General features: G+C 70.0%; 97 protein-coding genes (2 of these 97 cut by a window edge). 42 read left to right on the top strand and 55 right to left on the bottom strand.

Annotated elements, in window-relative coordinates:
- Positions 1-846, top strand: the 3' portion of a protein-coding gene (locus tag NUG20_RS07625; protein WP_263397765.1) for an alkene reductase. 243 nt of this gene lie to the left of the window's left edge; 846 of the gene's 1,089 nt are visible here — the last part of the coding sequence; the start codon falls outside the window, past its left edge; the stop codon is at positions 844-846.
- A gap of 52 nt (positions 847-898) precedes the next feature.
- On the opposite strand, the gene NUG20_RS07620 is transcribed toward NUG20_RS07625, so the two are convergent.
- A complete protein-coding gene (locus NUG20_RS07620; RefSeq protein WP_263397764.1) occupies positions 899-3,397 on the bottom strand; it encodes an alpha/beta hydrolase family protein in 2,499 nt (832 codons plus the stop codon).
- Between the two features lie 96 nt (positions 3,398-3,493).
- Positions 3,494-4,399: a LysR family transcriptional regulator gene (locus NUG20_RS07615; protein WP_263397763.1), complete on the bottom strand. Its 906-nt coding sequence runs from the start codon at positions 4,397-4,399 to the stop codon at positions 3,494-3,496.
- An 85-nt stretch (positions 4,400-4,484) separates the two neighbouring features.
- On the opposite strand from NUG20_RS07615, the gene NUG20_RS07610 reads away from it, so the two are divergent.
- The gene (locus NUG20_RS07610; protein WP_263397762.1) at positions 4,485-5,693 is read left to right on the top strand and encodes a serine hydrolase domain-containing protein; all 1,209 of its coding nucleotides are present in this window, start codon (positions 4,485-4,487) and stop codon (positions 5,691-5,693) included.
- Positions 5,690-6,901, top strand: coding sequence for an MFS transporter (locus tag NUG20_RS07605; RefSeq protein ID WP_263397761.1), 1,212 nt, complete (start codon positions 5,690-5,692; stop codon positions 6,899-6,901). Before NUG20_RS07610 ends, NUG20_RS07605 begins: the two co-directional genes overlap by 4 nt.
- Before the next feature lie 172 nt (positions 6,902-7,073).
- Here NUG20_RS07605 and NUG20_RS07600 read toward each other — a convergent pair whose 3' ends face one another.
- Positions 7,074-7,415, bottom strand: coding sequence for a zinc ribbon domain-containing protein YjdM (locus NUG20_RS07600; RefSeq protein WP_263397760.1), 342 nt, complete (start codon positions 7,413-7,415; stop codon positions 7,074-7,076).
- A 104-nt stretch (positions 7,416-7,519) separates the two neighbouring features.
- Here NUG20_RS07600 and NUG20_RS07595 point away from each other — a divergent pair, with 104 nt between their 5' ends.
- From NUG20_RS07595 to NUG20_RS07555, 9 genes are all read left to right on the top strand, one after another.
- Positions 7,520-8,473: a cation diffusion facilitator family transporter gene (locus NUG20_RS07595; RefSeq protein WP_263397759.1), complete on the top strand. Its 954-nt coding sequence runs from the start codon at positions 7,520-7,522 to the stop codon at positions 8,471-8,473.
- 125 nt (positions 8,474-8,598) lie between these two features.
- Positions 8,599-9,069 (top strand): FKBP-type peptidyl-prolyl cis-trans isomerase, encoded by a 471-nt coding sequence (locus tag NUG20_RS07590; RefSeq protein ID WP_263397758.1) that lies wholly within the window; start codon positions 8,599-8,601, stop codon positions 9,067-9,069.
- Positions 9,070-9,219: 150 nt separating this feature from the next.
- Positions 9,220-10,578, top strand: coding sequence for an Hsp70 family protein (locus tag NUG20_RS07585; protein WP_263397757.1), 1,359 nt, complete (start codon positions 9,220-9,222; stop codon positions 10,576-10,578).
- A gap of 316 nt (positions 10,579-10,894) precedes the next feature.
- On the top strand, positions 10,895-11,575 hold the full coding sequence (locus tag NUG20_RS07580) for a class I SAM-dependent methyltransferase (RefSeq protein WP_263397756.1): 681 nt from the start codon (positions 10,895-10,897) through the stop codon (positions 11,573-11,575).
- On the top strand, positions 11,572-11,907 hold the full coding sequence (locus NUG20_RS07575; RefSeq protein WP_263397755.1) for a YkgJ family cysteine cluster protein: 336 nt from the start codon (positions 11,572-11,574) through the stop codon (positions 11,905-11,907). The genes NUG20_RS07580 and NUG20_RS07575 overlap by 4 nt, the downstream gene beginning before the upstream one ends.
- A gap of 16 nt (positions 11,908-11,923) precedes the next feature.
- Positions 11,924-12,121 carry a hypothetical protein gene (locus tag NUG20_RS07570; RefSeq protein WP_179563732.1) on the top strand — a complete coding sequence of 66 codons (198 nt, stop codon included), beginning with the start codon at positions 11,924-11,926 and terminating at the stop codon, positions 12,119-12,121.
- Between the two features lie 99 nt (positions 12,122-12,220).
- Positions 12,221-13,018, top strand: a complete 798-nt coding sequence (locus NUG20_RS07565; protein WP_263397754.1) for an EAL domain-containing protein — start codon at positions 12,221-12,223, stop codon at positions 13,016-13,018.
- A gap of 136 nt (positions 13,019-13,154) precedes the next feature.
- Positions 13,155-13,733 carry a mechanosensitive ion channel family protein gene (locus NUG20_RS07560; protein ID WP_263397753.1) on the top strand — a complete coding sequence of 193 codons (579 nt, stop codon included), beginning with the start codon at positions 13,155-13,157 and terminating at the stop codon, positions 13,731-13,733.
- Positions 13,734-13,831: 98 nt separating this feature from the next.
- Positions 13,832-14,104 carry a DUF2789 domain-containing protein gene (locus NUG20_RS07555; protein WP_263397752.1) on the top strand — a complete coding sequence of 91 codons (273 nt, stop codon included), beginning with the start codon at positions 13,832-13,834 and terminating at the stop codon, positions 14,102-14,104.
- 148 nt (positions 14,105-14,252) lie between these two features.
- Here the strand turns inward: NUG20_RS07555 and NUG20_RS07550 are convergent, their stop codons facing one another.
- Both NUG20_RS07550 and NUG20_RS07545 read right to left on the bottom strand, forming a co-directional pair.
- Entirely contained in the window at positions 14,253-14,519 is a 267-nt protein-coding gene (locus tag NUG20_RS07550) for a DksA/TraR family C4-type zinc finger protein (RefSeq protein ID WP_263397751.1), read from the bottom strand.
- A 241-nt stretch (positions 14,520-14,760) separates the two neighbouring features.
- Complete coding sequence (locus tag NUG20_RS07545) at positions 14,761-15,666, bottom strand: LysR family transcriptional regulator (RefSeq protein WP_263397750.1); 906 nt, start codon at positions 15,664-15,666, stop codon at positions 14,761-14,763.
- Positions 15,667-15,918: 252 nt separating this feature from the next.
- On the opposite strand from NUG20_RS07545, the gene NUG20_RS07540 reads away from it, so the two are divergent.
- A complete protein-coding gene (locus tag NUG20_RS07540; protein WP_263397749.1) occupies positions 15,919-16,698 on the top strand; it encodes an SDR family NAD(P)-dependent oxidoreductase in 780 nt (259 codons plus the stop codon).
- Between the two features lie 225 nt (positions 16,699-16,923).
- Here NUG20_RS07540 and NUG20_RS07535 read toward each other — a convergent pair whose 3' ends face one another.
- A complete protein-coding gene (locus tag NUG20_RS07535) occupies positions 16,924-17,460 on the bottom strand; it encodes a DUF2058 domain-containing protein (RefSeq protein WP_263397748.1) in 537 nt (178 codons plus the stop codon).
- A 124-nt stretch (positions 17,461-17,584) separates the two neighbouring features.
- On the opposite strand from NUG20_RS07535, the gene NUG20_RS07530 reads away from it, so the two are divergent.
- From NUG20_RS07530 to NUG20_RS07520, 3 genes are all read left to right on the top strand, one after another.
- Positions 17,585-18,091, top strand: coding sequence for a YgjP-like metallopeptidase domain-containing protein (locus NUG20_RS07530; RefSeq protein ID WP_263397747.1), 507 nt, complete (start codon positions 17,585-17,587; stop codon positions 18,089-18,091).
- 70 nt (positions 18,092-18,161) lie between these two features.
- Positions 18,162-18,872 carry an rRNA pseudouridine synthase gene (locus NUG20_RS07525; RefSeq protein ID WP_263397746.1) on the top strand — a complete coding sequence of 237 codons (711 nt, stop codon included), beginning with the start codon at positions 18,162-18,164 and terminating at the stop codon, positions 18,870-18,872.
- 159 nt (positions 18,873-19,031) lie between these two features.
- Complete coding sequence (locus NUG20_RS07520) at positions 19,032-20,150, top strand: S41 family peptidase (RefSeq protein ID WP_263397745.1); 1,119 nt, start codon at positions 19,032-19,034, stop codon at positions 20,148-20,150.
- Between the two features lie 68 nt (positions 20,151-20,218).
- Here the strand turns inward: NUG20_RS07520 and NUG20_RS07515 are convergent, their stop codons facing one another.
- Positions 20,219-21,022 (bottom strand): SGNH/GDSL hydrolase family protein, encoded by an 804-nt coding sequence (locus NUG20_RS07515; protein WP_263397744.1) that lies wholly within the window; start codon positions 21,020-21,022, stop codon positions 20,219-20,221.
- A 170-nt stretch (positions 21,023-21,192) separates the two neighbouring features.
- A complete protein-coding gene (locus tag NUG20_RS07510) occupies positions 21,193-22,329 on the bottom strand; it encodes a sensor histidine kinase (RefSeq protein WP_263397743.1) in 1,137 nt (378 codons plus the stop codon).
- An 814-nt stretch (positions 22,330-23,143) separates the two neighbouring features.
- Between NUG20_RS07510 and NUG20_RS07505 the strand changes: the two genes are divergently transcribed.
- From NUG20_RS07505 to NUG20_RS07495, 3 genes are all read left to right on the top strand, one after another.
- On the top strand, positions 23,144-24,907 hold the full coding sequence (locus NUG20_RS07505) for a BamB-related PQQ repeat family beta-propellar protein (protein ID WP_263397742.1): 1,764 nt from the start codon (positions 23,144-23,146) through the stop codon (positions 24,905-24,907).
- 341 nt (positions 24,908-25,248) lie between these two features.
- Complete coding sequence (locus tag NUG20_RS07500) at positions 25,249-26,649, top strand: trypsin-like serine peptidase (RefSeq protein ID WP_263397741.1); 1,401 nt, start codon at positions 25,249-25,251, stop codon at positions 26,647-26,649.
- A gap of 133 nt (positions 26,650-26,782) precedes the next feature.
- A complete protein-coding gene (locus NUG20_RS07495) occupies positions 26,783-26,935 on the top strand; it encodes a hypothetical protein (protein WP_263397740.1) in 153 nt (50 codons plus the stop codon).
- Positions 26,936-27,298: 363 nt separating this feature from the next.
- Here NUG20_RS07495 and NUG20_RS07490 read toward each other — a convergent pair whose 3' ends face one another.
- The 3 genes from NUG20_RS07490 to NUG20_RS07480 form a co-directional block, all read right to left on the bottom strand.
- Positions 27,299-27,472, bottom strand: a complete 174-nt coding sequence (locus NUG20_RS07490) for a DUF1328 family protein (RefSeq protein WP_263398414.1) — start codon at positions 27,470-27,472, stop codon at positions 27,299-27,301.
- 157 nt (positions 27,473-27,629) lie between these two features.
- Entirely contained in the window at positions 27,630-28,205 is a 576-nt protein-coding gene (locus tag NUG20_RS07485; protein WP_263398413.1) for a glycoside hydrolase family 108 protein, read from the bottom strand.
- 122 nt (positions 28,206-28,327) lie between these two features.
- Positions 28,328-29,290, bottom strand: a complete 963-nt coding sequence (locus NUG20_RS07480) for a lipase family protein (RefSeq protein WP_263397739.1) — start codon at positions 29,288-29,290, stop codon at positions 28,328-28,330.
- A 326-nt stretch (positions 29,291-29,616) separates the two neighbouring features.
- Here NUG20_RS07480 and NUG20_RS07475 point away from each other — a divergent pair, with 326 nt between their 5' ends.
- Positions 29,617-30,105, top strand: a complete 489-nt coding sequence (locus NUG20_RS07475) for a pyridoxamine 5'-phosphate oxidase family protein (RefSeq protein ID WP_263397738.1) — start codon at positions 29,617-29,619, stop codon at positions 30,103-30,105.
- Positions 30,106-30,198: 93 nt separating this feature from the next.
- Here the strand turns inward: NUG20_RS07475 and NUG20_RS07470 are convergent, their stop codons facing one another.
- From NUG20_RS07470 to NUG20_RS07455, 4 genes are all read right to left on the bottom strand, one after another.
- Positions 30,199-31,362, bottom strand: a complete 1,164-nt coding sequence (locus NUG20_RS07470) for a M50 family metallopeptidase (protein ID WP_263397737.1) — start codon at positions 31,360-31,362, stop codon at positions 30,199-30,201.
- A 148-nt stretch (positions 31,363-31,510) separates the two neighbouring features.
- Positions 31,511-32,479 (bottom strand): HDOD domain-containing protein, encoded by a 969-nt coding sequence (locus NUG20_RS07465; RefSeq protein ID WP_263397736.1) that lies wholly within the window; start codon positions 32,477-32,479, stop codon positions 31,511-31,513.
- Positions 32,480-32,724: 245 nt separating this feature from the next.
- Positions 32,725-33,207: a nuclear transport factor 2 family protein gene (locus NUG20_RS07460; RefSeq protein WP_263397735.1), complete on the bottom strand. Its 483-nt coding sequence runs from the start codon at positions 33,205-33,207 to the stop codon at positions 32,725-32,727.
- A gap of 161 nt (positions 33,208-33,368) precedes the next feature.
- Positions 33,369-37,064, bottom strand: a complete 3,696-nt coding sequence (locus tag NUG20_RS07455) for a methylmalonyl-CoA mutase family protein (protein WP_263397734.1) — start codon at positions 37,062-37,064, stop codon at positions 33,369-33,371.
- Positions 37,065-37,293: 229 nt separating this feature from the next.
- On the opposite strand from NUG20_RS07455, the gene NUG20_RS07450 reads away from it, so the two are divergent.
- From NUG20_RS07450 to NUG20_RS07435, 4 genes are all read left to right on the top strand, one after another.
- Positions 37,294-37,611, top strand: coding sequence for a YXWGXW repeat-containing protein (locus NUG20_RS07450; RefSeq protein ID WP_263397733.1), 318 nt, complete (start codon positions 37,294-37,296; stop codon positions 37,609-37,611).
- A gap of 292 nt (positions 37,612-37,903) precedes the next feature.
- Positions 37,904-38,446 (top strand): hypothetical protein, encoded by a 543-nt coding sequence (locus NUG20_RS07445; RefSeq protein ID WP_263397732.1) that lies wholly within the window; start codon positions 37,904-37,906, stop codon positions 38,444-38,446.
- A gap of 190 nt (positions 38,447-38,636) precedes the next feature.
- The gene (locus NUG20_RS07440; RefSeq protein ID WP_263397731.1) at positions 38,637-40,217 is read left to right on the top strand and encodes a S53 family peptidase; all 1,581 of its coding nucleotides are present in this window, start codon (positions 38,637-38,639) and stop codon (positions 40,215-40,217) included.
- Positions 40,218-40,462: 245 nt separating this feature from the next.
- Positions 40,463-41,563, top strand: coding sequence for a Glu/Leu/Phe/Val dehydrogenase dimerization domain-containing protein (locus NUG20_RS07435; protein ID WP_263397730.1), 1,101 nt, complete (start codon positions 40,463-40,465; stop codon positions 41,561-41,563).
- Between the two features lie 242 nt (positions 41,564-41,805).
- Here the strand turns inward: NUG20_RS07435 and NUG20_RS07430 are convergent, their stop codons facing one another.
- Complete coding sequence (locus NUG20_RS07430) at positions 41,806-44,652, bottom strand: autotransporter serine protease (RefSeq protein ID WP_263398412.1); 2,847 nt, start codon at positions 44,650-44,652, stop codon at positions 41,806-41,808.
- A 188-nt stretch (positions 44,653-44,840) separates the two neighbouring features.
- On the opposite strand from NUG20_RS07430, the gene NUG20_RS07425 reads away from it, so the two are divergent.
- The 6 genes from NUG20_RS07425 to NUG20_RS07400 all read left to right on the top strand — a co-directional run bounded on the left by NUG20_RS07425 (position 44,841) and on the right by NUG20_RS07400 (position 50,672).
- The gene (locus tag NUG20_RS07425) at positions 44,841-46,016 is read left to right on the top strand and encodes a thiolase family protein (RefSeq protein ID WP_263397729.1); all 1,176 of its coding nucleotides are present in this window, start codon (positions 44,841-44,843) and stop codon (positions 46,014-46,016) included.
- Between the two features lie 123 nt (positions 46,017-46,139).
- The gene (locus tag NUG20_RS07420; RefSeq protein ID WP_263397728.1) at positions 46,140-46,481 is read left to right on the top strand and encodes a hypothetical protein; all 342 of its coding nucleotides are present in this window, start codon (positions 46,140-46,142) and stop codon (positions 46,479-46,481) included.
- A 441-nt stretch (positions 46,482-46,922) separates the two neighbouring features.
- Entirely contained in the window at positions 46,923-47,282 is a 360-nt protein-coding gene (locus NUG20_RS07415; RefSeq protein ID WP_263397727.1) for a hypothetical protein, read from the top strand.
- Between the two features lie 667 nt (positions 47,283-47,949).
- Positions 47,950-49,659, top strand: coding sequence for a diguanylate cyclase (locus NUG20_RS07410; RefSeq protein WP_263397726.1), 1,710 nt, complete (start codon positions 47,950-47,952; stop codon positions 49,657-49,659).
- A gap of 105 nt (positions 49,660-49,764) precedes the next feature.
- The gene (locus NUG20_RS07405; RefSeq protein WP_263397725.1) at positions 49,765-50,307 is read left to right on the top strand and encodes a bactofilin family protein; all 543 of its coding nucleotides are present in this window, start codon (positions 49,765-49,767) and stop codon (positions 50,305-50,307) included.
- Complete coding sequence (locus NUG20_RS07400; protein ID WP_003479271.1) at positions 50,304-50,672, top strand: hypothetical protein; 369 nt, start codon at positions 50,304-50,306, stop codon at positions 50,670-50,672. The genes NUG20_RS07405 and NUG20_RS07400 overlap by 4 nt, the downstream gene beginning before the upstream one ends.
- A gap of 252 nt (positions 50,673-50,924) precedes the next feature.
- On the opposite strand, the gene NUG20_RS07395 is transcribed toward NUG20_RS07400, so the two are convergent.
- Positions 50,925-52,565, bottom strand: coding sequence for an acyl-CoA dehydrogenase family protein (locus NUG20_RS07395; RefSeq protein ID WP_263397724.1), 1,641 nt, complete (start codon positions 52,563-52,565; stop codon positions 50,925-50,927).
- A gap of 111 nt (positions 52,566-52,676) precedes the next feature.
- Here NUG20_RS07395 and NUG20_RS07390 point away from each other — a divergent pair, with 111 nt between their 5' ends.
- The 4 genes from NUG20_RS07390 to pdeM are packed head-to-tail and all read left to right on the top strand — an operon-like array spanning position 52,677 to position 58,450.
- Positions 52,677-53,681 (top strand): ligase-associated DNA damage response exonuclease, encoded by a 1,005-nt coding sequence (locus tag NUG20_RS07390; protein ID WP_263397723.1) that lies wholly within the window; start codon positions 52,677-52,679, stop codon positions 53,679-53,681.
- Entirely contained in the window at positions 53,678-55,270 is a 1,593-nt protein-coding gene (locus NUG20_RS07385) for an ATP-dependent DNA ligase (RefSeq protein WP_263397722.1), read from the top strand. Before NUG20_RS07390 ends, NUG20_RS07385 begins: the two co-directional genes overlap by 4 nt.
- Positions 55,267-57,810 carry a ligase-associated DNA damage response DEXH box helicase gene (locus tag NUG20_RS07380; protein ID WP_263397721.1) on the top strand — a complete coding sequence of 848 codons (2,544 nt, stop codon included), beginning with the start codon at positions 55,267-55,269 and terminating at the stop codon, positions 57,808-57,810. Before NUG20_RS07385 ends, NUG20_RS07380 begins: the two co-directional genes overlap by 4 nt.
- Positions 57,800-58,450, top strand: coding sequence for a ligase-associated DNA damage response endonuclease PdeM (gene pdeM / locus NUG20_RS07375; protein WP_263397720.1), 651 nt, complete (start codon positions 57,800-57,802; stop codon positions 58,448-58,450). The genes NUG20_RS07380 and pdeM overlap by 11 nt, the downstream gene beginning before the upstream one ends.
- 175 nt (positions 58,451-58,625) lie before the next feature.
- Here pdeM and NUG20_RS07370 read toward each other — a convergent pair whose 3' ends face one another.
- From NUG20_RS07370 to rlmD, 8 genes are all read right to left on the bottom strand, one after another.
- The gene (locus NUG20_RS07370; RefSeq protein WP_263397719.1) at positions 58,626-59,903 is read right to left on the bottom strand and encodes an FAD-dependent oxidoreductase; all 1,278 of its coding nucleotides are present in this window, start codon (positions 59,901-59,903) and stop codon (positions 58,626-58,628) included.
- Between the two features lie 96 nt (positions 59,904-59,999).
- Positions 60,000-60,206, bottom strand: a complete 207-nt coding sequence (locus tag NUG20_RS07365; protein ID WP_053841138.1) for a cold-shock protein — start codon at positions 60,204-60,206, stop codon at positions 60,000-60,002.
- Positions 60,207-60,295: 89 nt separating this feature from the next.
- The gene (locus NUG20_RS07360; protein ID WP_263398411.1) at positions 60,296-61,048 is read right to left on the bottom strand and encodes an S-methyl-5'-thioinosine phosphorylase; all 753 of its coding nucleotides are present in this window, start codon (positions 61,046-61,048) and stop codon (positions 60,296-60,298) included.
- Between the two features lie 76 nt (positions 61,049-61,124).
- On the bottom strand, positions 61,125-61,679 hold the full coding sequence (locus NUG20_RS07355) for a hypoxanthine-guanine phosphoribosyltransferase (protein WP_263397718.1): 555 nt from the start codon (positions 61,677-61,679) through the stop codon (positions 61,125-61,127).
- Entirely contained in the window at positions 61,679-62,686 is a 1,008-nt protein-coding gene (gene nagZ / locus NUG20_RS07350) for a beta-N-acetylhexosaminidase (protein WP_263397717.1), read from the bottom strand. The genes NUG20_RS07355 and nagZ overlap by 1 nt, the downstream gene beginning before the upstream one ends.
- Positions 62,687-62,834: 148 nt before the next feature.
- A complete protein-coding gene (locus NUG20_RS07345) occupies positions 62,835-63,512 on the bottom strand; it encodes a DsbA family oxidoreductase (RefSeq protein WP_263397716.1) in 678 nt (225 codons plus the stop codon).
- Between the two features lie 95 nt (positions 63,513-63,607).
- Positions 63,608-64,108, bottom strand: a complete 501-nt coding sequence (locus tag NUG20_RS07340; RefSeq protein ID WP_263397715.1) for a CYTH domain-containing protein — start codon at positions 64,106-64,108, stop codon at positions 63,608-63,610.
- Positions 64,109-64,179: 71 nt separating this feature from the next.
- Positions 64,180-65,532: a 23S rRNA (uracil(1939)-C(5))-methyltransferase RlmD gene (gene rlmD, locus NUG20_RS07335; RefSeq protein ID WP_263397714.1), complete on the bottom strand. Its 1,353-nt coding sequence runs from the start codon at positions 65,530-65,532 to the stop codon at positions 64,180-64,182.
- Between the two features lie 245 nt (positions 65,533-65,777).
- On the opposite strand from rlmD, the gene NUG20_RS07330 reads away from it, so the two are divergent.
- A complete protein-coding gene (locus NUG20_RS07330; RefSeq protein ID WP_263397713.1) occupies positions 65,778-66,488 on the top strand; it encodes an Hpt domain-containing response regulator in 711 nt (236 codons plus the stop codon).
- A gap of 207 nt (positions 66,489-66,695) precedes the next feature.
- On the opposite strand, the gene recO is transcribed toward NUG20_RS07330, so the two are convergent.
- The 9 genes from recO to rpoE form a co-directional block, all read right to left on the bottom strand.
- Entirely contained in the window at positions 66,696-67,574 is an 879-nt protein-coding gene (gene recO, locus NUG20_RS07325) for a DNA repair protein RecO (protein ID WP_263397712.1), read from the bottom strand.
- Between the two features lie 312 nt (positions 67,575-67,886).
- Complete coding sequence (gene era, locus NUG20_RS07320; protein ID WP_263397711.1) at positions 67,887-68,789, bottom strand: GTPase Era; 903 nt, start codon at positions 68,787-68,789, stop codon at positions 67,887-67,889.
- Positions 68,786-69,466 carry a ribonuclease III gene (gene rnc, locus NUG20_RS07315; protein WP_263397710.1) on the bottom strand — a complete coding sequence of 227 codons (681 nt, stop codon included), beginning with the start codon at positions 69,464-69,466 and terminating at the stop codon, positions 68,786-68,788. The genes era and rnc overlap by 4 nt, the downstream gene beginning before the upstream one ends.
- Positions 69,456-69,833, bottom strand: coding sequence for a DUF4845 domain-containing protein (locus NUG20_RS07310; protein ID WP_263397709.1), 378 nt, complete (start codon positions 69,831-69,833; stop codon positions 69,456-69,458). Before NUG20_RS07310 ends, rnc begins: the two co-directional genes overlap by 11 nt.
- A 23-nt stretch (positions 69,834-69,856) precedes the next feature.
- Entirely contained in the window at positions 69,857-70,657 is an 801-nt protein-coding gene (gene lepB, locus NUG20_RS07305) for a signal peptidase I (RefSeq protein WP_263397708.1), read from the bottom strand.
- Between the two features lie 116 nt (positions 70,658-70,773).
- Positions 70,774-72,564, bottom strand: coding sequence for a translation elongation factor 4 (gene lepA / locus NUG20_RS07300; RefSeq protein WP_263398410.1), 1,791 nt, complete (start codon positions 72,562-72,564; stop codon positions 70,774-70,776).
- Positions 72,565-72,777: 213 nt separating this feature from the next.
- Complete coding sequence (locus NUG20_RS07295; protein WP_263397707.1) at positions 72,778-74,337, bottom strand: DegQ family serine endoprotease; 1,560 nt, start codon at positions 74,335-74,337, stop codon at positions 72,778-72,780.
- 100 nt (positions 74,338-74,437) lie between these two features.
- The gene (locus NUG20_RS07290) at positions 74,438-75,400 is read right to left on the bottom strand and encodes a sigma-E factor negative regulatory protein (RefSeq protein WP_263397706.1); all 963 of its coding nucleotides are present in this window, start codon (positions 75,398-75,400) and stop codon (positions 74,438-74,440) included.
- Positions 75,397-76,017, bottom strand: a complete 621-nt coding sequence (gene rpoE, locus NUG20_RS07285; RefSeq protein ID WP_053835168.1) for an RNA polymerase sigma factor RpoE — start codon at positions 76,015-76,017, stop codon at positions 75,397-75,399. The genes NUG20_RS07290 and rpoE overlap by 4 nt, the downstream gene beginning before the upstream one ends.
- Positions 76,018-76,255: 238 nt before the next feature.
- Here rpoE and NUG20_RS07280 point away from each other — a divergent pair, with 238 nt between their 5' ends.
- Entirely contained in the window at positions 76,256-78,337 is a 2,082-nt protein-coding gene (locus tag NUG20_RS07280) for a 3-hydroxyacyl-CoA dehydrogenase NAD-binding domain-containing protein (RefSeq protein ID WP_263397705.1), read from the top strand.
- A gap of 176 nt (positions 78,338-78,513) precedes the next feature.
- Here NUG20_RS07280 and NUG20_RS07275 read toward each other — a convergent pair whose 3' ends face one another.
- The 5 genes from NUG20_RS07275 to NUG20_RS07255 all read right to left on the bottom strand — a co-directional run bounded on the left by NUG20_RS07275 (position 78,514) and on the right by NUG20_RS07255 (position 83,571).
- Positions 78,514-79,530, bottom strand: a complete 1,017-nt coding sequence (locus tag NUG20_RS07275; protein ID WP_263397704.1) for a cation diffusion facilitator family transporter — start codon at positions 79,528-79,530, stop codon at positions 78,514-78,516.
- Between the two features lie 67 nt (positions 79,531-79,597).
- Positions 79,598-80,794 (bottom strand): zinc-dependent alcohol dehydrogenase, encoded by a 1,197-nt coding sequence (locus tag NUG20_RS07270; RefSeq protein WP_263397703.1) that lies wholly within the window; start codon positions 80,792-80,794, stop codon positions 79,598-79,600.
- Between the two features lie 10 nt (positions 80,795-80,804).
- A complete protein-coding gene (locus NUG20_RS07265; RefSeq protein WP_263397702.1) occupies positions 80,805-81,338 on the bottom strand; it encodes an SRPBCC family protein in 534 nt (177 codons plus the stop codon).
- Between the two features lie 68 nt (positions 81,339-81,406).
- Positions 81,407-82,060 carry a DUF4142 domain-containing protein gene (locus NUG20_RS07260; protein ID WP_263397701.1) on the bottom strand — a complete coding sequence of 218 codons (654 nt, stop codon included), beginning with the start codon at positions 82,058-82,060 and terminating at the stop codon, positions 81,407-81,409.
- A 215-nt stretch (positions 82,061-82,275) separates the two neighbouring features.
- A complete protein-coding gene (locus tag NUG20_RS07255) occupies positions 82,276-83,571 on the bottom strand; it encodes a cytochrome P450 (protein WP_263397700.1) in 1,296 nt (431 codons plus the stop codon).
- Between the two features lie 300 nt (positions 83,572-83,871).
- Between NUG20_RS07255 and NUG20_RS07250 the strand changes: the two genes are divergently transcribed.
- Entirely contained in the window at positions 83,872-84,753 is an 882-nt protein-coding gene (locus tag NUG20_RS07250) for an SDR family oxidoreductase (RefSeq protein ID WP_263397699.1), read from the top strand.
- Positions 84,754-84,777: 24 nt separating this feature from the next.
- Here the strand turns inward: NUG20_RS07250 and NUG20_RS07245 are convergent, their stop codons facing one another.
- Complete coding sequence (locus NUG20_RS07245) at positions 84,778-85,785, bottom strand: YeiH family protein (RefSeq protein ID WP_317852737.1); 1,008 nt, start codon at positions 85,783-85,785, stop codon at positions 84,778-84,780.
- Between the two features lie 102 nt (positions 85,786-85,887).
- On the opposite strand from NUG20_RS07245, the gene NUG20_RS07240 reads away from it, so the two are divergent.
- A complete protein-coding gene (locus tag NUG20_RS07240; protein ID WP_263397697.1) occupies positions 85,888-86,787 on the top strand; it encodes a LysR family transcriptional regulator in 900 nt (299 codons plus the stop codon).
- Between the two features lie 335 nt (positions 86,788-87,122).
- On the opposite strand, the gene NUG20_RS07235 is transcribed toward NUG20_RS07240, so the two are convergent.
- From NUG20_RS07235 to NUG20_RS07215, 5 genes are all read right to left on the bottom strand, one after another.
- Positions 87,123-88,718 (bottom strand): alkaline phosphatase D family protein, encoded by a 1,596-nt coding sequence (locus NUG20_RS07235; RefSeq protein WP_263397696.1) that lies wholly within the window; start codon positions 88,716-88,718, stop codon positions 87,123-87,125.
- 11 nt (positions 88,719-88,729) lie between these two features.
- Positions 88,730-91,663, bottom strand: a complete 2,934-nt coding sequence (locus NUG20_RS07230) for a TonB-dependent receptor (RefSeq protein ID WP_263397695.1) — start codon at positions 91,661-91,663, stop codon at positions 88,730-88,732.
- Positions 91,664-91,803: 140 nt separating this feature from the next.
- Positions 91,804-92,808, bottom strand: coding sequence for a FecR family protein (locus tag NUG20_RS07225; RefSeq protein ID WP_263397694.1), 1,005 nt, complete (start codon positions 92,806-92,808; stop codon positions 91,804-91,806).
- A 20-nt stretch (positions 92,809-92,828) separates the two neighbouring features.
- Positions 92,829-93,344 (bottom strand): RNA polymerase sigma factor, encoded by a 516-nt coding sequence (locus NUG20_RS07220; protein WP_263397693.1) that lies wholly within the window; start codon positions 93,342-93,344, stop codon positions 92,829-92,831.
- Positions 93,345-93,535: 191 nt separating this feature from the next.
- Entirely contained in the window at positions 93,536-95,464 is a 1,929-nt protein-coding gene (locus tag NUG20_RS07215; RefSeq protein WP_263398409.1) for an alpha-L-fucosidase, read from the bottom strand.
- Between the two features lie 446 nt (positions 95,465-95,910).
- Between NUG20_RS07215 and mutS the strand changes: the two genes are divergently transcribed.
- Positions 95,911-98,523 carry a DNA mismatch repair protein MutS gene (mutS, locus tag NUG20_RS07210; RefSeq protein ID WP_263397692.1) on the top strand — a complete coding sequence of 871 codons (2,613 nt, stop codon included), beginning with the start codon at positions 95,911-95,913 and terminating at the stop codon, positions 98,521-98,523.
- Between the two features lie 97 nt (positions 98,524-98,620).
- Here mutS and NUG20_RS07205 read toward each other — a convergent pair whose 3' ends face one another.
- Both NUG20_RS07205 and NUG20_RS07200 read right to left on the bottom strand, forming a co-directional pair.
- Positions 98,621-99,277: a glutathione S-transferase family protein gene (locus NUG20_RS07205; protein WP_263397691.1), complete on the bottom strand. Its 657-nt coding sequence runs from the start codon at positions 99,275-99,277 to the stop codon at positions 98,621-98,623.
- Positions 99,278-99,335: 58 nt separating this feature from the next.
- Positions 99,336-100,031 carry a helix-turn-helix transcriptional regulator gene (locus NUG20_RS07200; protein WP_263397690.1) on the bottom strand — a complete coding sequence of 232 codons (696 nt, stop codon included), beginning with the start codon at positions 100,029-100,031 and terminating at the stop codon, positions 99,336-99,338.
- A gap of 417 nt (positions 100,032-100,448) precedes the next feature.
- On the opposite strand from NUG20_RS07200, the gene NUG20_RS07195 reads away from it, so the two are divergent.
- Both NUG20_RS07195 and katG read left to right on the top strand, forming a co-directional pair.
- Positions 100,449-103,757: an AAA family ATPase gene (locus NUG20_RS07195; protein WP_263397689.1), complete on the top strand. Its 3,309-nt coding sequence runs from the start codon at positions 100,449-100,451 to the stop codon at positions 103,755-103,757.
- 314 nt (positions 103,758-104,071) lie between these two features.
- Positions 104,072-106,321, top strand: a complete 2,250-nt coding sequence (gene katG / locus NUG20_RS07190; RefSeq protein ID WP_263397688.1) for a catalase/peroxidase HPI — start codon at positions 104,072-104,074, stop codon at positions 106,319-106,321.
- A gap of 706 nt (positions 106,322-107,027) precedes the next feature.
- Here katG and NUG20_RS07185 read toward each other — a convergent pair.
- Positions 107,028-107,435, bottom strand: coding sequence for an Hsp15 family ribosome-associated heat shock protein (locus NUG20_RS07185; protein WP_263397687.1), 408 nt, complete (start codon positions 107,433-107,435; stop codon positions 107,028-107,030).
- Between the two features lie 467 nt (positions 107,436-107,902).
- On the opposite strand from NUG20_RS07185, the gene NUG20_RS07180 reads away from it, so the two are divergent.
- Positions 107,903-109,363 carry an MATE family efflux transporter gene (locus NUG20_RS07180; RefSeq protein ID WP_263397686.1) on the top strand — a complete coding sequence of 487 codons (1,461 nt, stop codon included), beginning with the start codon at positions 107,903-107,905 and terminating at the stop codon, positions 109,361-109,363.
- A gap of 448 nt (positions 109,364-109,811) precedes the next feature.
- On the opposite strand, the gene rplS is transcribed toward NUG20_RS07180, so the two are convergent.
- The 7 genes from rplS to NUG20_RS07145 form a co-directional block, all read right to left on the bottom strand.
- On the bottom strand, positions 109,812-110,228 hold the full coding sequence (gene rplS / locus NUG20_RS07175; RefSeq protein ID WP_003470862.1) for a 50S ribosomal protein L19: 417 nt from the start codon (positions 110,226-110,228) through the stop codon (positions 109,812-109,814).
- 130 nt (positions 110,229-110,358) lie between these two features.
- Positions 110,359-111,141 carry a tRNA (guanosine(37)-N1)-methyltransferase TrmD gene (gene trmD, locus NUG20_RS07170; protein ID WP_263397685.1) on the bottom strand — a complete coding sequence of 261 codons (783 nt, stop codon included), beginning with the start codon at positions 111,139-111,141 and terminating at the stop codon, positions 110,359-110,361.
- A gap of 96 nt (positions 111,142-111,237) precedes the next feature.
- Positions 111,238-111,750, bottom strand: coding sequence for a ribosome maturation factor RimM (rimM, locus tag NUG20_RS07165; RefSeq protein WP_185813458.1), 513 nt, complete (start codon positions 111,748-111,750; stop codon positions 111,238-111,240).
- Positions 111,751-111,796: 46 nt separating this feature from the next.
- Positions 111,797-112,057: a 30S ribosomal protein S16 gene (rpsP, locus tag NUG20_RS07160; protein WP_039005630.1), complete on the bottom strand. Its 261-nt coding sequence runs from the start codon at positions 112,055-112,057 to the stop codon at positions 111,797-111,799.
- 96 nt (positions 112,058-112,153) lie between these two features.
- Positions 112,154-112,957: an aminotransferase class IV family protein gene (locus NUG20_RS07155; RefSeq protein WP_263397684.1), complete on the bottom strand. Its 804-nt coding sequence runs from the start codon at positions 112,955-112,957 to the stop codon at positions 112,154-112,156.
- Complete coding sequence (locus tag NUG20_RS07150) at positions 112,954-114,039, bottom strand: NAD(P)H-dependent flavin oxidoreductase (RefSeq protein WP_263397683.1); 1,086 nt, start codon at positions 114,037-114,039, stop codon at positions 112,954-112,956. Before NUG20_RS07150 ends, NUG20_RS07155 begins: the two co-directional genes overlap by 4 nt.
- 1 nt (position 114,040) lies before the next feature.
- Positions 114,041-114,342, bottom strand: partial view of a DUF2314 domain-containing protein gene (locus NUG20_RS07145; RefSeq protein ID WP_263397682.1) — the 3' end only. 514 nt of this gene lie beyond the right edge of the window; only the last 302 of its 816 coding nucleotides appear in the window; the start codon falls outside the window, past its right edge; its stop codon occupies positions 114,041-114,043.

Below are 114,342 nucleotides of genomic sequence, written 5' to 3'. Positions count from 1 at the left end.
CAGGTCGCCGCGTGGCAGCCGATCACCGCCGAGGTGCACCGCCGCGGCGGCAGGATCGTGCTGCAGCTATGGCATGTCGGCCGTATCTCCCACGTCAGCCTGCTGCCGGACGGCGCTGCGCCGGTGGCGCCGAGCGCGCTGCGCGCCGAGGCCAAGACCTACACCGCCGAGGGCTTCAGCGACGTCTCCGCACCGCGCGCATTGCGCCTGGACGAGATTCCCGGCCTGATCGCGGACTACCGCCACGCCGCACGCAACGCCATCGCCGCCGGCTTCGACGGCGTCGAGGTGCACGCCGCGAACGGCTACCTGATCGACCAGTTCCTGCGCGACGGCAGCAACCATCGCGACGACGCCTACGGCGGCAGCATCGAGAACCGCACCCGCTTGCTGTTCGAGGTGGTGCAGGCGGTGGCGCAGGAGATCGGCGCCGAGCGCACCGGCGTGCGCCTGTCGCCGGTGACCCCGGTCAACGATGCGCGCGACAGCGACCCGCAGCCGCTGTTCGAACGCGCGGTCGAGCGCCTGGATGCGCTGGGCCTGGCCTTCGTGCACGTGATCGAGGGCACCACCGGCGGCCCGCGCGACGGCATCGCCTTCGACTACGCCGCGCTGCGCGGCAAGTTCCGCGGTCCGTGGCTGGTCAACAACGGCTACGACAAGACCCTGGCCGAGCAGACCGTCGCCTCCGGCCGCGCCGACGCGGTGGCGTTCGGACGCCCGTTCATCGCCAACCCGGACCTGGTGGAACGGCTGCGCCGCGACGCGCCGCTCAACGCGGTGGATGCGGACACGCTCTACGGCGGCGGCGCCAAGGGCTACATCGACTACCCGACGCTGGACTGAGCCGGGCGGGCGTGCGGCGGCGGCGCGAATCGCGTGCCGCCGCCGTCGCCGGTCAGGGCGTCGCCGCCTGCGGCGGTGCGCCCGCGGCCAGATGCGCCTGCAGGAAACCGGCCACACCGCTCCACAGCGCGGCACGGTGATCGACATCGGCAAAGCCGTGGCCCTCGCCGGCGAAGCTCAGCCCCACCGGCGGATTGCCGGCCATGTCCAGCATCCGCAGCATGCGCCGGGTGTGCTCGTAGTCCACGCGCCGGTCTTCCAGTCCGTGCGCCAGCATCACCGGCACCTTGATCGCGTCGTAGCGGTACAGCGGCGAGGTGCTGACCATCCGTTCCTGTTGCGTGTTCGGGTCGCCGAGCCAGCGTTCCAGTTCGGCGCGGCCTTTCGCATGGCTGCCCGCATCGCTGGCGGTATAGATCAGGATCCGGTCGGCGACCCCGGCGATCGACACCGCGCAGCGGAAGCGATCGGGCCAGCGCATCGCCATCACCAGCGCCGAATAGCCGCCGTAGCTGGCGCCGAGCACGCACATGCGCTGCGCATCCAGCGGATAGCGCGCCAGCGCCTGTTCGATCGCCGCGTCGATGTCGTCCTCGATCAGCGTGCCGAACCCGTCGCGCCCGGCTTCGCGGAACGCGCGGCCGTAACCGTCGGAGCCGCGGAAATTGACCCGCAGCACCGCGTAGCCGAGCGAGGCCAGGAACTGCGTGTCCGGATCGAAGCCCAGCGCGTCGGCCACGCCGATCGGGCCGCCATGCGGGAACACCACCAGCGGCTTGCGCCCGCCGCCGGGCGGCAGGGTCAGGAACGCGTCCAGCGCCAGCCCATCGCGACCCTTGAACTTGATCACCTCGCTGGGCGCGAACGCCGTGCGCTGCAACCACGGCATGTCCTCGCCGATCGACACCGCGGCGCGCTTGTCCAGATCCAGGTGAAACAGCTGCGGCGGGCGGTCGGCGGCATCGGCCCACAGGATCATCTGCCGTCCGTCCACATTGCGCGCGGCGATCTGCACGTTGCGCCCGGGCAGCGCGGCGCTCAACGCGCGGTTGAGGCGTTCGTCGGCGCTCTCGAAATAGTGGCTGACCAGGCGCCCGCTCTCGTAGTAGGTCACCCCGATCGGCGCGCGCCGCGGGCCCTGGATCAGGTCGACGACGTCGACCCCGGGCTGGCTGAACAGCGTGCGCACGATCTTGCGCGCGGCGACGTCGTAGGCCACCAGATCGCGCTGGCCGCGCCCCTCGTCGGTCACCGCGTAGATCTCGCCCGCATCGAAGGACAGACCCACCGGCTCGAAATCGCGCAGATCGCTGAGCGTCATCACGTCGCGGTAGGTCGCGCCCATGCCGTCGCGGTACATCAGCACGTAGTCGTCGTCGCGCCGCACCACCGCCAGGCGCAGCCGCCCGTTGCCGTCGGTCAGCCAGCCCACGTCGCGCTCCAGGCCGATGTTCAACCGCTCCTGGTAGCGCGGCCGCCAGCGGTCGATCGCCGCCTGGCTGGACACGTCCATCAGCTGCACCGCGGTGTCGCCGTTGCGCAGCGTGGTGGCATACAGCACCGTGTCCGGCGTCTGCGGCAAGGCGGCCACGATGTAGCCGCCGTTGGGCAGGTTCAGCGGCATCCACTTGCGCGTGCCGTCGGCGGCGGTGTCCACGCGCATGCCGCGCACCACGTCCGGGCCGTTCGGCACGCGCACGCTGAACAGCAGCGTGTCGTTGCCGGCCCACAGCAGCTGCTTGATCGGCTCGACGCTGGTGGCCAGCAGGCGCTGCTCGTTGCTGGGCAGATCCAGCAGTTCGATCCGCCATTCGTCCTTGCGCTCGTGCAGCTGCAGCGCCAGCAGGTCGCCGCGCGGATTCAGGCGCAGCGCATTGACCAGACTGTCGCGGAACAGCGTGGCCGGCGCGATCGGCAACGCGCTCGCCGCCGGCGGTGCGCGCAATGCCACCTTGGCGGCCGGCGTGGCGCCCGGATGCTGCGCCAGCGCCTTGCGGTAGAACTGCGGGAACGGATCGGGATAGTGCCCCGAATAGGCCAGTTCGTAGCCGGACCACAGCGCCGGGTGGGTCTGCTGCAGCCAGTCCATCGCCGCCAGCGACCGGTTGACCATGCCCATGTCGGCACGGAACAAGGACGTGGGACGGAACAGCAGGTCGCCCGGATAGGTGATGCGCCCGGCCTGGATGCGGAAACGGAACTCGTCGCTGTCGCGCAGGTTGTAGGCGAACTGCGGTACCAGCACCACCTTGCGCCAGGCGTAGTCGCCGACCGGGGCGATGTACAGCCGGTAGCTGATGCCCGGTTTGAGCCTGGACATGGTGCCGGCGCCGAACAGCTTGCCGTCCTTGTTCAACTCCACGCCTTGGAGGTCGATAGCGGTGTCCACCGCGACCAGCACCAGGCCCTCGTCCGCCGCCAGCTGCGGGGTCTGCCCGGGTTTGACTTCCTGCATTCGCGCCCACGCCGGCAGCGCCAGCAGGCACAGCAGCAACAGCCCTGCCAAGCGGCGCCCCACGCGACCGCCGGCCGCGACAACCTGCTTGTCCATGCGTCCCCCCTGCTCCCTGGTTGGGCGGCGCCCCCCGGCGCCCGTCCGCATCATAGCCGCGGCCAGGGCGGTCCGCAGGCCGGCCCGCGCCAGGACCTAAAGGGTCAGCCGCTCGCCGAGAAAATCGATGAACACACGCAGTTTCGGCAGCATGTGCCTGCCCGATGGCCACAGCAGGTGGAAGGTGCCGATGGAATTGACGTGTTCGTCGAGCACCGTGCGCAAGCTGCCGGCCTCCAGTTCCGCGCGCACCGAGTGCTCGGGCAGGAAGGCGACGCCGCAGCCGCGCAGCGCCAGGCTCAGCCGCGTTTCGATGTTGTTGCAGACCATCGATACCGGCAGTTGCAGGCCGGCCGCCGCCGCACCCAGCGGCCACGCTTCCAGGCGCCCGCTGCTGCGGAACCGGTAGTGCAGGCACTGGTGCGCGGCCAGGTCAGCCGGAAGCTGCGGCGTTCCGTGGCGCTGCAGGTAGTCCGGCGAGGCGACCAGGCAACGCCGGAAGCTGCCCAGCCGCCGCGAAGCCAGCCGCGAATCGTCCGGCTCGGCGACACGCAGCACCGCATCGAAGCCTTCCTCGATCACGTCCACCAGGCGATCGTCGAAATCCAGGTCGAGCTGGATCTGCGGATAGGCGCACATGAACCCGGCCAGCGTCGGCAGCAGCACGTTGTTGTTCATCGGCAGGCTGATCCGCAGCCGCCCTTTCGGCGTCCCGGCCAGGCTGCTCAGTTCGCCGCGCGCCGCCTCGGCCTCGGCCAGGATGCGCCGGCAGCGCACCAGGAACAGCTGGCCCTCGGCGGTCAGAGTCAGGCTGCGGGTGCTGCGATGGAACAGGCGCGCGCCCAGCGACTGCTCCAGCCGCGCGACGCTCTTGGCCATCGCCGACGCGGACACGCCCAGCGCCCGCCCGGCTTCGGCGAAACCGCCGCTCTCCACCACCTGTACGAAGCCTCGCAGGCTGCCCAGACTGTCCATCGCACCGCCACCATTGCGGACATTCATGTCCTCACAGCCAGGAACTCTACCCGTCTTTTTCCGCAATCGGCATGCGCCCATGCTGCACCTCCCTCCTCCACGAGTTGCGCCGATGTCCATGTCCTCCGCCGTCGCCACCCCTGCCCCGGCCCAAGCGCCAGCGCTTTCGCCGCAACACGCCGCGCCGCTGGATGCCGCGATCGATGCCGCGCTGCGCCAGCAGCGGCTGGTCGGTGCCGTGGTGCTGGTCGCCCACCGCGGCAGCTGCGTCTACCGCCGCGCCGCCGGCTGGGCCGACCGCGAGGCGCAGCGGCCGATGCGCGAGGACACCACGTTCCGGCTGGCCTCGGTCAGCAAGCTGGTCGTGGCGACGGCCGCGCTGGTCCTGGTCGCGCAGGGCCGGCTGACGCTGGATGCGCCGATCGCGCGCTGGCTGCCGTGGTTCCGTCCCGCATTGGCCGATGGCCGGGTGCCGGACATCAGCCTGCGCCAGTTGCTCAGCCACAGCGCCGGGCTCGGCTACCGCTTCCTCGAACCGGCGCACGGCGCGCATGCGCGTGCCGGCGTCTCCGATGGCATGGACAACAGCGGCCTGAGCCTGGAAGACAACCTGCGCCGCCTCGCCGAGGTGCCGCTGCAGTACCCGCCCGGCACCGGCTGGGGCTATTCGCTGTCGATCGACGTCGCCGGCGCGGTGCTGCAGGCGGCCAGCGGCCAGTCCTTGCCGGCGCTGGTGCGCGAGCTGGTCACCGCGCCGCTGGACATGCACGCCACCGCCTTCCATGCCGAGGACGCGGCCAGCCTGGCCGTGCCCTACGTCAACGGCGATCCGGCGCCGCATCGGCTGGGCGAAGGCGAAATCGTCGCGCCGTTCGCGGACGGCGCCGGCATCGTGTTCCATGCCTCGCGCGCGCTGGACCGCGACGCGTTCGCCTCCGCCGGCGCCGGCATGGTCGGCACCGCCGACGACGTGCTGCGCCTGCTGGAGACGCTGCGCGGCGGCGGCGCGCCGCTGCTGCCGGCCGCGCTGGTGGCCGAGATGGGTCGCGCCCAGGCCGGCGACTTCGGCCCAGCGGATGGGCCCGGCTGGGGCTACGGCCTGGGCTTCGCGGTGCTGCGCGATCCCGCGCCGACCGCGACCCCGGAAGCGCCCGGCAGCTGGCGCTGGGGCGGCGCCTACGGACACGCCTGGTTCGTCGATCCGGCGCGGCAGCTGAGCGTGGTGGCGCTGACCAACACCCTGTACGAAGGCATGTCCGGTGCGTTCGTGGTCGAGCTGCGCGACGCGGTCTACGCCAGCCTGCGCGGGGTGTCGGCATGAGCGGCGACTGCCTCGCGCCGTGCCCGGCCGCGCCCGCTGCGACCGCGCCGCCGGCAACGCGGCGCCTGCCGTGGAGCGGCCTGCTCGCACTGGCCTGCGCCGGCTTCGTCACCATCCTCACCGAAGCGCTGCCGGCCGGCCTGCTGCCGCAGATGGCGGCGGGGCTGGGCGTCGGCGAGGCCTGGGTCGGCCAACTGGTCACCGTCTACGCGCTGGGCTCGCTGCTGGCGGCGATCCCGCTCACCGCCGCCACCCGGCGCTACCGCCGGCGCCCGTTGCTGCTGCTCGCCATCGCCGGCTTCGTGATGGCCAACACGGTCACCGCGGTGTCCGCCAGCTATCCGTTGATCCTGGCCGCGCGCCTGCTCGCCGGAGTCAGCGCCGGGCTGCTGTGGGCGCTGCTGGCCGGCTACGCGAGCCGCATGGTAGCGCCGGCGCAGCAGGGCCGCGCGATCGCGGTGGCGATGGTCGGCACGCCGCTGGCGCTGGCGCTGGGCGTGCCGGCCGGCACCTTGCTCGGGCAGCAGTGGGGCTGGCGCTGGACGTTCGGCGCGATGTCGCTGCTGGGTTTCGGCCTGCTCGGCTGGGCCCGCGCCGCGCTGCCCGACTTCGCCGGCCAGGCAGCGACCGCCGCGCTGCCGCTGCGCCGCGTGCTGGGCCTGCGCGGCATCGCCCAGGTGCTGGCGGTGATGCTGCTGTTCGTGCTCGCGCACAACCTGCTCTACACCTATGTGGCGCCGCTGCTGGCGCTGTCGACCGCGGCGGCCGCGCTGGACCGCTACCTGCTGCTGTTCGGCGTCGCCTCGCTGCTGGGCATCGTCGCGGTGGGCGTGTGGATCGATCGCTGGATGCGGCCGCTGCTGCTGGCCAGCATCGGCCTGTTCGCGCTCGCCGTGCTGGCGATGGCGCTGTGGCCGCGTTCGCCGGCGCTGCTGGCCGCGGCGCTGGCGGTCTGGGGCGTGACGTTCGGCGGCTGCGCCACGCTGTTCCAGACCGCGATCGCGCGCCGTGCCGGCGACGCCGCCGATCTGGCGCAGTCGATGGTGGTCACCGGCTGGAACCTGGCGATCGCCGGCGCCGGCGTGCTCGGCGGCATGGTGCTGCAAGGTTCCGGCGCCGCCGCGCTGCCGTGGGCGGCGCTGGCGCTGCTGGTGCTGGCATGGGCGTTCGCGCAGCGCCGGCACGGCTGGGCGAACGCCGGCGCTTGAGCAGGGCCGGCACGGCCGACGCGCGTGCTGTCCGTGGCGTCGGCGATCGCTGGCGCCACGGGCCGTCGCCGGTCCACGGCCGCGACGCCCGCGGCCATGCGCGACGACCGTCGTGCGGCGCGCCGCTGCACGCAGCGCGCGACGATCTCGGCGCGCGCCTTTGTACCGCGACTCAAGCCTTGCGCAGGAAGCAGGTCTTCAGCACCAGGCCCTTGATCTTGTCCGAATGGCCTTCGATGTGTTCGGCATCGTCCTCGACCAGACGGATGCCGCGGATCACCGTGCCCTGCTTGAGCGGGATCGACGAGCCCTTGACCTTCAGGTCCTTGATCACCACCACCGTGTCGCCGGCCTGCAGCACGTTGCCGTTGCTGTCGCGTACCACCGTCGCCGTGGCGGCAGCGCTGTCGGCTGCAGTCGGCCACTCGTGACCGCAGTCGGCGCAGATCCACATCGCTCCGTCGACATAGGTGTTCTGCAGGGTGCATTGCGGACAGGCGGGTGCGGCAGGCATGGCATTCCTTGATACGGCGACGACGGCAGGACGGCTATTGTAGCCGCCCGCTCCGCGCCGCCTCGCGCTGCCGCGGCCCAGGCCGCCTCTGCGCAGGAATGCCCATGTCCGCCGCTTCCGGATCCCGCCTTGCGATCTACGCCGCGCTCGCCGGCAATCTCGCCATCGCCATCGCCAAGTTCGTCGCCGCCGCGCTGTCCGGCAGCTCGGCGATGCTCAGCGAGGGCGTGCACTCGCTGGTGGACACGGTCAACGAACTGTTGCTGCTGTACGGCCTGCGCCGCGCCGCGCGGCCGGCCGATGCCACGCATCCGTTCGGCTATGGGCGCGAACTGTATTTCTGGAGTTTCATCGTCGCCCTGCTGGTGTTCGCGCTCGGCGCCGGGGTCTCGCTGTACGAAGGCATCGCCCATCTGCGCAATCCGGAACCGGCCGGCAGCCACACGCTCAACTACGTGGTGCTGGGCCTGTCGATGCTGTTCGAAGGCGGCTCGTGGTGGGTGTCGCTGCGCGAGTTCCGCGCACGCAAGGGCGCCATGGGCTACGTGCGGGCGTTCCGCGAGAGCAAGGACCCGAGCCTGTTCACCGTGCTGCTGGAGGACAGCGCCGCGCTGATCGGCCTGCTGATCGCGATGCTCGGCCTGCTGGCCGCGCAATGGCTGCAGATGCCGGAGCTGGACGGCGTGGCCTCCATCGGCATCGCCGCGGTGCTCGCATGCTCGGCCTTCCTGCTGGCGCGCGAGAGCAAGGGCCTGCTGATCGGCGAGCCGGCGGCGCGCCCGTTGAGCGACGCATTGCGCCGCATCGCCGGCGCCGATCCGGACGTGCGTGCGGTCAACGGCGTGCTGAGCGTGCAGATGGGGCCGGAGCAGGTGGTCGCCGCGCTCAGCGCCGAGTTCGAGGACCAGCGCAGCACCGCGCAGATCGAAGCCTGCATCGAGCGCATCGAACGCGCCGCGCGCGCCGAGCATCCGGAACTGCAGGCGCTGTTCGTCAAACCGCAGACGCCTGCGGCCTGGCAGGCGCGGCGCAGCGCCCTGCGCGCGCCGCCCGCCTGAACGCGCGACCGGCGCGCCGACTTGCGATCCGCCGCCGCTTTTCGTTAGGGTATCCGGGTAGCACCTCTCATCGCGCTGTGACTGTGCCGGCGTATCCCACTTCTTCCCAATGAATGAGGTTTCCCATGGAGATCGCCAATGGTCTTGTCGCCACCATCCACTACACCCTGACCGACGATGCGGGCGAGGTGATCGACCAGTCCGCGCCGGACAATCCGCTGAGCTATCTGCACGGCGCCGGCAACATCGTGCCCGGGCTGGAAAAGGCGCTGACCGGCAAGCGTCCCGGCGAGCGCGTGCAGGTCGACGTGATCCCGGCCGAAGGCTACGGCCCGCGCCACGAGCAGTTGAAGCAGCAGGTGCCGCGCAGCTCGTTCCCGGATGCCGAGGGCCTGGAGCCCGGCATGCAGTTCCAGGCGCAGACCGACCAGGGTCCGCTGCTGGTCACGGTCGCCGAGGTCGGCCCGGAACTGGTGACCATCGACGGCAACCATCCGCTGGCCGGGCAGGTGCTGCATTTCGCGGTGGAAGTGGCCGGCGTGCGCGAGGCCACCGAGCAGGAAAAGAACCAGGGCCACGCCGGCGCGGCGCTGTAACCGCCCGCAGCGAGCGCTGGATCCGTACGAGGCCCGCCATCGCGGGCCTCGTGCATTTGCGGCACCGTGCCGCCGCCGGCACGGTGACCGGCTTGCGCCGCGCTGCGGCTTGCCGCACAGTGCGCGGCCCCCTGCCCGGCCCGCAGCGCGATGAGACTCGGCATCGATTTCGGCACCAGCAACTCCGCCGCCGCCGCGGTCGTGGACGGCCGCGTGGTGCCGATCGGCTTCGGCGACCAGCACCAGTTCCGCACCACGGTGTACTTCCCTGAGGTGATGCGCGATCCGTCCGATTTCGAGCTGACCCCGGCGCTGGAACGGCAGGTGGACGAACTGATCGAAGCCGGCCGCCGCGATGCGACCGCCGCCGGGCGCGAACGCAGCCGCGACGAACTGCGCCGCGACGCGATCCGCGTGGTGCGCCGGCAATGGATGGAAGCGCAGATGCGCGAGCCGCGCAGTTCCGCGGCGCTGCTGCAGAACGCGGTGTACGGCGACGCGGCGCTGGACGCGTATTTCGTCGAAGGCGAAGGCAGCCTGGTGCAGAGCCCGAAATCGATGCTCGGCTACAACCTGCATCCGCGCGCCAGGCAGACCATCACCGGCATCGCCACGCACATCCTCGAACACATCCGCCTGACCGCCTCGCAGCAACTCGGACTGCAGGTGCGCAGCGCGCTGCTCGGGCGTCCGGTGCAGTTCCGCAGCTCGATCGGCGAAGCCGGCAACGCGCAGGCGCTGGAAATCCTGCACAGCGCCGCGCTCGCCGCCGGCTTCGACGACATCGCGTTCCTGGAAGAACCCGCCGCCGCGGCGATGCACTACCACGCCGGCAGCGGCGAGCGCCACGACGCGGTGGTGGTGGACATCGGTGGTGGCACCACCGACATCGCCCATGCCAGCGTCGGCGGCGACGGCGCGCCGGACGTGCACCGCGCCTGGGGCATCGCCCGCGGCGGCACCGACATCGACCTGGCGCTGAGCCTGGCCAGCTACATGCCGCTGTTCGGCCGCGGCATCACCCGCGTGCCGACGCACCACTACGTGGAAGCGGCGATGGTGCAGGACACCACCCGCCAGCGCGATTTCCGCCAGCACCGCTACGACGAGGTGCCGCGTCCCTACGACACCCGGCTGCAAGCGCTGCAGGACACCGGCAACACCGCGCGCCTGTACCGCGCGGTGGAACGCAGCAAGATCCGCCTCAGCGACAGCGCGCAGCACGACGAGGCGCTGGACTACATCGAAACCGGGCTGCAGGTGCGGATCCGCGCAGACGAACTGGCCCATGCCGCGCGCAGCTATCTGGACGCGCTGGGCGAACTGCTCGCGCAGGTCCGCAGCGACATCGGCCGCGATCCGGCGGCGGTGTTCCTGACCGGCGGCATGTCGCGCGCCGGCTACATCCAGCAGGTGGTCGCCGCCGCGTTCCCGCAGGCGCGCCTGGTGCATGGCGACCCCTCGTTCGGCGTGGTCCAGGGCCTGGCCCTGGCTGCCGCGCAGCCCTGAGCGCAGCGGACCGCACGCAGCGCTGCGCGGCCTGGCGCTTCGCACGCGCGGCGGGACTCTCGCATTGCGCCGGCGCCGCAGCGGATGCCGCAGCACCGCCGCGGCGGCGATCGCGGCGCGCCGCGGCCAGCGTGCACGCAATCGCTAGCGCAGGTTCCGTTCATACGCAAGGGGCGCGACTGGCGTAATATGCGCGGTCACGCTTCAGCGTCACGTTCCTACACGCGTCTCGTCCGGCCGTTTCTGTCGCCCGACTCGCCCCTCTTCTCGCGCCAGCCTCCGTCCCGCTTTCGGGCCGGACCCATCGGGAGCGCCTGTGTCCGGCTACGCCACCCAGATTCAAACGCTCAACCTGGGCGGCCAGGACTATCGCATCCGTTCGCTGCTCGATATCCAACAGTTCTCCGATCCCGACGCGCTGGCCGAAGACGCCGGCATCTCTTCGGCGCAATGGAGCCTGTTCGGCAACGTTTGGCCGGCCGGCCGCCTGCTCGCCGAAGCGATGGCGCTGTACGACGTCGCCGGCAAGCGCGTGCTGGAGATCGGTTGCGGCCTCGGCCTGGCCAGCCTGGTGCTGCGCCGCCGCGGCGCCGACATCGTCGCCAGCGACCGCCACCCGCTGACCGAGGTATTCCTTGCCTACAACGCCGCACTCAACGACATGCCCGCCGTGCCGTACCGCCGTCTCGACTGGGACCAGCCCAATCCCGACCTCGGCCGTTTCGACGTGATCATCGGCAGCGACGTGCTGTACGAACACCAGCATCCGACGTTGCTCGCCGACCTGCTGGCGCGGCACGCCACGGCCAGCGCGGAAGTGCTGATCGCCGATCCGGGCCGCGGCAACAGCGCGGCGCTGACCCGCGCGCTGGCCACGCAGGGCTACGCGCTCAGCGAACAGCGCGAAATGCCGCTGGGTCCGGACGATCTGCCGCCCTACCGCGGCCGCGTGCTGCGTTTTCGGCGCGACGTCGCGCCCACCGGTGACGCCACTTGAGCGCGCACCAGCCGACGCCCCGCGCCGCAGCCGAAAAATCCGTCGCCTGCGATCGCTGCGACGCGATCTGCTGCCGCCTGACCGTGCTGCTGATGCCCGGCGACAACGTCCCCGAGCACTACACCGAGCACACCGCCGAAGGCCTGCACGTGATGGCGCGCGACGAAGACGGCTGGTGCGTGGCGGTGGACAACAAGCGCATGTGCTGTTCGATCTACGAACAGCGCCCGGCAATCTGCCGCAAGTTCACGATGGCCGGCCCGTATTGCCGCGACATCCGCCGCATCCACAACGACCAGTTGGCGCGCGGCATTCCCCTGACGATGTACTGATTCCAGGAGATCCACCATGGCACGTCCCACCAGCAAGACCCCACCCCCGACCGCCAAGACCGCACGCAGCGGCGCCGGCGACAAGGCGCAGAAAGGCCTCAGCCGCGAGCGTATCGAGGCCGACATGGCCGCGTTCCGCAAGGCCGGCGGCCGCGTCGAAGTGCTCGGCACCACCCGCGTGCTGAAGAAAGTCGACGAAGCCGAAGCCGGCTGAGCAGGCGCGCTGCGGCAACGCCGCAGCCGATGTCGGCGCCGTCTTCACGGCGCCGGCCGATAATCGGGCCTCACCCCACCCTAGCGGTAGACGCACGGCATGCTCCTGCGATCCCTCTCCGCTGAACTGGGCCAGCTGGCCTGCGGCAACTGCCGCGATGGCGAACCGCTCGACTTCGGCATCCGCATGGCGTTCCAGCCGATCGTCGATGCGCACACCCGTACGATCTACGCCTACGAGGCGCTGGTGCGCGGCGAGGACGGCAGCAGCGCGGCCACGGTGCTGGCACGGGTGCGGCCGCAGCAGCTGTACCGCTTCGACCAGACCTGCCGGGTGCAGGCCATCGCCACCGCCGCGCGGCTGGGCCTGCGCACCCGCCTGTCGATCAACTTCATTCCCAATGCGGTCTACGAACCGGCGACCTGCATCCGCCTGACCCTGGCCGCGGCCGAGCACTACGGCGTGCCGACCGGCGACCTGATCTTCGAGATGAGCGAGTCCGAGCGCATCCGCGACCTGCCCAAGGTGGTGCGGATCCTGCGCGACTACGCGCAGCGCGGATTCCTGACCGCGATCGACGACTTCGGCGCCGGCCACTCCGGACTCACCCTGCTCGCCGAGTTCCAGCCGCACCTGCTCAAGCTGGACATGGCGCTGATCCGCGGCATCGACGCCAGCGCGCCGCGCCGGCACATCGTCGCCAGCATCGTCGGCCTGGCCGCGGCACTGGGCTGCAGGGTGCTCGCCGAAGGCGTTGAGACGCCTGCCGAATACCGCGCGCTGCGTGCCCTGGGCATCGACCTGTACCAAGGCTTCCTGTTCGCGATGCCGGCGCTGGAAGCGCTGCCGCAGATCTCCGCCGAACGTTGGGACACGCTGGAACAGGAGGCCTGCTGAGTCAGGCGCTGCACGGCGCCGCCGACGCGCTGGCGCCGCTGCGGTAGCGAGGCATCGGCTTCGCCGCACCAGCGCACTTGCCCGACACGGCGACGATTGCGACCATCGCGCCTCCCCCGCCACGCCGAAACCGCCGATGTCCTCGTTCCACGCCATGCTGCCGCCCTGGGTCCATCGCTGGCTCGACCTGATCGTGCCGAGCGCGCAGGTCGCGCTGATCGTGATCGCCGCATGGCTGCTGCGCACGCTGCTGCGGCGGCTGATCCGGCGCCTGGGCACGCACTACGCATTGCCGCCGGAGTTGGTGATGATGGCGCGCCGCGGCAGCGGCTTCGTGATCTACACCGCGGCGTTGCTGATGATCCTGGACCGGCTCGGCGTGTCCGGCACCGTGCTGTGGACCGCGTTCACCGGCTTCGCCGCGGTGGCGGCGGTGGCGTTCTTCGCGGCCTGGAGCGTGCTGTCGAACATCTTCTGCACGCTGCTGATCTTCACCACGCGGCCGTTCCGCCTGCTCGACCACATCGAGCTGCTCGAGAACGGCGAAAAGCCCGGACTCAAGGGCCAGGTGATCGACATCAACCTGATCTACACCACGCTGCACGAGGACCGCGGCGACGAGCGCGACAGCGTGCTGCAGATCCCCAACAGCCTGTTCTTCCAGCGCAGCGTGCGGCGCTGGCGCGGCCACCCGGTGCCGCCGGGGCTGGGCTAGCAAGCGCACGTCCTAACAAGACACTGATCGGCGCATCGGTATCGTTGCCGGTCAGCCCGCCGCCGTGCGACGCGCCCTCCCTGCCGACAAGGTCTCCCATGGAACATCCCGTCCACCCGTTTGCCGAACTGTTCGCCCAGTTGGGCCTGCCCAACAGCGAAACCGAGATCCGCCAGTTCATCGCCCGCCACTCGCCGCTGCCGGACACGATGCGCTTGGAAGAGGCGCCGTTCTGGACCCCGGCGCAGGCGCAGCTGCTGCGCGAGGAGCGCCTGGACGATGCCGACTGGGCGATGGTGGTCGATCAGCTCAACATCGCCCTGCACTCGCGGCCGGTGCCGCCGGTCAGCAGCGCCGCCAACGACGACTGAGCCTCTGAGGCGTCAGCCAGCCCGAGCGATCGCGCCACGCTGACGCACGGACGCAGCGGAAGCGCAAAGAACGGCACCCGGCCGCGGTGCGCAAAATCAGCTCTGCGTTTGAGGGCTGGCAACCGAACGCGATCCGTCCGTAAATGCCCTAGCGCAGCTGGCTGTCCTTGCTGCCGCGGCGGTTGTAGCCGCTGTGTTCGTGCTGCTCGCGGTCGTGCGCTTCCTGGCACGCCACGCACAGGCGCACGCCCGGCACCGCCTTGCGCCGCGCCTCGGGAATCGGCGCATCGCAGTCCTCGCACCGGGCCAGGCTCGGCCCCTGCGGCAATTGGCTGCGCGCGCGCTTGATCGCATCTTCCACGGTGGCGTCGATCTGGTCCTGCACCGCCCCGTCGTTTGCCCATCCGGTCGCCATCGGCGTCTCCGCTGTGTTGCCTGCCTGGATGATGCGGCCGTTGCCCGCCGATGCAATGAAGGGCGGCTTCACATTGCCGATGCGTTCAGCGGTTGGGTTATTCGGGACTCGGGACGAGGGACTCGGGACTCGGCAAAACCTCGGAACTCGCGGCTGCTGAGAAACGCTCGCCTCACCTGGCCACTCGTCAGTCGTCATGACCGCGAGTCCCGAGTCCCGAATCCCCAGTCCCGGCACCCAATCAGCGCCCCGCCAGAAACCCCTGCAACCGCGGCACCACGAAATCCAGGAACACGCGCACGCGCTGCGGCAGTCGCGGGCCGCCGCGGTACAGCGCGTGGATCTCCTCGGTATCGCCTTGCACCGCCTCGCGCAGCACTTCCACCAGGCGGCCCGCCGCCAGGTCGTCGCGCACGTGGTAGTCGCCCAGCCGCGCCAGGCCGATGCCGGCGACGGCCATGCGCCGCACCGTTTCGCCGTTGTTGGCCAGCAGCGCGCCCTGCACCGTGCGGTCGACGATGCGGCCGCTGTGCGCGAGCGGCCACACCGGCGCGGCGCGGCGGAAGTTGAAGCCCAGGCAGCTGTGCCGGGACAGCTCGTCGATGCTGCACGGCGTGCCGTGGCGCGCCAGATACGCCGGCGCGGCGACGATCTTGCGGCGCGCCACGCCGACCGGCCGCGCCATCATGCTCGAATCCTGCAAGGCGCCGACGCGGAACGCGACGTCGGTGCGGTCCAGATATAGATCGACCATCTCGTCGGACAGCGAAAGATCCACCACGATCTGCGGATGCGCCTGCCAGAACGCGGGCAGCACCGGCTCCAGGCCGAGAATGCCGAACGCCACCGACGCGTTGACCCGCACGCTGCCGCCGGCGCTGGCCGCGCCACGCCCGAGCTCGCGCTCCACGTCGTCGAGTTCGGCGAGCAGCGACAGGCTGCGTTCGTAGTAGACCTGGCCTTCGGCGGTCAGCGACAGACGCCGGGTCGAGCGCTCGAGCAGGCGCACGCCCAGGCGGGTCTCGACCCGGCCGATCAGCTTGCTGACCGTGGACGGAGTCATGCGCAAAAGGCGCGCGGCGGCCGAGAAACTGCCGGCATCCACGACCCGCAGGAACACCTGCATCTCGCCAACCCGATTGTCCATTGCGCCGACCTGTGAATTCGTTTCACGGATCATAGGCGGGCGCGGCGGATTATCAAATCCGCCATTGCGGCCTATCGTCGCCCCTACCCAGCGGCGTGCATGCCCTCTGCAGTGAGCCGCCTTTTCAGGCCGGCAACCGCCGGCGATGTTCGCGGCGGCCATGCATGACGGGCTTCCGGCCGCATGCGTTTCAGCCTTTGCGCCCACCACAGCCCGCGCCGCTTTCTCTCACCCTTAAAGAAGGATGTCCCCATGGACCTGCAACTCGACGGCAAGACCGTCCTCGTCACCGGCGCGACCGCCGGCATCGGCCTGGCCATCGCCCGCATGCTCGCCGCCGAAGGCGCCGAGGTGATCATCTGCGGCCGCAACCAGGCCAATCTGGACGCCGCCGCCGGCGCGATCGGCGGCAAGGTGCGCGGCGTGCTCGCCGACCCGGCGACCGCGCAGGGCGCACAGGCGCTCACCGCCGCGGTGCCGCAGGTCGATGTGCTGGTCAACAACCTGGGCATCTACGAATCCAAGGAATTCGGCGCGATCAGCGACGCGGACTGGATGCGCTTCTTCGAGGTCAACGTGCTCAGCGGCGCGCGCCTGGCCCGGCACTACCTGCCCGGCATGCTGGCGCGCGACTGGGGCCGGATCATCTTCATTTCCAGCGAAAGCGCGGTGCTGGTGCCGCCCAACATGATCCACTACGGCATGACCAAGACCGCGCAGCTGGCGATCTCGCGCGGCCTGGCGGCGACCACCAAGGGCACCCGCGTCACCGTCAACGCCGTATTGCCGGGCACCACGCGCTCGGCCGGCATTGAGGACTTCATGCGCAGCGTCGCCAGCGATCCGGACATGGCGCCGGCGGACATGGAGCGCGAGTATTTCGCCAAGGAACGCGCCAGCTCGCTGATCCAGCGCATGATCGAACCCGAAGAGGTCGCCAGCCTGGTCGCCTACGTGGCCAGCCCGCTGTCGGCGGCGACCAACGGCGCGGCCCTGCGCGTGGACGGCGGTATCACCCCGACCATCGTCTGACGCGCGACGCGGCGCGCGCGCAGGCTCTGACAATGCATCGATGCAATGCGCGCAGGCGCTGCTCGATGCAGCGTTCCGGATTCCGGTGATCGCCGACGATCCCGACGCGTTGCGCGCGGCGCTGTGCGGAGGCCTGCATGCGCGCTTCGACATCGCCCACGCCGCACGTCGCACGTCTCCGCACACGCTGCACGCCGCGCGATGGCGGGCGCGGCGCTGCCGCGGCTACCAGATCAGGTCGTCCGGCACCTGGAAGCGGCTGTAGTAGGCGTCGTCCTCGTCGCCGGCGGCCGGCGCGGACTGCGTGGTGTCCAGCACGATCGCCGCAGGATCGCGGCTGGCCACCTTTTCCACCACCGCGCGCGGGATCGGCACATAGCCGGCGTCCAGCCGCGCGATCACCACGGCGCCGCTGATCAGCTGCGCGCGCAGCGCCGCATCCACCCGCAGTCGCTGGATCTTGCCGGCATCGGTGAAGTGGTAGTCGATCTCGCCATCGGCCTTGAGCTTGTTGCTGTCGACGATCTGCCGCGCCTGCGCGCGTTGCTCCTGCGCACGCGCCTGCGCGTTGCGCTCGGCGGCCAGTGCGCGATCGCGTTCCACCCGCTCCAGCCGCAGTCGCTCGCTTTCCAGCTGCTCGGCGCTGGGCGGCGGCGGCGCCTTGCCGTGGCGCGCCTTGGCCTGCTCGCGCGCGACCTGCGCCACCTGGTTCTTCTTCACCAGGCCGGCCTTGAGCAGTTGTTCCTGCAGGGGATTGCGCATCGGGAAAATCCAGTCGATCCAAGACGTTGGCCGCTATCTTACCCGCTGCGGCCAAGCCCTGGCCGCGGGCCTGCGGCGGCCGCCACGGCTCGTGCCGGCCGCCGTGGCACGCTATCGTGGCGGCATGCAAGCGCTGAAATACCTCCTCGGCTATCCGCCCCATGTGCAGGACCAGGTCCGCGAGCTGATCGCGCGCGATCGCCTGCGCGAGTGGCTGCGCAAGCGCTACGACGCGCCCAATCCGGTGCGCAACGACCGCCAGCTGTACGACTACACGCTGGCCCTGAAGGAGCGCCACATGCGCAACTCGGAGCCACTGCACAAGGTGATCTACGACAACCGGCTGCAGGCGGTGAAGCACGCGCTCGGCACCCACACCAGCATCTCGCGCGTGCAGGGCAGCCGGCTCAAGGCCAGCCGCGAGATCCGCATCGCCGGCGTGTTCCGCGACGCGCCGGCGGCGTTCCTGCAGATGATCGTGGCGCACGAGTTGGCGCACCTGAAGGAAAGCGCGCACAACAAGCCGTTCTACCAGCTGTGCACGCACATCGCGCCGGACTACCACCAGCTGGAATTCGACCTGCGCCTGTACCTCACCCAGCTGGATCTGGCCGGCGCGGCCGACGCCTGAGGGCATCGCGCCGATGGCCGTGCGGCGATGGCTGCACGTACACTGCCCTGCCCTGATCGCCGAGTTTTCGATGTCCGCTCCCACCCGCCTCGACAAATACGTGGCCGCCATGCTGCCGTGCTCGCGCAGCGAAGCGCAGCAGTACATCGAAGGCGGCTGGGTCAGCGTGGACGGCGTGGTGGTCGAGGAGCCGCAGGCGGCGGTAACCACGCAGCAAGTGACCCTGGCCGCCGACGCGCAACTGGGCGCGGTCGAACCGGCCACCCTGCTGCTGCACAAGCCGGCCGGGCTGAGCCTGGAAGCCGCCCTGGCGCTGGTCACGCCGGACACCCGCAGCGCGTTGGACATGGCCAACGTGCGCGTGCTCAAACGCCACTTCCTGCGCCTGAACGCGCCGCTGCCGCTGGAAGATGTCGCCAGCGGCCTGCTGGTGCTGAGCCAGGACGGCCGCGTGCTGCGCCGACTGACCGAGGACGCGACCTCGATCGAACAGGAGTTCGTGGTCGAAGTGCGCGGCGAACTGAAGCCTTACGGCATGCTGCGGCTGGCGCACGGCCTGGTCTACCGGCAGCGCAGCCTGCCGCCGTGCAAGGTCAGCTGGCAGAACGAGGACCGCCTGCGCTTCGCGATCAAGCACGTGCAGCCCGGGCAGCTGCAGCACATGTGCGCCGAGGTCGGACTGGAAGCGATCAGCCTGCGGCGCCTGCGCGTGGGCCGCATCCCGTTGGGCAAACTGGCAGCAGGCGAATGGCGTTATCTGCCCGGCGGCGAGCGTTTCTGAGCGGCGGCGTTCGCGACCGGTGACGCGCCGACGCACGGCGCGCGCAGCCGTGCCGTCGCGCACGATTGAGCCTGGCGGCGCGAAGTCCCCCTGTCTTGCGGCCTATTGCGCGCGTCGCGGCTGGCGGCCGACACTCGCCGCGGGCACAAGGGGACGGACATGATCGCAACGATGCTGGCAGCGGCACTGGCCTTGGCGCCGACCGATGCCGCGCTGGCGCAAGCCGACCTGCAGTTCGCCGCCGCGCGCATCGCCGCCGATCATCCAGGCCTGGCCCCCGGCGCGGATCCGGCGCTGGCCGCGCAGGCGCGGCAGGCGGCGAGCGCGGCGCAGGCCCAGGCGCGGCGCATCGTCGATCGTGCCGGCTATGCCCAGGTCATGCAGGCCTATGTCGCCTCGTTCGGCGATCCGCATGTCGCGATCGAACTGGCCTCGCCCGACACCGACACCTACACCGGCGCCGCGAGCGCGAGCTCGACCCCGCCCGCGCCCGCCAGCGCCGCGCAAGGTGCATTCGAACGCCTCACGCCGGCGGCCTGGAAACTGACCCTACCGACCTTCTATGCCGGCGATCCCGGCTTCGAGTCGACCATGGCCGCGATCGCCGCGGCGGCGGACGCGCTGCGGCAACACACGCCCGCCCTGCTGGTCCTGGACCTGCGCGGCAACGGCGGCGGCGCCGCGGCGCCCGGCGATGCGGTGCTGGCCGCGATCTGGGGCGAGCAGGCGCTGCCCACGCTGGACCGCCGCCGCGCCAGCGCCTCGCTGTGGCGGGTCTCCGACGGGGTGATCGAGAACCTGCAGACGCGCCGCACGCGCATCGCCGCGCGCTACCCGCAGGAACTGCCCGGCTTCGACCGCTTGCTGGACGGCCTGCGCGCGGCGCAGCACAAGGGAGAGATGCTGTATCGCGACCCGCTGCCGAGCGCGGCCGCCGGCACCCCGCCGCGCGGCGGCCCGGCGCGCATCGTCGCGATCACCGACGGCGCCTGCATCAGCGCCTGCCTGGATTTCATGGACCGCCTGCTGGAAGGTCCCGGCGTGGAGCAGGTCGGCCAGCCGACCGGTGCCGACACGCTCTACACCGAAGTGGAAAGCGTGCCGCTACCGAGCGGGCGCGCGACGTTGCTGCTGCCGATGCAGCGCCTGGAAGGGCGCCAGCGCGGTGCGATGCAGGCCTATGCGCCGCGCGTGCGCCTGGACGACGACGCGGCGGTGAGCGCCTGGCTGCGCCGCGAAGTGGCCGCGGTCTCGCCGCCGGCCGGCACCGCGCCGTAGCGGCGCGGCGCGATCAGGATCGGGATCGATCCATCCGAGCGTGTAGAGCGCGCCTGTGCCGCACCGCGCTACGGCTGCGCCAACGCGCGCTCCACCGCCTGCTGCGCCAATGGCGCCATCAGCGCGTAACCGGCCGCGGTGGGATGCACGCCGTCGGTGGCCAGCGCCTTGTCCAGGCCGCCCTGGCGATTGCGCATCTTGCTGTGGTAATCCAGGTATACCGCGCCGTGGCTTTGCGCGTACTGCTTGATCCACGTATTGAGTGCGCCGATCTTCTCCGCCGGCTGCAGCCCCGGCCGCCAGGGGTAATCGCTGACCGGCAGCACCGACGCCAGCACCAGCTTGATGTGGTTGGCCTGCGCCAGCTCGGCCATCGAGCGCAGGTTGTCCTCGATCATGCGTTGCGTGGACAGGCCGGTGTTGCCGGCCAGGTCGTTGGTGCCGGCCAGGATCACCACGGCCGCCGGCTTGAGGTCGATGACGTCCTGGCGAAAGCGCACCAGCATCTGCGCGGTGGTCTGCCCGGAAATGCCGCGATTGACGTAGGGCTTGCCGGGGAAGAACCTGGCGCCCTCGCTACGCCCCCACATGTCGGTGATCGAATCGCCGTAGAACACCACGCGCCGCTCGCCGGCCGCCGGCGGCGCCAACGCGGCGTTGTCGGCGCGGTAGCGGTCCAGCTGCGCCCAGTCCAGCAGGCGTCGTTGCAGTTCGGCCACGTCCTTGGCCTGCAGCGTGTCCGGCGCGCGCGTGTACAGCGCATCCACCTTGCCCTGCAGCGCGTCGGCGGCAGGCGTGGCGCTCTGCGCGAGCGCGGGATGCGCGGCGCCCAGGCACAGCGACAGCATCGTGGCGATCGATGACGGTTTCACGGTCCACCTCCAGGTTCGGGGAAACGCGCCACCCTAATCCAAATTTCGCGCCCGCGCGCGGTTGGCGGGCTCGGCGCGCCCTGGCACGGGTCACGGCAACGCCGCCCCTCGCCAGCGTGCGCGCGGCCGGCGCTGCGCGCGACGCCCGCCGGCCCCGCATCCGCATCCGCTCAGCCGCTGGCGAGCGCCTGCCGCGGGAACGTCACCAGGAACCGGGTGCCGTCCTGCTGCGACGAGCTGACGTCGATGCGCCCGCCGTGTGCGCGCACGATCCTGTCGACGATGTACAGGCCCAGGCCCAGGTTCGCGCCGGCCACCTGCGGCGCGCCGTCCGCCTCCGCGGTCGTGGTCAACGGCTCGAACAACGAGTCCAGCATCTCGGCGGGAATCGGCGGTCCCTCGTTGTGTACGCTCAAGCTGACCTCGTCCGCCCGCTCGCCATTCACCACGATGCTGATCGGCTGGTCGCGGCTGCCGTACTTCAACGCATTGGTCAGCAGGTTCGCCACCACCCGGCGCAGCCGCATCGTGTCCCAGCTGCCGTGCAGGTCGCCGGCCGCGCTCACCTGCACCGGCGACTTGGGATAGATGGCGGCCATCTCGTCGACAACCTCACGGGTCAGCCGTTCCAGGCTGGCCGCTTCCGGACGCACCGGCACCGCCACACCCAGATTGTCCCCGGTGAATTCCATCAGGTCGTCGAGGATCGCCTTCATCTGCGCAGCGCTGCGCATCAACACATGCGCCTGCGGCGCCCGTTCGGGGCCCTGGCCCAGCATCAACTCGGCGCAGCTCATCACCGTCGACAGCGGCCCGCGCAGGTCGTGGCCGAGGATGCCCATGAACAAGTGCCGGGTCTGCTCCATACTTTCCATGAAGGCGCGCAACGAATCGGCCAGGATCTGATCCAGCGCCTCGTTGAAACGGCTCATGTCCGGCAGATCCTGCACCCCCGGGGTGTGCTCGGAGTTGCCCCACAGGCGCATCACGCTGGCGCGCAGCGCGCGGAATTCGGACACCAGCTGGACCATGCCGAAGCCGTGCTTGACCCGCTGCCGGGCATGCAGGCTCGCCGCACCTTCGGCCTCGAACACCTCCGGCCCGGCATCCTGCGAGCGCAGCCGCCGCTGCGCGGCGCTCATCGGCGCGCGCATGTCGGCGACGATTTCGGCCAGCAGTTGCGCGGCGTGATCGCGCAACTGGTAGGGGGTCATCGCCTCGCCCTGCTCGCCGCGGGTCCGCGCGAACGCCATCCAGTCGCGACACAGCGGCTCGATGTTCGCCTCGATGAAATCGGCCAGTTTCATGATGGCGCCCCCGTCCCGCGGCAACCGTGCCCTGCCCGCCGCGCGCGGCCACCCGCCGCACGCACGTGCCCTGCGCCGCCGTGGCGTGTCGTCGACGCCTCGCAGCCCCGCCAGCAAAGCGTTCCCATTGCCTAGTCCCCGCGTCAATGCGCCAGCTTAATCATTCTCCGCCTCGATGCGTACATATGCCGCGCCCCGCCGCCGTCTGGCGGGGCGGTGGCGCCCCCGTGCGGCGCGGGCCGCTCCTGTCCGGCAGCACCGGTGCGGCTGGGGCGGCCTGCCGAGGCAGACGAGCGGCGCCGATGCCCACCGCTCCCAGGCAGAAGAGATCACGCCCCGGCGTCGGCGTCGGCACCGGCGTCTTCGCGGCGCGCTCGCGCTGCCGCGCGCACGCGGCACGGCGAGCGTCTCGCGCGCAGCCTGTCACCAAGGTGACATGCAGCCGCATCGCGTCACGCTGTCGCAGAGACGCCGGTGTACCCGCACCGTCGGCATTCAGCCGCTGCTCATGCGCTGCCGACCGGCGTACCGAGGACGCTGGCGCAAACGCCCGCTTCCCCGCGTTCCAACACGCAAAGCGTTGCCAGGCAAGCGGCTACGTCGGATGTTGCAGGGACGTGCGCCGAGGTCCGTCTGCCCGGGCGGTGCAGACGGTTCCTTCGAAGCGCCATGCGCGCGATTGTTTTTCGCTATCTAGGCAGGCTTTTCGCATGCCCTAACTTTTTTGTACGTACATGACACACGCGGTTTTCCGTTCCTACCATTGCGCCGGACGCAAAGGGGGGTCCCCACTCCAAGTCCCGAAGGACACCGCATGAACAGGCATTACGCGCACCGGAAACTCTCCCTGCTGTGGCTGGCGCTGGTTCCCGGATTGATGCTCGGCGCCTCGGCGTCGGCACAGTCCGCCACCGCTCCCCCGGCGCCAGGCTCGAACGGCAACGCAGCACCCGCCAACTACCCGGGCAATGGCGAAAGCGACCGCGCCAGCGACGCTTCCGCGTATGGCAGCGACAGCAAAGGCGGCAATGGCGCCGCATGGTTCGGCGCCAGCGGCGGCGGCGCGCCGTTCGCCACGCGCAACAGCTGGGAAAACGCCGGCGGCGGCTATCTCAACACCCGCTTCGCGCCTGCCGAGTGGCAGATCACGCCGTTCAATGCGGCACGACTGAAGACCGCCTGGACCTTCACCACGCAAGGCGACGTCTCCGCCACGCCGACCGTGCAGGGCACTGCGCTGTACGTGCCCGACTGGGGCGGCCAGCTGTATCGCATCGACACCACGCTGGGCAAGGCGGTGTGGCAGGTGAAGCTGTCCGACTACACCGGCAACCCCAACTCGCTGTCGCGCAACAGCCCGGCGATCGCCCGCAACAGCATCCTGGTCGGCGACCAGGCCAGCGGCACGGTGGTGGCGGTGGACAAGAACACCGGCAAGCTGCTGTGGAAGACCCTGGTCGAAGCCAATGCGCAGGCGCGCATCACCGCCTCGCCGGTGGTGTACGGCGATCGCGTCTACGTCGGCGTGTCTTCGGGCGACTGGGGCGGGCTGAGCCCGGGCTACACGTTCTCCTTCCGCGGCAGCGTGGCCGCGCTCGACCTGAAGACCGGCAAGCTGCTGTGGCGCTTCCAGACCGCGCCGGAAGGCTATACCGGCGCCTCGGTGTGGGGCACCCTGGCGATCGACCCGCGCCGGCAGCGCGTCTACGCCACCACCGGCAACAACTACTCGGTGCCGCTGGCCGTGGCCAGCTGTGTCAAGAACGCCAACGGCGACAAGAGCGCGCAACTGGCCTGCCTGGCGCCGGACAACTACGTGGACTCGGTGCTTGCACTGGACATGCGCAGCGGCAAGCCGGCGTGGACGCGCCGCCTGCAGGGCGCCGATGCCTGGTCGCTGTCGTGCCTGGTCGCGCCGACCGCCGGCATCTGCCAGGAGCCGCAGGGACCGGACTACGACTTCAGCGGCGGCGGCGCCAACCTGTTCACGGTGATCCGCAACGGCAAGCCACAGGCGCTGGTCGGCGCCGGGCAGAAGAGCGGCGTGTACTGGGCGCTGGATGCCGACAACGGGCGCACCGTGTGGTCGACCCAGGTCGGCCCGGGCGGCACCGCCGGCGGCATCGAGTGGGGGTCGTCGGTCGATCCGCTCAAATCGCGCGTCTACGTCGCCATCAACAACAACAACCACACCAGCTACACCCTCGCCCCCGGCAACACCGAAACCTGGAACGCCGGTTCGTGGGCGGCGCTGGACGCGGCCACCGGCAGGATCGTGTGGCAGGTGAAGGTGCCAGGCATCGATCCGATCCTGACCAGCTTCGGCGCTGGCGGGCGCGGCCCGCTCGCCTCCTCGCCCGGGCTGGTCTACGCAGGCTCGATGTCCGGTGAGATGACGGTGCTCGACGCCGAGACCGGCGCCACGGTGTGGAACTTCGGTGCCGGCGGTTCGGTCTCGAGCGCGCCGGCGGTGGTGGACGGTGCGGTGTACTGGGGCGCCGGCTACAGCCGCTTCAATTTCGGCACCGGCGTGCACAAGCTCTACAAGTTCGTGCCGGCGACGCGCCGCGCGCCCTGATCGCGCCCGTCGCACCACGTTGCAAGTAACGGCCTCTCCCGCGCAGGCGGGAGGGGCTTTTTGTGCGCGGGCGCCACGGTTGCGCCTGCGCGATCGCCGAGACGATCGGCAGCGTTGCGCCATGGCCTGCGCCGCAGCCGCGTGCCGCATGGCGCCGGACCAGGCGCATGCAGGCCACGGCAGGAAGACAAGCGTCTACAAAATCGGCCCCTGGCACGTGACGGCGCGCACGCAATCGCCGTGCCGGCGCCCGTAGCCTCGGCCGTGCACCTTGGACGAGGTGCAACGGCATCCGGTCCCCTGCCGGATGGTCCAATCGTCTTCTAGCAGAAGGAAGATCCATGAATCGCAAGAACGCACTGTATCTGGCCCTGCTCGCCGGCATCTCCGGCCTCTCCCCCGTCGCCATCGCCACCAATCCCCCCGCGGCCGAGATGGACTCCGAACCGGTCCAAGCCCGCCCCGACGCGGCCGCGCTCGGCGGCGCCGAACTGCGCAGCCTCGCCACCGGCAGCGCGCACGCGCCGCGCCTGATCGAACTGGCCGCTCCCGACAGCGCCCAGGCCGCGAAGATGAAGCAATTGCGCGGGCAGCAGGTCAAGCATGGCCAGCCGCTGCAGATCGGCTTCTCCCGCGACGTCGCCACGCCGGCGATCAACCTGCGCCGGCTGCGTTGGCAGAGCCTCCCCAGCGGCGCGCAGGTGACCAGTTTCGAGATCGTCTCGACCGATGCGGCAGCGCTGCGCGCGGCGTTGCAGCTCAGTGGCAGCGGCGCGCAGCCGGGCGACCCGGCCAAGGCCACGCTGCGCTTCGCCGGCGACGACGGCCGCGTGTTCGAACAGAGCGGCGCCGACTTCGCTGGCAGCGCGCCGGGCTGGTCGGCGGCGGTGTCCGGCTCGCGCCTGGTGGTGGAGATCGAGCTGCCGGCCGGCCAGTATCCGCAGGGCTTCGCGCTGAAGATCCCGCAGATTTCGCACATGGACATCAATCCCGTCGCCAGCGAGGAAATGATGCGGCCGATGATCGGCGAGAGCGATTCGTGCGAGCGCGACATCGTCTGCCGCGCCAGCCCCAGCAGCGGCTTCACCTCGGCGGCCAAGTCGGTGGCGCGCATGGTGTTCAGCACCAGCAGCGGCTCCTACCTGTGCACCGGCACCCTGCTCAACAACAGCAACTCGCCGAAGAAATATCTGTTCTGGACCGCCGCGCACTGCATCAGCACCCAGACCGTGGCCAACACCCTGCAGACCTACTGGTTCTACGACGCCACCACCTGCAACGGCTCCACGGTCAGCTCGGCCTACACCACGCTCAGCGGCGGCGCCTACCTGCGCCATGCCAACACCACCCGCGACACCTCGCTGCTGGAACTGAAGACCGCCCCGCCCAGCGGCGCGTTCTACGCCGGCTGGAGCAGCTCGGCGATCGGTTCCACCGGCACCGCGATCGAGGGCATCCACCACCCCGCCGGCGACGTCAAGAAATACTCGCTGGGCAGCGTCACCGGCCTGTCGACCTCGATCGACGGCAAGTCGCCGCTGTACCGGGTGGTGTGGAACACCGGCGTCACCGAGGGCGGCTCCTCCGGCTCGGGCCTGTTCACCGTCAACAGCAGCGGCGCCTACCAGCTGCGCGGCGGCCTGTACGGCGGCACCTCGTACTGCAGCGCGCCCAGCGATCCGGACTACTACTCGCGCCTATCCGACGTGTATTCGACCATTCAGCCCTACCTGAGTCCGTAAGCGGCGCCCGGGAGGGCCGTACTCCCGTGCCGGGACAGGCCACGCCGCGCGCGTGGCCTGTCCGCCGCCGGCCACCGCCCCGGCGCGCAACGGTTACACTGGGAGCCCCATCTCACATACGGCAGGCATCCACTTGGCAAAGCCCAACTACTCCTTCGAAAAACGTCAGCGCGAAATCGCCAAGAAGAAACAGCAGGACGAGAAGGACGCGCGCAAGCGCGAGGCGCGCGAGGCGGCCAAGGCCGCAGCCGACGCCGAAGCGAAGACGCCCGACAGCGGCAGCTGAGCGCCGCCGCGACAGCGACCCCGCGCCGGCGTTCGCCAGCGCGTACCGGTTTGCGCTTTACCGGCCGTCCAGACATGGCGGCCTCTCCATAGACAGGCATGCGGCGATCTGGCGTAGCACGCGATGCGGTGCCGATATGCCCGAAATCCCTGGCCGCCTGCTCGGCTGGCTATGCCTGCGCCTGATTCCCACACTCCGTTTCTTGACGCCTACGCTGCACACTTGGCGCCGACCGACGATGCTGCCGATGGACATCCAGCCAGCGGCCCGATCTGGCAACCCCGCCCAAGCGCCTCATGGCCTTGCCAAGCGAGCCGCGACAAGCTGGATGGCGCCTGCGCGCCGCCCGAAGCATGCGAACGTTTAGCCGACCTTCTTGGCCAGCACGGTGCCGAGCAGGAACAGCACCAGGGCGATGGCGATGCCGGCCCAAAACAGGAACTTGGCGATACCCATGGCCGCGCCCGCCGCGCCGGTGAAACCGAGCGCGCCGGCGATGAGTCCGATGATGGCGATGATGATGGCCCACTTGATCATGCTGCTGTCTTCCCGCATCCGATGGCGACGCGTCGCCGGTGGCGCGCTCGCCGCAGCCGCACCGTGCGGCCGCATCGGTCCAGGATGCTAGCCAGCGGCGCATGCCCCGCACGTGAAGCGTGCGCGCCGCAGCGGATCGCGCCGCACCTGCCCGGCCTCAGGCGACGTCGCCGGACGGTGCTGCCGCGGACGCGGACGGCAACGTAGCCGGAAACCACTCCGCACGCGCAATCCAGCCTGCCAGGAATCGAGCGTCCGCCGGGCGTTCCGCCGCCAGCCGCTGGTAGTAATCGATGCGGCCCTGTCGGTACAGCGCATACACCTTCGCCGGATCGGCCGCCTGCAGTGCGGCCAGCGTGGCCGCCCCCATCTGCCCGTCGACGGCCAAGCCCGATGCGCCGAGCTGCTGCAGGATCCGCTGCAACAGCAGGACCGCCTCGGTACCGGCGTTGACGTAGAAGTCGAACAGGATCTCCGCCAGCGGCTGCGAGGCGATCTGGTCGGCGTCGAGCTTGTCCCAATAATCCTGTTTGTAGATGGCGGCTGCCTGCATCGGGGTCAGCGCATGCAGCGCCTGCAGCGTCGGCGCCTCGCCGAGGACCGGCTGCGCATCGCGCTGGAACGTGGCCACGGTGATGCCACGGTTGGTGGCGCCGCCGGGATCGGCCGGATCGTCGACGAAGCCGCCCTCAAAGCGCAGCAGTTGCGGAAAGTACAGATCGAACGATGCCATGGTGGTTGCACTCCTCAGGTGGGATCGGAACCGGCGGCACGCGGTGTGGCGCCGGACCGACTGCGGCGCCGTGCCGCAGGGAACACCGCCGCGCGGAGAGCCTTTGTCCGGCGCGGCACGGTTCATGGCGCCGCGGTCGCCGCCTCGTCCGGAAATCCCAGGGCCTGTTCGGTAGCGCGTGCGGCCAGCGCGACGTCTGTCCATGCTGGCTGCGGCGCCGCCGGTGGCAGTTGGCTGAGCATCAACCGTTTGCTGTCCACGTAATCCGGGAATGTGCCGGACCAAGCCTGCGGCGACAGGTACAACGCATGCTGCAGCACTCGCTGCATGTTGATGATGGAATGCCGCGACAACAGATGCGCGAACCAGGCATCGCGGACGTAGTACGCGGTGCGGAACGCCTGCCCCACCGCGACGTAGCCGAACGCCGACGGCGGCACCGTGGGCGCGTAGTCCCAATAGTTGTAGCAACGCGTGCTGTCGGCGGCGGGGATCGCCGCCGCGTAGGCCCGGCCCCAGCTGGCGTCGCCGACCATCGGGCTGCAGAAGTTGACGTTGCGCATGCGCCGGCGCGGCTGGCTGACCGCCAGATCCAGCGAGAACAGTTGGCTCAACGCACCGCCCAGGCTATGGCCGGTGACGTAGACCTCGATCGGCGCGAAATGCGTCAACAGCGCGAACAACTGTTCGCGCATCGAGGCGCGCATGCCGCCGCCCCTGCCGTCGTAGATGCCGTAGAACCCCGCCGACACGCGCGGCGGCGGCGACAGCGTCCCGCCGCTGGGAACGAAATCGGTGGTGACGAAGTCCAGGTCTTCGTAGATGTCCAGATCCGAGTCGGTCCCGCGGAATGCAAACAGGCAGATGCGCGCGTCATGGATGGATTGGAACAGCAGCCCGAACAGCTCTTCGCTGCCGCCGAACGGATCGCCGTCCCACCCCGACCACCTGGCGACCAGCCGGTAATCGGAAGGCGCCATCACCGGCTGGCGTTCGTAGGCTGCATAAGCGGCGATGCTGGCCTGGGCCATCGCCAGCGTCAATTGCGGATCCAGGAAGGGCTGTGTCGCGGAGCTGGCACTCATCGTCGTGCGTCCTTTGCCGAAGCAGGCGACGGATACGGCCGCCACGCAGGAACGCGACACCGCACCCGGCGTGCTGCGCCGGCGCCTCGGAAACCGTCGTGCCCCAGCCACTAGGTATCACTGGCGCGGCCAGCAAGCCTCGACGCCGATCCCAGTCGAAGCCGCGCGCGACCACTGTCTACCACCACGGCGCCAGGCCGGCTCGCCTTCCCTCCACGCATCGCCGCGGACTCCACCTACACGCCCTGTCCACGCCTCCGTCACGGGTCGCGCGCGCGCGGCGCGGCACAGTGACCGCCGGCATTCACGCCCTATCGGAGATCCGCATGGCCAGCCCGCAGGAACTGGAAGAGAAATTCTGGAAGGCATTGAAATCCGACCGCACGGTCATGCTCGGCCTGGATGGCGTCGAGGACGGCCACGCGCGGCCGATGACCGCGCAGTTCGAAGGCGACCGCGGCGGCCCGATCTGGTTCTTCACCTCCAAGGACAACGCGCTGGTGCAGAAGCTGACCCAGAGCCAGCGGGTGATCGCCGCGTTCAGCGCCAAGGACCACGACCTGTTCGCGAGCATCAGCGGCACGCTCAGCGTGGACAACGACCAGGCGGTGATCGAACGCCTGTGGAACGGCTTCATCGATGCCTGGTACGAAGAAGGCAAGGACGATCCCAAGCTGGCGCTGTTGCGCCTGGATCCGGACCACGCGCAGATCTGGCTCAACGGCTCCAGCCTGGTCGCCGGGATCAAGGTGCTGTTCGGCATCGACCCCAAGCGCGACTACCAGGACAAGGTCGCGGACGTGCCGCTGCGCTGAGCCGCGCCGGTGCGGCGCCACTTCTGGCACAGGCCTGGATGGCGAGCACCTTTCCTCAACTGCATGCGGCGGCTTGCACAGCCGCCACACCGGCTACGCCGCACTGCGCGATGGATCATTGCGAATGCGCTGCCGGACTGCTTCCAACAAGATGCCCTCGCTGATCCGCAACGACGGATCGAGTTCGCCCTGAGCGCACTCCTGCGCCTGGCGCAGCAAACGCAATGCGGATTCATCGTCGCCGCGCTGTACGGCCATCAGCGCTCGGCAGCGCATGCGCAAGCACGGCATCAACCAGTCGAGCTCCGGAGTCAAGGTTGCGTCCAATGGCGCAGCACTCGCCTCTGCGGCCATCGCACGCGAGAAAGAGAGTTCGCACTGCAGCATCGCGATCAACTGGGAAAAATGCGCCCCGGATTGCTCGGGCAAAGCTGCGATCTGATCGGCAACTGCCGCCTCCAACGCCGCAGCCTGCCGCCATTGGCAACGATTCTGCGCCGCTTTCAGCACAAACCAGCTGTGGAACAGCCACCAGTCGTCTTGCGCGAGCAAGGCCACCCGTTCCGCGGGCAAGTTGTCCGCGGTGATGCCTCTGCATGACAGGCCATTGAGTTGGGCCAACACCCGATCGGGCCGGTCCGCATCTAGCCTGCGCGACAACCCGAGCAGATACAGACCATCGCTGGGTCCGATCGCCGTCCGCGACGGTATCAAGTTGGCCAATCCGACTGCCAGGTTGAGCACGGCGAAACCGACGCAGAACGCGCCCATGCGCGCCTGGATCCCCAGATGCAACCCCAGCGCGCCCATCAGCAGCGCCACCAGCAGATTCGCAGCAGGCCCCCCGGCGCTCAACACTGCGTATTGCGGGCGCAACGCGGCATACGGATTAATCAGCGCCATCACATAACCGGCGTAACCGGACCATCCGCGTTGCCAACGCAGTCGCCAACCGCGACGGCGCGCAAGCATCTGCAGCGGGCCGATCTTCATCATGTACACGGTCATGCCCATGCCGCGTGCGGCAAGCAGGTGGCCGTACTCGTGCACGGCGAGCGTGGCCAGCAGCATGACCGGAAGCAGGCAAACCGCCAGGAACTCCAGCGAGCGCGGAATCCACACTGCGGCCACCGCCGCGCAGCCGACCAGCATGGCGCCCACCCCCAAGGTCAACAGCAGCACTTGGAAGAACTGCAACACCCGATTGGCGTTCGGCGAAGGCGACCACGCCTCGGGCGCAGGCTCGGTCGCGCTCATGGCCTGCGCCGATATGCGGAGCGGGAGATACTCGATCTTGCCAGCTCGCGCGAGCACCGGTGGTTCCGCGCCGGAGCGCGCGTCTCGTGCATGGAGTGTTGCCGTCGTATCGTCGCCACGCCTCGCCTCCATCGCCTGTTCTGTTGTTTCATCGCGCGGCGGGATCCTCGTACACGGCCAGCATGTCGGCGGCCGCCAACGCGCGGTTGCGGCGCAGCGAACGCGCCAAGGTATTTCCGGACTGAAGTGCGGCCGCAATGTCCTGCTCCTCGAGCGCATGTTGCAACCGCGCAGGAAGCCCCCAATCGGCCGAGATGGCTTTCGCGCAGGGCGCAGACCAGGTTTCCAAAATGCCGGCGATCAGTTGCGGATCCAGATGCACTCCAGGATGCTTGCCATGCGCATCGCGCACCACCTGCACCACAGCCACCGCTGCCAGTCCATACAGCAGCGCCAGCAACTGCACCCCATTCGGATCATCGCGCCGCATTGCCTTTGCATCGCCGACCGTGGCCTTGGCCGACAGCAAGGCGTGCTCCCACAGCAGCGCCGCGCAGCGGCCGAACGCGCTGCCGTCGTCGGCGATGACCGGCTGCAGCAGCGCGGCCAGCACGATCTGGCGCAGGCCCTCGGTGCCGAGCATGGCCACCGCGCGCTCCAGGTTCTCGATCGGCCCGGCGTGGCGGCGGTACGCGGCACTGTTGGCGATGCACAGCAGGTTGCCGGCCAGCGCCGGATCCTGGCCGAGAATCGCGGCGATGGCCTGGGCGCCGGCGTCGGGATCGTTGATCGCGCGGGTCAGCTGCGGCAACAGCTGCGGGCGGCGCGGCGTATAGCGCGGATGCGCGTCGATGCGCGCCAGTACCGCGACGGCCGCCGCGGCGATCTCGGCCTGCGTGGCACGCGATGCCGCGCTCGGTTCGGGCGCAGGCACGCCGGCGAACGGTAGAGCGTACAGGCGCAGCAACAGCGCGGACTCCTGCTCCAAGGACAGTTCGGCGGCAGCGGCAGCCACGCCCTGTCCCGGCTCCGCCGCGATCGCCGCATCGGTGACGGCGTCTTCGCCGGTGGCACGGTGCGCAGACGCTGCCGCTGTTTGCGCAACGGCGATCGGCACCACGGGTCCGCGCGGGCGTCCACGGCGCCACATCCAGCCGCCGATGCCCAGCAGCAGCACGACGGCAACCCCTGCAATCCAGATCGACGGCACCATCATCGGCATCCGCAAGGTCGCCAGATCCCCCACCCGGCTGGAAGCGCAGACACGGCCTGGCGCGCCACGTCATTCAACCATGGCGCGTGCGTTAGCGCCTGGATTGCTGCGCCTGCCCGCACGCGCATGCGCAGCGCAGCCGCGCATGCTCAGGGCGCCGGCGAAGCGGCCGCGCGATGCCCGTAGCTGAGCACCCGCGTGAGCTTCCAGCCGTCCTGGTCCTGGCGCCACACCATCACGAACTTGGCGATGCCTTCGCAGCGCCCGCTGGCCAGCTCGCAGAAGCGGTGCTCGCCTTCCTCGATCGCACCGAAGTCCTTGACCGGGTAGACCCGCAGCGTGCCGTCCACCAACTCGCGACGCACCTTGCCGCAGATCCACTTGCGCGTGTTGTCCACCACCGTCTTGCGGTCCCAGCTGGCGCCACCGGTGTCGTGATAGAACTCCACATCGGGCACGAACAGCTGCTCGAACGCCGCCATATCGCAGCTGTTGTAGGCGCCGAACAGGCGCTGGTCCAGCGCCACGATCGTGTCAAACAGCGGTCCGGCGCTGCCGTCCGCGGCCGGCTCGGCCGCGCCGGCGTCGGCCGCGCAGGCCAGCAGCAACAACAACGCTCCCCATCCCTTCATGCGCCGCCCCCGTTCGTCGATGCCTACTATGTGCCGACCACGGCGAACGCCGCAAGACGCAAGCAAGGGACCGCGCCTCCAGGGCGCAGCGAGCGACGGGCACCTTGCAGGCGCGATCGCCCGTAGCGCCACGACCGCCGCCGCGACCGATCCACGCAGCGCTACATATTGCGCCGGTACTCCCCGCCCACCTCGTACAGCGCGTGGCTGATCTGCCCCAGGCTGTGGGTCTTCACCGCCTCCATCAGCGCGGCGAAGACGTTGCTGCGCGCGCGGGCGGTGCGTTGCAGGTAGCCGAGGCCGGCGGCATCGCCCGGCGCCGGCACGCCCGCCGCGTCGGCCTGCTGCGCCGTCGGCGGGACGATGCCGTTGCGGCGCTGCTGCCAGTCGCGCACGTTGGCGATCTGCTGGCCCTTCTCCTCCTCGGTGGAGCGAATCAGCTCGATCTGGGTCGCGGTCTCGCCGGCGTGCTGCTTGGGCAGGAAGGTGTTGACCCCGACCAGCGGCAGGCTGCCGTCGTGCTTCTTGTGCTCGTAGTACAGGCTCTCTTCCTGGATCTTGCCACGCTGGTACATGGTATCCATCGCGCCGAGCACGCCGCCGCGCTCGCTGATCGCCTCGAACTCCTTGTACACCGCCTCCTCCACCAGGTCGGTGAGCTGCTCGACGATGAAGCTGCCCTGCCACGGGTTCTCGCAGAAGTTCAGCCCCAGCTCCTTGTTGATGATCATTTGGATCGCCACCGCGCGGCGCACGCTCTCCTCGGTGGGCGTGGTGATCGCCTCGTCGTAGGCGTTGGTGTGCAGGCTGTTGCAGTTGTCGAACAGCGCGTACAGCGCCTGCAGCGTGGTGCGGATGTCGTTGAACTGGATCTCCTGCGCGTGCAGCGAGCGGCCCGAGGTCTGGATGTGGTACTTCATCATCTGGCTGCGCTCGTTGCCGCCGTAGCGCTCGCGCATCGCCCGCGCCCAGATGCGCCGCGCCACCCGGCCGATTACGGTGTACTCCGGGTCCATGCCGTTGCTGAAGAAGAAGCTCAGGTTCGGCGCGAAGTCGTCGATGCGCATGCCGCGCGCCAGGTAGTACTCGACGATGGTGAAGCCGTTGCTCAGGGTGAAGGCGAGCTGGCTGATCGGGTTCGCCCCGGCCTCGGCGATGTGGTAGCCGGAGATCGACACCGAGTAGAAGTTGCGCACCTTGTGCTCGACGAAGTACTGCTGGATGTCGCCCATCATGCGCAGCGCGAACTCGGTGCTGAAGATGCAGGTGTTCTGCGCCTGGTCCTCCTTGAGGATGTCGGCCTGCACCGTGCCGCGCACGCTGGACAGCGTGGCCGCCTTGATCTGCGCATAGGTCTGCGCATCGACCACCTGGTCGCCGCTGACGCCGAGCAAGGCCAGGCCCAGGCCGTCGTTGGTCGGCGGCAGCTCGCCGTGGTAGCGCGGGCGTTCCCTGCCCTCGAACAATGCGTCCAGGGTCTGCTGCGCCTGCGCCCAGCGCTGCGGGTCGGCCTTGAGGTACTTCTCCACCTGCTGGTCGATGGCGGTATTCATGAACATCGCCAGGATCATCGGCGCCGGGCCGTTGATGGTCATCGATACGCTGGTGGTCGGTGCGCACAGGTCGAAGCCGGAGTACAGCTTCTTCATGTCGTCCAGGGTCGGAATGTTGACCCCGGAATTGCCGACCTTGCCGTAGATGTCCGGGCGCGGCGCCGGATCCTCGCCATACAGGGTGACGCTGTCGAAGGCAGTGGACAGGCGCGCGGCCGGCTGGCCCACGCTGAGGTAGTGGAAGCGGCGGTTGGTGCGCTCCGGCGTGCCTTCGCCGGCGAACATGCGGATCGGGTCCTCGCCGGCACGGCGGTACGGATACACGCCGCCGGTGTACGGATAACTGCCGGGCAGGTTCTCCTTGCCGAGGAAGGTCAGCAGCTCACCCCAGCTCTTGTAGCGCGGTGCGGCGATCTTCGGGATCGGCTGGTGGCTCAGCGACTGCCGGTAGTTCTCCACACGGATGGCCTTGCCGCGCACTTCGTACTCGGTGACCGGGTCGGTGATCGACTTCAGCCGCTGCGGCCACTCGCGCAGCAGTTTCAACGACTCGCTGGACAGCGCCTGCACCGCATCGTTGTAGCGCTGGCGCAGCAGCAGCAAGGTGGCGTCGACTGCGACCGCGTGAGGCGCAATGTCGCTGTCCGGCGGCGGCGCGTGCGCCGCGATCACGGCGCTGGCGGCAGATTTGGCAGCCGGCTGCAGCGCCTCCGCCGCGTACAGCTCCAGTTGCTTCGGCAGCTGCGGGTCCTGCAGTTCGTGCAGCGACTGCCAGAACGACTGCGCACGGTCGGCGGCCTCGGCCTGGCGTTCGATGCCGGCGTTGAGCGCGCGGCCCTGCTCGGCGATCTCGGCCAGGTAGCGCACGCGCGCGCCGGGAATCAGCACGGTGGCGCGCGGTTCCTTGAGCGAGGTATCCAGCTCCGGCCGGAAGTCGCAGCGCAGCGCATCGGCGCCCGCCGCCGCCGCGGACGCCGCTGGCGCCGCTGGCGCCGCGTCCAGGCCCAGCTTGTCGCGCAGCAAGCGGCACAGGTTGACGAACATCCAGCTGATGCCGGGATCGTTGAACTGGCTGGCGATGGTCGGATACACCGGCACCGCCTCGTCCTCCAGCTGGAACGCCACGCGATTGCGCCGCCACTGCTTGCGCACGTCGCGCAGCGCATCTTCGGCGCCGCGCCGGTCGTACTTGTTCAGCACCACCAGCTCGGCGAAGTCGAGCATGTCGATCTTCTCGAGCTGGCTCGGCGCGCCGTAGTCGCTGGTCATCACGTACACCGGGAAATCGACCAGGTCGACGATTTCCGAATCGCTCTGGCCGATGCCGGCGGTCTCCACGATCACCAGGTCGTAGCCGATGCCCTTCAGGAACGCGATGCAGTCCTTCAGCACGCGGTTGGTGGCCGCATGCTGGCGCCGCGTGGCCATCGAGCGCATGTACACGCGCGGGCTGCGCAAGGCGTTCATGCGGATGCGGTCGCCGAGCAGCGCGCCGCCGGTGCGGCGCCGGCTCGGGTCCACCGACACCACCGCGATACGCATCTGCGGGAAGCCGGCCAGGAAGCGGTTGAGCAGTTCGTCGGTGACCGAGGACTTGCCGGCGCCGCCGGTGCCGGTCAGGCCTAGCACCGGCGCCGGGCGCCTAGCGCGGGACTCGGGACTGGGGACTCGGGAATCGGAAGTGCCCGCTAGGCCGGATTGCCATTGCTTGCGCAGCAGGGCCAGCTCGGACTCGGAGAACGCGCCATCCTCGAGCGCCGAGAGCACTTTGCCGATACCGATCTCGTCGTCGATGCTCGGCAACGACGCACCGGCCTGTTCCGGGTCCCGAGTTCCGAGTCCCGAGTCCCGCGCGCGCGAAGCGCGCTGCACCACGTCCTCGATCATCTCCACCAGGCCCATCTTCATGCCGTCGTTGGGGTGGTAGATGCGCTCCACGCCGTAGGCCTGCAGCTCGGCGATCTCTTCGGGCGTGATGGTGCCGCCACCGCCGCCGAACACGCGCACGTGGCCGGCGCCGCGTTCGCGCAACATGTCCACCATGTACTTGAAGTATTCGACGTGGCCGCCCTGGTAGGACGACAGCGCGATCGCATCGGCGTCTTCCTGCAACGCCGCGCGCACCACATCCTCGACGCTGCGGTTGTGGCCAAGATGGATCACCTCGGCGCCCTGCGCCTGGATCAGCCGGCGCATGATGTTGATCGCCGCGTCGTGGCCGTCGAACAGGCTGGCGGCGGTGACGAAGCGCAATGGGCTGGTGTCCGCTTGCGGCAGCGGGACGCGGGATGCGGGAATGCTCATCGGAAAGAATCGGCAAGAGAATGCGGTGATTCTAGGCGTGCGGCGCGGCGCGGGCAGGTTGCGCTGCAACATGCGGCAACGATTGCACCGGCGGCCGACCGACGTGCAGGCGCCACATCGGCCGATAGCTATCCGCCACATGAATGCGACCGCGCGATGCGTCAACAGCGGCGGCGCTTGCCGCGTTTCCGCTGGCGTCGGCATCCCGCCGATATCGCTGGAGACTCCCATGTCGGTTCGTCCTTTGTTGTTGGCTTCCCTGCTCGGCAGCGCACTCGTCGGCGGCCTGCTGGCCGCGCCCGCGCAGGCGCGTTCGGTGGTGGAACTGTCGGTACGGACCGCACCGCCACCGCCGCGGTTCGAACGCGTGGTGGTGCGGCCGGGCTACGTCTGGGCGCCCGGCTACTGGCACTGGAACGGCCGCCGCCACATCTGGGTCGCCGGCCGCTACGTGGTCGCACGTCCGGGCTACGTCTACGTCGGCCCGCGCTGGGAGCATCGCGGCCCCGGCTACCGCTTCCGCGATGGCTATTGGGTGCATCGCTAGGCCGCGGCATGGCGGCGCGCGGCAGCGGCGGCGCCGCCACGATGTTGCGCGGCGACGTGACCGGGTGCGTCGCGCTTTGCGATAGTGCGCGAACCACGGCATCCGGCCGGTCCTTGAGAACACGCATGTCCAGGCATTCGCTGTCGCATGCGTCCTTGCCGCCGGTCTCTGCGACCGGCGCGAGCGCGCCGCCGCGTTGCGGCACCGCTGCCGGGACGCGCGGCCCGTCATGCGTTCCGCGCATGCGTGTCCGCGGCCTGCTGCAGCGCCTGCCATCCGGGAGGCCGTAGCGATGCCGAAGGTACCGCCGGGAACCTACGTGATCGCCATTACCGTGGTCGCGGTGGCGATCGCCAGCGTCGCCGCCTGGCACGAACGGCCCACCGACGCGGCGTCGCGCCGCGGGCTCGGCGAAGCCATCGGCCACACCGCCAGTGCGGTTGCGGCAGACAGGTCCGCGGTGCCCGTTGCGCCCGCCAAGCCGACCGCGCCCGACGCCGCCCGCGCCGAAGCCGCGCTCCGCTTCGACAAGCAGGGCCAGGTGGTGCCGGACCTGGCCTTGCGGCGCCACCTGGACCGCTACCTGGTCATGCAGGAGGCCCAGCCGCTGGCGATGCAGCGCCAGCAGCTGCAACGCGACCTTGCGGCCGCCATGCCCGCCGCACAGACGCAGCAGGTGCTCGCCTGGTTCGACCGCTACGCCGCCTATCTGCAGGCCGAGGCCGCGGACTCTGCGCACCGCGCCGATCCGCAACGGCAAGCGCAGTTGCGCGAGCGCCTGCTCGGCCCGCAAGCGGCCAAGGCACTGTTCGCCGACGAGCACGCCGCGCACTGAACGCCGCATCGACCGATGCCTCGGCGCCAGCGCCACAAGATCGCCCGACGCCGCGCCGGATACCGCATCACGCGCATGAACCCGCAGTGCGCGCCGACCTGAAGCGCCACAGACCTCGCACGGCCGGTCGCAGCTGCAGAGAACCGCGCTGCCTATACTCGCCGCGACCTCCCCCTGCAAGGAACGCACGATGGACTACCAGATCCTCTGCGGCAGCGAGCGCAGCCCCTTGCCCGGCTGCATCGACGCCGGCAAGTTCCCGGCCGCGCAGCGCCTGCGCGTGTTGCTGGCGCTGCGCCAGCCGGCGCTGGACGCGGCAGCGGCCCGTTTGCTCGACACGGCCGGCGACGACCTGCCCGCGCCGCTGTCGCGCGACGCCTTCGCCACCCGCTTCGCCGCCGACGCCGGCGACCTGCGCGCGGTCGAGACCTTCGCCGCGCAGCATGGCCTGTGCGTGGAGCAGACCCTGGCGCATGCCGGTGTGGTGATCCTGGAAGGCAGCGTGCAGCAGTTCGACCGCGCGTTCCAGGTGGATCTGCGCGACTACCGCAACGACGACCTGCGTTACCGCGGGCGCACCGGCGCGGTGTCGGTTCCCGCCGCCCTGCACGGCGTGGTGAGCGCGGTGCTCGGCCTGGACGATCGGCCGCAGGCGCGCACGCTGCCGCGCGCGCAAGCGCAGGACGTCGCCGCGCCACCCGGCGCCGCGGCGCCGGTGGCGCAGTACACGCCGCCGCAGCTGGCCGAACTGTACGGCTTTCCCGAGCACGACGGCGCCGGCCAGTGCATCGGCATCATCGCGCTGGGCGGCGGCTATGCGCGCGACCAGCTGGCCGCCTATTTCGCCGAGCTGGGGCTGCCGATGCCGCAGATCGTCGATGTGCTGCTGGCCGGCGCGCGCAACCGGCCCAGCGGGCAGGCGCACAAGGCCGACATCGAGGTGCAGATGGACGTGCAGATCGCCGGCGCCATCGCGCCGGGCGCCAAGCTGGTGGTGTACTTCGCGCCCAATACCGACAACGGCTTCCTCGAAGCCATCGTCAGCGCCATCCACGATCGCGAACACGTGCCGGACGTGATCGCGATCAGCTGGGGCTTCACCGAGACGCTGTGGACGGCGCAGTCGCGCGAGGCCTACAACCGCGCGCTGCAGGCGGCCGCGCTGATGGGCATCACCGTGTGCATCGCCTCCGGCGACGACGGCGCCAGCGACGGCCAGCCCGGTCTGAATGTGTGCTTCCCGGCGTCCAGCCCGTTCGTGCTGGCCTGCGGCGGCACCCGCCTGCAGGTCGACGCGCAGGCGGCGCACGAGCAGGCCTGGCCCGGCACCGGCGGCGGCCAGAGCCGGGTGTTCGCGCGGCCGCGCTGGCAACGCGGCCTGGCGCTGCACGGCACGCGCACCGCGGCGCAACCGCTGAGCATGCGCGGCGTGCCGGACGTGGCCGCCAACGCCGACGCCGAAACCGGCTACTACGTGCACATCGACGGGCGCCCGGCGGTCATGGGCGGCACCAGCGCCGCCGCGCCGCTGTGGGCGGCGCTGCTGGCGCGCGTCTATGGCCTGAACGGCGGCCGCCGCGTGTTCCTGCCGCCACGGCTGTACGCGGTGGCCGACACCTGCCGCGACATCGTCGACGGCGGCAACGGCGGCTTCCGCGCAAGCCCCGGCTGGGATGCCTGCACCGGTCTGGGCGTGCCCGACGGCGGGCGCATCGCCGCCACGCTCGGCGCCGGACCGGGCGCGCCCCCGGCGCAGGCCGCCACCGGCTAAGCCGGTGCAGCCTCCGTAAGTTCGTGGCGCCGCCAGCGTCGCAGATCGCGCCGAGATGCTTGTGCGGCAAGGGTCGGCGCCGACCCCTGGAGCGCTGCACGGCATACGGGCAATTGCTTTAAAATGCGCCCATCGCGACGATCAGGACCCGTTCCGGAACCCGTCGCGTTTTTCGTTTTACGCACCTCACTAGGACGTTCCTGGAACCAAGGTGTCCTACACCTGCAACGCCAGCGGAGCCCCCCATGCTTTTCGAAACGCTAGCCACCACCGGCCACGAACAGGTCGTCTTCTGCCACAACCGCGACGTGGGCCTGCAGGCGATCATCGCCATCCACAACACCGTGCTCGGCCCCGCATTGGGCGGCGTGCGCATGCGCCCCTACCCCAACACCGAGGCCGCGCTGCACGACGCGCTGCGGCTCAGCCGCACGATGACCTACAAGAACGCGCTGGCCGGGCTCAACATTGGCGGCGGCAAGGCGGTGATCATCGGCGACCCGAAGGCCGACAAGTCCGAAGCGCTGTTCCGCGCGTTCGGCCGCTACGTGGATTCGCTGGGTGGGCGCTACATCACCGCCGAGGACGTGGGCACCGACGTCAACGACATGGAGCAGATCTACCTGGAGACCGAGTACGTCACCGGCGTGCACCAGGTACACGGCGGGTCCGGCGACCCGGCGCCGTTCACCGCCTATGGCGCACTGCAGGCGCTGATGGCCTCGCTGCAGCGCAAGCTCGGCCACGAGGAGATCGGCAAGGCCAGCATCGCCGTGCAGGGCCTGGGCCACATCGGCATGGAACTGGTGAAGCTGCTGAAGGAACGCGGCGCCAAGCTGTACGTCACCGACCTGGACCAGGCGCTGGTCGAGCGCGCGGTCGCCGAGTACGGCGCCGAGGCGGTCAAACCGGACGAGATCTACGACGTGGCCGCCGACGTGCTGGCGCCGTGCGCGCTGGAAAGCGCGATCGACGAAGCGACGCTGCCGCGGCTGAAGGCGAAGATCATCTGCGGCACCGCCAACAACCAGTTGGCCAACGCCGCGATCGGCGAGGAACTGCATCGGCGCGGCATCCTCTACGCGCCGGACTACGCGGTCAACGCCGGCGGCGTCATGAACGTGTCGCTGGAGATCGACGGCTACAACCGCGAACGCGCGATGCGCCTGATCCGCAGCCTGTACCACAACCTCGGCAAGATCTTCGACCTGTCCGAGCGCGACAACATCCCGCCGCAACAGGCCGCCGACCGCATCGCCGAAGCGCGCATGCACGCGATCGGCAAGCTCAAGCTGCCGCTGGGCCGCACCGCCCCGCGCTCGATGGGACATCTGCGCGGCGAGTAGGCGCCGCCACGCACGGGCGATCCGCGGCGACGCGCGTTGAGCAGCACCTCCCCGACGCCCAGCGCGTCGGGACTGAAGTCCCTCCCACAAAGGCCGACGAGCTATCCGAAGGCTACTGTAGGAGCGACTTCAGTCGCGACGAGCGAAGCGGTGAGCTTTCCGGCTTCGCAAGCTGCCGGGGCCGAAGCCCCTCTTACAAACCGAGTCCACGCGACCAACACCGCATCCGCACGACGGCCGCATCAGAACCCCAACCGGTAACGCAGCGACAGCGCATGATCGTCGCCGCGCGGGCCGAAGCGCTGGTCGTAGCCGATGCCCAACGCGCTGCTGTTCCAGCGCCGGTCCAGGCTCACCCCGAACAGCCCGCCCGAGCGGGCCGGCTGCAGGTCGAGCAGCGGCGCCCATGCGTCCACGCCGACGAAACTGGCCTGGCGCTGCAATCCTTGCGCGGCCAGGGTCTGCTGCCATTCGCCGTAGCCCTGCAGCGACCAGCCGCGCCAGCCGTAACCGGCGCGCAGGCCGGCCAGCGCCTGGCTGCGCGAAGAGGACGCGGCCGCGGCCATCAACCCGAAGCCGTCGCCGCCCTGCTCGCGGAAGCCGTCGCTGTCGATGCGGCTGTAGTCGGCGCCGGCGTACGGGGTCAGCCACGCCTTGCCGCGTCCGATGCGATAGCCGATCTCGACGCTGCCGGACAGGAAGCGCCCGTCGTAGCGGCTGGACGCCGCGGCAACGGTCTCGCCGAGCAGCAGGCTGCGGTCGAGCTGGCGCCGGTACTGCCCGGTCCCCAACTGCGCCAGCGCATAGGCATTGCCGCCGACCGCGCCGAGATAGGCCTGGCCTTGCACCTGCCGATCGCGGCTGTGGCCCAGACCGCCGTCGTCGCCCCCGTCGGCGCGGGTCTCGCCGAAGGCGAAACCGGCCACCGCATGCTCGCCCAAGCGCAGGTCCTGGCCCATCATCCAACCGTCGAGCTGGAACTGGCTGCCGGCGAAGCTGCCCTGCCCGGTGTCGCCCAGCCGCTGGCTCCACGCACCGATCGCCCGCGGCTGCGCGATCAGGCTGTCGAAGCGACCGGACAGCGCGCGCCGCTGCAGGTCGATGGTGTCGAAGGTCATCGCCGTGGCGGCCGCATGCGCTTCGCCGGACAGGCTGCGCAGCGTCGCCGCCGCCACCGCCGCGCTCGGCGACTGCTGCACCGCGCCGGCCGCCTTCAGCAGCGACGCATCGACCGTCGCCGGATCGCGGCCGAGCTGTGCGTCCAGCTGCGCGAACGCCGCATCCACGCGCGTGGCGGAGGCGAGCGCGGCGGCAGTGATGCTGCCGAAGCTCGCCGCGGTGGCGGTGACGCTGAGCGCTTGCACGGTGATCGACGCGCTGGAACTGTCGTAGCTGAGCGAGGAGGTCAGGAACACGTTCGGCGGCGTGGTGACCGACCCGAACGTGCCGCTCAGCCCACCCGTGGTCTCCAGCACCTTGTACGCGGTGTTGTTGACCACGTAGTCACGCTTGCCGAGCACGTACAGCGAGCCGCCCTGCAGCGTCGCGGTGCCGGTCACCGAGAGCTTGTCGCCGACCAGCAAGGCCAGCCGGCCGTTGCTCTCCTGCACGTAATTGCCGCTCAGGCTGAGCGCCGCGGCACCGACCTGGAAGGTGCCGGAATTGCTGACGTTGCCGCGCAGCGGCCCGGTGCCGATGAACGTGGCGCCGTTGCTGATGGCGAGGCTGGAGCCGCCCAGGCTGGCCGCGCTGAGCGTGCCGGCCTGTACCTGGGTCGCGCCGCTGTAGCTGTTCTGGGTGCCGCTCAGGGTCAGGGTGCCGCTGCCCTGCTTGATCAGGCCGCCGCTGCCGGCGATGTCGTTGGCCCAGATCGAGCTGCCGCTGAAGGACACGCTGACGTCGCCCCAGTCGAACCGGGCCGGCCCGCGCACCGCCTTGCCGACATTGAGCAGGCCGTAGCCGAAGGTGGCGTCCACGCCGGGCGTACCCAGGTCGGTGGCGGTGCCGAGCAGCGTCTGCCGCAGCAGATCGTTGCTGAAGTAGGGAAACGCCTGCCAGACCAGCGCGGCCGCACCGGAAACCAGCGGCGCGGCGAACGAGGTGCCGCTGCCGTAGTAGTAGCCCGGATTGGCGCTGGCGGTAGTCGCCTTGGGATCGACGAACACTTCCGTGCCCGGGGCCACCAGGCAGTAGCGCATGGCCGCGCCGCAGGCGTTGGAATAGGGCTCCAGGGTGCTGCCGGTACTCGAATCCACCGCGGCCACCACCAGCCAACCGCGCTCCAGGTCCGCCGCCGGATGGCTGCCGCCGGGGCCGAGCTGGCTGGGCAGCGAGGCGATGTCCGACGGCGTGGACTTGGATTCGTTGCCGGCCGCGAACACCACCAGCCCGCCGTTGTTCAGCACGAACGGGCGGTATTCGGCGGCGATCGCGTTGGTCGCGCCCGGATCGGTCCAGTAGATGCCGCCCCATGAATTGTTCATCACCTTGACCCCGGCATTGATCAGGTCCTGGTGGATGCTGGCCAAACCCAGCGCGCCGCTGGTCTGGTTGCCCTCGCCGCTGCCGTCGTCGTCGGGCGAGGTGTCGTTGATGATGCGCGCCGACACGATCTGCGCACCGGGCGCGATGCCGCCCGGCCACGCGCCCACCGCCTTGCCCGCGGCCAGCTGCGCGACCGTGGTGCCGTGGCCGTCGACATCGTCGACGTTGACGTTGTTCTTGGCCGGATCGACGTAGATCAGGTTGGACACCACGCGCCCGGCCAGCGCCGGGTGGTCGCGGTTCACGCCGGTGTCGACCACGCCGATGCGGTAGCCGCTGCCGTCGTAACCGGCGTTGCGCGCAGCGAGCGTGTTGGTCAGCGCCAGGTGCGCGTCGAACGCCGGCTGCGGCGGTGGCGGCGAGGTCGGCGGCGAGGTGGGTGGGGATGTCGGCGGCGGCGGCGGCGGTGGGGAGCTCGGCGGCGGCGACGTCGGCGGCGGATCGCTGCGGGTCAGCCCGCCACCGCCGCCACCGCCCCCGCAAGCGGTCAACGCCATCGCCAGTGCGGTCGCCAGCAGCGACCGGGCCATCACCTTCCGCATGATCTCTCTCCAGATATGCACGCCGGCCACTGCGGCCGGCAACGCCCCATTAGCGGCCGCAAATGGACCGCCCTGAAGCGTCTCGAATCTACACCGGAAATCCGCGCCTGCGGCGATCGCCGCGCCGCGCGCGATTGGCAGACGCCGCGCCGAGGCAGATAATCGGGAACTCATCTTCGTAAGGGTTTGCCATGACCGAGATCGTCATCGCCGCGGCCAAGCGCACCGCCATCGGCGCGTTCCTGGGCCAGTTCAACGGCGTGCCCACGCCCGAGCTCGGCGCCGCCGCGATCCGTGCCGCGCTGGAACAGTCCGGCATCCCCGCCGCCGACGTGTCGGAAGTGATCATGGGCTGCGTGCTGCCGGCCAACCTCGGCCAGGCGCCGGCGCGCCAGGCCGCGCGCGCGGCCGGCGTGCCCGACGCCACCGGCGCCACCACCATCAACAAGGTCTGCGGCTCGGGCATGAAGGCGATCATGCTCGGCCACGACCTGATCAAGGCCGGCTCGGCCAGCATCGTCGTCGCCGGCGGCATGGAATCGATGAGCAACGCCCCGCACCTACTGCCGAACTCGCGCACCGGCAACCGCTACGGCAACTTCCAGGCGGTCGACCACATGGCCTGGGACGGCCTGACCAATCCCGACGACGGCCAGGCCATGGGCGTGTTCGGCGAGGCCACCGCGGAGAAGTTCGGCTTCAGCCGCCAGGACCAGGACGCCTACGCGATCGAATCGGTGACCCGCGCGCAGGCCGCGCAGCGCAATGGCGCCTTCGATGCGGAGATCGTTCCGGTCCGCGTCGCCACGCGCAAGGGCGAAGCGGTGTTCGCCAGCGACGAGCAGCCGGGCAAGTCCGACGTCGCCAAGATCCCCACGCTGAAGCCGGCGTTCAAGAAGGACGGCACGGTCACCGCCGCCAGTTCCTCCAGCATCTCCGACGGCGCCGCCGCCACGGTGCTGCTCAGCGCCGACGACGCCGCCCGCCGCGGCATCGCGCCGCTGGCGCGGATCGTCGGCCATGCGACCTTCTCGCAGGCGCCGGAATGGTTCACCACCGCCCCGGTCGGCGCGATCAGGAAGCTGCTCGATCAGGTCGGCTGGAGCCTGGACCAGGTCGACCTGTTCGAGATCAACGAAGCGTTCGCGGTGGTGCCGATGGTGCCGATCAAGGAATTGGGACTGGATCACGCCAAGGTCAACGTCAACGGCGGCGCGTGCGCGCTCGGCCATCCGATCGGCGCATCCGGCGCACGGCTGGTGGTGACATTGCTAAACGCGTTGCGCACGCGCGGCGGACGCCGCGGAATCGCGACCCTGTGCATTGGCGGCGGCGAGGCGACAGCGGTCGCCATCGAATTGATTTAATTGGGATTAACCCTTAAAACACAAAAATGAATGCGCGTGCGCTTGACAGCCGACTTTGGCTTGTCATCATGTTGAGGGCGCGCAATAGCGCGTTGCCTAACTAAACGACGAGGATAGACACACATGAGCATCAACAAGCTGCTGATCGCAATGGCCCTGGGCCTGGCCCTGGCCGCATGCTCGAAGCAGGAGCAGGCGCAGGACGCCGCTGCTTCGGCTAACGAAGCCGCCACCGACGCGCAGGCTGCTGCCGACCAGGCTTCGGCCGCCGGTGCCGCCACCGCCGATTCCGCCCAGGCTGCTGCCGACACCGCCGCCACCGCCGCCAACACCGCTGCCGACGCTTCGCAGGCCGCCGCTGCTGCCCCGACCGATGCCGCTGCCGACAAGGCTGCTGACACCGCCAAGGCTGCTGACGACACCGCCGGCCAGGCCAAGGACGCTGCCGAAGAAGCCAAGAAGTAATCACTTCTCGCTTCAGGCAAGTCTTGAAGAAGCCGCTGGTTCGCCAGCGGCTTTTTCTTTGCCCGTAAATCGCGCCAGCGAGCCGCGAACAGCCGCGCTGCGCGCACTCCGGCCGGCCTTCACCCTCGGCCCATGGCCGGCGCGATGCCGGTCGCGCTCGGCGCGGACCCGCCCGGTACCGGTCTGCACACGCTGATCGCGCACTTTCAGACCCTGCTCGATTCGCGGCGCGCATGCCGACGCCCCAGTAGCCAACGCCTGTTGTGTTTAAGAGCACGATCGCTTGCGCCAACGCTGGCCTGCGGAGGTCGGACCTGCCGCATCGGCGCCCGGAACGCGCCAGCTTCCTGAACGCGAGCCGTTGCCGCTCGCCGGCATTGACGCCGGCTGCATGCGCAGCCACCTAGGCTGCGCCGCATCACCCAGTAACGGAGTACGCGCATGAACAAGACCCCGATCATCGCAATGGCCCTGTTGTCCGCGCTGGCCCTGGCCGCCTGCCAGGGCCCGGAATCGCAGCAGGCGCAGCGCGACGCCAAGGTCGCCGCCGAGCAGACCGGCGAAGCGGCCAAGGAAGCTGCCGACCAGGCCGCGCAGACCGGCCGCGAAGTCGCCGCCGACGCCCGCGACGCCGCACACCGCGCCGCCAACTCCGAAGCCGTGCAGGACGCCTCGGCCGCCGCCAAGGAAGCCGCTGCCGACGCCAGCGAGGCCACCGCCAGCGCCGCGCAGAAGCTCGCCGACAAGGCGCGAGAAAATGCCAACCAGGATGCGCACAACGACAACCCCGAGAAGCACTGACCGGCACCGCTGGCCGATCGCCCGCCGCATCGCGCACCTCGCGGATGCGGCGGGAGCCGTGGCGCACCGTCACGGCCTCTCCCTGCAGGGCGCGCCAGCTCACCGTCGGCGTTGCCGCTGCGGGACCCCGACTTCACTGCACCGCGGCGAATGAGCCGGTGGACCCGTCGGCTTCGACCACCATCGTGGCCGAACACCTCCTCCCCCAGTGCACCTAGCAGACTCGTCGCAAGAGCACCTCCCTTGTAGGAGCGGCTTCAGCCGCGACGAGCGAAGCGACAAGCCTTCCGGCTCCGATGACAGTCGGGGCTGAAGTCCCTCATACAGCGCACCCAACTGGATGGCCGCAAGTCCCTTGTAGGGGCGGCTTCAGCCGCGACGAGCGGAGCGCACCTGACGGAATCGAACAGATCGGGCGGGAAGCCTCCACAAGCACCCCTCGCCGCAAGCCACCGTGGGAGCGACTTCAGTCGCGACTAGCGGAGCGATGACCTAGCGGCATCGGGCACCGTCCAACCCGAAGCCCTCTCCAGCACACCCAGCAAACGCACTCCGCAAGTCCCCAGCAGAAACGGTTTCAACCGCGACCATCACGCCACGACGTGACCTACGGCTCCCTTTCGGTCCGCGAACGCCTGCCCGCGACCAGGCTGGTTACAATCCGCGGATGTCGACGTTCCACCGGGTGCGGATCAGAACCCGCCTAGCGCTGCTGTTCTCCGCCCTGGTCTTCGTGTCGATCGGTTTCGGCGTGTTCACCGGCGCGCAACGTTCGATCTCCGATGCGGCGCGCGTGGCGCATACCCACCAGGTCCTGCGCAGCATCGACGAGGTGCAGTCGACCTTGCTGCAGGCCGAAACCGCGGTGCGCGGCTTCGAGTTGACCGACAACCAGGCCTACCTGAGCAACTATCGCGACAGCGCCGAACGCGTGCCGCGGCACCTGGCGCAGCTGCATGCGCTGGTCGCCGACAACCCGGTGCAGCTGGCGAACCTGCGCATCCTGCAGCGGCTGGTGCAGGCGCGGCTGGCGCAGATGCAGCAGATGCTCGACGTCTACCAGCACGATGGATTGGATGCGTTGCAGCGCGCGATGGCGCCGAACGTGTTCAAGGACTCCAGCACGATCCGCGATCACGTGCAGCAGATGACCGAACTGGAGCAACGGTTGCTGCAGAGCCGCGACCGTTCCAACCAGCGCAGTTCCGACCTGCTGCTGGCCCTGGCCTTGGCCGGCATCCCGTTCGGCCTGGGCAGCGTGGGCGTGGTCTATGCGTTGCTGTTCCGCGAACTGCGCAATCGCGCCACCGCCGAGCAGGCCGCCTCGGTCGCCAACGAACGACTCGGCGCCAGCATCGAGGAACTGCAGCGCACCAGCGCCGATCTCAACGCGCTCAGCCGCTACACCGGCCTGCTGCAGAGCTGCATGGACCCCAAGGAAGCGCTGACCGTGACCGCGCGCATGCTCGCCGCGCTGATGCCCGACGCCGGCGGCAGCGTGTATCTGCTGCGCGCGTCGCGGGATCGCGCCGAAGCCATCGTCGCCTGGGGCGAGGCACCAGTGCGCAGCGAGCCGGCGGTGGCGCCGGAGGAGTGCTGGGCGCTGCGCCGCGACAAGGCGCATTTCGTGCACGCGCTGCGCCACGATTCGGCGTGCGCGCATCTGCTCGACGATCCGCAGGCGGTCGGCGCCAGCAGCGCCTGCATTCCGCTGTCGGCGCAGGGCACGCAACTGGGCTTCGTGTTCCTGGCCGGTCCCGGCCCTGGACCGCTGCCGCGCATCGCCATCGCCGAGGCCGCGGCCGAGCAGCTGTCGTTGGCGCTGAGCAACCTGCGCCTGCGCGAATCGCTGCGCCTGCAGTCGATCCGCGACCCGCTCACCGGCCTGTTCAACCGCCGCTACCTGGAGGAGTCGCTGAACCACGAGCTGGCGCGCTGCGCACGCCGTTCGATGCCGCTGTCGCTGCTGATGCTGGACGTAGACCACTTCAAGCACTTCAACGACCTGCATGGCCACGGCGGCGGCGACAGCCTGCTGGCCGCGGTCGGGCAGATGCTCACCTCGCGGCTGCGCGGCGAGGACATCGCCTGCCGCTACGGCGGCGAGGAATTCACCGTAATCCTGCCGGAAACCGGCCCGGAGGCGGCGCTGGCGATCGCCGAGCAGATCCGCAGCGCCGCACAGCAGATGGGCAGCACGCTGGACGGCAAGGCGCTGCCGGGGGTGACGGTCTCGATCGGGCTGGCCAGCTATTCGCGCGACGGCGTGGTCGCCACCACCCTGCTGCGCAAGGCCGATGCGGCGCTGTACCGGGCCAAGCGCAGCGGCCGCAATCAGGTACAGCAGTTCGATCCGGCGCTGGATGGGATGGGCTGAACCCGGCGGCCGCGGCACGGCAAGCGCACTTTAGAGATGATTGTCACAAAATATACGCAGTAGAGCGGCGATAGTCCGGGTTCCCCCGACTGGAGACGTCTGCGCATGTCCATCTGGAAAGATCAGGGTACCCCGCGCAAGGATGGCCCGCCGCTGCCTGGCACGCCTGCCGCCACCGCCACGCCCGAGCCGCGCCCAGCGGTCGATCCGGTGGTTGGCGAATCCGCCGTCGCGGTCGCCGCGGCCGCGCCCATTCCCACGCGCGCCGCTGCGCCGGCGGCGAAGGAGTCGCTGATCGCCGCCGACATCACCATCGAAGGCAAGATCGAAGGCACCGGCCATATCCGCATCGCCGGCAAGTTCAAGGGCGACGTCAACGTGCAGGGCGACCTGACCATCGAGACCGGCGCCAAGCTCAGCGGCGGCGTGCGCGCCAACAAGGTGACCATCGCCGGCGAACTGGAAGGCAACATCGAATCGGCGGCGCAGGTGGACCTGCTGGCGTCCGGCGCGCTGATCGGCGACGTCAAGGCCGGCTCGCTGACCGTGGCCGCCGGTTCGCGGATGCGCGGCCAGGCCGACTTCGGCTGGGAAGACGACAAGGGCCGCAAGAGCGGCAAGCCGACGGAGTCAGACGCCGGCGCATGAGCACGCCGCGTCCCGGCACCCCGGGGGCGACCCGGACCTGCCCGCACTGCAAGGCGACGATCCTGGAAAGCGCCAGCGTCTGCCCGGCCTGCAAGCACCACCTGCGCTTCGACTCGGCGGTGCTGCAGCAATCGGCACCGACTGCCACGGTGCCGCTGCGCGTGCAGGGCACCATCCAGCATCCCGCCGACGGCACCGCGTGGGAGTACACGGTGGTGGTGACGATCCGCAACGGCCGCGGCGAGGAGATCAAGCGCCAACTGGTCGGCGTCGGCGCGATGCTGGACGGCGAAGAGCGCAGCTTCACCCTGTCGGTGGAAGCGACCCAGGCCAAGGGGGGAGGCAAGCGCGGGACGCGGCATTGAGGCTGAGGCGCGGGACTCGGGACTCGGGACTCGGGAACAGCGCAGCCCCTCTCCCATCGGGAGAGGGGTTGGGGTGAGGGTACGGCGCGAAGCGTCTCGTGGAGTTTGAGTGCACGAGGCTGCGCTCGCACCATCATCCGCCCCTGCGGGGCACCTTCCCCGAAAAGGGGGCCATGGTCCCAAGGGGAGAAGGAACAGCACTAGCCCCTCTCCCACCGGGAGAGGGGTTGGGCTGAGGGTACGGCCGCACGGTCACGGCAACGCACGCGCCAGCAACACCTCCACCGGCACATCCGCCTCCAAGGTACCGAACGCCAATCCATGCGCGCCGGCCAGGCGGCTGTGGACGAACGCGTCGGCGGCCGGGCTCGCGCTGCGCAACAGCAGCGCGGCCTGCAGTGTCAGCGCGATGCGTTCGGTGACGCGCCGTGCGGCGTATTCGCCCACGTCGCCGGTGCCGGCCAGCGACGTGCGCAGCGCGTCCAGCGCCTTGTCGTAGTCCGCGCTTACGCCCGTCGCAGTTTCCAACTCGGCCAGCAGCGCCGCCGCGCTGCGCGGCTCGCGCGCCAGTGCGCGCAGCACGTCCAGGCACTGGATATTGCCGCTGCCTTCCCAGATCGAATTCAGCGGCGCCTGCCGGTACAGCCGCGGCAGGATCGATTCCTCCACATAACCGGCGCCGCCCAGGCATTCCTGCGCTTCGTTGACGAAGGCCGGAGCGCGCTTGCACAGCCAGTACTTGCCCAGCGCGGTGGCGATGCGCGCGAACGCCGCCTCGGCCGGGTCGCGCTCGGCCGCATCGACCGCGCGCGCCACGCGCAGCGCGAACGCGGTGGCGGCCTCGGATTCGATCGCCAGGTCGGCGAGCACGTTGCGCATCAGCGGCTGCTCGACCAGGCGCTTGCCGAACGCGATGCGATGCCGCGCGTGATGCAGCGCCTGCGCCAACGCCATGCGCATCTGCGCGGCGGCCGCGAGCATGCAGTCCAGCCGGGTCAGCATCACCATGCCGATGATGCGCGCCACGCCGCGCCCTTCCTCGCCGATGCGCTGCGCCCAGGCGCCGGCGAACTCCACCTCGCTGGAGGCGTTCGACCAGTCGCCGAGCTTGTCCTTCAGCCGCACCAAGCGCAGCGCATTGAGCTGCCCGTCGGGCAGGCGCCGCGGCAGCAGGAAGCAGCTCAGCCCGCCCGGGGCCTGCGCCAGCACCAGGAAGCCGTCGGACATCGGCGCGGAGAAGAACCACTTGTGCCCGACCAGCGCGTACTCGCCGTCGCGGCCCAGCGGCGTGGCGACGGTGGCGTTGCTGCGCACGTCCGAGCCGCCCTGCTTCTCGGTCATGCCCATGCCCAGGGTGATGCCGGCCTTGTCGGCGATCGGCACGTCGCGCGGGTCGTAATGCGGCGCGGCGGCCTTGTCGGCCCACTCGCGCAGCGCCGGTTCCTGGCGCAGCACCGCGACCGCGGCGTGGGTCATCGTCAACGGGCAACTGGTGCCGGCCTCGGCTTGGTGATGCAGATAGCTCAGCGCCGCGCGCGCCACGTGCGCGCCCGGCTGCGGCGTATGCCAGGACAGGCCGGCCACGCCGTGTGCCTTCGCTGCATCCAGCAACTGATGGTAGGCCGGATGGAATTCGACCGTGTCGATGCGCCGGCCGTAGCGGTCGTGCGTGCGCAGCCGCGGGCGGTCGCGGTTGGCGTCGAAGCCGAGCCGGTACAGCGTATCGCCAGCCAGCGCGCCGTACTGCGCCAGGTGCGCGGCGAACGCGTCGTCGCCTTCGCGCGCGACCGCGGCGCGCAGCACCGCATCGTCGCTCCACAGGTCGCGCGGCTCGAACGGCGGCGGCTGGTTGTCGACCACGTGCGTGGCGAATGCGGGCAGTTCCCGTTGCATGCATCTCCCTCCCAGAAGCGCGTCCCGCATTGTGGCCGATGCATCCCCGCGCCGTGAACCGCCGGGCTGGATTCTCATCTCCTGCACACCGCCTTGGACACAGTGGCGGCCATGCCCAAACCCGCTTCCCAGGACCTGGTGGTACTGCGCCCGGAAGGGCTGTACTGCCCCGCTGGCGACTTCCATATCGACCCCTGGCGCCCGGTGCCGCGCGCGGTCATCACCCATGGCCACGGCGACCACGCGCGCGCCGGCATGGGCGAATACCACTGCGCCGCCGCCAGCCTGCCGATCCTGCGCTGGCGCCTCGGCGAGCAGGCGTACCGCGCGTACGACTACGGCACGCGCTTCACGCTGGGCGCAGCGACGGTGTCGCTGCATCCGGCCGGCCACGTGCTCGGCTCGGCGCAGGTGCGCATCGAAGTGGATGGCGAGGTGTGGGTGGCCTCGGGCGACTACAAGCGCCAGCCCGACCCGACCTGCGCCGCGTTCGAGGTGGTGCGCTGCGACACCTTCATCACCGAGGCCACCTTCGGCCTGCCGGTGTATCGCTGGCCGGACACCGCCGCGGTGGCACGCGAAATCGTCGCCTGGCGCCGCGAGTGCGCCGCGCGCGGCGAGGCCGCGGTGCTGTTCTGCTACGCGCTGGGCAAGGCGCAGCGGGTGCTGGCCGAGCTGCAGCCGTGGGACGACCAGCCGGCGCTGCTGCATGGCGCGGTCGCCGCCGGGGTGGCGGTGTATCGCCAGGCGGGGGTGGCGATGCTGGATACGCAACCGGTCGCCGAGATGGACAAGCGCGCCGACTACGCCGGGCAACTGGTGCTGGCGCCGCCGTCGGCCGCAGGCAGCCCGTGGCTGCGCCGCTTCCGCCATGCGCAGCTCGGCTTCGCCTCGGGCTGGATGCGCCTGCGCGGCAACCGCCGCCGGCGCAACTACGATCGCGGCTTCGTGGTGTCCGATCATGCGGACTGGCCCGACCTGCTGCGCACCATCGAAGAAACCGGCGCGCGGCGGGTCATCGCCACGCACGGCAATACCGATGCGATCATCCGCGCCCTGAACGAACGCGGCGTCGCCGCCGAGGCGTTCCGCACCGACTACGGTGCCGAGGAATGAAGCGCTTCGCCGCGCTGTACCGGCAACTGGACCAGAGCACCGCGACGCTGGACAAGCGCGCCGCGCTGGTCACGTATTTCGAGCAGGCGCCGCCGGCCGATGCGGCCTGGGCGATCTGGCTGCTGAGCGGCGGCAAACTGCGGCGCATCGCCAACACCCGCGAACTGCGCGAGTGGATCGCGCAGGAAAGCGGCCTGCCCGGCTGGCTGGTCGACGACAGCTACGACCACGTCGGCGATCTCGCCGAAACCCTGACCCTGTTGCTCGACGATCCGGCCGAAGCCTCGGATCCGGCGCCGCTGCGCGACTGGATCGAAGAGCGCCTGCTGCCGGTGGCCGCGCAGGACGCGGCCGCGCGCCACGCCGCGGTGCTCGCCGGTTGGCGCAGCCTGGATTTCGACGAGCGCCTGCTGTTCAACAAGCTGCTGACCGGCGCGCTGCGCGTGGGCGTGTCGCAGCGGCTGGTGCAGCAGGCGCTGGCGGCGATGTCGGGCATCGACATCGCGCGCATCGCCCAGCGCATGCTCGGCGCGTGGTCGCCGACCCCGACCGCACTGGAAGACCTGCTCTCGCACGAGGTGCTGGCCAGCGACCGCCAGCAGCCCTACCCGTTCTTCCTGGCCTCGCCGCTGGAAAACGAGGCCGCCACGCTCGGCGCGATCGACGATTGGCAACTGGAATGGAAATGGGACGGCATCCGCCTGCAGCTGATCCGCCGCGCTGGCGAAGTGGCGCTGTGGTCGCGCGGCGAGGAACGCCTGGATGGCCGCTTCCCCGAGATCGAAACGGCGGCGGCGACGCTGCCGCGCGATGCGGTGATCGACGGCGAACTGCTCGGCTGGCGCGACGGCGACGCCGCGCCGCTGCCGTTCACCGCACTGCAGACCCGCATCCAGCGGCGCAAGCCCGGCGCCAAGACGCTGGCCGATACGCCGGCGCGGGTGCTCGCCTACGACCTGCTGGAACTGGACGGCATCGACCTGCGCGAACAGCCGCTGGCGCAGCGCCGCGCGCAACTGCAGGCCCTGCTCGACGCGCATGCCGATCCGCACATCGTGCTGTCGCCGCAGGTGCAGGCCGCGAGTTGGGAGGCGGCGGCGACGCTGCGCGAGCAGGCGCGCGAACGCGGCGTGGAAGGGCTGATGCTCAAGCGCGCCTCCTCGCCCTATCAGTCGGGGCGCCGCCGCGGCGACTGGTGGAAGTGGAAGATCGAACCGCTGACCATCGACGCGGTGCTGCTGTACGCGCAGGCCGGCCACGGCCGCCGCAGCACGCTGTACACCGACTACACCTTCGGACTGTGGGACGGCGAGCAGCTGGTGCCGGTGGCCAAGGCGTATTCGGGCCTGGACGACAGCGAGATCCTGGCCCTGGACCGCTGGATCCGCGCGCACACCACCGAGCGCTTCGGCCCGGTGCGCGCGGTGACGCCGTATCACGTGTTCGAACTCGGCTTCGAAGCGGTGAACAAGAGCAGCCGGCACAAGTCCGGCATCGCAGTGCGCTTCCCGCGCATCCTGCGCTGGCGCCACGACAAGCCGTTCGCCGAGGCCGACCGGCTGGCCACGCTGCAGGCGCTGGCGCGATGACGCCGCCGCAGGCGCGCAAGCGCCCGGCCGATGCGCCGCTGTACGCGTGGTTCGCCGCACAGGGCTGGCAACCGCTGCCGTTCCAGCGCGAACTCTGGCGGCACTATCTGGATGGCGGCTCGGGCCTGCTGCATACGCCCACCGGCAGCGGCAAGACCCTGGCCGCGTTCGGCGGTCCGCTGCTGGAAGGCCTGCGCGAACAGGCCGCGCGGCAGGCGGCAGCGCGCAAGGCGCCGCGTCGCGGCAAGAGCGCTGTCAGCTCAAGCAGGTCGACAGCGGCCACCCGGACGCGCCGCCAAGCGCAGCGCGACCTGAAAGTGCTGTGGATCACCCCGCTGCGCGCGCTCGCCGCCGACACCTTGCGCGCGTTACGCGAGCCGGCGCAGGAGCTGGGCCTGGACTGGCAGATCGGCCTGCGCACCGGCGACGCCAGCGCGCGCGACAAGCGCCTGGCGCGCAGCGGCAAGCTCGACGTGCTGGTGACCACGCCCGAATCGCTGGCGCTGCTGCTGTCCTATCCGGACACCGCGCCGCAGCTGGCCACGCTGCGCTGCGTGATCGTCGACGAATGGCACGAACTGCTCGGCAACAAGCGCGGCGTGCTGCTGCAGCTGTGCCTGGCGCGGCTGCGCGCCTGGGCGCCGGCGCTGCGCACCTGGGGCCTGTCGGCCACGCTCGGCAACCTGGACGAAGCGCGCGACGTGCTGCTGCCGCACGTGCCGGATGCGCCGATCGTGGCCGGGGTCAAGCCGCGCACGCTGACCCTGGAAACGCTGGCCCCGGCCAGCGGCGAGCGCTTCCCGTGGGCCGGCCATCTGGGCCTGGCGCAGTTGTCGCGGGTGCTGGAAAAACTGTTCGCGGTGCGCACCAGCCTGCTGTTCACCAACACCCGCGCGCAGGCAGAACTGTGGCACCAGGCGCTGGACTCGGTGTGGCCGGAGGACACGCACACGCTGGCCCTGCACCACGGCTCGCTGGACCCGGCGCTGCGCAGCGCCGCCGAGCAGGGCCTGCGCGACGGCAGCCTGCGCTGCGTGGTCGCCACTTCCAGCCTGGACCTGGGCGTGGACTTCCCGGCGGTCGACCAGGTGCTGCAGATCGGCAGCCCGAAAGGCGTGGCGCGGCTGCTGCAGCGCGCCGGCCGCGCCAAGCATCGCCCCGGCGAGGCCGGCCACGTGCTGTGCGTGCCCACGCACGCGCTGGAGCTGGTCGAGTACGCCGCCGCGCGCCGCGCCATCGCCCACGGCCGCATCGAATCGCGTCCCTCCCCGCGGCTGTCGCTGGACGTGCTGGCGCAGCATTGCGTGAGCTGCGCGCTGGGCGGCGGCTTCCGCGCCGATGCACTGTTCGACGAAGTCCGCGGCACCGCCGCGTTCGCCGCGCTCGATGCGCCCACCTGGAACGCGGTGCTGGACTTCGTCGTGCAGGGCGGCCGCGCGCTGGCGCAGTACCCGGACTACCGCAAGGTGGTGCGTGACGACGACGGCGTGTACCGCGTGCACGACCGCCGCATCGCGCTGCGCCACCGCCTGTCGATCGGCACCATCACCAGCGACGGCAGCGTCGCGGTGCGCTTCCTGCGCGGCGGCCGGCTCGGCGCGGTGGAGGAGCAGTTCGTCGGTCGCCTGCGCCGCGGCGACCGTTTCCAGTTCGCCGGCCGCCTGCTGGAGCTGGTGCGGCTGGAAGACATGACCGCCTACGTGCGCCTGGCCAAGGGCGGCGACGGCAGCGTGCCGAAATGGATGGGCGGGCGCATGCCGCTGTCCTCGGCGCTGGCGCACGAAGTGGAAGCGGTCTTCGCCGAGCCGCGCGGTGAGGAGGAACTGCGCGCGTTGGCGCCGTTGCTCGGCCTGCAGCGCGCGTTGTCGGCGCTGCCGTCGCCGCAGCGGCTGCTGGTGGAAAGCGTGCGCGCCCGCGACGGCCGTCACGTGTTCGTGTATCCGTTCGCCGGGCGCCAGGTGCACGAAGGCCTGGCCGCGCTGCTGGCGCTGCGCTGGGGCCGGCATCAACGCAACACCTTCAGCTTCGCCGCCAACGACTATGGGTTGGTGCTGTCGCCGGCGCAGGAAGTGGCGATCGATGAAGACCTGCTGCGCGCCTTGCTCAGCCCCGAGCATCTGTTCGAGGACCTGCGCGAGAGCCTCAACCTGGGTGAACTGGCGCGGCGCCAGTTCCGCGAGATCGCGCGCGTGTCCGGCCTGCTGCCGCCCAGCCTGCCCGGCGGCACGCCACGCAGCCTGCGCCAGCTGCAGGCCTCCAGCGGGTTGCTGTACGACGTGCTGAGCCGCTTCGATCCCGAACACCTGTTGCTGGCGCAGGCCGAGCGCGAAGTGCTGCAGGGCGAGATGGAGCTGACCCGGCTCGCCGCCACGCTGCACGACTGCGCCGCGCGCGAACTGGCCCTGCGCACGCCGCGCAGCCTGACCCCGCTGTCGTTCCCGCTGTGGGCCGAGAGCATCCGCGGGCAGCTCAGCACCGAGGACTGGAAGGCGCGGGTGATGCGCGCCGCCGCGCAGCTGGAACGACGCCATGCGCGCTGAGCTGGCCTGGACCCTGGCCGGCGAGCGGATGGCGCTGCTCGGCGAACGCGCGCTGTACTGGCCGGCGCGCCGGCGGCTGCTGATCGCCGACCTGCACCTGGGCAAGGCCGACGTGTTCCGCCGCGCCGGCATCGGCCTGCCCAGCGGCGGCACCGCGCTGGACCTGCAACGCCTCGCCGCGCTGGTGCAGGCGCAGGCCGCGCAGGAACTATGGATCCTCGGCGACGTACTGCACGGCGCCGCGCCCGCGGCCGCCTGGCAACGGGATTGGCACGCCTGGCGCGATGCGCATCCGCAGCTGCGCGTGGCCGCGATCGCCGGCAACCACGACCGCGCGCTGGCCGGCGCGGGGCTGGACATCGCGCTGCTCGGCGAACAGGTGGAGGACGGCCCGTTCGCGCTGCGCCACGATCCGGTGCCGCACGCGCAGCTACACGTGCTGTGCGGGCACCTGCATCCGCTGGCGAAGCTGCCGGGGCTGCGCCCGCGCTGGCCGGCGTTCTGGCTGCGCGAACGGATGACGGTGCTGCCGGCGTTCTCGCACTTCACCGCCGGCGTGGCGCCGGTGCTGGATGCGGGCGAACGCCTGGTCGCCTGCGTCGAAGGCGCGGCGCTGGCGTTGCCGGCGGCGATGGAATAACGCGCGGCCCTGGAGACTCAGATCGCCCGCTGTGGGAGGACTTCAGTCCCGACGTTTATCGATAACGCGTCGGGACTGAAGTCCCTCCCACAGGGAAGCGACGGCGCCGCGGCATCGCAACAGGCCTGCCGATCGCAGAAACGACGTCGGTCGCCACCTGCACGAACACGCTGGCTCACCGCACCTGTTCGCCGTGCGCCGGCCCCGCCGCAATCGGTGACACTGCTGCTGTCTCCGCCAGCGCCTGCAGAAATCCTGGCTCCAGCGCCAGCTTGCCGAACCAGCCATGCTGGGTGCCGCTGAGCACGCGCAACATGTGCCCGCGGCCGCCGGGCATGCGCCCGGCCGGCAGCATGCCGACGTCGCGCACGCGCGCCACCAGGTCGCGCTCGGACTGGAACAGCGGGGTCAGCCAGCGGCTCCAGAACTGGTACACCGCCACGTGCGCATGGCGCTGCGCCTGGTAGCGCGCCAGCGCCGCGTCCAGGTCCGGCGCTTCGCGCAAGGCTTCGCTCAACACCCACGCATCCATCAGCGCCATGTTGACGCCCTGCCCCAGTTGCGGACTCATCGAATGCGCCGCGTCGCCGGCCAGCACCAGGCGGCCGCGATACCAGCGCTGCTGCACCGCGTCGCGATAGCTGGCCCGCGCCAGTTGCGCCGGCGCGCACACCTGCGCCAGGCGCTCGCGCGCCTGCGGCCACAGCTGCGCGACCTCGTCCAGCCACGCCTCCATGCCGCGCGTCTGCCACGCGTCGAAATCGGCGGTGGGCAGGCTCCAGAAGAAACTCATGCGCGGCTCGGGATCGCCCGGGCGGGTACCGACCGGCAGCAGCCCGATCATCTTGCGCGCGGCCACATAGCGCTGCCGCAGTTCGTCGGCGAAGGCCCAGTCGCCGCGTGGCAGCAGGCACCACAGCGCGCCCCACGGATAGAGCCGGTCCAGACGCGTGCCCTGAACCTGCGCGCGCAGCGCCGAGGCCGAACCGTCGCTGGCGATGACCAGGTCGAACGGCCCATGCCAGCGCCCGTGCTGGTCCTGCAGCCGGCGCAGGCCATCGTCGATGGCGACGATGTGCGTGTCGCGCTGCAGTTCGGCGTAGCCGTCCCAGGCCTGCGCCAGCAGCGAGAACAACGCGCCGCGCTGCATGCCCAGGCCGAACAGGCGCGTATCCAGGTCGCGGTACCGCATGTCCATCACCACGCGGCCGCACGGCGTTTCGCCGTACAGGCGCCGCACCGGCGCGCCATGCGCCAGCGCCTGCTCGAGCAGGCCGATCCGCCACAGCACCTGCAGCCCGGTCGGCTGCAGCAGGAAACCGGCGCCGACCGGACCCGGCTGCGGCGCGCGTTCGAACACCTGCACCTGGTGGCCGTCGCGCGCCAGCAGCAGCGCCAGGGCCTGGCCCGCCGTGCCGTAGCCGACGATGCCGATCTGCATCCGTTGCTTCATCGCATCCACTGATCGCGGGCGATGCCGCAGCGGCATCGCGTCCATAAAAAACCCCGCCGAAGCGGGGCTCAAAAACAGCTCAGCCGAGCAGGAAATTTACTCGACAGGCGTAATATTGGAGGCCTGCGCGCCCTTCGGACCCTGGGTCAGGTCGTAGCTGACACGCTGTCCTTCCTGCAGGCTGCGGAAGCCCTTGGAATTGATCGCGGAGAAGTGCGCGAATACATCGGCGCTGCCGTCTTCCGGCGAAATAAAGCCAAATCCCTTGGCGTCGTTGAACCACTTGACGGTACCGTTCGGCATGGTGATGCGAGACCTTGTGCAATGAATGGGTGGTGGTTGTGCGGCATCCCGCACCGGCGGAGTATGCAAAGCTTGGGCAGCGAAGACAATCACCCGCGCGCCAGTTCGCCGATCAGCTCCGGCAGCCCCGCCGACGCCGCCTCCACGTTCGCCAGCACCTCGGCCAGGGTGATCTCCTGCGCGTCGCCGCAGCCGGCGGCCCAGTTGGCCACGATCGCCAGGCACACGTATTCCAGGCCCAGTTCGCGCGCCAGGCCCGCTTCCGGCATGCCGGTCATGCCGACCAGGTCGCAGCCGTCGCGGCGCAGCCGCGCGATCTCTGCAATCGTTTCCAGCCGCGGCCCCTGGGTGGCGCCGTAGCAGCCGCCGTCGACCACGTCGGCGCCGGTCACGCGCGCGGCGGCCAGGACCTTGCTGCGCAGCATCGGCGAATACGGGTGGCCGAAATCCACGTGCAGCACCTCGCTGCCCGACTCCTCGCTGAGCGTGGAGATGCGGCCCCAGGTGTAGTCGATCAGCTGGTCCGGGCAGGCCAGCACGCGCGGCCCGAAGCGCTCGCCGATGCCGCCGACGGTGTTGAGCGCGAGCACCCGGGTGGCGCCGATTTGCTGCAGCGCCGCAAGGTTTGCGCGGTAGTTGATCTTGTGCGGTGGCAGCGAATGGCCTTCGCCGTGGCGGGCCAGGAACGCGACCCGGTGGCCGAGCAGCGTGCCGATGCGCACCGGGCCGGACGGACTGCCGTAGCGCGTGTCGACCTCGCGAGTCTCCACGTCGTCCAGTTGTGCGAGCTTGTAGACGCCGGTGCCGCCGATCACGGCCAGTGCGATGTTGTCCATGCGGATCCTCGAATCGAAACGTACGCGCGCGCCAGCCGCGACGGCCGGCGCGCATGAAGGAAGCGGCGCCCTGCGGCGCGCGCTATTCCTTCATCGCGTAGATCGCCGGCAGGTTGCGCAGCGCTTCGTTGACGTCCATGCCGAAGCCGAACACGTAGCGGTCCGGCACGTCCACGCCCACGTAGTCGGCGCTGACGCCATCCACGCAGCGATCGTGGCGCTTGACCGTCAGCGCCGCGATGCGCACGTCGGTGGCGCCCTGCTCCAGGCACCACTGGCGCACCGCCAGCAGGGTCAGGCCTTCGTCGAGGATGTCGTCGAGCAGCAGCACGCGGCGCCCGTACAGCGCGGTGGCCGGGCGGTGCTTCCACACCAGCTCGCCACCGACGGTCTCGCCGCGGTAGCGGGTGGCGTGCAGGTAATCCAGCTGCAGGTCCTGGCCGCGCGCGCCCAGTTCCAGCGCCAGCTGCCCGGCGAACGGCAGCGCGCCGTGCATGATGGTCAGATAGACCGGGATCTCGCCGCGGTAGTCGGCGGCGATGGCGTCGGCCATGCGCGCGATGGCCTGGTCGAGTTGCGGACGATCGACCAGCAAGTCGGCCTGGGCCAGGGCCTGGGCGATGGTGAGAGTGGACATCAGGCGGTTTTTCCGAAGGTTGCGAGCAGGTGGGATTGGGTGTGGCCGTAGCGGGCATCGGCGAGCAGGCCGTCCCAGCCGAGGGCGCCGCGGCCGATCAGGCCGAGCAGCGCGGCGGTATTGAGCGGGCGGTCGCGCACGGCCTGCAGCGACTCCTCCACCAGTTCGGGATGGCAGACCAGGACCACGTCGCAGCCGGCGTCCAGGTGCGCGGACACGCGCGCGGCGACGCCGCCGGCGGCGAACGAGGCGGCCATGCCGATGTCGTCGGAGAACACCACGCCGCGGAAACCCAGTTCCTGGCGCAGGATCTGCTGGATCCAGCGCGGCGAGTAGCCGGCCGGTTCCGGCGCCACCTGCGGATACACCACGTGCGCCATCATCACCGCATCGGCGCCGGCGGCGATGCCGGCGGCGAACGGGACCAGGTCTTCCTGGCGCAGCAGCTCGAGCGGGCGCGGATCCTCGGCGCTGTCGACGTGGGTGTCTTCCAGCACCGTGCCATGGCCGGGGAAGTGCTTGAGCGTGGCAGCCATGCCGACGCTGTGCATGCCGCGCACGTAGGCGGCGGTGAACGCGGCCACCACCTGCGGATCGTCGCTGAAGGCGCGGTCGCCGATCGCGCGGTTGCCGCGCGCCAGGTCCACCACCGGGGCGAAACTCAGGTCCACGCCGCTGGCGCGCACCTCGCTGGCCATCAGCCAGGCGTGCTGCTCGGCCAGCGCCAGCGCCGCCTCGCGGTCGCGCGCATACAAGGCGCCGAAGCCGTGCAGCGGCGGCAGCGCGCTGTAGCCGTCGCGGAAGCGCTGCACGCGGCCGCCTTCCTGGTCCACGCAGATCAGCTGCGGCCGCGCCGCCGCGGCACGGATCGCCGCCGCCAGCTCGGCGACCTGCGCGCGCGAGGCGAAATTGCGCTTGAACAGGACCACGCCGGCCACCGCGTCGTGCTGCAGCCAGTCGCGTTCCTGCGCGGTGAGTTCGGTACCGGCGACGCCGATCGCGAGCATGCGGGGGATTCTCCTGCCAGCGCGGTTCGGTGCGCCTGGGCGGGCATTGTCGCAGATGCCGGCGTCGGCGACAGGTCGAGGCGCCGGCGTGCCGCGGCCCAGGCCTGGCGGTGCGCTATGCGCCGCAGGTCGCCGCAGCGCAGCAGGCCTACACCGCGCAGCCGTCGGGGCCGCAGTCCCGGTCCGCGGCGGACGCCGGCGGCAGCAGGCCGCGCAGGGCGTCGGCGAACGCTTCCGGCGGCTGCGCGCCCTGGATCGCGTGGCGGCCGTCGATGACGTAGGTCGGCACCGCGCGAATGCCCATCGCCTGCGCCTGCTGCAACTGCGCCTGGATCTCGGCCAGGCCCTCGTCGCCGTCCAGCAGCGCCTGCACGCGCGCCGCGGGCAGCCCGCCGGCGGCGCCGGCCTCGATCAGCGTGTCTGTCTCGGCCAGATTGCGCCCCTCGGCGAAATGCGCATGGAACAGCGCCTCGGCCACCGCCTCGGCATCGCCCTCGCGCGCGGCCAGCCACAGCAGCCGGTGTGCGGGCAGCGTGGTCACCCGCACCTGGCCGCGGTCGAAATCGAACGGCAGACCCTCGGCGCGCGCGGTGGCCTGGGTCTGCGCCAGGATCTGCTCGGTGCGCGCGGCGCCCCCGAACTTGGCTTCATAGGCCTTGCGCAGCGGCACCGGCTCGGTGCCGGCATCGGGATCGAGCAGATACGGATGCCAATGGATCTCCAGCGCCGGCGCGTCCGCGCCGAGCGCCGCGATGCCCTGCTGCAGCCGGCGCTTGCCGATCCAGCACCAGGGGCAGACCACGTCGGACCAGATGTCGATGCGCATGAGCGGGGATTCGGGATTCGGGATTAGGGATTCGCAAAAGCATAAACCCGATCGCCGCACGCGGCCCGCTTTTGCGAATCCCTAATCCCGAATTCCTAATCCCGGCCCTGCGGCCACTGACAGAACGGATGCGAGGCCAGCGCCAGGTTGTAGTAGCGCGCATCGTCGGTGACTTCGGCGCCGATCCAGTCGGGCTTGGCGAAGGCTTCGTCGGCGCTGCCCAGTTCGATCTCGGCGACCACCAGCCCGGCGTTGTCGCCGAGGAACTCGTCCACCTCCCACAGATGACCCTGGTGCTGCACCAGGTGCCGGCGCTTGTCGATCAGCCCGCCCACGCACAGCGCCAGCAGCGCGCGCGCATCGTCCAGCGGCAGCGGATACTCGAACTCCTGGCGGGTATGCCCGAGCGCGCGCGACTTCAGGTTGAGGAACGCCTCCTCGCCCTGGATGCGCACCCGCACCGAGGCCTTCTGCGCACCGCTGTCCATCGCCGCCTGGTCGTTGATGTAGCCCTGCGCCATCGGGATCACCGCATGCGCGGCAGCGCGCCAGCCGTCGCCGGTGACGAGGAATTTGCGTTCGATTTCAATGGGCATGGGATTGGGGATTGGGGATTCGGGATTGGTCAAAGCATAAGCCAGCGCGCAGACCGCGCTGTTACGAATCCCTAATCCCGAATCCCCAATCCCGGCTTCTCAAACACCGCAATGCTCTCCACATGCGCGGTATGCGGAAACATGTCCATCGCGCCGGCGGCCTTCAGCACGAAGCCCTGCTCGTTGACCAGGTAGCCGGCGTCGCGCGCCAGCGAGCCAGGATGGCAGCTGACGTAGACGATGCGCTGGAACGTCTCCAGCGGCAGCTGCCGCAGCACCTCGATCGCGCCGGAGCGCGGCGGGTCGAGCAGCAGCTTGTCGAAGCCCTGGCGCATCCATGGCGCCTGGCGCTGGTCCTGGGTCAGGTCGGCAGCGTGGAACTGCACGTTGTCCAGGCCGTTGCGCTGCGCGTTGTCGCGCGCCCGCGCCACCAGTCCGGCATCGCCTTCCACCCCCACCACTTCGCGCACCGTGCGCGCCAGCGGCAGGGTGAAGTTGCCCAGCCCGCAGAACAGGTCGAGCACACGGTCGCCCGGCTGCGCGTCGAGCAGCGCCAGCGCGTGCGCGATCATCTTCTGATTGAGCGAGGCGTTGACCTGGATGAAGTCCAGCGGCCGGAACGCCAGCTCCACGTCCCACTGCGGCAGCCGGAACGACAGCGGCACTTCCTGCGGGTACAGCGGATGCACCGTGTCCACGCCGCCGGGCTGCAGGAAGATGGCGAAATCGTGCGCCTGGGCGAAGGCGACCAGCGCCGCCTGGTCGCGCGCGCTGAGCGGCTGCATGTGGCGGAAGGTCAGCGCCACTGCGGCGTCGCCGGCGATGAATTCGATCTGCGGGATGTCGCGCTTGCCGTCCAGGCTCTCGACCAGTTCGGCCAGCGCGCTGACCTTGAAGCCGATCTGCGGGATCACCGTGTGGCACACCGACAGGTCGGCGACGAAGCGCGGATCGAGTTCGCGGAAGCCGACCAGGGTCTTGTCCTTCTTCTCCACCCGGCGCACCGAGAAACGGCCCTTGCGCCGGTAGCCCCAGGGCTCGCCGGACAGCGCCGGCAGCACCGTTTGCGGGGTCACGTGGCCGATCCGCTCCAGGTTGTCGGTCAGCACCCGCTGCTTGGCCAGGATCTGCTGGTCCTCGGCCAAGTGCTGCAGCACGCAGCCGGCGCAGACCCCGAAGTGCGGGCAGCGCGGCTGCACCCGCTGCGGCGAGGCCTGCAGCACCTGCAGGGTGCGCGCCTCGTCGAAATGGCGGTTGCGCGCGGTGGGTTCGGCGAGGACCGTCTCGCCCGGCAGCGCGCCGGTGATAAAGGCGACCTTGCCGCCCTCGCCTTCGGGGCGGGCGACGCCGCGGCCGTCGTGGCTGAGGTCGACGATCTCGGTCTGGAACGGGGTGCGGTCGAGGCGTTTTCTGGATCGGGCCACGTGGCGGCAGGCTGCGGGCGGAAAAGGGCGGCTATTGTCGCAGATGCGCCAGGGCGTGCCGATGCGCCCGGATCGCCAGGGCGTGGCTGGGCGCGCGGCCCGTCGCCTCGCCGTGGCCTATCCCGATCCGGCCGCAGATCCCACCACCGGGGCGCCCGCTTGCGGACGTCGCGGCGGCGGCGCAAAGTGGTGCGACGCATCGTCGCAGCCGCTAAGATGCGCCCAGGCCGCATGGAGGCATAAGGATGGCATCGACCCAGGACCCTGTGACGCGACTTTTGCTGGTCGAGGACGACCCGATCAGTCGCGCGTTTTTGCAAGTGACACTGGAATCCCTGCCCGCGCAGGTCGATCTGGCCGACACCGTCTCCGCCGCACTGGCCAGCGCACAGACCCAGGAACACGCCCTGTGGCTGATCGACGCCAACCTGCCCGACGGCAACGGCGCCGACCTGCTGCAGCGGCTGCAACGGCTGCGCCCCGGCACCCTGGCGCTGGCGCACACCGCCGATGCCAGCGACGCGGTGCGCGAGCGCCTGCTCGGCGCCGGCTTCGCCGAAGTGCTGCTGAAACCGCTGAGCCCCGAACGCCTGCTGCAGGCCGTGCGCCGGCTGCTGGTCCGCGGCCGCGTCGGCACCGCGCCGAGCGCGGCGGAAGCGGCGGTGGACTGGGACGAGACCACCGCGCTGGTCGCGCTCAACGGCGAGCGCTCGCACCTGATCGCGCTGCGCGAACTGTTCCTGGCCGAACTGCCCGGTACCCGCGACGCGGTCGCCTCGGCGCTGCAGCTCAGCGACGAACAGGCCGTGCGCAACCACCTGCACCGGCTGCAGGCCAGCTGCGGCTTCGTCGGCGCCGCCCGGCTGGCGCGCGCGGTGCGCCAGCTGCAGGGCGATCCGGCGTCGTCGCAGGCGCGCAACCAGTTCAGCGAGGCTGTGGCGGCGTTGCTGCATTGAGGCCGGGACTGGGGACTCGGGACTGGGGACTCGGAACAGCCGGCGCCGCCTTGCCATCTGCAATCCGGCATCGGCAAACCGCGGCAGCATCGTTGCGTTGAAACGGGGACCGTGACCATCCGGAATAGTCCGGCGTGTCGTCGTCGCGTGCCATTCCAGCGCCGGGTCGCGGCAAGAACCGCGAACGCCGCACCGAGCTCCATCCGCTCAGCCCCGTTTGCCGCCGTCCACGGACTCTGCTGTTCCCGGTCCCTGGTCCCCGGTCCCTGGTCCCGGCTCCACCACGGGGCCCTGGTCCCCGGTCCCCGTTCCCGACTCCGCTGTTCCGAGTCCCGAGTCCCGAGTCCCGAGTCCCGACGTTAGCCGCCCCGCCCTAGCCAGATCCTCCAACATCTCCCACGACTTCAGGCCGCGCCCGCCCAGGTGATGCAGCAGTACCACGCGCATGCCGCGGCGCAGGCCGGGCAGGTCCTCGGCCACCGGCATCTCGTCGGCGGCCAGCGCCAGCAGCGCGCGGCCGGTGGCCATGCCGCTGCGTTGGTCGTGGCCGCGGTCGCTCAACAGGCGGCGCGGGCCGTGTTCGGCGTCCAGCACGTAGCGCGCGGCCGGGTCGATCGGCTCGCCGTCGCCGTCGTGGCGCAAGTCGAAGCCGACCCCCAGCGCATCCAGCAGGTCGCGTTCGAAGCAGCGCAGCGTCCACGCCAGCGGCGCCTCCGCGCTCAGCCGCGCGCGGACCCGCGCGTAGGCCAGGTACAGGTCCGGCGCCGGATCGTCGCGCGGCGCCAGGCGCAGGGTCAGTTCGTTGATGTAGAACCCGGCGAGCATGCCGTCCCCGCTCAGGCGCGGCGCCGTGTCCAGCGCCTCGGCGGCGCGCAGCTGGCCCAGCTCGCCGCGGCGCTGCGCGCTGAAGCGGATCGACTGCAGCGGCTGCAGCGCGGCGCGTAGCGGCTGATTCTTCGGCCCCTGTACGCCCCGCGCCAGCAGGCCCAGCCGCCCGTACCGCGCGCTCAGCACCTCGACCAGCAGGCTGGTCTCGCGCCAGGGGCGCGCGTGCAGGACGAAGGCGGGTTCGTGTTCTATGAACATCGGGACTCGGGACTCGGGACTCGGGACTCGGGACTCGGGACTCGGGACTCGGGACGGCAGGATGATGTCCCGGGACAAATCGCTGTCAAGCGATTTGATGAAAAAAAGTGGCGCTTTTTTTGAAGAAAAAAAGCGCCGTCCTTGCAGCTTAGCTCAGCCGCTTTTCTGTAGGAGGGGCTTCAGCCCCGACGCCTTACCGATAACGCGTCGGGGCTGAAGCCCCTCCCACAGAACAGCGCAAATGCGTCGAACTTGCGAAAATCCCGAGTCCCGAGTCCCGAGTCCCGAGTCCCGAGTCCCGAGTCCCGAGCTTCACTCCCCGTACCCAAACGCCTTCAGCGCCGCCTCGTCGTCCGACCAGCCTTCGCGCACGCGGACCCAGGTCTCCAAGAACACCTTGGCACCGAACAGGCGCTCCATCTGCTGCCGGGCCTTGGCGCCGATGTCCTTCAGGCGGGTGCCGCCCTTGCCGATCACGATCGCCTTCTGGCCTTCGCGCTCGACCCAGATCACCGCGCCGATGCGCAGCAGCGCGCCGTCCTCGGCGAAGCGTTCGATCTCCACCGTGGTCGCGTACGGCAGTTCTTCGCCGAGTTGGCGCATCAGCTGTTCGCGCACCAGTTCGCCGGCCAGGAAGCGCTGGCTGCGGTCGGTGATCTCGTCCTCTCCGAACATCGCCGGGGCTTCCGGCACCAGCGCCAGCAGGTCGCGCACCAGCGCTTCCAGGCCCTTGCGCTTGAGCGCGGAGATCGGATGCACCGCGGCGAAGCTGCGGCCCTCGCTGACCTGCTGCAGGAACGGCAGCAGCGCGGTCTTGTCCTTGAGCCGGTCGACCTTGTTCACCACCAGCACCACCGGGATGCCCGAGTCGCTGAGCACGTTGAACGCCAGCGTGTCCTCGTCGTCCCAGCGCCCGGCCTCGATCACCAGCAGGCCGGCGTCCACGCCTTCCAGCGAGCCGCGCGCGGCGCGGTTCATGACCCGGTTCATCGCGCGCTTCTGCTCGCGGTGCAGGCCGGGCGTGTCGACCAGCACCAACTGCCCTTCCGGGAAGCTGGCGATGCCCAGCAGGCGGTGCCGGGTGGTCTGCGGGCGGTTGGAGACGATGCTGACCTTGGCGCCCACCAGGGCGTTGGTCAGGGTGGACTTGCCCACGTTGGGGCGGCCGATCACGGCCACGCTGCCGCTGCGGTAAGGAGGCGCTTGCTCGTTCACTTGCTCGAATCCAGTTGCTCGATGGCGGCGGCGGCGGCCTGTTGTTCGGCCAGCCGTCGCGAGGTGCCCTCGCCCTCGGTGACGAGGGCAGGCTCGGCGAGTACGCAGCGTACCCGGAATAGCTTGGCGTGGTCGTCGCCGGTCTCGCTGATCAGTTCGTAGGCCGGCAGGCTGCGCTGCCGCGCCTGCAGCCATTCCTGCAGGCGGGTCTTGGCGTCCTTCTCGGCCTTGCCCACCGGCAGTGCGGCCAGCGCCGTCTCGAACCAGGGCAGGATCACCGCACGGCAGGCCTCGAACCCGGCGTCCAGGTAGATCGCGGCGACCACCGCCTCGACCGCGTCGGCCAGGATCGAATCGCGGCGATGCCCGCCGGATTTCATCTCGCCCGGCCCCAGCGTCAGCCGCTCGCCCAGTTCCAGCTGGCGGCCGATGCTGGCCAGCGAGGCCTCGCGCACCAGCTCGGCGCGGGCGCGGGTCAGCGCGCCTTCGTCGGCCTTGGGCCAGCGCCGGTACAGCGCTTCGGCGATCAGCTGGTTGACGATGCTGTCGCCGAGGAATTCCAGCCGCTCGTTGTGCGGCGCGCCGGCGCTGCGATGGGTCAGCGCCTGCGCCAGCAGCTGCGGTTCGGCGAAGCGGTGACCGATCCGGTCGCCGCGTTGGATGGTCTTACTCGCCACCGCGCGTCGTCAGGTCCTGGGTGATATCGAACTTGCCGACCACGTCCAGGTTGGCGACCAGCGGCTTGCGCACTTCGTAGACCACGTGCATCTTCCAGCCATTGTCCATGCGGTCGAACTTGACGTCGTCCGGCGTCACGTTGTCGGAGTTGTTGATGTCCAGGCGGCGGAACAACAGCATCTTCGCCTGCGCCGGATCCATGTCGGCGCTGCCCGGCTCGGCGGCCAGACCCTTCATCGCCGAACGCACCGCGTAGTACTCCATGTACATCGGGAACAGCTTCATGCCGATGTAGGCGAAGAACCCGACCACCGCCAGCACGATCACGAACGACGTCAACGTCATGCCACTTTGCTTGTGCTTCATCGCGCTTCCCCTTACGCCAGAAATCACTGGATGCCGGTCCCGATCCGCGAGGGATCGAAACTGCCGCTGCAGAACCACCCTTCGCAATTGAGCCAGACCAGGAACGCCTTGCCGCGCAGGTTCTCCTCGGGCAGGAAGTGGGTCTGGGTCCAGAAGCGGCTGTCCTCGCTATTGTCGCGATTATCGCCCATCACGAAATACTGCCCCGCCGGCACCACCCAATCGCCCTGGCCGGCCGGATTGTTGCGGTCGACCCATTCCAGTTCGGTGTGGGTGCGGCCCGGCAGGTATTCGGTGAGCAGCGTGGACCCGGTCATCTCCGCGCCCTTGCCCTTGCCCACGTACTCGCCGCGGACCTGGTACTTCATCGGCGCGCCATTGATGTACAGGGTATCGCCGTGGAAGCCGATGCGGTCGCCGGGCAGGCCGATGACGCGCTTGATCCAGTTCTCGTCCGGCTTGTGCGGCGGCTTGAACACCACCACGTCGCCGCGCTTGGGCTCGCTGGTCGGGATCACCTTCTGGTTGGTGATCGGCAGGCGGAAGCCGTAGGCGAACTTGTTGACCAGGATGAAATCGCCGACCAGCAGGTTCGGCATCATCGAGCTGGACGGGATCTTGTACGGCTCGGCGATGAAGCTGCGCAGGATCAGCACCACCGCCAGCACCGGGAAGAACGCCCGCGAATAGTCGACCAGCACCGGCTCGGTATCCAGCAGGCCGGCGCGCGCGGCGCGGCGCTTGGCGAAGAACAGCTTGTCCAGCAACCAGATGATGCCGGTGGCGAAGGTCAGGACCACCAGCGCGATTTCAAACCATTTCATTCTTGCTTGTTCCTTCGGAACGGGATTCGGGATTGGGGATGAGGGGATTCGGCTTAAGCGGGACATCGGACAGGCTTGCGCTCTGCCAATCCCCAATCCCGAATCCCCAATCCCGGCTACTTATCCATCTGCAGCACAGCCAGGAAGGCTTCCTGCGGGATCTCCACGCGGCCGACCTGCTTCATGCGCTTCTTGCCTTCCTTCTGCTTTTCCAGAAGCTTCTTCTTGCGCGAAACGTCGCCACCATAGCATTTGGCCAGCACGTTCTTGCGCATCGCCTTGACCGTGCTGCGCGAGATGATCTGCGAGCCGACCGCGGCCTGGATCGCCACGTCGAACATCTGCCGCGGGATCAGCTCCTTCATCTTCTCGCACAGCTCGCGGCCGCGCCGGTCGGCATGGCTGCGGTGCACGATGATCGACAGCGCATCGACCTTGTCGCCGTTGATCAGCGTGTCCACGCGCACGAACGGGCCGGCGTCGAAGCGCAGGAAGTGGTAGTCCAGCGAGGCGTAGCCGCGCGACACCGACTTGAGCTTGTCGAAGAAATCCAGCACCACCTCGGCCATCGGCAGCTCGTAGCTGATCTGCACCTGGCTGCCCAGGTAGTTGATGCCGATCTGGCTGCCGCGCTTTTCCTCGCACAGGGTGATGATGTTGCCGACGTAGTCCGGCGGGGTGAGGATGTTGGCGCGGATGATCGGCTCGCGGATCTCCTCCACGTTGTTCAGCGGCGGCAGCTTGGACGGGTTGTCCATCGGGATCACGCTGCCGTCGGTCTTGAGTACCTCGTAGACCACGGTCGGCGCGGTCGAGATCAGGTTGAGGTTGTACTCGCGCTCCAGCCGCTCCTGCACGATCTCCATGTGCAGCATGCCGAGGAAGCCGCAGCGGAAGCCGAAGCCCATCGCCTCGGAACTCTCCGGCTCGAAGCGCAGCGCCGCGTCGTTGAGGCGCAGCTTGTCCAGCGCCTCGCGCAGGTCCGGGTAGTCCTCGGCATCGACCGGGAACAGGCCGGCGAACACGCGCGGCTGCATTTCCTGGAAGCCGGGCAGCGCATGCGGCGCCGGGTCGGCGGCCAGGGTCAGGGTGTCGCCGACCGGCGCGCCGTGCACGTCCTTGATCGAGGCGTTGATCCAGCCCACTTCGCCGGCGCCCAGCGCGGGCAGTTCCTTGCGCTTGGGCGTGAACACGCCGACCTTGTCGACCAGGTGGGTGCGGCCGGTGGACATCACCAGGATCTTGCTGCCCGGCTTGATCTCGCCCTGCATCACCCGCACCAGCGAGACCACGCCCAGGTAGTTGTCGAACCACGAGTCGATGATCAGCGCCTGCAGCTTGTCGGTGTCGCGCGGCTTCGGCGGCGGGATGCGATGCACGATCGCTTCCAGCACCAGGTCCACGTTGAGGCCGGTCTTGGCGCTGACCGCCACCGCGTCCTCGGCATCGATGCCGATCACCGCCTCGATCTCGGCCTTGGCGCGGGCGATGTCGGCGGTGGGCAGGTCGATCTTGTTGAGCACCGGCACCACTTCCAGGCCCTGCTCCACCGCGGTGTAGCAGTTGGCCACCGACTGCGCTTCCACGCCCTGCGCGGCGTCGACCACCAGCAGCGCGCCCTCGCAGGCGGCCAGCGAGCGGCTGACTTCGTAGCTGAAGTCGACGTGGCCGGGGGTGTCGATGAAGTTCAGATGGTAGACCTGCCCGTCCTTGGCCGTGTACGGCAAGGACACCGACTGGGCCTTGATGGTGATGCCGCGCTCGCGCTCGATCGGGTTGGAGTCGAGCACCTGCGCTTCCATCTCGCGCGCCTGCAGGCCGCCACAGAGCTGGATGATGCGATCGGCCAGGGTCGATTTGCCGTGGTCGACGTGGGCGATGATGGAGAAATTGCGGATGTTCCGCATCGAATCAGAGGACATGAGGTGGGCGGCGGCCAGGACCGTCGTCAGGATAACGGGCCATTATCGCATGCCCGGAGCGAAGCGGACGCCTGCGCTGAGGCGGTCGTCGCAAGCGCGTGCCTGGCTGCGGCGTCGCGCAGGAAAACCCAATGAAATCAAAGACGGCCAGCGAACCGGGGCTCGCTGGCCGTCTTTGGCACTCCCTGACGCGGCGGTTCAGTCGACGCTGATCGCGACGAACTGGCTGGCCGGGCTGCCCGGCGCGCGCACCAGCAGCATCACCACGTCGCCCTTCTTCGCGCCGGCGGTCAGTTTCTGGAACTGCGCCGCGCTGGACACCGGGGTGCGCCCGACCTGCAGCACGATCATGCCCGGGCGCAGCTGCGACTTGCTCGCCACCGCGCGGCTCACCTGCGCCACCTGCACGCCTTCGTCGGCGCGCAGCCCGAGCTTCTGCCGCACCGGCGCCGGGATCTCCTCCACGCTGATGCCCAGCGCGCTGCTCTCGGCGGCCTGCGGCGCCGGCGCCGCACCGCCGCGGCCGGGCAGCTGCTGGCCCATGGCCACGCCGTCGTCGCTGAGCTCGCTCAGGGTCACGCTGATGTCGCGCGGCTTGCCGTCGCGGATCACGGTGACGCGCGCCTTGCTGCCCGGCGGCAGCATGCCCACCAGCGGCGGCAGGTCCTCGCGCGTGTTGATCTTCTGCCCGTTGAAGGCAACGATGAAGTCGCCCGGCTCGATCCCGGCCTTGGCCGCGCCGCTGCCCGGCTGCACGCCGTTGACCAGCGCGCCGCGGGTGTCGGCCAGGCCCAGGCCCTTGGCCTCGACGTCGCTGATGTTCGGCTGCATGGTCACGCCGAGCATGCCGCGGCTGACCTTGCCGGTCTTCTTGATCTGCTCGACCGCGCTCATCGCCAGGTCGATCGGGATCGCGAAGCTGATGCCCATGTAGCCGCCCGACGCGGAGAAGATCTGCGAGTTGATGCCGACCACCTCGCCGCGGGTGTTGAGCAGCGGGCCGCCGGAATTGCCCTGGTTGATCGCCACGTCGGTCTGGATGAAGGGCACGTAGCGCTGGTCGGCGTACGGGTTGCTGCGCCCGGTGGCGCTGACGATGCCGGCGGTGACCGAGTGGTCCAGGCCGAACGGCGAGCCGATCGCCACCACCCACTGCCCGGGCTTGAGCACGTTGGAATCGCCCACGCGCACCGTCGGCAGGTTCTTGCCGTCGATCTTCAGCAGCGCCACGTCGTACTGCTGGTCGCTGCCGACCACCTTGGCGGTGAACTCGCGGCGGTCGGTCAGCTTGACCTTGACCTCGCTGGCGCCGTCGACCACGTGGTGGTTGGTCAGCACGTAGCCGTCGGCCGAGATGATGAAGCCCGAACCCATCGAGCGGCCGCTGGGGCCGCCGTCGTCGTCCTCGTCCGGCCCCTGGCCGGGCATCCCCGGCTGGCCCGGCATCCCGCCCGGCCCGAAGAAGCGGCGGAAGAACTCCGGGATCTGCGCATCGTCGGGCATCCCGCCGCCACCGCGCGCGGCCGCCGCGGCCTTGCGGCTGATCGTGGTTTCGACGTTGACCACGCCCGGCCCGACCTGTTCGACCAGGTTGGTGAAATCGGGCAGGCCGGCGACCAACTGCGGCGCGGGCGCCGCGCGCGCGGCTGGCGCTGCCGCGGCGGCGGGCGCGGCCGACTCGGGCTGCTGCGCGCACGCGGCCAGCGGCAAGGTCAGGGCCAACATGCCCAGCAGATGGTTGCGGATACGGTGAGTCATCGGACGCGAGCCTCCGGTTCGGGAAAGGAAAGGAACACCGCGGCGGTGCCGCGGGCGCCGCGCGCCGGAGCGAAGCACGGGCTTCGGCCGACGCCTGGCTTCAAGGGTGTGGCGACGATTCGGACGCCGCGTCGGCCGGCAGTCGCGGCTCGAACGGATAGAACGCCGCCGCTGCGCCCTGGCGCGGGAAACTGGCGGTGAATGCGCCGCCGGACGCGACCGGCGCCAGCGTCGAGCGCGGCCAGGGGCGCGCCTGCAACGGAGCGGGCTGGTGCGCGAACGGATCGCCGGCATGCTGCTGCGCGACCACCTGCCCGGCCGCCGTCGGCGCGAGCGGCGACGCAGGCGCGGGCCGCGGCGGCGTGGCGGCGGCGATCGCGCGCGCCGGCTCGGCCGCACGCGCGGCGCTGCTGCGCGCGGCCTGCTGGGTGCGGGTCGCGCCGCGGCGGGCGGCGGCGTCCTGGCGGCGGGTGGCGGCGATAGCCACCGCCGGCGCCGCGGCGACCGCCGCGCCGAGATCGCCCTGCGGATCGGCCGGCGTCGGCGTCGGCGTTGGTGCCGGCACCTGCGCGACGGCCGTCGGGGCCGCAGGCGCGGCGGAAGCAGGAGCCGCGCTGCTAGCGACCTGCGTCGCGGGCGCCGGTGCCGTCTCGGGCAGGCGCTCGCGGGCCATGAACAAGGCGATCGCGGCGACCGATGCCGCCAGCGCCGCACTGCCGCCCCAGCGCCAGGCGCGGCGGCTGCCGACGGCGTCGCCGGCGCGCGCCGCATCGGCGTGTTGCGCCTCGGCCGCCACCGCCTGGCGCACCCGCGCGCCGAAATCGGCCGGCGCCGGCACGCACACGCGGCCGCGCAGGATGTCGCCGCACAGCTGCCAGCGTTCGTGGCAGCCGGACAGCTCCTCGTCGTGCTGCAACCGGCGCAGCACGAAGCGCGCCTCGTCGGCCGGCAGCTCGCCGTCGATCAGCGCGGACAGCTGCTGTCGGTAGTGCAGTTCGAACTTGTCCGGCGGCGTGGCGCCGGGGGCCGGTTCGGGCTGGGGAATGGCGGTGCTATCGATCATACGCGGTGTCGCTCACGAGTGGCGCTGTCGGTATCCAGCAGGGGACGGAGTTCGGCGTCGATGGCGTCGCGCGCGCGGAAGATGCGCGAGCGCACCGTGCCGATCGGGCAACCCATCTTCTGCGCGATGTCCTCGTAACTCATCCCGTCCACCTCGCGCAGGGTGATGGCGGTTCGCAATTCTTCCGGCAACGCATTGACCGCCTTCATCACCGTCTGTTCCAGCTCCTGGCGCATCAGTTCGCGCTCGGGCGTGTCGGTGTCGCGCAAGCGCGTACCGCTGTCGAACTGCTCGGCGTCGAGCACGTCGACGTCGTCGGTGGGCGGCCGGCGGTTGTGCGCGACCAGGTAGTTCTTGGCGGTGTTCACGGCGATCCGGTGCAACCATGTGGAGAACTGGGCGTCGCCGCGGAAATTCCCTATCGCGCGGTAGGCGCGGATGAAGGTGTCCTGGGCCACGTCCTGACATTCGCTCCAGTCGGCGATGTAGCGCCCGATCAGGCCGACGATCCGGTGTTGGTACTTGCGCACCAGCACATCGAACGCCGCGCTCTCGCCGCGCTGCACGCGCCGGACCAGTTCCAGGTCCAGCTCCTGAGGTGTTTCGACATCGGCCATAACGGGCCGCACTCCTGTCAGCCCAACCTACGTCGGACCATCTGACCGCCAATCCGGAAAAAAGTTCAGCGTCCCTAGCGGACCGCCGCCCCACGACGTTAACCCGCATTCCGTTAGGCTGGCGGCAGGCCAGCGGTCGCGGGACGGCGTCACTTCCCTGTGGATTGGGATTTGACGCAACGGAAACAACCTCTGGATGATAACGATCTTCTCCATACACAAGCGGATGGTCCTCCCCATGCTCTCAGGCTTCGATGGGCTCCGATTCAGTCACTGGCAAGCGGACATCCGCGACGACGGCGTCGTCGTGCTCAGCCTCGACCGCCAGGACGCGCCCGTCAACGCGCTGTCGCAGGACGTGCTGCTGGAACTGGGCGACCTGCTCGAGCGCATCGCCATCGACCCGCCCAAGGGCGTGGTGATCCGCTCGGCCAAGGCCAATGGCTTCATCGCCGGCGCGGATCTGAAGGAATTCCAGGAATTCGATCGCCGCGGCACCGTCAACGACGCGATCCGCCGCGGCCAGGCCACCTTCCAGAAACTGGCCGAACTGCCCTGCCCGACCGTGGCCGCGATCCACGGCTTCTGCATGGGTGGCGGCACCGAGATCGCGCTGGCCTGCCGCTACCGGGTCGCGTCCAGCGACGGCGCCACCCGCATCGGCCTGCCCGAGACCAAGCTCGGCATCTTCCCCGGCTGGGGCGGCAGCGCGCGCCTGCCGCGGCTGGTCGGCGCGCCGGCGGCGATGGACCTGATGCTGACCGGACGCACCGTGTCGGCGTCGGCGGCACGGTCTATGGGCCTGGTCGACAAGGTCGCCGCACCGGCGGTGCTGGTCGATACCGCAGTGGCGCTGGCCTTGACCGGCAGCGCGCGCCCGTTCAAGCAGCGCGCCACCGCCTGGGCCAGCAACACCTGGCCGGCGCGCAAGCTGCTGGCGCCGCAGATGCGCAAGCAGGTCGCGCGCAAGGCGCGCAAGGAACACTACCCGGCGCCGTACGCGCTGATCGGCGTGTGGGAGCGCAGCGGCGGCGGCGGCATCCAGGCGCGGCTGGACGCCGAGCGCAAGGCGGTGGTCAAGCTGGCCAGCACGCCGACCGCGCGCAACCTGATCCGCATCTTCTTCCTCACCGAGCGGCTCAAGGCGCTGGGCGGAAAGGATGGCGGCGGCATGCCGCCGCCGGGCATCCGCCACGTGCACGTGGTCGGCGCCGGGGTGATGGGCGGCGACATCGCCGCCTGGTCGGCCTACAAGGGCTTCGAAGTGACCTTGCAGGACCGCGAGCAGCGCTTCATCGATGGCGCGCTGACCCGCGCCGGCGAACTGTTCGCCAAGCGGGTCAAGGACGACAGCAAGCGCCCGGCGGTGGCGGCGCGGCTGAAGGGCGACCTGGCCGGCGACGGCGTGCCGGTGGCGGATCTGGTGATCGAGGCGATCATCGAGAACCCGCAGGCCAAGCGCGAGCTGTACCAGGCGCTGGAGCCGCGGATGCAGCCCGATGCGCTGCTCAGCACCAACACCTCCTCGATCCCGCTGACCGAACTGCGCGAGCACATCCAGCGCCCGGCGCAGTTCGCCGGCCTGCACTATTTCAACCCGGTGGCGCAGATGCCGCTGGTGGAGATCGTCTGCCACGACGGCCTGGCGCTGGACAACCAGAAGCGGCTGGCGGCGTTCTGCAAGGCGATCGACAAGCTGCCGGTGCCGGTCGCCGGCACGCCCGGCTTCCTGGTCAACCGCGTGCTGTTCCCGTACCTGCTGGAAGCGGCCACCGCCTATGCCGAGGGCATCCCCGGCCCGGCGATCGACAAGGCCGCGGTGAAGTTCGGCATGCCGATGGGGCCGATCGAATTGATCGACACCGTCGGCCTGGACGTGGCCGCCGGGGTCGGCGCGGAACTGGCGCCGTTCCTGGGCCTGCCGATTCCCGCCGCGCTGCAGACGGTGGACGCGGGCAAGCGCGGCAAGAAGGATGGCCAGGGGCTGTACGCGTGGGAAAACGGGCGCGCGAAGAAGCCGGAGGTGGCCAAGGACTATCAGGCGCCGGACGACCTGGAAGACCGCCTGATCCTGCCGCTGCTCAACGAGGCGGTGGCCTGCCTGCACGAGGGCGTGGTGGCCGATGCGGACCTGCTCGACGCCGGGGTGATCTTCGGCACCGGCTTCGCCCCGTTCCGCGGCGGCCCGATCCAGCACATCCGTGCGGCCGGCGCCGACGCGCTGCTGGCGCGGCTGCGCGCGTTGCAGGCGCGCTACGGCGAGCGCTTCGCGCCGCGCCCGGGCTGGGATGCGCCGGCGCTGCGCGAACCGGTGGCCTGAGTTCGGCTCGGCGGACTTTTCCCGGGCAGTTGCAGGTACCAGGACCATTGTGGGAGCGACTTCAGTCGCGACGGGCTTTACCGGTAATGCCCGTCGCGACTGAAGTCGCTCCCACAAGTGGCATCCGGATTGCCTAAGCCGACTGCAGAATTCCAGACCTGCAGCAACTCAGCTCACTAATGCGAATGCCCGTGCGCACCATGCGCATGGCCGTGTCGATGACCGTGGCCGTCGTGCTTGTCGTGCCCGTGATCGTGATCGTGATCCACATGATCTTCGCCACCCGCGCCAGCGCGTGCCGGCGTGCCGCATGGCTGCGCGCCGCAGTGTCCGGCTTCCATCTGCAAGGTGACGTGGTCGATGTCGAAGCGCGCATGCAGGCCGTCGCACAGGGTCGCGCGCAGCGCATCGGCATCGGTACCGTCGGCGACCACCACGTGCGCGGTCAACGCCGGCGTGCTGGAGGCCAGCGCCCACACATGCAGGTCGTGCACGTCTTCCACGCCCGCAGCGCTGCGCAGGTAGCCGCGCAGCGCGGCCAGGTCCACGCCCTTGGGCACGCCTTCCAGCAGCACGTTGATCGCCTCGCGCAGCAGTACCCAGGTGCGCGGCAGCACCCACAGGCCGATCAGCACCGCCAGGATCGGGTCGATCACCTTCCAGCCGGTGAGGCGGATCGCCAGCGCGCCGACGATCACCGCCACCGAGCCGAGCATGTCGCTCCACACTTCCAGGTAGGCGCCCTTCATGTTCAGGCTCTCGCCGCTGCCGGCCTTGAGCAGGCGCATCGAGATCAGGTTGATCAGCAGGCCGAACGCGGCGATGCCGAGCATGCCGACCGTGGCCACGTCCTGCGGCTGGCGGAACCGCTGCACCGCCTCCCACAGGATGTAGGCGGCGACCACGAACAGCATGCCGCCGTTGAACAAGGCGCCCAGCGCTTCCAGCCGCGCGTAGCCGTAGGTGCGCTTGGCGTCGGGCGGGCGCCGGCTCAGCCGTACCGCGACCAGCGCGATCATCAGCGCAAGGGTATCGGTGGCCATGTGCGCGGCGTCGGACAGCAGCGCCAGGCTGTTGGTCAGGAACGCACCGGCGATCTCCGCCAGCAGGAACGTGGCGGTCAGCCCCAGAGCCCACCACAACGGCTTCTCGTGGCGGATCTCGGTCGGCGCGTGGCTGTGGTCGTGTCCCATGAGGCGGTCCGTGGCGAAGCAAGCGGAGAATGCCGCCACCTTAGAGCGCCCGCCGCCGCGGAGACTATTACACCGCCGCGCGCGCGCTCGCCATGCCCGGCACGAACACCGCGCGCACGCAGCCTTCGTGCTTGTGCTTGAACATGTCGTAGCCGCGGACCGCCTCCTCCAGCGGCATCCTGTGCGTGGCCAGGAAGCGCGACTTGAGCGCACCGCTGCGCGCCAGCTCCAGCAACTGCGGCACGTAGCGCTGGCCATGCTGTTGCGCGGTGCGCACGGTCAGCCCCTTGTTCATGATCGCGCCCAGCGGGAACTTGTCCATCAGGCCGTACACGCCGAGGATCGACAGCACGCCGCCCTTGCGGCAAGCGAGGATCGCTTCGCGCAGCGCCTGCCCGCGGTCGGTGTGCAGGTGCAACGCCTGCTTGACCCGATCGTAGGCATAGCCCAGGCCGGTGCCGTGCGCCTCCATGCCGACCGCGTCGATGCACGCGTCCGGGCCGCGCCCGCCGGTCATCTCGCGCAGCACGTCGACCACGCTGTCGACCGCCGAATAGTCGATCACTTCCACGCCGAGCACGTCGCGCGCCATGGCCAGGCGCTCGGGCAGGCGGTCGATGCCGATCACCCGCTCGGCGCCGAGCAGTTTCGCGCTCTGCTGCGCCATCAGGCCGACGCCGCCGCAGCCCCACACCGCGACCGTGTCGCCGGGCTGGATCCGGCAGAAATCCGCGCCCATGTAGCCGGTCGGGCCGGCGTCGGACAGGAACAGCGCGTCGTCGTCGGCAACCTCGTCGGGAATCGGGAAGCAGCCGACGTCGGCATGCGGCACGCGGATGAACTCCGCGTGCGATCCGGCGTAGCCGCCGAAAGCATGGGTATAGCCGTAGATGCCGGCCGTCGGGTGGCCCAGCAGCGGCTCCTGCATCTCCCAGTTCGGATTGGTGTTGTCGCACAGCGAGAACTCCTGGCGCCCGCAATGCCAGCACTCGCCGCAGGAGATGAAGGACGGCACCACCACGCGCTGGCCGACGCGCAGCGACTTGACCTGCGGGCCGACCTCGACGATCTCGCCCATGAATTCGTGGCCGATGACATCGCCCTCGCGCATGCTCGGAATGTAGCCATCGATGAAGTGCAGGTCGGAACCGCAGGTGGTGCTGAGTCCGACTTTCAGGATCACGTCGCGCGGATTGACGATGCCCGGATCGGGCACCGTCTCCACGCGCAGGTCGTTCACGCCGTTCCAGCACAGTGCGCGCATAAGGAATTCCTCAGTCTTGGTGGTGGTCGCGCGCACGCGCGGACGGGTTGTTGCGCAAGGTCGGCACTTCGCCGCATTCGATCCACGCCTTGAAGCGGCGCAGCACCTTGGCGACCATCGCATCGGGGGCGGCGCCGACCAGTTTCGCCACGGCCTGCGCGATCGGGCCGCCTTCCACGCGGTACTCCACCGCGAGCACGGCTTCGCATCCGAAACCATTGGGCGCAGGCCGCACGCTCAGTTCGGTCTGCAGCTGCAGGCCATGCTCGCCATCGCCTGCGTAGCGCACCGACTCGCCCATCCGCACTTCGCCGCGTCGGTAGCGCAGTGCGACATGCCGATCCAGCGGCAGGCGCAGCCGCCACTGCGATTCGTAGCCGTCGCCGGACTGCAGCTCGGCGAGGCCGTGCAGGATCTGCTGCTGTACGGTCATGTCGCACCACGCATCCAGGATGCGGTGCGGTTCGCCGAGGATGCTGACCGTGCGCAGCATGCGGGTTCCGTCGAGTGCATTGAGATGTTCGGCAACGGGAGAGTCGCTCATGGAAGGTCTCTGGCTGGAACCACGGGCGGGGCGCCCGTGGCGGGTGGAGAGCGGGATCGGCGCCGGGATCAGTGCGCGTGGGTACCGGCCGACGACGAGGTGCCCGCGTCCTGCAGTTGCTTCGCCTTGGCCAGATGGGCGGCGACGTACGTGCGCGTGGTGCGCAGGTGCTCGGCGACCTGCGGCGTCTTGGCCGCCGGGATCAGCTTGTCGTCGAGCGTCTTCAACGCCTCCGTGTGGTCCTTGACCATAGCCTTGACGTAGGCCTGTTCGAACTTGTCGCCGTCCAGTTCCTGCAGCTTCTTGGCCTCGGCCTGGCCCTTCTTCGCCTGTTTCTCGGCCGGCGCGGCGCTGCGGTCCGGCGCCCACGGCGCGATCTTGGCGTTGTTGTCCGAATGCTCCTTGATCATCTGGTTGGCGTAGTCGCGCACCGGGCCTTTCACCTGCTTCTGCAGCGCCAGGTTGCCGGCGTTGATTTCGGCGGTATTGATCGCCGCGAGCACGCCCAGGGCCTGCTTCTCGTCGAGTGCGGAGGAGCGTTCGCCAGCGCTGCCGGTGTTCGTTCCCGCGGCGGGCGAGGTGGACATTGGTCGGTCGACCTGCGCGGCGCCGCCGGTGGCAGGGACGCTGGACTGACCGGACATCTGGCTCTGCGCCTGCGCCGCGCCCGCCCCCAGGGCAACCACGACCGCCAAGGAGACACCGCTGATGAGATTTCGCATGACTTCTCTCCGTGCATGACTTGGGAAGGCCAATGCTCTGCAGCGGGGCGTTAGTGCGCCGTTGAACGGAAGTGCAGGCAGTGCGAAAACTCGCCGGGCGTGCGTAGGCACCTTCTCTGGAGAACCGGTTTCACCTGCCTCACGCTAGGCGCACCCGAACCTGCACCTGCTGCGCGCCATCGCCATCTCGACGCGCCTTTCCGCTCGCCGCCGCATCAGTTCCCGGAAGCCGGGTTGCGCAAGCGCACCGCTCGGATCACGAAGCCACTGCGTGGCAGTGTCGGAAAGCGATCCAACGGATAGTCCAGATCCTGCGCCGGCACCTCGTAGTCGCAGCCCGTCGCCAGTTCGTCCACCGCCGCCATCAGCAGCGCGATCGCGGGATCTTCGCCTGGGCAGCGGTGGTCCTGTTCGACCGAGCCGCCGCCCTGCGGCACCAGGTCGAAACCGCCCCCGCTCCAATCGCGGAAACGGTCCGGATCGAACCGCTGCGGCTGCGTCCACAGCGCCGGATCGTGATTGGTGCCGTACAGGTCGACCATCATCCAATCGCCGCGGCGGAAACTGCGTCCGCGCCACTGGAAGGGCGTACGCACGCGTCCGCCGACCATCGGGAAGAACGGGTAGAAGCGCCGAACCTCCTGCACTACATTGCGCAGCAGACCGGGCTCTCTCTGGCGCAGGCGATGCCGCACTTGCGGGTGCTGGTGCAACGCGAGCGCGGCGAAGGTGATCCAGCGCGCGACCGCCACGGTCGGGCGCAGCAGGTTGATCACCTCCACCGCGGCGACCCGCGCGCTGAGGGCCCTGCCCTGCGCATCGCGATAGGCCGCGATGGCCGCTGCCGGGCGGGTGTCGTCGCCCTTGGCCTCGCGCCGCAGGCCACGGATCACGCCGCGGATCCAACGCTCGGTGCTTTTGCGTCGCCACCATCCGCGCCACCAGCGCGTCCCTGCACTGCCGGCGCCATCGATCATTGCCGCGAAGTCGCCGGCGCGACGGCGACTCTGCGCGTCGTCGAGCGGCACACCGGCCCAGCGGCAGACCGCGCGGCACAGCACCAGCTCGGCCTCCCGCTGCAGGATCACCTGCGGCATGCGCTCCCATTCCCGCGCGCGCTCGCGCCATTGCGCGCGGAACTCGGCCACCAGCGCGGCGGTGGCGCCCGGCGCCAGCAGGGTGCGGAACAGGCGCTTGCGCTGCAGGTGCGCATCGCCGTCCAGGCGCTGCACGCTGCCGAAGCCCTGCAGCAGGGCGACGGTGGTCGGTGGCAAGGCGCCGCGGCGGGTGAACCGGCCGGAATGGTAGAACGCCGCCACCGCCTCCGCGCCACGCGCGAAGACCGCCGGCCGCAGCAGCATCCGGGTCTGGAACACGTCGCTGTGCAGCCGCTCGCACTGCTCGGAGACGAACGCATAGCCGGCGCGGCGCAGGCCGCGCGCCACCTGCATCGCGGCAAGCCGCGGAAACGGCGCCACCTGGGGAGAGGAAGAGGAAGAAGATGCCTGCATGGGGATGCTCCGGAGGATGGCGCGACCACAGGCAAGCGCGCCTGGTTTTCCGATCGAGTCGCTGCGCTCGCGCAGTGCCTGCATGACCAGCATGCGCAGCGCGCGGCAACAATGCGTGATGCGGGTTTCACCGGTCCTTCGCCGATCCGTCACGCCGTTCGTCGCCCAGCGGCGCTCGCGCAGCGGCGATGGCGCATCGCGTCAGGCGGCCCCGCTTGACGCGACGTCGATTTCCGCTTCACCCCGATGCTACGACACGGCGCCTAGCGTGCATGCAAACCGTCCCGGGAGAAACGCATCATGGCGCAGCGACACCATCCCATCGAGCAACAGGTCATGGTCATCACCGGCGCCTCCAGCGGCATCGGCCTGTGCACCGCACTGATGGCTGCCGAGCGCGGCGCCAAGCTGGTACTGGTGGCACGCAGCCGCGACACGCTGGACGATACCGTGCGGACCATCCGCGACGCCGGCGGCGAGGCGATCGCGGTCGCCGCCGACGTCGCCGAGCGCGAACAGCTGGAGGCCGCGGCGGCGGAGGCGATACGCCACTACGGCCGGATCGACACCTGGGTGAACAATGCCGGCGTGGCGATCTACGGCAAGCTCGCGGAGGTCGTCGACCAGGACAGCAAGCGCCTGTTCGACGTCAATTTCTGGGGCGTGGTGCACGGCTCGCTGGTCGCGCTGCCGCACCTGATCGCCTCGCACGGCAACCTGATCAACCTGGGCAGCGAAGCGTCGGAAGCGGTGGTGCCGCTGCAGGGCATGTATTCGGCGTCCAAGCATGCGGTGAAAGGTTTCACCGATGCGCTGCGGATCGAACTGGAGCACGTGGACAAGCTGCCGGTCTCGGTAGTGCTGATCCAACCCACCGCGGTGGATACGCCCTACCCGCAGCACGCGCGCAACTACATGCGCGAGGAGCCGACCCTGCCCAAACCGATGATTGCGCCGATGCGCGTGGCCGAAGCGATCCTGCACGCCGCCGAGCACGGCGGGCGCGACGTCAAGGTGGGGCTGCTGGCCAAGGCGAACACCGCGGTGACGCACATGCTGCCGCGGCTGGCGGACCGGATGTCGGCGATGCGCGGCGAGCAGCAGAAGCAGCCGGTGCCCGCGCGCGATGCCGATGGCACCTTGTACCGCGCCGGCGAGAGCGGCCGCATCCACGGCAGCTGAGCCGCTGCACCGCGGCGTCGCACGCTACGGCAACCACCAGACCAGCAGCGCGCTGACCCCGGCCAGCGCCAGCAGCGACAGCGTGCCGGCGGCCAGCACGCGGCCGCCGGAGGCCAGCACCGAGCGCAGGTTCACCGACAGCCCCAGCGCCGCCATCGCGACCAGGGTCAGCAGCGCGGAACCGCGCTGCATCGCGTCCGCCAGCGCCGGCGCCAACAGGCCCGACGAGCGCAGCAGCATCATGCCGATGAAGCCCAGCACGAACCACGGCAGCAAGCGATGCAACGGCACCCGCGCGGCGCCCGGGCGGCCGGCGGTCAGGCCGAGCAGCAGCATCACCGGCCCCAGCATCACCACCCGCATCAGCTTGACCAGCGCGCCGACCTGGGCGCTGACCGCGCCCACCGGCAGCGTGGCGGCCAGGACCTGCGGCACCGCGTACACGGTCATGCCGGCGAGAATCCCGTAATGGCGCTGGTCCAGGCCGAACAGGGGCACCGCCAGCGGCAGGGCCAACACCACCACGATGCCCAATGCCGCGGTGAAGGCGATCGAGGCGGCCACCTCGTCCGAATCGGCCTCGATCACCGGCGCCGCCGCCACGATCGCCGAGTTGCCGCAGATCGCATTGCCGCACGCCACCAGCGTGGCCAGGCGCGCCGGCAACCCGAGCAGGCGGCCGATGCCGTAGCCGATGCCGATCGCCAGCAGCACGATCGCCGCGATCAGCCCCAACAGCAGTCCGCCGGCCGCCCCCACCGCGCTGAAGCTGACCGACGCGCCGAGCAGCACGATCGCCACTTCCAGCGGCAGCTTCGCGGCGAACGCGATCCCGGCGTGGACGGGCGCGGGCAACCGCAGCGCCGTTCGCAACACGGTGCCGAGCACGATCGCGAACACCAGCGCGTCGATCCACGGGCGGCCCAGCCAGCGCAGCTGCATTCGCTCCGTCAGCAGGGCCAGCGCCGCGACTCCGGTCGCCAACAGCGCGCCTGGCCACAGCGCGGTCCCATTTCGTAGTGCCTGGTGCATTGCCGCCATCCTGTTGAAGTGGCGGCAGGATGCGCCGGCCGATCCTGTCATTCCATCGCATAATCGTGGATAGTTCGTTCGGCCCAACCGAACGATCTTCCCGTGACCCTGGAACAACTCGCCCTGTTCGTCGCCGTCGCCGAACGCCAGCACGTGACCCTCGGCGCGCAGGCCGCGCACCGCACGCCGTCGGCGGCCAGCGCCGCGATCAAGGCATTGGAAAGCCAGTACGGCGTGGCCCTGTTCCACCGCGTGGGCCGCGGCATCGAGCTGACCGCCGCCGGCGCCGCGTTCGCCGACGAGGCCCGCGCGATCCTGGCGCGCACGCGTGCGGCCGAGCTGGCCTTGAGCGAATGGGGCGGCGTGCTGCGCGGCACGCTGGAGCTGCAGGCCAGCCAGACCGTGGCCAGCTATTGGCTGCCGGCGCGGCTGATGGCGTTCCACGCGCGCTACGCGCAGATCCAGATCCGCCTCAGCGTCGGCAATACCGAAAGCGTGGCGCGCGCGGTCGCCGAGGGCCGTGCGGAACTGGGCTTCGTCGAAGGCGGCGTGCGCGACCCGGCACTGGCGTTGACCGCGCTCGCCCAGGACCGGCTGGTGGTGGTTGCCGCGCCCACGCATCGCCTGGCCGGACGCCGCCGGATCGCGCTGCCGGCGCTGGCGGCGTCTAGCTCCTGGATCATGCGCGAACCCGGCTCCGGAACCCGTTCGGAGTTCGAAGCCGCGCTGCGCGCGGCGCACGTCGCCGCGGACACATTGACCGTCGCGCTGACCCTGCCGTCGAACGAAGCGGTGCTGTCGGCGGTGCTGTCCGGGCACAGCGTGGCGGCGATCTCGCAGCTGGCGGCCGCGCCATGGCTGGAAAGCGGACGCCTGCAGCGCGTGGGCGCGGCACTGGGCACGCGCACCTTCCATGCCGTGCGCCACCGCGAGCGCGCGCTCAGTGCTGCCGCCGCGGCATTGCTGGCCGTCGACGGCGACGGGACCACGGCGATCGGCTGACGCAAGCGCGGCTACATCCGGCGGCGCAGCGATGCGCGTTCCGCCTGGCGTCGGCATCGGCCTATGCCATCGATGGCTTTCGCGACAGCCCTTCAGCGCCAGCTTCGCCGCTCCATCAGCCACCCGCTGCGTAAGAATGCCGTGGAGCAATCCAGCGTTCGTCGGCGCGCGGGAAGCTGCCGGATTGCAACAACGCTGTTCCTTCAATGCAGCCGACGCCCATCGTTCTGCGCGAGCCACACGCCAAGCTTGTCGGCCTTCGACGGTGTCGGGGCTGAAGCCCCTCCTACAGTGCTTGCGCGAAGTGGGTGCCGCAGAGGCGCCGAGAACACCCATCACGCCTCCTGCAACCCCGGCCTGCCGTGTTCGACGGCGTAGCGCTTCCAGCTCTGCAGCGTGCCGTTCGGCTGCATCACCTGGTCCAGCGTCTTCATGTCGCCGATCCACGTATCGCGGGTCACGTCGCACAGCACATAGCCGCGCTTGTCGGTGGTGGCCTTCAGGTGCGGGCTGTGCCGCAGCGTGCTTTCGGCCGACGCATCCACGCCCAGGCCGTCGGAACCGGAACTGATCGAGGTGGCGAGGAATTCGCTGGAGACGATCCCGGAAGCGGCGTTGTCCTGCACCAGGTCGCTGGCGTAATGGCGGTGCGCGTCGCCGCAGGCGGTGACCACGTTGCCGAAGCCGACCCGCTGGATGTGGTCGAGCAGGCGCCGGCGGCTGGCCAGGTAGCCGGACCATTGGTCGTCGGAGAACACCACCGCGCCGTTCTTCTCCTGCGCGTAATTGCCCAACGCCACCTGGTGGGCGATGGTGTGCCAGCGCGGGGCCGCGTCGGCCAGGCCGCCGAACAGCCACTGTTCCTGCTTGGCGCCGACGATGCTGCGCGCCGGCGACTCCACCTGCGTGCGTTGCGCCATGTCGGCCTGCTTGCTGCGGTACTGGCGGGTATCGAGCAGGTGCAGGTCCATCAGGGTGCCGTAGCGCGCGCGCCGGTAGAGCTGCATGTGCCCGTCGCGCGGGAGCGACGTGCGCCGCAGCGGCATGTTCTCGTAGTAGGCCTGGAACGCTTGCGCGCGCCGCAGCAAGAACACTTCGCTGGGCGTGCCGTCCTGGTCTTGCGCACCGGCCCAGTTGTTGTCCACCTCGTGGTCGTCGAAGGTCACGAACCAAGGCGCCGCCGCGTGTGCGGCCTGCAGGTCGACATCGCTCTTGTACTGCGCGTAGCGGCGCCGGTAGTCGTCCAGCGTGTAGATCTCCGGGCCGACGTGGTTGCGCAGGTTGGTGAACGGACGTCCGTTCATCTTGCGCACGCCCGGCTTGGTTTCGCCCTCGTAGATGTAGTCGCCGTAGTGGAAGACGAAATCCAGCGGCTCTTCGGCGATGCGCCGCCATGCGGTGTAGTGGCCTTCCTCGTACTGCTGGCAGCCGGCGACCGCGAAGCGCACCCGCTCCACCTTGGCGCCCGCCGCCGGCAAGGTGCAGGTGCGGCCGACCGGACTGGCATGGCCGCCGACGCTGAAGCGATACCAGTACGGCCGGCCGGGAGCCAATCCTTCCAGCTCGACATGCACCGCATGGCCCAGTTCCGGATGGGCCAGCGACGAGCCGCGCCGCACCAGCGTGCCGAAGCGCTCGTCGCTGGCCACCTGCCACTCCACCAGCATCGGTCGCGCCGGCACGCCGCCGCCGAACACCAGCGGCTCGGTCGCCAGCCGCGTCCACAGCACCACGCCGTCCGGCGCCGGATCGCCGGAAGCCACGCCAAGGGCGAACGGCGTGCTCGCGAACCGTGGCGAGGCGAGCAGGTTGCGCGGGCTCAGGGATTTGGCGTCGGTCTGCGCGGCCAGCACCGAGGCCGTGCCCATCCAGGCGCCGAACGCGGAAAGGCCGGACAGGGCGAGGAAGCGTCTGCGATTGAATGTGCTCATGGCCAGCGTCCTCAGTTGTAGATGAGGTGGAAGTAGAAGAAGCGGCCGTAGTCGTCGATCTCGGTACGGAAGCGTCCGTTCGGGCCGGTGCTGTAGGTCGGCTGCGTGTTGAACAGGTTCTTGGCCTCGTACTTCAGCGTCACGTGCTTGCCGATCCGGTGGCTGAAGGCCAGGTTGAAGGTCATGTACGGGTCGTAGTACGAGTCCAGCCATTGCGTGTCGCCGAAGTCGACCAGCATGCGGCTGCGGTAGGTGCCGGACATGCGCAGTTGCGCGCCCTGCCACGGCATGCGCCAGATCAGCGAGCCGTTCAACGACCAGTCCGGCTGGTACAGCAGGCGGTCGAGGCGGCGTTCGCTGCCGTCGCTGATCCGGTAGTCGGTGCGGCCTTCCAGCCGGGTGGCGTTGAAATACATGTCGAAGCGCTGCTGGCCCCAGCGCAGGTTGCGGTTGGCGATGGCGAACTCCACGCCGCGCAGCGTGGATTCGTCGGTGTTCATCGGCTGGGTCACCCGATAGCGGATGTCGCCGATGGTCTCGAAGGTGGTCAAGGTGTAGATGTCGTCCTTGATGACCTTGTCGAACAGCGCCAACGAGACCAGGCCGTTGTTGCCGTTGAAGTACAGGTCCCAGGCCAGGTCCAGGTTGGTGGCGCGGCGCGGCTCCAGGCCGGCGTTGCCCTGCTGGATGGTGCAGAAATTCCCGCCCTGGCCGTCGTCGCCGCAGCTGGTGTTGGTGGCCTGGGCGATGTTGCTTGGCGTCGGCCGGCCCAGCGTGCGGCTGGCCGAGAAGCGCAGGCGCTGGTCCTCGCTGAGCTTGAAGGTGGCGTTCAACGACGGCAGCAGGTTGTCGTAGCCGCCGCCGGTCTTGCGCAGGTCGGCCGTATAGGTCGTGCCGCCGTCGTCGCTGAAGGGACTGAACGCATCGAAGCGGGTGTGGTCGTAGCGCAGGCCGCCGATCAGCAACAGCCGCTCCCAGGCGTAGTGCGCCGAGACGTACGCATTGGCGATGTCCTCGACGTACTTGTAGTCGCTGCTGACGTTGGCGTTCGGGTAGGCGGCGTTGTTGTCGCCCAGCTTCTGCACCAACTGCTCGCTCCACTTGCGGTTGTCGATCAACGGAAAGCCCGGCACGGTGCCCAGCAGGGTCGAGCCCGGATAGAGGTAGTCGTTGAGCGTCGCGCTGGTCTTGTAGTAGTCGAAATCGACGTTCTGCCAGATGTTCAGGTGGCGGTACTCGGCGCCGGCGGCGACGCCGAAGCCGCGCGCCTCGGCGTCGATGTTGTGGGTGAAGTCCACCCGCAGGTTGTCGATGGTCTCCTGCGCCTGGCGCGGCGAGGTGTAGGCCTGCGCCGGATTGAGCTTGAACGCCGAGCTGGTCAGCAGGCTCGGATCGGAGACGCCGACCGCGTTGGGGAAGCCATGGCTGTCGTTGGCGTAGTCGACGAACAGGTTGCTCGGATAGGCGCGCACACCCCAGTAGACCTGGGTGTTGTCGAACGTCTCTTCGGTGTGGCCAGCGCGCAGGGTGAGCTTGGACGCATCGCCCAGGTCCCAGCTGAAACTGGCGATGGCGCCGCGGTTGCTGCGGTCCCAGCGGTCGTGCCGGTTCTTGATGTAGATGCTGTTGATCTGGGTGGTGCCGCTGTCCTCGGTCTGGTCGCGGATCGGGAACTTGGCATTGGAGTACAGGTCGGTCTTGTTCATCGTCGAGTTCTCGTAGAACCGGTACGAGTACAGCAGCAGCGAGGCGTAGAAGGGCTCGTCCGACGGCTTCCACTCCAGCTTGGCCGAGCCGCCGAAGTTGGTGATGTAGTTGGTGTAGGTGCCGGTGCTGAAATTGCCCGGCGCGCGCAGGCCGTTCCAGCCGGCGGCCTCGCTGGGCTCGGTGGTGCCGTCGGTCAGGTATTTGCCGGCGTCGTTGTAGTAGTAGTTCGATTCCACCCAGCGCTTGATGCTGTTGCGCGAACGCTGCTCGTAACGCGCCACCGCCACGATGCCGAACTGCTGGTCGGCGCCAAACTGGTTGGAGAACACCGCCTTGGCGCTCTTGCCGAAGTGGCCCAGAGTCTTGTGATCGCCGCCGGCGCTGCGGCCGACGTCGGTTTCGGCGGTGGAGTAGATGCCGGCGACATCGGCGAACACGTACTTGCCCGAGCGGTCGAACGCGCTGCGGCTGATGATGTCGATCACCCCGCCGATGGCATCGGGCGCCTGCTCGGCGCTGAAGCTCTTGTAGATGTCGGTGCGGGTGCCGATATCGCTGGGAATCAGCTGCAGGTTGTTCATGCGCTCGCCGGAGCCGCTGCCGCCCACGCTGGCGATCGCGATGCCGTCGATGGTCGTGTAGTTGAGGTTGGCCTGCACGCCGCGCACGGTCACGTAGCGCGGCTCGCCCGCGTCCTCCACCGCGCTCAGGCCCGGCGCGGCCATCAGGCTTTCGGCCAGCGTCTCGTCGCCGTAGCTGTCCATCTCGTCGTAGATCACCGAATCGCGGATCATCGGCGAGCTCTTCTTCTGCTCGATCACCTCGTGCGCGGCGATCACCTTCACCGCATCCAGGGTGGGGGCGACCCTGCCCTCCTCCTCGCGCGGCGGCGGCGTGGCCGGCTTGGATTCGCTGCGCGCCGGGGCCGGATCGATGGCGATGACGTTGCCGTCCACCACCGAATAGTTCAGGCCGGTACCGGCCAGCAGCGCATCCAGCGCCTGCTTGACGGTGGCGCCCGCCGGGACCGCGCCGCCCATGCGCGTCGTGCCGGTCGGCGAGTACAGGAACTGCACGCCCGAGTTGCGCGAGAGCTGTTCCAGCGCGCGGCCCAACGGCTGCGCGGCGATCGGTGCGGTGACCCGGATTTCCAGGCCCTCCGGTGTCGCCGCGCGCGCCTGGGTGAGCAGACAGGGTGACAGGGCGAGGACGATGGACAGGTAGAGCTGCTTCCGCATTGCGGTTCCTTGGAGGAGAGAGGACGGCAGGCGCTCGTCGCGGATCGACGGCGGCTTCTCCTAAGAAAGAGCGGGAAAACGCGGAAGTGGAGAACGCGGATTCGATGAATTTTTTTTGACAGCGCCCGCGCGCCTCGCGCTCAGCGGCTGGAGACCCGCACCGTGTCGCCATCGCGGCGCACCGCGAAGCGCGCATCGCGCTGCAGGAAGGCCTGCAATGCCGCAACCCGGTGCGCGTCCAGGCTGCCGGACAGGCGCACCGATGCGGCCGCCGCGTCCTCGACCACCACCTGCACCGTGTTGTGGCGATTGAACGCCGCCGCGACTTCGTCCAGGCGTTCGTCGAGGAAGGAGACCTTGCGCTGCTGCCAGTCCAGCAGCATCGAGGCCGGCATATCGAGCCGCTGCACCGCGCCGCTGCCATGATCGACCAGCACCACCCGGCCGGCATCCAGCTGCGCCAGGCGCCGCGCATCCGTGCCGCTGCGCCAGACCTCCACTTCACCGGACATCACCCCGATTCGGGTGCCCTGCAAGCGCCGCGACACATCGAACACGGTGCCGATGTCGCGGATCTGCAGGCCGTCGACCTGCACCAGGAAGGGCCGCCGATCCGCGGCGATGTCGAAGGTGGCTTCGCCCTGCAGCAGCTCAACCCGCCGCGACAGCCAGCCCATGCGCACACGCACGACGCTGTCCGCGTTGAGACGCAGCTGGGTGCCGTCGGCGAGCCTGAGGTCGCGCAATTGCCCGTGTCCGGCCGTCAGCAGCAGCGCCTGCGGCTGCAGGTGCAGCAATCCGAAGCCAAGCCCCAGCGCGATGCAGGCCGCTGCGGCCGCCAGCATCCAGCCACGGCGTGCGCGGCGCATGCGCGGCGCCGGCGTGCGCGGCGCGCTGGCGAACAACGGCACCACCTTGGCCAGGGTGCCGTGCACTGCCCGGTCGGGAGCCACCGCCTCCTGCCGCGCCATTCCCATGGCCGCGCCCACCTGGCGATGCAGGTGCAAGGCACGCAGGTATTCGCGCACGTGCTCGGGCGAACGCTGCATCCAGTCCAGGAACGCCAGGCGCTGGGGTTCGCTCAGCGCCGCCTCGCGGTTGAGCAGGAACCAGCGGGCCGCCTGCTCGGCCACGGTCCCGTCCATGGATGTCGGCTCCTGCCGGTTCACGCGTCCTCCCCGGCGCCCAGCGCCTTGCGGCAGGCGTCCAGGCCCTTGCCGATGTGCTTGCGCACCATGTGCACGGACACGTCCAACTGCGCACCGATCTGCGGACATTCCAGGCCGTCGCGATAGTGCAGTTCCATCATCCGCCGCGTGGTCGGCGGCAGCTGCGCGATGGCGCCGCGGATATCGTTCCAGCGCTGCCTGCTTTCGAACGTGCCTTCCACATCCTCTTCGCTCTTCAGCACTTCGGCCAGCAGCTCGACATCCTCCAGCGGCGGCAGCGAAGCGCGCGAGCGCGCATGCTCGCGGGCCAGGTTGGCCGCCACGGTGTACAGGTACGCCTCGGGATTGGCGACCGCCTCGGCGTTCTCGCCGGTCGTGCGCAGCAGGCGCAGGTAGACCTCTTGCGCCAGGTCCTCGGCATCTTCGGCGTGCGAGCCACGGCGAAGGAAGAAGCCACGCAGCAGACGACGCCGCAGTTCGTAGCTCTTCTCCCAGATCCTGACGCTGCTCACGCTGATCGACCGCACCGCACTCGGAAACGTTCGATCTTCCCGCGACAAGATGACATCGCGATTGCATCGCGGCGCTGTCGCACTGCACTGCCCCGCATCGCCGTCCCGTGACACGGCCTTCGCGTCATGAACCAGGGCGTCGCCTCAGCGATGCACGCCCCCACCGCGCATGGCGGTGGGAGCGCAAGCGATCATCGCAAGCGCGAGAACGCGCCGATACCGGCGATCGCCAGCCGCTCGGCGGGCACCGCCGTTTCGGCGAACGACAGCCGCAGGTAGCGGATCTGGCGTACGTCGGGGAAGTTCAGACGCTGGGTCGAGAGCGCGTAGGCGATATTGGCCAGCTCGCCGGCGCCGGCCGGCTGCCAGTGCCGACCGTCTTCGCTGCTTTCGGCGCGATAGCCTTTCGGCGGCGCCGCGCCGTTCATCACCGCACGCGATGGAGTGAGGCTGAAGCCAGCGACTTGGCGCAGCGCGCCGAGGTCGATGGTCACCTGCACGGGATGGCCGGGCTTGGGCGCGGGCACGACCCAGACCGTGCCGGCATCGTCGTCGAGCAGCTTCTCCGCCTCAGGCGCGCTGGCCTCGACAATCCGCCAACCCGCGGCGGACAGCACGTCCGGCGCGGTCGCCAGCGGCCGCGCGACCGGAACCGGCGCAACCGCGCGGAACAGCGCGAATTCGCTGATCGCCGGGCAGACCGGCGCCTCGAGCACGACCAGGCGCACGCGACGCGCGGCGACCGGGCGATCGAGCCGCAGGATCCGCTGTGCGCCGATGCATTGCGCCTCGGCCAACCGCTGCCATTGCCCATCGATCTCGGCTTCGACCGCGAAGCGGGTGACGCGCACGCCCAGCGGCAGGTATTCGCGCAGCCGGATCAAGTCGAAGCTGCGAACCGCCGACAGTTCCAGCGTCAGCGTCGGCGTGGTGACGTCGTCCGGCGTAGACCAGTAGCTGTCCGCCTGGCGGTCGAGCACGCGCGCCGGCTCGAATCCTTTCCCGCGCGAATCGCTGGCGCTGGCCTTGGCGCCCTTGGCCAGATCGATGGCGAAGCTGGCGCGGATCGCGTCGCCGAAGCTCTGCAGCACCGCGACGTCGTGGTCGGCGATGCGGCCGCGTCGGTCCGGCGGAAGATTGAGGTTCATGTTGGTGCCGCGCGCGACGGAGGTGTCGAAATAGCGCACCAGATTCTCCGGGCTGCGCACCTTGCCGTCTTCGTCGGCATGGTAGAACCAGCCCGGGCGGATCGAGGTGTTGGTTTCGGCCGGCCACCACAGTGGCGCCCCGCGCACGCCGGCATTGCCGTTTTCCTGCGTGTAGGGGGCATTGGGCATGGTCGGCCAGCACGGATCGCCGGCGACGCCGTCCTCGTTGCCGACCCAACGGATATCGGCGCCGAGCGGATCGAAGGTGCAGGCCATCGGCTGGTGCTGGTGGACCAGTTCGATCATCCGCGGCCAGTCGTAGTAGGCGGGCGCATCGAGCTTGCGCGTTTCGCGCGCTCCACCGTAGTAGCCGTCGCCGCCATTGGCGCCGTCGAACCAGAACTCGAACAAGTCGCCATAGCTCGTGCACAGTTCGACGATCTGCTTGCGGAAATAGTCGAGATATCCGGGGCGGCCATACTCGGCGTGGTTGCGATCCCAGGGGGACAGGTAGATGCCGAAGGCCAGGCCGGCGCGCCGGCACGCCGCCGCCATTTCGCCGACGATGTCGCCCTTGCCGTTCTTGTAGGGCGAATTGCGAATGCAATGCTCGGTCAGGCGGGTCGGCCAGAGGCAGAACCCGTCGTGGTGTTTGGCGGTAAAGATGAGCCCTTTCAGGTTGCCGGCCTTGGCGGCGGCGACGATCTGATCGGCGGAGAAATCGCTGGGATCGAACTTGCGCGGATCCTCGTCGCCGTAGCCCCATTCCTTGTCGGTAAAGGTGTTCATCGCAAAATGCACGAAGGCGTATTGCTCCCACCGGTGCCACCGCAGCTGCCGCGCGCTGGGCACGGCGCCCCACGGTGCCGGCCCCTTGGGACGCGGCGCAGCCGCAATCTGGGCGGCGGATGCGCTGAAACCTGCGGCGACGGCCACGACACCCGTGGCAAGAAAGGTACGACGATCGATCATTGGCGCCTCCGACTCTACACAGGCCCGGATCTTAGCTTTTCCAACGGCGGAAGAGTCCGCCCCCGAAGCTAAGAACAGTCGTGCAATGGAGAGAAGATCAATCCGTGTGGCGATCCTTCGCCGCATGCCCGGGAATTGACTGCGCGCTGTCGCCGATCCCCGTTTCCACGGACACTTGCAGCTGACGCCCAGACGACTCGACCGTACTTGGCATGGACTCGGCATTGCACGTGCTGCACACCGACCGGACATTCCTTGCCTCCCGATTGGCTCCCTGCAAGTGTCCATGGAAACGTGACGACACACGGAGCTCCACAGTGGATCGGCAGTGGCGCGTCGGGCCACGGAGCCAGGCTGAAGCTACGCCACCCTGTCCTTTGCTGGCTGCACACGTCCATACTTGCCCACAGCCAGCCATCCCGAAATTCTTCAAGCCATTGAATCAGATGCAAAATCGAGAGAAAACCCAAGCGCCTGGAAGCGCAGCGGAACACACCCCGCTGATGAAGCAGTTCTTCGCCGCCAAGTCCGAGTACCCGGACCTGCTGCTGTTCTTTCGCATGGGCGACTTCTATGAACTGTTCTACGACGACGCGCGCAAGGCCGCGCGGTTGCTGGACATCACCCTGACCCAGCGCGGCAGTTCCGGCGGCGCGCCGATCCCGATGGCCGGGGTGCCGGTGCATGCGTACGAAGGCTATCTGGCGCGGCTGGTGGCGCTGGGCGAGTCGGTGGCGATCTGCGAGCAGATCGGCGATCCGGTGCTGGCCAAGGGCCTGGTCGAGCGCAAGGTGGTGCGCGTGGTCACGCCGGGCACGGTGACCGACGAGGCGCTGCTCGACGAGCGCCGCGACACCTTGCTGATGGCCATCGCGCGCAACAAGCACGGCTACGGCCTGGCCTGGGCCGATCTGGCCGGCGGCCGCTTCCTGGTCAACGAGGTCGACAGCGAGGACGCGCTGGAGGCGGAACTGGCGCGGCTGGAACCGGCCGAGCTGCTGGTGCCCGACGAGGACCAGTGGCCGGAATTCCTGCGCGAGCGGCGCGGCGTGCGCCGCCGCGCGCCGTGGCTGTTCGACGCCGACAGCGGCCGCCGCCAGTTGCTCAACTTCTTCCAGCTGCACGACCTCAGCGGCTTCGGCATCGACGACAAGCCGCGCGCCACTGCCGCCGCCGGCGCGCTGCTCGGCTACGTGGAGGAAACGCAGAAGCAACGCCTGCCGCACCTGACCGCGATCGCGATGGAGACCGCCAGCGAGGCGATCGCGATGAACGCCGCCACGCGCCGCCACCTGGAGCTGGACACGCGGGTGGACGGCGACACCCGCAACACCTTGCTCGGCGTGCTCGACAGCACGGTCACGCCGATGGGAGGGCGCCTGCTGCGGCGCTGGCTGCACCGCCCGCTGCGCCTGCGCGAGGTGCTGGTACAGCGTCACCACGCGGTCGGCATGCTGATCGACCGCGGCGCGGATGCCGATCTGCGCGATGCGTTCCGCGCGCTCGGCGACATCGAACGCATCCTCACCCGGGTGGCGCTGCGCTCGGCGCGGCCGCGCGATTTCTCCACGCTGCGCGACGGCCTGGGCCTGCTGCCGGCGGTGCGCACGATCCTGGCGCCGCTGGATTCGCCGCGGCTGGCCGCGCTGGCCGCGGAACTGGGCCAGCACGACGAGATCGCGCATCTGCTGGCCTCGGCGATCGCCGAGCAGCCGCCGCTCAAGCTCAGCGACGGCGGCGTCATCGCCGCCGACTACGACGCCGAACTGGACGAACTGCGCCGGCTCAGCACCCATGCCGACCAGTTCCTGATCGACCTGGAAGCGCGCGAGCGCGCCAGCAGCGGCATCGCCACGCTGAAGGTCGGCTACAACCGCGTGCACGGCTACTACATCGAGATCAGCAAGGGCCAGGCGGAAAAAGCGCCGGTGCACTACACGCGGCGGCAGACGCTGACCAACGCCGAGCGCTACATCACCGAGGAACTGAAGAACTTCGAGGACAAGGTGCTGTCGGCGCGCGAGCGCTCGCTGTCGCGCGAGAAACTGTTGTACGAAGCCTTGCTGGACACGCTGGGCGATCGCCTGGAACCGCTCAAGCGCGCCGCCGCCGCGCTCAGCGAACTGGACGTGCTGGCCGGCTTCGCCGAACGCGCGCAGGCGCTGGACTGGGCGCAGCCGGAACTGGAGACCGCGCCGTGCCTGCGCATCGAGCGTGGCCGCCACCCGGTGGTGGAAGCGGTGCGCGAGCAGCCGTTCGAGCCCAACGACCTGGACCTGCACCCGGACCGGCGCATGCTGGTCATCACCGGCCCGAACATGGGCGGCAAGTCCACCTACATGCGCCAGAACGCGCTGATCGTGCTGCTGGCGCACATCGGCAGCTACGTGCCGGCCACGCGCGCGGTGATCGGCCCGATCGACCGCATCCTGACCCGCATCGGCGCCGGCGACGACCTGGCGCGCGGCCAGTCCACCTTCATGGTCGAGATGGCCGAGACCAGCTACATCCTGCACCACGCCAGCGCGCAGTCGCTGGTGCTGATGGACGAGATCGGCCGCGGCACCTCGACCTACGACGGCCTGGCCCTGGCCGATGCGGTGGCGCGCCACCTGGCGCATCACAACCGCTGCTACACCCTGTTCGCCACGCACTATTTCGAGCTGACCGCGCTGGCCGACGAATCGGTCGAAGGCGGCGCCAGCGGCATCGCCAACGTGCATCTGGACGCGGTCGAGCACGGCGACAAACTGGTGTTCATGCATGCGGTCAAGGACGGCCCGGCCAACCGCAGTTTCGGCCTGCAGGTGGCGGCGCTGGCCGGCTTGCCGAAGTCCACCGTCGCACAGGCGCGGCGGCGGCTGGCGGAACTGGAGCAGCGCGGCGGCGAGAGCCACGCTTCGCAGATGGCGCCGCAGGCGCTGGACGCGCCGCAGCAGTTCGGCCTGTTCGCGGCCACGCCCTCGGCCGCGCAGGAAGCGCTGGCGGCGCTGGACCCGGACGAGCTGACGCCCAAGCAGGCGCTGGAAGCGCTGTACCGGCTCAAGTCGCTGCTGTAGCCCGGCGTGCAAGCATCAGCCCCTCTCCCACCGGGAGAGGGGTTGGGGTGAGGGTACGGCCGCGCAGCACACGCAACCGCTGGCGGGCCGCATTCCGCTAGGCGGCGGCCGGCGCCGCGCGCGCCGGCATATCCGGGTTGGGATGCGCCGCGACCAATGCATCGTCGATCGCCGCGGCACGCAATGCCGCCGGTCGCGCGCCATGCCGCTGCGCGAAGGCGGTGAACGCCGGACGCGCGTCGAGCATGCCGAAGCGCAGGTAATACCCCAGCACCGACGCCACGTACAGGTCGGCCGCGCTGAAGCGGTCGCCGGCCAGGTATTCGCGCCCCTCGACCGCCTGCTCCAGCGTGCGCAGCAGGTCGGCCTCGCTGCCGTAACCGGCACTGCGTGCCGGCGCCAGCGCCCCGGCCTGCTTGGCGGTCAGCAGCGACTCGACCGGGCCGGCCAGGAACGCCAGCCAGCGGTAGTAGTCGGCGCGTGCCGGCGAGCCCGGCGGCGGCGCCAGTTGCCGCTCCGGCACCAGGTCGGCCAGGTAGGCGCAGATCGCCGCGTTCTCGGTGACCACGGCGTCGCCGTGGCGCAGCGCCGGGACCTTGCCCATCGGGTTGATCGCCAGGTACTCCGGCGCCTTCATCGTGGTGCCGTAGTCGAGGATGACGTCCTCGTAAGGCAGGCCGGTTTCCTCCAGCATCCAGCGGGCGACGCGGCCGCGCGACAGGGGGTGGGTGTAGAACACGAGCTTGGTGGACATGGGCGGACTTCCGTGGTGGACAGCCTGCAGTCTGGCCCTGCCCTGCTGACAGGTACTGTCAGTAGTCCGCGCCGTAGCCGGTGGCCGCGCGCCAGCGCTTGATCAGCAGGTGCCGCCGCGAGGGATAGCGCTCACCATCGTCGGCCAGGGCCAGCACCCGGTCGGCGCGGAAATGGCGGAAGTCGCGGCGCAGTTCGCACCACGCGGCAATCATGCCGTAGCCGCCGAGGAAGGCCATCGCGAACGGCCAGATCAGCCGTTGCGAGGCCGCCCCGCCCGCATCGGCGTAGTCCATCCGCAACACGTGTTCGAGCCGGATGCCACGGCGCAGCACCGGCAACCACGGCGCCAGCGGTTGCGTGGCGTCGGACGCGGGCACCAGCAGCCCGCTGGTCTCGATCGACAAGCGCAGGTTGCCGGGCAGCGTGGAGGTGATCCGCGCCACCGCGCGCTGCGCCGCCTGCGCCAGTTCCGGATCGGCCTGGCGCGCCACCCAGCGCGCGCCCAGGGTCAGCGCCTCCAGTTCGTCCTCGCTGAAATTCAGCGCCGGCAGCAGGAAGCCCGGACGCAGCACATAGCCGACGCCAGGGTCGCCGAGGATGTCGGCACCTTGCGCGCGCAGGGTCGCGATGTCGCGGTACAGCGTGCGCAGGCTGACGCCCAGCGCGGCAGCGAGTTGGGCACCGGCCACCGGCCGGCGGCGGCCGCGCAGGGCGTCGAGCAGATGCAGCAGGCGGGTCGCGCGGATGGTCATCGCAACAGGATAGTGATCTTTGCCGCGTGCGGAGCGGGATCCTGCGCGCGCGCCTTGCGACGCATCCGACGAACGCGCCGCCAGCCATCGAACCGGTCCGAAGACACGCCGGCGCGCAGGCGGCTGGCGCGGTCGATCGGCTCAACGCTTGGCTGTAGCCCGCCCGAAACACGCGCGCCTATACTCGTGCAGCCGTCGCCTGCACAGACCGTGACGCGATTGGATAGCCGCGCGTGCGGACGCGCCCCAGGGACAAGGAAGCAGAGGAACGCATGTCGATACGCCAGGACGCCACGGCACCCACATGGACGCGGCCGGACACGGCGCTCGCGTGCGCCGCCTTCCGCACCCGTGCCGGCGCCGGACGCGGCGACGGCATCCGATCCAACCGCACCGGCAGGCACTAAGGAGCCTCGCGTGGAGATCTATCTGTTCGTGATCGGCGTCATCGTCGGCGCCTTGCTGCTGCATGTCTTCAGACACGCCGGAGCGGCCGCTCCGCGCACGCCGCACTCCGCATCCGACACCGAACCGGAGCCGCAGCAGGCCGCGCCGGAGCCACCGGCCGGGGACACGCCGGCCCAGCACCTGCAACGGCTGCGCCAGCAGGTGGAAGCGCTGGACGATCAGATCCAGAGTCCGGCCGACCTGCTGCGGATCCCGCAGTTCCAGCAAGGGGTGACGCTGCTGACCAGCCTGGAGTTCTCCGACCAGGCGGTGATCGAAGCGCTCGGCAGCCCGGGCTACGCGCTGCCGTCGATGGCCGCGGTGGCGCTGCCACGCCGCCGCCGCAGCGATCCGGACGCGGTGCTGGAACTGCTGCCGCATCTGGGCGCGTATCCGCTCAACTTCGTGCTCGACTACCTGCAGGGACTGCCGGACGCGGACCATCTGCATGTGCTGCTGCGCCAGGCGCGCGACTGGTGGTGGGGCTTCGTGCCGTTCCGGCAGCGCCTGCGCGACTACCTGCACTGGGCCGCCGGCAAGGCGCCGGCGGACCGCGCGGTGCAGTTCGATGGACTGGACGACGATGCGCTGGCCAAGCTGGCCGACACCCTGGGCCAGTTCAAGGAACCGGTGCTGGAGCCGTTCCTGCAACGCTTGCAGGACGCGCGCCGCGCGCACCGCGAGCAGCGCGTGCTGGGCGGTTTCGGCCGGGTCGTCGCCACGCTGCCGCCGCGCCTGCGCCTGCGCCATCCCGCGCTGGACGCAGCGCTGCAGCGCGCCTACGAACAGCTGGTGGCCGCGCCGCCGCAACCGGTGCTGCTGGTCGGCGAACACGGCGTCGGCAAGAGCGTGCTGATCGATCTGCTCAGCGAACGCCTGCTGGCCGAAGGCTGGCGCGTGTTCGAGGCGTCGGCGGCCGAGATCCTCGCCGGGCAGAGCTACATCGGCGAGCTGGAAGGCCGCATCCGCGAGATGCTGGCGGTGCTGCATCGCGAACGCGCGCTGTGGCGCGCGCCGGATTTCTACGACCTGCTGCACAAGGGTTCGCACTCGCGCGATCCGCGCGGCATCCTCGACCTGGTGCTGCCGGCGCTGGAGCGCGGCGAACTGCGCCTGATCGGCGAGATCACGCCGCGGCAACTGGCGCAGTTGCAGGTGGCACGGCCGGCGACGCGCTCGCGCTTCGAAGTGGTCACGCTGGCGCCGGCCGCGCCCGCCGCCCTGGCGCAGATCGGCCAACAGTGGGCGCAGGCGCAGCGGCAGGCGCTGCAGGCGGAAGTGATCGACGCACGCGCCCTGGCCGAGGCCGAGCGCATGGCCGCGCAGTATTTCCCCGAGCAATACGAACCGGGACGGCTGCTGCAGCTGCTGGACGAGACCCTGCAGGCCGCCACCGGCGGCGAGGCGCCGCGCCTGCCGCTCGACGACGATGCCTTGCTGCAGGCCGTGGCCAAGCGCAGCGGCCTGCCGCTGGAGGTGATCGACGATCGCCAGCGGCTGGAACTGGACGCGCTGCGCCGCTTCTTCCGCCAGCGCGTGCTCGGCCAGGACGAGGCGGTGGAGACCCTGCTCGACCGCATCGCCATGCTCAAGGCCGGCCTGATCGACAGCCATCGCCCGATCGGCGTGTTCCTGTTCGCCGGCCCCACCGGCACCGGCAAGACCGAACTGGCCAAGGCGCTGGGCGAGCTGCTGTTCGGCACCCCCGAGCGCCTGCTGCGCCTGGACATGAGCGAATTCCAGGGCGAGGACGCGCTGGCGCGGCTCACCGGCGACGACAGCGCCGGCCAGCGCACGCTGATCGCGCGGATCCGCGAGCAGCCGTTCTCGGTGGTGCTGCTGGACGAGTTCGAGAAGGCCCACCCCAAGGTCTGGGACCTGTTCCTGCAGGTGTTTGACGACGCGCGGCTGAGCGACCGCAACGGCAACACCGCCGACTTCCGCCACAGCATCATCATCCTGACCAGCAACGTCGGCGCCACCCTCGCCCGCGGCGCCGGCCCCGGCTTCGCCACCGTCGCCGGCGGCTATTCGCGCAGTGCGGTGGAGAAGGCGGTGTACGAGACCTTCCGCCGCGAGTTCATCAACCGGCTCGATCGGGTGGTGCTGTTCAATCCACTGGACCGCGCGCTGATGCGCGAGATCCTGCACAAGGAACTGGACCGCACGTTGACCCGGCGCGGCCTGCGCAACCGCGCCTGGGCCGTGGAATGGGAACCGTCGGCGATCGAATTCCTGCTCGATCGCGGCTTCACCCCGGATCTGGGCGCGCGCCCGCTGCGCCGCGCGATCGAACAGCATCTGCTCGCGCCGCTGGCGCGCAGCATCGTCGAACAGCGCGCGCCGGAAGGCGACCAGTTCCTGTTCGTGCGCGGCGCCGGCGATCGCCTGGACGTGCGTTTCATCGCGCCCGACGCGCCCGCGCCGGCACCCGCATCGGGCGGCGACGCCGATCCGGCAGCGCCGGCGGACCTGCGCGACATCGTCTATGCGCCCAGCGCCAGCGATGCGGTGCTGCCGCGCCTGGATGCGGCCCTGCACGCCCTGCACCAGACGCATGCCGCGACCGCGTGGCGGCTGGCGCGGGAGGCGGACTTCGCCAGCATGGGCGAAGCCGACTTCTGGTCGCAGCCCGGCCGCTTCCAGGTGCTGGACCGGATCGAACGCCGCGACCGCATCGAGAGCGCGCTGGACAGCGCCGTGCGCATGCGCGCGCGGCTGCACGGTGCGCAGCGCGACGGCGAGTTCGTCGCGCGCCTGGCGCAACTGCTGTGGCTGCTGCAACTGGCCAGCGATGCGCTGCAGGAGCAACGCGCGCAGGACGCGCTGTTGGACCTGCGCATCGGCGCCAGCGAACTGCACCGCCATCCCGCCGACGCGCGGCGCTGGTGGCAGCAACTGCTGCAGATGTACCTGGCCTGGGCCGCGCAACGCAACATGCGGGTGGAAGTGCTGCTGCAGGATCCCGAACAGGGCCGCGCCTGGCTGGCGATCGCCGGCTTCGGCGCGCTGGACCTGCTGCTGCCGGAAACCGGCCTGCACGTGCAGGAACAGGACGCCGACGAACCGGCGCTGCGCCGGCTCACGGCGCAGGTGCGGGTCGTGCCTGACCTGCCCGGACAGGCCCGGCGGGCGCCGGATGTCGGCGAGGAACTGCGCGTGTGCCGGCGCTATCGCATCGCCCCGGCCCCGCTGGTGCGCGACAGCGTGCGCGGTTGGCGCAGCGGCCGGCTGGAGCGCGTGCTGGGCGGCGATTTCGACGTGATGCCCAGCGCCTGAACCGCGGGGTGGCAGCTGCGCACGCCCTTCCCAGACAGCGTGCGCGGCATGCCGCACGCTCGGCACGACACCAGGTTTGCGATTGCCACACGCTATCGGATCGGTTCAATCAATCAATTTTATAAAGAAAGCGGCGGTCGATAGTCTGCACCTACTGAACCCAGACCGGGCAGCCACACCCCAGCGCGACGCTTGCCTCTCCTGCCTGCGCCGACACCCACAGCCGCAAACCGCTTTCCACATCCATCTCCATCCCCGGCAACCGCCCGCCCCCACCGGGTGTGCCCCCTGCGCACGTACGAAGGTCCAGACCGATGAACACCGAAGCCAAATGCCCGTTCCACAGCGCCGCCAGCAGCGGCACCACCAACAAGGATTGGTGGCCGCAGCAGTTGCGCGTGGACCTGCTCAGCCAGCACTCGTCCAGATCCAACCCGCTGGGCGAGGCATTCGACTACGCCAAGGCCTTCAACGGTCTCGACCTGCAGGCGCTGAAGCAGGACCTGCAGGCGCTGATGACCGAGTCGCAGGACTGGTGGCCGGCCGATTTCGGCCACTACGGCCCGCTGTTCGTGCGCATGGCCTGGCATAGCGCCGGCACCTACCGCACCGGCGACGGCCGTGGCGGCGGCGGCCGCGGCCAGCAGCGCTTCGCCCCGCTCAACAGCTGGCCGGACAACGTGAGCCTGGACAAGGCGCGGCGCCTGCTGTGGCCGATCAAGCAGAAGTACGGGCAGGCCATCTCCTGGGCCGACCTGCTGATCCTCACCGGCAACGTCGCGCTGGAATCGATGGGCTTCAAGACCTTCGGTTTCGCCGGCGGCCGCGAAGACACCTGGGAGCCGGACCAGGACGTGTACTGGGGCCGCGAGACCGCCTGGCTGGGCGGCGACGTGCGCTATGCGCACGGCTCCGAAGGCGTCGAGAAGGCCGGCGGCGTGCTGGTGTCCGACGACGACGCCGATGGCGACGTGCACACGCGCAACCTGGAAAACCCGCTGGCCGCGGTGCAGATGGGGCTGATCTACGTCAATCCGGAAGGCCCGGACGGCAATCCCGATCCGCTGCTCGCCGCCAAGGACATCCGCGACACCTTCGCGCGCATGGCGATGAACGACGAGGAGACCGTCGCGCTGATCGCCGGCGGCCATACCTTCGGCAAGACCCATGGCGCCGGCCCGGCCGACCACGTCGGCGCCGAGCCGGAGGGCAGCGACCTGGAAGCGCAGGGCCTGGGCTGGCACAACAGCTTCGGCAGCGGCAAGGGCGGCGACACCATCACCAGCGGCCTGGAGGTCACCTGGACCACCACGCCGGCGCAGTGGGGCCACGATTTCTTCGAGCACCTGTTCAAGTTCGAGTGGGAGCTGAGCAAGAGCCCGGCCGGCGCGCACCAGTGGGTGGCGAAGAACGCGCATGCGCTGATCCCGGACGCGCACGATCCGTCGAAGAAGCACCTGCCGACCATGCTCACCACCGACCTGGCGCTGCGCTTCGATCCGGCGTACGCCACGATCTCGCGCCGTTTCCTGGAGCACCCGGAGCAGTTCGCCGACGCCTTCGCCCGCGCCTGGTTCAAGCTCACCCACCGCGACATGGGACCGCGCGCGCGCTACCTCGGTCCGGACGTGCCGGCCGAAGTGCTGCTCTGGCAGGACCCGATCCCCGCGCTGGACCATCCGCTGGTTGATGCGCAGGACATCGCCGCGCTGAAGCATCGCATTCTCGACTCCGGTTTGAGCATCGCCCAGCTGGTGTCGACCGCGTGGGCGTCGGCCTCCACCTTCCGCGGCTCGGACAAGCGCGGCGGCGCCAACGGCGCGCGCATCCGCCTGGCGCCGCAGAAGGATTGGGACGCGAACCAGCCCGAGCAGCTGGCGCAGGTGCTGGCCACGCTGGAAGACATCCAGGCGCAGTTCAACGGCGCCCAGACCGACGGCAAGAAGATTTCGCTGGCCGACCTGATCGTGCTGGGCGGTGCCGCCGCGGTCGAGCAGGCGGCGAAGAACGCCGGGCAGACGCTGAGCGTGCCGTTCGCGCCGGGGCGCATGGACGCGGCGCAGGAACAGACCGACGTCGACGCGTTCGCGGTGCTGGAACCGGTGGCCGACGGCTTCCGCAACTACGGCAAGCGCCGCTACGCGGTGCCGGCCGAGGCGCTGCTGATCGACAAGGCGCAGCTGCTGACCCTGACCGCGCCGGAGATGACCGTGCTGGTCGGCGGGCTGCGCGTGCTCGGCGCCAACGCCGGGCAGTCGGCGCATGGCGTGTTCACTAAGCGCCGGGACACGTTGAGCAACGACTTCTTCGTCCATCTGCTGGACATGCGCACGGCATGGACCGCCACGTCCCCGGCCCGCGAGGTGTTCGAAGGCCGCGACCGCGCCACCGGCGCGCTGCTGTGGACCGCCACCCGCGCCGACCTGGTGTTCGGCTCCAACTCAATCTTGCGCGCGCTGGCCGAGGTGTATGCGGGTGCCGACGCACAGCAGAAGTTCGTGCAGGACTTCGTCGCCGCGTGGAGCAAGGTGATGGAGCTGGACCGCTTCGATCTTGCAGCGTGAGGTCGATGGCCTGCCCAGTGCGTTGGGCAGACTGCTGATCGGTCGAGCCTGCCCAGATGATCTGGGGCAGGTCGGCAGAGACTGCTTCTGCGCTTTGTGACACGCGAAAAACGCCCTGGCTTGCCGGGGCATTTTTGCGTGAGCGTCGTGGCAGGGATATCCCGACGGTAAGACTGATGCGAAGCTGGATTGTGGAAGTGATTCGGGATGGCCTCAAACCACCTGTCCCGACACTCTCCGACCCCGATCGGTTCACCGCTTCGTTCGTCGCGGCTGAAGCCGCTCCTACAGGGTCTTGCGCGTGCTGGCTGGGTGCATGGTAAGAAGGACTTCAGTCCCGACACGTTCCAACGCCGACAGTCTCACTGCTTCGTTCGTCGCGACTGAAGTCGCTCCCACAGGGGATTTGCGATGCGCCGACTGGATGCACTGCAGGAGGGGCTTCAGCCCCGACTCTGCCCAAAACCATTACTCCACCGCCTCGCTTTCCGCGCCCGAAGTCACTTCCATGGCGCAACCGGCGAGCGAAGAGCACGCTGGCTTGTTGTGGGAGGGACTGCAGTCCCGACTGCATGCTGATCGGAAGCACATCGCTTCGCTCGTCTCGACTGAAGTCGCTTCTACCGAGGCGCCCCTGCACGACGGAGCTGCGCGGCTTTTTGTGGGAGGGACTTCAATCCCGACTGCAGGGTGCCGCTGCGTGCGCCTACAGCGCGTCCAGATCGCCCAGGGCGCGGATCAGGCGCCGCGCGCGCTTGTCCGGCTTGCCATCGGGGGCCTGGTAGCCGTTGCGTTCGGCGCTGCGTTGCGCGCGTTGCTGCGCGCGCCGCTCGCGCGAGGCCTCGCTTTCCTGGTACAGCGTCTGCGCGATGCTGGCCGGGCCGCGGTTGTCGCTGAGCGCCAGCACCTGGATCTCGAACACCTCTTCGCCGCGTTCCACGCGCACCTGCTCGCCCACGCGCACCGCGCGCGAGGACTTCGGGCGCTGCCCGGCCACGTCGACCTTGCCGGTTTCCACTGCCTGCTTGGCCAGGCTACGGGTCTTGAAGAAGCGTGCGGCCCACAGCCAGACGTCCAGCCTGACCACACTCGGTTGCGCTAGCGGTTCATTCATCGTGCTTACGGACATCCCTCTGCATCTGTCGTTCGTCGGGTCGCTCGCCGGATCACTGCAGCGACGGCGGCGGATGGCGACGCTGCGGCGCTGGCTGACGCCAGGGGCCGCCGGCGCGCGACGCGAGTGCGCTGGCGCCCTCGCCGACCCGGCACTCCGGGCGTTCGCCCGGCCGCAGGCTGGCTTCGTCCCAGGCGCGTCATCGGCGCACCCGCCACTGCCAGCGCCACGCGCTGCATCCGATCCACTGCAGATTGCGGCGCGAGGGTCGCATTGCAAGCCTCCGAGACGGGGCCGATACCGACGGCACCAGCGCCAGGCCTGCACATCCGCCGCAGTCCGCCGATCTGCATCCACAGCTATCAGTCTAAGACCTTCGCGGCCGCGCCACATCTGCCATGCGTCGCCTCCCCAGCCTCGCGCGCAAGTGCTAGTGTGCGCGGCTTCCCGCCCTCTGCAGGCATGCGATGCCCAAGTCCGCCGCGCTCACCGAAGGCCCGATCGGCCGGCAATTGCTGCTGTTCGCGCTGCCGATCCTGGCCGGCAACATCGCGCAGTCGCTGAACGGGTCGGTCAACGCGATCTGGGTGGGCCGCTACCTCGGCGAGGCGGCGCTGACCGCGGCGGCCAACGCCAACAGCATCATGTTCTTCCTGATCGGCTCGGTGTTCGGCATCGGCATGGCCGCCACCATCCTGATCGGCCAGGCGATGGGCCGCGGCGACGTGGTCCAGGCGCGGCGGGTGATGGGCACCAGCGCCACGTTCTTCATCGGCATCTCGGTGCTGATCGCGGCCTGCGGCTGGTGGCTGGCGCGGCACCTGCTGGCGGCGATGGGCACGCCGGCCGCCTCGCTGCCGCTGGCCGAGGCCTATCTGCGGGTGATCTTTCTGGCGATGCCGCTGCTGTACGCGTTCGCGTTCCTGTCCGCGGCGCTGCGCGGCACCGGCGATTCGCGCACGCCGTTCCGCTTCCTGCTGCTGTCGGTGGCACTGGACATCGGCTTCAATCCGCTGCTGCTGTTCGGGCTGGGGCCGTTCCCGAAGCTGGGCATCGCCGGCGCCGCCTGGGCCACGCTGATCGCCCAGGCCATCGCCCTGAGCGGCCTGCTGCTGTACCTGCGGCACAAGCGCCACGTGCTGTGGCTGGGCCGGCAGGACGCGCGCATGTTCCGCATCGACCCGACGATCCTGCGCGCGCTGGTGGTCAAGGGCGTGCCGATGGGCCTGCAGATGGTGCTGATCTCGCTGGCGATGATCGTGATGATCTCGATGGTCAACGGCTACGGCACCGATACCTCGGCCGCCTACGGCGCGGCGATGCAGCTGTGGACCTACGTGCAGATGCCGGCGATGGCGATCGGTGCGGCGTGCTCGTCGATGGCTGCGCAGAACGTCGGCGCGCAGCGCTGGGACCGGGTCGCGGCGACCGCGCGGCAGGGCGTGCTGTTCAATTTCCTGCTGACCGGCGCGCTGATCGCGCCGCTGATCCTGCTCGACCGCTGGACCCTGGCGCTGTTCCTGCCGCCGCACAGCGCGGCGCTGGAGATCGCGCGCCACCTCAACCACATCGCGGTGTGGTCGTTCCTGTTCTTCGGCGTGACCTTCGTGATCTCCGGCGTGGTCCGCGCCACCGGCGCGGTGATCCCGCCGCTGCTGATCCTGGCGCTGGCGCTGTGGGGCGTCCGCGTGCCGTTCGCGCAGCTGCTGCAGCCGCAGTTCGGCGCCGATGCGGTGTGGTGGAGCTTCCCGACCAGTTCGATCTGCTCGATGGCGTTGTCGCTGGCCTATTACCGCTGGGGCAACTGGCGCAAGGCGCAGATGCTGACGCAGCCGCGCCCGGAGGAAATGGCGCACCCCGCGGAGGTGCCCGCGGCGCCGCCGGCGGCGGTCGCCGACGTGCCGATCGCGCAGGATCCGGCGCGCTGAGCGCTGGCAGTCGCGTTTCGGTCCAGGCGACATCGCCTGTGGATGCACCTGCAGTCGCGGCGGGCGTTCTCGGTAAAGCACGTCGCGACTGAAGTCGCTCCCACATACAGACTGCGGCAACTCCGGGAAAGCACTCTCGCTCGCCTCGGCCGAAGCGCATCGAAAGGACGTAGTCGGCGCTGGAGCACCCAACGCTCTAGCCGCGCGGATGGTCCGCGGCTTCGCTCGGTCGCGGTTGAAACCGCTCCTACATTGACTTGCGGCGAGCTGGCTGGGGGCACTGCATGAGGGGCTTCAGCCCCGACCGGGACCTCCAGCCTAATGTCCAGCGCAAGCACGGCACATCGAGCGCGGCGCAAACCACCGCGAAATCACCGCATCCGGTCCCACAAACGCAAACGGCCGCCCGAAGGCGGCCGTCGCGGCAGCGACCGAAGCCGCCGGGGTGTTACTCGGCCTTGGCGGCGGCCGCAGCGGCCTGGCGCGCGACCTTGGCCTGCGCAGCGGCGGCCAGATCTTCCTTGATGCGGGCGGCCTTGCCTTCCAGGCCACGCAGGTAGTACAGCTTGCCGGCGCGGACCTTGCCGCGGCGCTTCACTTCGACCGAGTCGATGATGGCGCTGTGGCTCTGGAACACGCGCTCCACGCCGAAGCCGTGGGAGATCTTGCGCACGGTGAACGAGGAGTTCAGGCCGGCGTTCTTGGTGCCGATCACCACGCCTTCGTAGGCCTGCACGCGCTCGCGGTTGCCTTCCTTCACCTTGACGTTGACGACGATGGTGTCGCCCTGGTTGAACTCCGGCAGCTTGCGCTGGATCTGGGCGGCTTCGAAGTCGGCCAGGATGGTCTTGTTGAGCTTGCTCATGGTGGGCACCGCTTGTGTCTGGTGAGGTGGTCCGGCAGTCGCCGCACGGCGATTGCGCGATATACGATGGGCCAAGCACAGATGGCTAGGCCGGAAAGCCGGGCATTTTAACCCAGCCGTGCCGTCATGGCTAGGGCTTGGGAGGATTTTCCTGCACGGGGGCCGGATCGGCCTGCAGGCCCTGGCGGAATTCCTCCAGCAGGCGGCGGTCGGCCGCGCCCAGCGCCGCCTCGTCCAGCAGCTCCGGGCGCCGCAACCAGGTCCGGCCCAGCGCCTGCATGCGCCGCCAGCGCGCGATCGCGGCATGGTTGCCGGAGCGCAGGATGGCCGGCACCTCGCCCAGCGCGTGCTCGCGCGGGTGGGTGTAGTGCGGGCAGTCGAGCAGGCCGTCCGGGCCTTCGAAGCTGTCCTGGGCGGCGGACTCGGCGTCGTTCAGCGCGCCCTCCTGCAGCCGGGTGACCGCATCGACCAGCACCGCCGCGGCCAGCTCGCCGCCGGACAGCACGTAGTCGCCGATCGAGATCTCCTCGTCCACCGCGGCGGCGACGAAGCGCTCGTCCACCCCCTCGTAGCGCCCGCACAGCAGCACCAGCCGCGGCAGCGCCGCCAGCTGGCGGGCCTTGGCCTGGGTCAGCGGCACGCCCTGCGGGCTCAGGTAGATCACCGGCGCCGGCTGCGGATCGGCGTCGCGCACCGCCTGCAGGCAGGCCTGCAGCGGCTCGATCATCATCACCATGCCCGGGCCGCCGCCGAACGGGCGGTCGTCCACCTTGCGGTAGCCGCCGGTGGCGTAATCGCGCGGATTCCAACCGTGCAGGGCCAGCAGCGCGCGTTCCTGCGCACGGCCGACCACGCCGAACGCGGCGCACTGGGCGACGAATTCGGGGAACAGGCTGATGACGTCGATGCGCATGGTTGGATCGGGACTCGGGACTCGGGACTCGGGACTCGGGACTCGGGACTCGGAGAGCCTAGGCGGCGGTCGGGCCGGCGCAAGCCCCCGGCACCCTTAGAATTCCGGGTCCCAGTCGACCACGATCAGGTTGGCGTCGAAATCCACCGACTTGACGTAGTCCGGCTGCACGAACGGCAGCAGCCGCTCGCGGTCGCCGCGCACCACCAGCACGTCGTTGGCGCCGTTGGAGAACAGGTGCGAGACCTGCCCCAGGGCCACGCCGTCGACAGTGCGCACGTCCAGGCCTTCCAGGTCCACCCAGTAGTATTCGTCGGGCTTGGGCGGCGGCAGGGTGTCGCGCGCCACGTAGATCTCGGTACCGCGCAGCGCCTCGACCGCATCGCGATCGGTGACGTCGGGCAAGGTGACCACCAGATGCTTGCTGGATTCGCGGCCGCGCACGCCGCTGAGGCTGCTTTCGCTGCCGTCGGGCTTGCGCACGATCCAGGGCTGATAGCGAAAAATGGCGAGGCGCGGCTCGGTCCACGACTCGAGCTTGGCCTCGCCACGTACGCCGAAGGCGCCCAGGATCCTGCCCAGCAGGATGCGGCGCTGGCTGTCTTTCATAGGTGCAGAAAACCGAAAGGCCGCGCCGGAGGCGCGGCCCGCAGGATCAGGCCGCGGTGGCCTGGGCCTTGGTCGCTTCGCGATACAGGTTGCGCACCTTGTCGGTCAGCTGCGCGCCGTTGGAGACCCAATGGTCCACGCGCGGCAGGTCGAGCACGATGCGCGGCTCGGCGCCCTGCGCGACCGGGTTGTAGTAGCCCAGGCGCTCGATGTTGCGGCCGTCGCGCGCGCTGCGCACGTCGGTGACGATGATGTGGTAGAAGGGGCGCTTCTTGGCGCCGCCACGGGTAAGGCGAATCTTGACCATGGTTGAGTTTCCGGTGTTGCCCAGTCGCCAGGATGGCGCGGTAAGCCGGCGATTATAGCGGGCGTCCGGAACGCTGCCAAGTCGTCCCCTGCCCCATCAGATCGCTTGCCAGGGCTGCGTCTCGGCGGCTTCGTTCAGCATCCGCAACAACTCGGCGGCCGGCCGCAGCGCCTGCCCGTCGATGGCGGCCAGGGCCTGCTGGCCGCGCGAATTGCAGGCGAACACGGCGTAGTCCCCGGCCAGCAATTCCTGCAGGTGCAGCGGCCGCACCCGTTGCGCGACGCCGAGCGCGGCCAGGCCGGCCTGCAGCAGCCGCTCCTGGGTGCCGCGCAAGGCCGGCGCCTGCGGCCACACCACGCCCTGCCCGTCCCATGCGCCCAGGTTCCAGATCGAGCCCTCGGCGACCAGGCCCTGCGCGTCGACGAACAGCGCATCGTCGAAACCGGCCTGCAGGGCCAGCCGGCGCTGGTGGAACAGGGCGAAGCTGCCGGCATGCTTGATCTGCGACAGCTCGCGCGCGAACGCCACGCTGCGCACCCGCAGCGGCGTGGCGTCCGGCAGCGCGGGCGCGGCCAGCGATACCAGCAGCTCCGGCGTACACGCCGCATCGGCGCGACGGACATCGAAATCGCGGGCGAATACGCTGACCCGCAGCGAGGCATCGCCGCTGCCGAACGCGGCCAGCGCCGCACGCAGCTCGGCACGCACGCGTTCGGCCGGCAGTTCGCTGCCGAACAGCGTGCGCGTGGCGGCGTCGAGCCGCTGCAGATGCAGGTCGAACCCGCGCACCGCGCCGGCGCGGACCTGCATGGTGCTGAAGTGGCCGTAGTTGACCAGCGCCGGCACGGCCAGCGTGGCGGCGCTCGCCGGCCGGCCGTCGCAGAACAGCTGCGCGCTCACAGCAGCGCCTGCGCCTGATCCCACCAGGCCGCGACCAATGCCGCCGCCGGCTGCGCCGGCGCCATCCACGCCGACTGCCCGGCCCAGGCCTGCATCGCCGCCAGCCGGTCTTCGCGCGCGGCCGCCTGGCGCATCGGCGCGGTCAGCCCGCGCTGCACCGGGTACGGGCGCGGCGGCGGCGCGGTCGGTTCGGCCGCGGCGCGCACGTAGTCGGTGGCCAGCCCGCGGCCGAGGCGGCCGGAGAAGGCGCGGGTCAACACAGTCTGCTCCGGCTCGGTGCGCGCCAGCGCTTCGGCCCAGGCCGGCGCGAGCGCGGCCTCGGGCGTGCGCAGGAACGCGGTGCCGATCTGCACCGCGCTGGCGCCCAGGGTCAACGCGGCGGCGGTGCCGCGACCATCGGCGATGCCGCCGGCGGCGATCACCGGCACCTCGAGCCGGTCGGCCAGCCGCGGCAGCAGCGCGAACAGGCCGGTCAGCTGCCGCTCGGCACGGGACGCATCGAACGCGCCGCGGTGGCCGCCGGCCTCCGCGCCCTGCGCGACCACCGCATCGGCGCCGGCCGCCTGCGCCGCCAGCGCCTCGTCCAGGGTGGTGGCGCAGGCGAACCAGGCGATGCCGGCCTGCTGCAGCTGCGCGACAAAGGCCGGCGGGAACAGGCCCATGATCGACGAGGCCACCGCCGGGCGCGCGGCGAGCACGGCGGCGCATTGCGCGGCGAAATCGGCCGGACCGGCGTCGCCGGCGGCGGCGTCGACCGGCGGCCCCCACTGCGCCAGAAAATCGCGCGTGGCGGCCTCGCCGGCGGCGTCGCGCAGCGGCGGCGGATCGGGCACCCACAGGTTGACCTGCGCCGGCCCGGGACTGCCCTGACGGAACGCGTCCATCCAGCTGCCGATGTCCGCGGCCGCCGACAGCACCGCGCCCATCGCGCCCATGCCGCCGGCCTGCGCGACCGCCACCGACAGTGGCACCGGGCAGGCGCCGGCCATCGGCGCCAACAGGATCGGCGTGCGCAGGCCGAAGCGCCGGCAGAAATCCGATGCCCGCGCCCGTGTCGCCGAGGACTCCGCCGAGCGCCTCACGTCAGGCTCCCTGCTGCAGCAGTTGCACGATCCGCGGCCACTGCATCTGCTGCGCCAGGTCCAGCGCCGTGCGTCCCAGCGGGTTGCGCAACGACGGGTCCGCGCCGTGCCGCAACAGCATCGCCACCGGCTGGTAGTTGCCGGCCAGCGCGTCGCGCTGCAGCAGCGTCCAGCCCTGCTCGTCGAGCACGTGCACCGCCTCGGGGCGGCCGCGCAGGTCTTCGTCGATGCGCGGGCCCATGTTCTCGCTCATCGGGTGCTCGCGCAGCGACAGCGCTGCGGCATCGTCCCCGGCGCCGTCGT

Source organism: Xanthomonas sp. CFBP 8443 (assembly GCF_025666195.1).
Taxonomy (GTDB): domain Bacteria; phylum Pseudomonadota; class Gammaproteobacteria; order Xanthomonadales; family Xanthomonadaceae; genus Xanthomonas_A.
The sequence above is the reverse complement of the archived record's forward strand: the minus strand, read 5'-3'. Positions and strand labels throughout refer to the sequence as shown.

Excerpts from the sequence above, each read along its gene's own strand:
- NUG20_RS07620 (WP_263397764.1), bottom strand. The coding sequence starts at position 3,397 with ATGGACAAGCAGGTTGTCGCGGCCGGCGGTCGCGTGGGGCGCCGCTTG.
- NUG20_RS07615 (WP_263397763.1), bottom strand. The coding sequence starts at position 4,399 with ATGAATGTCCGCAATGGTGGCGGTGCGATGGACAGTCTGGGCAGCCTG.
- NUG20_RS07610 (WP_263397762.1), top strand. The coding sequence starts at position 4,485 with ATGTCCATGTCCTCCGCCGTCGCCACCCCTGCCCCGGCCCAAGCGCCA.
- NUG20_RS07605 (WP_263397761.1), top strand. The coding sequence starts at position 5,690 with ATGAGCGGCGACTGCCTCGCGCCGTGCCCGGCCGCGCCCGCTGCGACC.
- NUG20_RS07600 (WP_263397760.1), bottom strand. The coding sequence starts at position 7,415 with ATGCCTGCCGCACCCGCCTGTCCGCAATGCACCCTGCAGAACACCTAT.
- NUG20_RS07595 (WP_263397759.1), top strand. The coding sequence starts at position 7,520 with ATGTCCGCCGCTTCCGGATCCCGCCTTGCGATCTACGCCGCGCTCGCC.
- NUG20_RS07590 (WP_263397758.1), top strand. The coding sequence starts at position 8,599 with ATGGAGATCGCCAATGGTCTTGTCGCCACCATCCACTACACCCTGACC.
- NUG20_RS07585 (WP_263397757.1), top strand. The coding sequence starts at position 9,220 with ATGAGACTCGGCATCGATTTCGGCACCAGCAACTCCGCCGCCGCCGCG.
- NUG20_RS07570 (WP_179563732.1), top strand. The coding sequence starts at position 11,924 with ATGGCACGTCCCACCAGCAAGACCCCACCCCCGACCGCCAAGACCGCA.
- NUG20_RS07565 (WP_263397754.1), top strand. The coding sequence starts at position 12,221 with ATGCTCCTGCGATCCCTCTCCGCTGAACTGGGCCAGCTGGCCTGCGGC.
- NUG20_RS07560 (WP_263397753.1), top strand. The coding sequence starts at position 13,155 with ATGTCCTCGTTCCACGCCATGCTGCCGCCCTGGGTCCATCGCTGGCTC.
- NUG20_RS07555 (WP_263397752.1), top strand. The coding sequence starts at position 13,832 with ATGGAACATCCCGTCCACCCGTTTGCCGAACTGTTCGCCCAGTTGGGC.
- NUG20_RS07550 (WP_263397751.1), bottom strand. The coding sequence starts at position 14,519 with ATGGCGACCGGATGGGCAAACGACGGGGCGGTGCAGGACCAGATCGAC.
- NUG20_RS07545 (WP_263397750.1), bottom strand. The coding sequence starts at position 15,666 with ATGGACAATCGGGTTGGCGAGATGCAGGTGTTCCTGCGGGTCGTGGAT.
- NUG20_RS07540 (WP_263397749.1), top strand. The coding sequence starts at position 15,919 with ATGGACCTGCAACTCGACGGCAAGACCGTCCTCGTCACCGGCGCGACC.
- NUG20_RS07535 (WP_263397748.1), bottom strand. The coding sequence starts at position 17,460 with ATGCGCAATCCCCTGCAGGAACAACTGCTCAAGGCCGGCCTGGTGAAG.
- NUG20_RS07530 (WP_263397747.1), top strand. The coding sequence starts at position 17,585 with ATGCAAGCGCTGAAATACCTCCTCGGCTATCCGCCCCATGTGCAGGAC.
- NUG20_RS07525 (WP_263397746.1), top strand. The coding sequence starts at position 18,162 with ATGTCCGCTCCCACCCGCCTCGACAAATACGTGGCCGCCATGCTGCCG.
- NUG20_RS07520 (WP_263397745.1), top strand. The coding sequence starts at position 19,032 with ATGATCGCAACGATGCTGGCAGCGGCACTGGCCTTGGCGCCGACCGAT.
- NUG20_RS07510 (WP_263397743.1), bottom strand. The coding sequence starts at position 22,329 with ATGAAACTGGCCGATTTCATCGAGGCGAACATCGAGCCGCTGTGTCGC.
- NUG20_RS07505 (WP_263397742.1), top strand. The coding sequence starts at position 23,144 with ATGAACAGGCATTACGCGCACCGGAAACTCTCCCTGCTGTGGCTGGCG.
- NUG20_RS07500 (WP_263397741.1), top strand. The coding sequence starts at position 25,249 with ATGAATCGCAAGAACGCACTGTATCTGGCCCTGCTCGCCGGCATCTCC.
- NUG20_RS07490 (WP_263398414.1), bottom strand. The coding sequence starts at position 27,472 with ATGATCAAGTGGGCCATCATCATCGCCATCATCGGACTCATCGCCGGC.
- NUG20_RS07485 (WP_263398413.1), bottom strand. The coding sequence starts at position 28,205 with ATGGCATCGTTCGATCTGTACTTTCCGCAACTGCTGCGCTTTGAGGGC.
- NUG20_RS07480 (WP_263397739.1), bottom strand. The coding sequence starts at position 29,290 with ATGAGTGCCAGCTCCGCGACACAGCCCTTCCTGGATCCGCAATTGACG.
- NUG20_RS07475 (WP_263397738.1), top strand. The coding sequence starts at position 29,617 with ATGGCCAGCCCGCAGGAACTGGAAGAGAAATTCTGGAAGGCATTGAAA.
- NUG20_RS07470 (WP_263397737.1), bottom strand. The coding sequence starts at position 31,362 with ATGAGCGCGACCGAGCCTGCGCCCGAGGCGTGGTCGCCTTCGCCGAAC.
- NUG20_RS07460 (WP_263397735.1), bottom strand. The coding sequence starts at position 33,207 with ATGAAGGGATGGGGAGCGTTGTTGTTGCTGCTGGCCTGCGCGGCCGAC.
- NUG20_RS07455 (WP_263397734.1), bottom strand. The coding sequence starts at position 37,064 with ATGAGCATTCCCGCATCCCGCGTCCCGCTGCCGCAAGCGGACACCAGC.
- NUG20_RS07450 (WP_263397733.1), top strand. The coding sequence starts at position 37,294 with ATGTCGGTTCGTCCTTTGTTGTTGGCTTCCCTGCTCGGCAGCGCACTC.
- NUG20_RS07445 (WP_263397732.1), top strand. The coding sequence starts at position 37,904 with ATGCCGAAGGTACCGCCGGGAACCTACGTGATCGCCATTACCGTGGTC.
- NUG20_RS07440 (WP_263397731.1), top strand. The coding sequence starts at position 38,637 with ATGGACTACCAGATCCTCTGCGGCAGCGAGCGCAGCCCCTTGCCCGGC.
- NUG20_RS07435 (WP_263397730.1), top strand. The coding sequence starts at position 40,463 with ATGCTTTTCGAAACGCTAGCCACCACCGGCCACGAACAGGTCGTCTTC.
- NUG20_RS07425 (WP_263397729.1), top strand. The coding sequence starts at position 44,841 with ATGACCGAGATCGTCATCGCCGCGGCCAAGCGCACCGCCATCGGCGCG.
- NUG20_RS07420 (WP_263397728.1), top strand. The coding sequence starts at position 46,140 with ATGAGCATCAACAAGCTGCTGATCGCAATGGCCCTGGGCCTGGCCCTG.
- NUG20_RS07415 (WP_263397727.1), top strand. The coding sequence starts at position 46,923 with ATGAACAAGACCCCGATCATCGCAATGGCCCTGTTGTCCGCGCTGGCC.
- NUG20_RS07410 (WP_263397726.1), top strand. The coding sequence starts at position 47,950 with ATGTCGACGTTCCACCGGGTGCGGATCAGAACCCGCCTAGCGCTGCTG.
- NUG20_RS07405 (WP_263397725.1), top strand. The coding sequence starts at position 49,765 with ATGTCCATCTGGAAAGATCAGGGTACCCCGCGCAAGGATGGCCCGCCG.
- NUG20_RS07400 (WP_003479271.1), top strand. The coding sequence starts at position 50,304 with ATGAGCACGCCGCGTCCCGGCACCCCGGGGGCGACCCGGACCTGCCCG.
- NUG20_RS07395 (WP_263397724.1), bottom strand. The coding sequence starts at position 52,565 with ATGCAACGGGAACTGCCCGCATTCGCCACGCACGTGGTCGACAACCAG.
- NUG20_RS07390 (WP_263397723.1), top strand. The coding sequence starts at position 52,677 with ATGCCCAAACCCGCTTCCCAGGACCTGGTGGTACTGCGCCCGGAAGGG.
- NUG20_RS07385 (WP_263397722.1), top strand. The coding sequence starts at position 53,678 with ATGAAGCGCTTCGCCGCGCTGTACCGGCAACTGGACCAGAGCACCGCG.
- NUG20_RS07380 (WP_263397721.1), top strand. The coding sequence starts at position 55,267 with ATGACGCCGCCGCAGGCGCGCAAGCGCCCGGCCGATGCGCCGCTGTAC.
- pdeM (WP_263397720.1), top strand. The coding sequence starts at position 57,800 with ATGCGCGCTGAGCTGGCCTGGACCCTGGCCGGCGAGCGGATGGCGCTG.
- NUG20_RS07370 (WP_263397719.1), bottom strand. The coding sequence starts at position 59,903 with ATGAAGCAACGGATGCAGATCGGCATCGTCGGCTACGGCACGGCGGGC.
- NUG20_RS07365 (WP_053841138.1), bottom strand. The coding sequence starts at position 60,206 with ATGCCGAACGGTACCGTCAAGTGGTTCAACGACGCCAAGGGATTTGGC.
- NUG20_RS07355 (WP_263397718.1), bottom strand. The coding sequence starts at position 61,679 with ATGTCCACTCTCACCATCGCCCAGGCCCTGGCCCAGGCCGACTTGCTG.
- nagZ (WP_263397717.1), bottom strand. The coding sequence starts at position 62,686 with ATGCTCGCGATCGGCGTCGCCGGTACCGAACTCACCGCGCAGGAACGC.
- NUG20_RS07345 (WP_263397716.1), bottom strand. The coding sequence starts at position 63,512 with ATGCGCATCGACATCTGGTCCGACGTGGTCTGCCCCTGGTGCTGGATC.
- NUG20_RS07340 (WP_263397715.1), bottom strand. The coding sequence starts at position 64,108 with ATGCCCATTGAAATCGAACGCAAATTCCTCGTCACCGGCGACGGCTGG.
- NUG20_RS07330 (WP_263397713.1), top strand. The coding sequence starts at position 65,778 with ATGGCATCGACCCAGGACCCTGTGACGCGACTTTTGCTGGTCGAGGAC.
- recO (WP_263397712.1), bottom strand. The coding sequence starts at position 67,574 with ATGTTCATAGAACACGAACCCGCCTTCGTCCTGCACGCGCGCCCCTGG.
- NUG20_RS07310 (WP_263397709.1), bottom strand. The coding sequence starts at position 69,833 with ATGAAGCACAAGCAAAGTGGCATGACGTTGACGTCGTTCGTGATCGTG.
- lepB (WP_263397708.1), bottom strand. The coding sequence starts at position 70,657 with ATGAAATGGTTTGAAATCGCGCTGGTGGTCCTGACCTTCGCCACCGGC.
- lepA (WP_263398410.1), bottom strand. The coding sequence starts at position 72,564 with ATGCGGAACATCCGCAATTTCTCCATCATCGCCCACGTCGACCACGGC.
- NUG20_RS07295 (WP_263397707.1), bottom strand. The coding sequence starts at position 74,337 with ATGACTCACCGTATCCGCAACCATCTGCTGGGCATGTTGGCCCTGACC.
- NUG20_RS07290 (WP_263397706.1), bottom strand. The coding sequence starts at position 75,400 with ATGATCGATAGCACCGCCATTCCCCAGCCCGAACCGGCCCCCGGCGCC.
- rpoE (WP_053835168.1), bottom strand. The coding sequence starts at position 76,017 with ATGGCCGATGTCGAAACACCTCAGGAGCTGGACCTGGAACTGGTCCGG.
- NUG20_RS07280 (WP_263397705.1), top strand. The coding sequence starts at position 76,256 with ATGCTCTCAGGCTTCGATGGGCTCCGATTCAGTCACTGGCAAGCGGAC.
- NUG20_RS07275 (WP_263397704.1), bottom strand. The coding sequence starts at position 79,530 with ATGGGACACGACCACAGCCACGCGCCGACCGAGATCCGCCACGAGAAG.
- NUG20_RS07270 (WP_263397703.1), bottom strand. The coding sequence starts at position 80,794 with ATGCGCGCACTGTGCTGGAACGGCGTGAACGACCTGCGCGTGGAGACG.
- NUG20_RS07265 (WP_263397702.1), bottom strand. The coding sequence starts at position 81,338 with ATGAGCGACTCTCCCGTTGCCGAACATCTCAATGCACTCGACGGAACC.
- NUG20_RS07260 (WP_263397701.1), bottom strand. The coding sequence starts at position 82,060 with ATGCGAAATCTCATCAGCGGTGTCTCCTTGGCGGTCGTGGTTGCCCTG.
- NUG20_RS07255 (WP_263397700.1), bottom strand. The coding sequence starts at position 83,571 with ATGCAGGCATCTTCTTCCTCTTCCTCTCCCCAGGTGGCGCCGTTTCCG.
- NUG20_RS07250 (WP_263397699.1), top strand. The coding sequence starts at position 83,872 with ATGGCGCAGCGACACCATCCCATCGAGCAACAGGTCATGGTCATCACC.
- NUG20_RS07245 (WP_317852737.1), bottom strand. The coding sequence starts at position 85,785 with ATGCACCAGGCACTACGAAATGGGACCGCGCTGTGGCCAGGCGCGCTG.
- NUG20_RS07235 (WP_263397696.1), bottom strand. The coding sequence starts at position 88,718 with ATGAGCACATTCAATCGCAGACGCTTCCTCGCCCTGTCCGGCCTTTCC.
- NUG20_RS07230 (WP_263397695.1), bottom strand. The coding sequence starts at position 91,663 with ATGCGGAAGCAGCTCTACCTGTCCATCGTCCTCGCCCTGTCACCCTGT.
- NUG20_RS07225 (WP_263397694.1), bottom strand. The coding sequence starts at position 92,808 with ATGGACGGGACCGTGGCCGAGCAGGCGGCCCGCTGGTTCCTGCTCAAC.
- NUG20_RS07215 (WP_263398409.1), bottom strand. The coding sequence starts at position 95,464 with ATGATCGATCGTCGTACCTTTCTTGCCACGGGTGTCGTGGCCGTCGCC.
- mutS (WP_263397692.1), top strand. The coding sequence starts at position 95,911 with ATGCAAAATCGAGAGAAAACCCAAGCGCCTGGAAGCGCAGCGGAACAC.
- NUG20_RS07205 (WP_263397691.1), bottom strand. The coding sequence starts at position 99,277 with ATGTCCACCAAGCTCGTGTTCTACACCCACCCCCTGTCGCGCGGCCGC.
- NUG20_RS07200 (WP_263397690.1), bottom strand. The coding sequence starts at position 100,031 with ATGACCATCCGCGCGACCCGCCTGCTGCATCTGCTCGACGCCCTGCGC.
- katG (WP_263397688.1), top strand. The coding sequence starts at position 104,072 with ATGAACACCGAAGCCAAATGCCCGTTCCACAGCGCCGCCAGCAGCGGC.
- NUG20_RS07185 (WP_263397687.1), bottom strand. The coding sequence starts at position 107,435 with ATGAATGAACCGCTAGCGCAACCGAGTGTGGTCAGGCTGGACGTCTGG.
- NUG20_RS07180 (WP_263397686.1), top strand. The coding sequence starts at position 107,903 with ATGCCCAAGTCCGCCGCGCTCACCGAAGGCCCGATCGGCCGGCAATTG.
- rplS (WP_003470862.1), bottom strand. The coding sequence starts at position 110,228 with ATGAGCAAGCTCAACAAGACCATCCTGGCCGACTTCGAAGCCGCCCAG.
- trmD (WP_263397685.1), bottom strand. The coding sequence starts at position 111,141 with ATGCGCATCGACGTCATCAGCCTGTTCCCCGAATTCGTCGCCCAGTGC.
- rimM (WP_185813458.1), bottom strand. The coding sequence starts at position 111,750 with ATGAAAGACAGCCAGCGCCGCATCCTGCTGGGCAGGATCCTGGGCGCC.
- rpsP (WP_039005630.1), bottom strand. The coding sequence starts at position 112,057 with ATGGTCAAGATTCGCCTTACCCGTGGCGGCGCCAAGAAGCGCCCCTTC.